94 protein-coding genes (2 of these 94 cut by a window edge) are annotated in these 115,343 nt (G+C 70.5%); 38 read left to right on the top strand and 56 right to left on the bottom strand.

The window, feature by feature from the left end:
• Window positions 1–561, top strand: partial view of a hypothetical protein gene (locus tag QF037_RS49710; RefSeq protein WP_307038167.1) — the 3' end only. The gene continues 1,125 nt to the left of window position 1, outside the view; 561 of the gene's 1,686 nt are visible here — the last part of the coding sequence; its start codon lies off the left edge, out of view; its stop codon occupies window positions 559–561.
• Window positions 546–932, top strand: coding sequence for a hypothetical protein (locus QF037_RS49715; RefSeq protein ID WP_307038169.1), 387 nt, complete (start codon window positions 546–548; stop codon window positions 930–932). Before QF037_RS49710 ends, QF037_RS49715 begins: the two co-directional genes overlap by 16 nt.
• A gap of 190 nt (window positions 933–1,122) precedes the next feature.
• Here QF037_RS49715 and QF037_RS49720 read toward each other — a convergent pair whose 3' ends face one another.
• The 18 genes from QF037_RS49720 to QF037_RS49805 all read right to left on the bottom strand — a co-directional run bounded on the left by QF037_RS49720 (window position 1,123) and on the right by QF037_RS49805 (window position 18,273).
• Window positions 1,123–2,037 carry an RNA polymerase sigma-70 factor gene (locus QF037_RS49720; RefSeq protein WP_307038171.1) on the bottom strand — a complete coding sequence of 305 codons (915 nt, stop codon included), beginning with the start codon at window positions 2,035–2,037 and terminating at the stop codon, window positions 1,123–1,125.
• 59 nt (window positions 2,038–2,096) lie between these two features.
• On the bottom strand, window positions 2,097–2,852 hold the full coding sequence (locus tag QF037_RS49725; protein WP_307038173.1) for a sigma factor-like helix-turn-helix DNA-binding protein: 756 nt from the start codon (window positions 2,850–2,852) through the stop codon (window positions 2,097–2,099).
• Window positions 2,853–3,248: 396 nt separating this feature from the next.
• Window positions 3,249–3,515, bottom strand: a complete 267-nt coding sequence (locus QF037_RS49730) for a hypothetical protein (RefSeq protein ID WP_307038175.1) — start codon at window positions 3,513–3,515, stop codon at window positions 3,249–3,251.
• A 178-nt stretch (window positions 3,516–3,693) separates the two neighbouring features.
• Window positions 3,694–4,980 carry a cytochrome P450 gene (locus QF037_RS49735; protein WP_307038177.1) on the bottom strand — a complete coding sequence of 429 codons (1,287 nt, stop codon included), beginning with the start codon at window positions 4,978–4,980 and terminating at the stop codon, window positions 3,694–3,696.
• On the bottom strand, window positions 4,964–5,875 hold the full coding sequence (locus tag QF037_RS49740) for an aromatic prenyltransferase (RefSeq protein WP_307038179.1): 912 nt from the start codon (window positions 5,873–5,875) through the stop codon (window positions 4,964–4,966). The genes QF037_RS49735 and QF037_RS49740 overlap by 17 nt, the downstream gene beginning before the upstream one ends.
• 29 nt (window positions 5,876–5,904) lie before the next feature.
• Window positions 5,905–6,978, bottom strand: a complete 1,074-nt coding sequence (locus tag QF037_RS49745) for a polyprenyl synthetase family protein (RefSeq protein WP_307038181.1) — start codon at window positions 6,976–6,978, stop codon at window positions 5,905–5,907.
• Window positions 6,979–7,164: 186 nt separating this feature from the next.
• Entirely contained in the window at window positions 7,165–7,629 is a 465-nt protein-coding gene (locus QF037_RS49750) for a TetR/AcrR family transcriptional regulator (protein ID WP_307038183.1), read from the bottom strand.
• A gap of 14 nt (window positions 7,630–7,643) precedes the next feature.
• On the bottom strand, window positions 7,644–8,117 hold the full coding sequence (locus QF037_RS49755) for a TetR/AcrR family transcriptional regulator (protein WP_307038184.1): 474 nt from the start codon (window positions 8,115–8,117) through the stop codon (window positions 7,644–7,646).
• A 33-nt stretch (window positions 8,118–8,150) separates the two neighbouring features.
• Window positions 8,151–9,086, bottom strand: coding sequence for an aromatic prenyltransferase (locus tag QF037_RS49760; protein ID WP_307038186.1), 936 nt, complete (start codon window positions 9,084–9,086; stop codon window positions 8,151–8,153).
• 41 nt (window positions 9,087–9,127) lie between these two features.
• Entirely contained in the window at window positions 9,128–10,198 is a 1,071-nt protein-coding gene (locus QF037_RS49765) for a methyltransferase (RefSeq protein WP_307038188.1), read from the bottom strand.
• A gap of 64 nt (window positions 10,199–10,262) precedes the next feature.
• A complete protein-coding gene (locus QF037_RS49770; protein ID WP_307038189.1) occupies window positions 10,263–11,396 on the bottom strand; it encodes a methyltransferase in 1,134 nt (377 codons plus the stop codon).
• Window positions 11,393–12,967 (bottom strand): class I adenylate-forming enzyme family protein, encoded by a 1,575-nt coding sequence (locus QF037_RS49775; protein WP_307038191.1) that lies wholly within the window; start codon window positions 12,965–12,967, stop codon window positions 11,393–11,395. Before QF037_RS49775 ends, QF037_RS49770 begins: the two co-directional genes overlap by 4 nt.
• Before the next feature lie 84 nt (window positions 12,968–13,051).
• Complete coding sequence (locus QF037_RS49780) at window positions 13,052–13,426, bottom strand: DoxX family protein (protein WP_307038193.1); 375 nt, start codon at window positions 13,424–13,426, stop codon at window positions 13,052–13,054.
• A 53-nt stretch (window positions 13,427–13,479) separates the two neighbouring features.
• A complete protein-coding gene (locus QF037_RS49785; protein WP_307038196.1) occupies window positions 13,480–14,379 on the bottom strand; it encodes an aromatic prenyltransferase in 900 nt (299 codons plus the stop codon).
• A gap of 41 nt (window positions 14,380–14,420) precedes the next feature.
• Complete coding sequence (locus QF037_RS49790; RefSeq protein ID WP_307038197.1) at window positions 14,421–15,416, bottom strand: class I SAM-dependent methyltransferase; 996 nt, start codon at window positions 15,414–15,416, stop codon at window positions 14,421–14,423.
• The gene (locus QF037_RS49795; protein WP_307038344.1) at window positions 15,413–16,570 is read right to left on the bottom strand and encodes a DegT/DnrJ/EryC1/StrS family aminotransferase; all 1,158 of its coding nucleotides are present in this window, start codon (window positions 16,568–16,570) and stop codon (window positions 15,413–15,415) included. Before QF037_RS49795 ends, QF037_RS49790 begins: the two co-directional genes overlap by 4 nt.
• A 15-nt stretch (window positions 16,571–16,585) precedes the next feature.
• Window positions 16,586–17,140, bottom strand: coding sequence for a cupin domain-containing protein (locus tag QF037_RS49800; RefSeq protein ID WP_307038200.1), 555 nt, complete (start codon window positions 17,138–17,140; stop codon window positions 16,586–16,588).
• 65 nt (window positions 17,141–17,205) lie between these two features.
• Window positions 17,206–18,273, bottom strand: coding sequence for a type III polyketide synthase (locus QF037_RS49805; RefSeq protein WP_307038202.1), 1,068 nt, complete (start codon window positions 18,271–18,273; stop codon window positions 17,206–17,208).
• A gap of 450 nt (window positions 18,274–18,723) precedes the next feature.
• Between QF037_RS49805 and QF037_RS49810 the strand changes: the two genes are divergently transcribed.
• Window positions 18,724–20,043 (top strand): multidrug effflux MFS transporter, encoded by a 1,320-nt coding sequence (locus QF037_RS49810; protein ID WP_307038204.1) that lies wholly within the window; start codon window positions 18,724–18,726, stop codon window positions 20,041–20,043.
• Window positions 20,044–20,147: 104 nt separating this feature from the next.
• Here the strand turns inward: QF037_RS49810 and QF037_RS49815 are convergent, their stop codons facing one another.
• The 6 genes from QF037_RS49815 to QF037_RS49840 all read right to left on the bottom strand — a co-directional run bounded on the left by QF037_RS49815 (window position 20,148) and on the right by QF037_RS49840 (window position 28,881).
• Window positions 20,148–20,822 carry a DUF4097 family beta strand repeat-containing protein gene (locus tag QF037_RS49815; protein WP_307038206.1) on the bottom strand — a complete coding sequence of 225 codons (675 nt, stop codon included), beginning with the start codon at window positions 20,820–20,822 and terminating at the stop codon, window positions 20,148–20,150.
• Between the two features lie 184 nt (window positions 20,823–21,006).
• Window positions 21,007–21,357, bottom strand: coding sequence for a DUF3099 domain-containing protein (locus tag QF037_RS49820; RefSeq protein ID WP_307038208.1), 351 nt, complete (start codon window positions 21,355–21,357; stop codon window positions 21,007–21,009).
• 138 nt (window positions 21,358–21,495) lie between these two features.
• Window positions 21,496–23,271 carry a cytochrome bc1 complex cytochrome b subunit gene (gene qcrB, locus QF037_RS49825; protein ID WP_307038210.1) on the bottom strand — a complete coding sequence of 592 codons (1,776 nt, stop codon included), beginning with the start codon at window positions 23,269–23,271 and terminating at the stop codon, window positions 21,496–21,498.
• Window positions 23,272–23,590: 319 nt separating this feature from the next.
• Window positions 23,591–25,117, bottom strand: a complete 1,527-nt coding sequence (locus QF037_RS49830) for an FAD-dependent oxidoreductase (protein ID WP_307038212.1) — start codon at window positions 25,115–25,117, stop codon at window positions 23,591–23,593.
• A gap of 273 nt (window positions 25,118–25,390) precedes the next feature.
• Window positions 25,391–26,830 carry a 3-carboxy-cis,cis-muconate cycloisomerase gene (gene pcaB, locus QF037_RS49835; RefSeq protein WP_307038214.1) on the bottom strand — a complete coding sequence of 480 codons (1,440 nt, stop codon included), beginning with the start codon at window positions 26,828–26,830 and terminating at the stop codon, window positions 25,391–25,393.
• Window positions 26,827–28,881 carry an FAD/NAD(P)-binding protein gene (locus QF037_RS49840; protein WP_307038216.1) on the bottom strand — a complete coding sequence of 685 codons (2,055 nt, stop codon included), beginning with the start codon at window positions 28,879–28,881 and terminating at the stop codon, window positions 26,827–26,829. The genes pcaB and QF037_RS49840 overlap by 4 nt, the downstream gene beginning before the upstream one ends.
• 585 nt (window positions 28,882–29,466) lie before the next feature.
• Here QF037_RS49840 and QF037_RS49845 point away from each other — a divergent pair.
• The 10 genes from QF037_RS49845 to QF037_RS49890 all read left to right on the top strand — a co-directional run bounded on the left by QF037_RS49845 (window position 29,467) and on the right by QF037_RS49890 (window position 38,414).
• Window positions 29,467–29,880, top strand: a complete 414-nt coding sequence (locus tag QF037_RS49845; protein WP_307038219.1) for a hypothetical protein — start codon at window positions 29,467–29,469, stop codon at window positions 29,878–29,880.
• The gene (locus tag QF037_RS49850) at window positions 29,877–30,071 is read left to right on the top strand and encodes a hypothetical protein (protein ID WP_307038220.1); all 195 of its coding nucleotides are present in this window, start codon (window positions 29,877–29,879) and stop codon (window positions 30,069–30,071) included. Before QF037_RS49845 ends, QF037_RS49850 begins: the two co-directional genes overlap by 4 nt.
• Window positions 30,072–30,184: 113 nt before the next feature.
• Complete coding sequence (gene mvk, locus QF037_RS49855) at window positions 30,185–31,174, top strand: mevalonate kinase (RefSeq protein WP_307038222.1); 990 nt, start codon at window positions 30,185–30,187, stop codon at window positions 31,172–31,174.
• Window positions 31,164–32,192, top strand: coding sequence for a diphosphomevalonate decarboxylase (mvaD, locus tag QF037_RS49860; protein ID WP_307038224.1), 1,029 nt, complete (start codon window positions 31,164–31,166; stop codon window positions 32,190–32,192). Before mvk ends, mvaD begins: the two co-directional genes overlap by 11 nt.
• The gene (locus tag QF037_RS49865) at window positions 32,189–33,298 is read left to right on the top strand and encodes a phosphomevalonate kinase (RefSeq protein ID WP_307038226.1); all 1,110 of its coding nucleotides are present in this window, start codon (window positions 32,189–32,191) and stop codon (window positions 33,296–33,298) included. The genes mvaD and QF037_RS49865 overlap by 4 nt, the downstream gene beginning before the upstream one ends.
• Window positions 33,295–34,389 carry a type 2 isopentenyl-diphosphate Delta-isomerase gene (gene fni / locus QF037_RS49870; RefSeq protein WP_307038228.1) on the top strand — a complete coding sequence of 365 codons (1,095 nt, stop codon included), beginning with the start codon at window positions 33,295–33,297 and terminating at the stop codon, window positions 34,387–34,389. The genes QF037_RS49865 and fni overlap by 4 nt, the downstream gene beginning before the upstream one ends.
• Window positions 34,386–35,447, top strand: coding sequence for a hydroxymethylglutaryl-CoA reductase (locus QF037_RS49875; protein ID WP_307038230.1), 1,062 nt, complete (start codon window positions 34,386–34,388; stop codon window positions 35,445–35,447). The genes fni and QF037_RS49875 overlap by 4 nt, the downstream gene beginning before the upstream one ends.
• A gap of 3 nt (window positions 35,448–35,450) precedes the next feature.
• On the top strand, window positions 35,451–36,620 hold the full coding sequence (locus QF037_RS49880; RefSeq protein WP_307038231.1) for a hydroxymethylglutaryl-CoA synthase: 1,170 nt from the start codon (window positions 35,451–35,453) through the stop codon (window positions 36,618–36,620).
• A 96-nt stretch (window positions 36,621–36,716) separates the two neighbouring features.
• On the top strand, window positions 36,717–37,733 hold the full coding sequence (locus QF037_RS49885; protein WP_373464012.1) for a 3-oxoacyl-ACP synthase III family protein: 1,017 nt from the start codon (window positions 36,717–36,719) through the stop codon (window positions 37,731–37,733).
• 90 nt (window positions 37,734–37,823) lie between these two features.
• Entirely contained in the window at window positions 37,824–38,414 is a 591-nt protein-coding gene (locus QF037_RS49890; RefSeq protein ID WP_307038233.1) for a malonic semialdehyde reductase, read from the top strand.
• A gap of 84 nt (window positions 38,415–38,498) precedes the next feature.
• Here the strand turns inward: QF037_RS49890 and QF037_RS49895 are convergent, their stop codons facing one another.
• The 15 genes from QF037_RS49895 to QF037_RS49965 form a co-directional block, all read right to left on the bottom strand.
• Entirely contained in the window at window positions 38,499–38,825 is a 327-nt protein-coding gene (locus QF037_RS49895; RefSeq protein WP_307038234.1) for a DUF6059 family protein, read from the bottom strand.
• Between the two features lie 219 nt (window positions 38,826–39,044).
• A complete protein-coding gene (locus tag QF037_RS49900) occupies window positions 39,045–39,173 on the bottom strand; it encodes a hypothetical protein (RefSeq protein ID WP_307038236.1) in 129 nt (42 codons plus the stop codon).
• Window positions 39,174–39,196: 23 nt separating this feature from the next.
• Window positions 39,197–40,606 (bottom strand): adenosylhomocysteinase, encoded by a 1,410-nt coding sequence (ahcY, locus tag QF037_RS49905; RefSeq protein ID WP_307038237.1) that lies wholly within the window; start codon window positions 40,604–40,606, stop codon window positions 39,197–39,199.
• Window positions 40,584–41,489 (bottom strand): methylenetetrahydrofolate reductase [NAD(P)H], encoded by a 906-nt coding sequence (gene metF / locus QF037_RS49910; protein WP_307038239.1) that lies wholly within the window; start codon window positions 41,487–41,489, stop codon window positions 40,584–40,586. The genes ahcY and metF overlap by 23 nt, the downstream gene beginning before the upstream one ends.
• On the bottom strand, window positions 41,486–44,989 hold the full coding sequence (gene metH, locus QF037_RS49915) for a methionine synthase (RefSeq protein WP_307038241.1): 3,504 nt from the start codon (window positions 44,987–44,989) through the stop codon (window positions 41,486–41,488). Before metH ends, metF begins: the two co-directional genes overlap by 4 nt.
• A complete protein-coding gene (locus QF037_RS49920) occupies window positions 44,986–45,969 on the bottom strand; it encodes a carbohydrate kinase family protein (protein ID WP_307038243.1) in 984 nt (327 codons plus the stop codon). The genes metH and QF037_RS49920 overlap by 4 nt, the downstream gene beginning before the upstream one ends.
• Before the next feature lie 88 nt (window positions 45,970–46,057).
• Window positions 46,058–47,281: a methionine adenosyltransferase gene (gene metK, locus QF037_RS49925; protein ID WP_307038245.1), complete on the bottom strand. Its 1,224-nt coding sequence runs from the start codon at window positions 47,279–47,281 to the stop codon at window positions 46,058–46,060.
• Between the two features lie 210 nt (window positions 47,282–47,491).
• On the bottom strand, window positions 47,492–50,857 hold the full coding sequence (locus QF037_RS49930) for a condensation domain-containing protein (protein WP_307038247.1): 3,366 nt from the start codon (window positions 50,855–50,857) through the stop codon (window positions 47,492–47,494).
• Between the two features lie 509 nt (window positions 50,858–51,366).
• Window positions 51,367–52,320 (bottom strand): aromatase/cyclase, encoded by a 954-nt coding sequence (locus tag QF037_RS49935; RefSeq protein ID WP_307038250.1) that lies wholly within the window; start codon window positions 52,318–52,320, stop codon window positions 51,367–51,369.
• 193 nt (window positions 52,321–52,513) lie between these two features.
• On the bottom strand, window positions 52,514–53,263 hold the full coding sequence (locus QF037_RS49940) for a thioesterase II family protein (protein ID WP_307038252.1): 750 nt from the start codon (window positions 53,261–53,263) through the stop codon (window positions 52,514–52,516).
• A 439-nt stretch (window positions 53,264–53,702) separates the two neighbouring features.
• Window positions 53,703–54,524 (bottom strand): AfsR/SARP family transcriptional regulator, encoded by an 822-nt coding sequence (locus QF037_RS49945; RefSeq protein WP_307038255.1) that lies wholly within the window; start codon window positions 54,522–54,524, stop codon window positions 53,703–53,705.
• A gap of 557 nt (window positions 54,525–55,081) precedes the next feature.
• Window positions 55,082–55,927: an AfsR/SARP family transcriptional regulator gene (locus QF037_RS49950; protein WP_307038257.1), complete on the bottom strand. Its 846-nt coding sequence runs from the start codon at window positions 55,925–55,927 to the stop codon at window positions 55,082–55,084.
• Between the two features lie 290 nt (window positions 55,928–56,217).
• Complete coding sequence (locus QF037_RS49955; protein ID WP_307038260.1) at window positions 56,218–56,871, bottom strand: ScbR family autoregulator-binding transcription factor; 654 nt, start codon at window positions 56,869–56,871, stop codon at window positions 56,218–56,220.
• Window positions 56,872–56,944: 73 nt separating this feature from the next.
• On the bottom strand, window positions 56,945–58,477 hold the full coding sequence (locus tag QF037_RS49960; RefSeq protein ID WP_373464013.1) for an acyl-CoA carboxylase subunit beta: 1,533 nt from the start codon (window positions 58,475–58,477) through the stop codon (window positions 56,945–56,947).
• Window positions 58,478–58,657: 180 nt separating this feature from the next.
• Window positions 58,658–58,846 carry an acyl-CoA carboxylase epsilon subunit gene (locus tag QF037_RS49965; protein WP_307038262.1) on the bottom strand — a complete coding sequence of 63 codons (189 nt, stop codon included), beginning with the start codon at window positions 58,844–58,846 and terminating at the stop codon, window positions 58,658–58,660.
• A gap of 375 nt (window positions 58,847–59,221) precedes the next feature.
• On the opposite strand from QF037_RS49965, the gene QF037_RS49970 reads away from it, so the two are divergent.
• On the top strand, window positions 59,222–60,175 hold the full coding sequence (locus QF037_RS49970; RefSeq protein WP_307038264.1) for a ScbA/BarX family gamma-butyrolactone biosynthesis protein: 954 nt from the start codon (window positions 59,222–59,224) through the stop codon (window positions 60,173–60,175).
• A gap of 132 nt (window positions 60,176–60,307) precedes the next feature.
• Here QF037_RS49970 and QF037_RS49975 read toward each other — a convergent pair whose 3' ends face one another.
• Window positions 60,308–61,174: an NAD(P)H-binding protein gene (locus QF037_RS49975; protein WP_307038267.1), complete on the bottom strand. Its 867-nt coding sequence runs from the start codon at window positions 61,172–61,174 to the stop codon at window positions 60,308–60,310.
• 207 nt (window positions 61,175–61,381) lie between these two features.
• Here QF037_RS49975 and QF037_RS49980 point away from each other — a divergent pair, with 207 nt between their 5' ends.
• On the top strand, window positions 61,382–62,047 hold the full coding sequence (locus tag QF037_RS49980; protein ID WP_307038269.1) for a ScbR family autoregulator-binding transcription factor: 666 nt from the start codon (window positions 61,382–61,384) through the stop codon (window positions 62,045–62,047).
• Here the strand turns inward: QF037_RS49980 and QF037_RS49985 are convergent.
• The 4 genes from QF037_RS49985 to QF037_RS50000 form a co-directional block, all read right to left on the bottom strand.
• Window positions 62,040–63,569, bottom strand: a complete 1,530-nt coding sequence (locus QF037_RS49985) for an FAD-dependent monooxygenase (protein WP_307038271.1) — start codon at window positions 63,567–63,569, stop codon at window positions 62,040–62,042. The two genes, QF037_RS49980 and QF037_RS49985, sit on opposite strands and share 8 nt — an antisense overlap.
• 247 nt (window positions 63,570–63,816) lie before the next feature.
• A complete protein-coding gene (locus QF037_RS49990; RefSeq protein WP_307038273.1) occupies window positions 63,817–64,218 on the bottom strand; it encodes a DUF6009 family protein in 402 nt (133 codons plus the stop codon).
• Complete coding sequence (locus QF037_RS49995) at window positions 64,215–65,714, bottom strand: DNA primase family protein (RefSeq protein WP_307038276.1); 1,500 nt, start codon at window positions 65,712–65,714, stop codon at window positions 64,215–64,217. Before QF037_RS49995 ends, QF037_RS49990 begins: the two co-directional genes overlap by 4 nt.
• Window positions 65,711–66,808: a bifunctional DNA primase/polymerase gene (locus QF037_RS50000; RefSeq protein WP_307038278.1), complete on the bottom strand. Its 1,098-nt coding sequence runs from the start codon at window positions 66,806–66,808 to the stop codon at window positions 65,711–65,713. The genes QF037_RS49995 and QF037_RS50000 overlap by 4 nt, the downstream gene beginning before the upstream one ends.
• Window positions 66,809–67,502: 694 nt before the next feature.
• Here QF037_RS50000 and QF037_RS50005 point away from each other — a divergent pair.
• The gene (locus QF037_RS50005) at window positions 67,503–68,075 is read left to right on the top strand and encodes a transcriptional regulator (RefSeq protein ID WP_307038280.1); all 573 of its coding nucleotides are present in this window, start codon (window positions 67,503–67,505) and stop codon (window positions 68,073–68,075) included.
• A gap of 65 nt (window positions 68,076–68,140) precedes the next feature.
• Here QF037_RS50005 and QF037_RS50010 read toward each other — a convergent pair whose 3' ends face one another.
• Together QF037_RS50010 and QF037_RS50015 are read right to left on the bottom strand one after the other, a co-directional pair.
• Window positions 68,141–69,235 carry a ParB/RepB/Spo0J family partition protein gene (locus QF037_RS50010; protein WP_307038282.1) on the bottom strand — a complete coding sequence of 365 codons (1,095 nt, stop codon included), beginning with the start codon at window positions 69,233–69,235 and terminating at the stop codon, window positions 68,141–68,143.
• Window positions 69,232–70,467 (bottom strand): ParA family protein, encoded by a 1,236-nt coding sequence (locus QF037_RS50015; RefSeq protein ID WP_307038284.1) that lies wholly within the window; start codon window positions 70,465–70,467, stop codon window positions 69,232–69,234. The genes QF037_RS50010 and QF037_RS50015 overlap by 4 nt, the downstream gene beginning before the upstream one ends.
• 692 nt (window positions 70,468–71,159) lie before the next feature.
• On the opposite strand from QF037_RS50015, the gene QF037_RS50020 reads away from it, so the two are divergent.
• From QF037_RS50020 to QF037_RS50030, 3 genes are all read left to right on the top strand, one after another.
• Window positions 71,160–72,236 carry a bifunctional DNA primase/polymerase gene (locus QF037_RS50020; RefSeq protein WP_373464014.1) on the top strand — a complete coding sequence of 359 codons (1,077 nt, stop codon included), beginning with the start codon at window positions 71,160–71,162 and terminating at the stop codon, window positions 72,234–72,236.
• On the top strand, window positions 72,233–73,768 hold the full coding sequence (locus tag QF037_RS50025; protein WP_307038286.1) for a DNA primase family protein: 1,536 nt from the start codon (window positions 72,233–72,235) through the stop codon (window positions 73,766–73,768). Before QF037_RS50020 ends, QF037_RS50025 begins: the two co-directional genes overlap by 4 nt.
• Before the next feature lie 161 nt (window positions 73,769–73,929).
• On the top strand, window positions 73,930–74,313 hold the full coding sequence (locus QF037_RS50030) for a DUF6009 family protein (protein WP_307038288.1): 384 nt from the start codon (window positions 73,930–73,932) through the stop codon (window positions 74,311–74,313).
• A gap of 549 nt (window positions 74,314–74,862) precedes the next feature.
• Here QF037_RS50030 and QF037_RS50035 read toward each other — a convergent pair.
• Window positions 74,863–77,652, bottom strand: a complete 2,790-nt coding sequence (locus tag QF037_RS50035; protein ID WP_307038290.1) for an AfsR/SARP family transcriptional regulator — start codon at window positions 77,650–77,652, stop codon at window positions 74,863–74,865.
• A gap of 275 nt (window positions 77,653–77,927) precedes the next feature.
• Between QF037_RS50035 and QF037_RS50040 the strand changes: the two genes are divergently transcribed.
• Both QF037_RS50040 and QF037_RS50045 read left to right on the top strand, forming a co-directional pair.
• The gene (locus QF037_RS50040; RefSeq protein ID WP_307038292.1) at window positions 77,928–79,709 is read left to right on the top strand and encodes an acyl-CoA dehydrogenase; all 1,782 of its coding nucleotides are present in this window, start codon (window positions 77,928–77,930) and stop codon (window positions 79,707–79,709) included.
• 54 nt (window positions 79,710–79,763) lie between these two features.
• Window positions 79,764–80,690, top strand: coding sequence for a 4'-phosphopantetheinyl transferase family protein (locus tag QF037_RS50045; RefSeq protein ID WP_307038294.1), 927 nt, complete (start codon window positions 79,764–79,766; stop codon window positions 80,688–80,690).
• Between the two features lie 20 nt (window positions 80,691–80,710).
• Here QF037_RS50045 and QF037_RS50050 read toward each other — a convergent pair whose 3' ends face one another.
• From QF037_RS50050 to QF037_RS50065, 4 genes are all read right to left on the bottom strand, one after another.
• A complete protein-coding gene (locus tag QF037_RS50050) occupies window positions 80,711–81,718 on the bottom strand; it encodes an AfsA-related hotdog domain-containing protein (RefSeq protein ID WP_307038296.1) in 1,008 nt (335 codons plus the stop codon).
• A gap of 201 nt (window positions 81,719–81,919) precedes the next feature.
• Window positions 81,920–82,957: a helix-turn-helix transcriptional regulator gene (locus QF037_RS50055; RefSeq protein WP_307038297.1), complete on the bottom strand. Its 1,038-nt coding sequence runs from the start codon at window positions 82,955–82,957 to the stop codon at window positions 81,920–81,922.
• Window positions 82,958–83,038: 81 nt separating this feature from the next.
• Window positions 83,039–84,067 carry an AIR synthase-related protein gene (locus QF037_RS50060; RefSeq protein WP_307038298.1) on the bottom strand — a complete coding sequence of 343 codons (1,029 nt, stop codon included), beginning with the start codon at window positions 84,065–84,067 and terminating at the stop codon, window positions 83,039–83,041.
• Between the two features lie 151 nt (window positions 84,068–84,218).
• Window positions 84,219–85,175: an AfsA-related hotdog domain-containing protein gene (locus QF037_RS50065; RefSeq protein ID WP_307038299.1), complete on the bottom strand. Its 957-nt coding sequence runs from the start codon at window positions 85,173–85,175 to the stop codon at window positions 84,219–84,221.
• Between the two features lie 670 nt (window positions 85,176–85,845).
• Here QF037_RS50065 and QF037_RS50070 point away from each other — a divergent pair.
• The 11 genes from QF037_RS50070 (at window position 85,846) to QF037_RS50120 (ending at window position 100,612) form a co-directional block, all read left to right on the top strand.
• Window positions 85,846–87,045: a DegT/DnrJ/EryC1/StrS family aminotransferase gene (locus tag QF037_RS50070; RefSeq protein WP_307038300.1), complete on the top strand. Its 1,200-nt coding sequence runs from the start codon at window positions 85,846–85,848 to the stop codon at window positions 87,043–87,045.
• Entirely contained in the window at window positions 87,042–88,160 is a 1,119-nt protein-coding gene (locus QF037_RS50075) for a DegT/DnrJ/EryC1/StrS family aminotransferase (RefSeq protein WP_307038301.1), read from the top strand. Before QF037_RS50070 ends, QF037_RS50075 begins: the two co-directional genes overlap by 4 nt.
• 21 nt (window positions 88,161–88,181) lie before the next feature.
• Window positions 88,182–89,000, top strand: coding sequence for a class I SAM-dependent methyltransferase (locus QF037_RS50080; protein WP_307038302.1), 819 nt, complete (start codon window positions 88,182–88,184; stop codon window positions 88,998–89,000).
• Window positions 89,001–89,036: 36 nt separating this feature from the next.
• The gene (locus QF037_RS50085) at window positions 89,037–89,975 is read left to right on the top strand and encodes a UbiA family prenyltransferase (RefSeq protein WP_307038303.1); all 939 of its coding nucleotides are present in this window, start codon (window positions 89,037–89,039) and stop codon (window positions 89,973–89,975) included.
• Window positions 89,976–90,000: 25 nt separating this feature from the next.
• Entirely contained in the window at window positions 90,001–91,620 is a 1,620-nt protein-coding gene (locus tag QF037_RS50090; protein WP_307038304.1) for a class I adenylate-forming enzyme family protein, read from the top strand.
• Between the two features lie 45 nt (window positions 91,621–91,665).
• Window positions 91,666–92,934: a nucleotide sugar dehydrogenase gene (locus tag QF037_RS50095; protein ID WP_307038305.1), complete on the top strand. Its 1,269-nt coding sequence runs from the start codon at window positions 91,666–91,668 to the stop codon at window positions 92,932–92,934.
• Window positions 92,931–93,899, top strand: coding sequence for an NAD-dependent epimerase/dehydratase family protein (locus tag QF037_RS50100; protein ID WP_307038306.1), 969 nt, complete (start codon window positions 92,931–92,933; stop codon window positions 93,897–93,899). Before QF037_RS50095 ends, QF037_RS50100 begins: the two co-directional genes overlap by 4 nt.
• 120 nt (window positions 93,900–94,019) lie before the next feature.
• The gene (locus QF037_RS50105; protein ID WP_307038307.1) at window positions 94,020–95,597 is read left to right on the top strand and encodes an FAD-dependent oxidoreductase; all 1,578 of its coding nucleotides are present in this window, start codon (window positions 94,020–94,022) and stop codon (window positions 95,595–95,597) included.
• Window positions 95,594–96,598: an alpha/beta hydrolase gene (locus tag QF037_RS50110; protein WP_307038308.1), complete on the top strand. Its 1,005-nt coding sequence runs from the start codon at window positions 95,594–95,596 to the stop codon at window positions 96,596–96,598. The genes QF037_RS50105 and QF037_RS50110 overlap by 4 nt, the downstream gene beginning before the upstream one ends.
• A 34-nt stretch (window positions 96,599–96,632) precedes the next feature.
• On the top strand, window positions 96,633–98,891 hold the full coding sequence (locus QF037_RS50115) for an MMPL family transporter (protein ID WP_307038309.1): 2,259 nt from the start codon (window positions 96,633–96,635) through the stop codon (window positions 98,889–98,891).
• 107 nt (window positions 98,892–98,998) lie between these two features.
• The gene (locus QF037_RS50120; protein WP_307038310.1) at window positions 98,999–100,612 is read left to right on the top strand and encodes an AMP-binding protein; all 1,614 of its coding nucleotides are present in this window, start codon (window positions 98,999–99,001) and stop codon (window positions 100,610–100,612) included.
• Between the two features lie 100 nt (window positions 100,613–100,712).
• Here QF037_RS50120 and QF037_RS50125 read toward each other — a convergent pair whose 3' ends face one another.
• Window positions 100,713–101,315 (bottom strand): TetR-like C-terminal domain-containing protein, encoded by a 603-nt coding sequence (locus QF037_RS50125; protein ID WP_307038311.1) that lies wholly within the window; start codon window positions 101,313–101,315, stop codon window positions 100,713–100,715.
• 218 nt (window positions 101,316–101,533) lie between these two features.
• Here QF037_RS50125 and QF037_RS50130 point away from each other — a divergent pair, with 218 nt between their 5' ends.
• The 4 genes from QF037_RS50130 to QF037_RS50145 all read left to right on the top strand — a co-directional run bounded on the left by QF037_RS50130 (window position 101,534) and on the right by QF037_RS50145 (window position 106,588).
• Entirely contained in the window at window positions 101,534–102,775 is a 1,242-nt protein-coding gene (locus QF037_RS50130) for a cytochrome P450 (RefSeq protein ID WP_307038312.1), read from the top strand.
• 36 nt (window positions 102,776–102,811) lie between these two features.
• Window positions 102,812–103,555: a nuclear transport factor 2 family protein gene (locus QF037_RS50135; RefSeq protein ID WP_307038313.1), complete on the top strand. Its 744-nt coding sequence runs from the start codon at window positions 102,812–102,814 to the stop codon at window positions 103,553–103,555.
• 14 nt (window positions 103,556–103,569) lie between these two features.
• Window positions 103,570–104,532: a bifunctional transcriptional activator/DNA repair enzyme AdaA gene (locus QF037_RS50140; protein WP_307038314.1), complete on the top strand. Its 963-nt coding sequence runs from the start codon at window positions 103,570–103,572 to the stop codon at window positions 104,530–104,532.
• Between the two features lie 373 nt (window positions 104,533–104,905).
• On the top strand, window positions 104,906–106,588 hold the full coding sequence (locus tag QF037_RS50145; protein WP_307038315.1) for an FAD-binding oxidoreductase: 1,683 nt from the start codon (window positions 104,906–104,908) through the stop codon (window positions 106,586–106,588).
• A 64-nt stretch (window positions 106,589–106,652) separates the two neighbouring features.
• Here QF037_RS50145 and QF037_RS50150 read toward each other — a convergent pair whose 3' ends face one another.
• Entirely contained in the window at window positions 106,653–108,617 is a 1,965-nt protein-coding gene (locus QF037_RS50150; protein ID WP_307038316.1) for an FAD/NAD(P)-binding protein, read from the bottom strand.
• A 414-nt stretch (window positions 108,618–109,031) separates the two neighbouring features.
• Between QF037_RS50150 and QF037_RS50155 the strand changes: the two genes are divergently transcribed.
• Window positions 109,032–109,322, top strand: coding sequence for an acyl carrier protein (locus QF037_RS50155; RefSeq protein WP_307038317.1), 291 nt, complete (start codon window positions 109,032–109,034; stop codon window positions 109,320–109,322).
• An 83-nt stretch (window positions 109,323–109,405) separates the two neighbouring features.
• Here QF037_RS50155 and fdxA read toward each other — a convergent pair whose 3' ends face one another.
• From fdxA to QF037_RS50170, 3 genes are all read right to left on the bottom strand, one after another.
• Window positions 109,406–109,726 (bottom strand): ferredoxin, encoded by a 321-nt coding sequence (fdxA, locus tag QF037_RS50160; RefSeq protein ID WP_307038318.1) that lies wholly within the window; start codon window positions 109,724–109,726, stop codon window positions 109,406–109,408.
• A 74-nt stretch (window positions 109,727–109,800) separates the two neighbouring features.
• Complete coding sequence (locus QF037_RS50165) at window positions 109,801–110,826, bottom strand: 2-oxoacid:ferredoxin oxidoreductase subunit beta (RefSeq protein ID WP_307038319.1); 1,026 nt, start codon at window positions 110,824–110,826, stop codon at window positions 109,801–109,803.
• A complete protein-coding gene (locus tag QF037_RS50170; RefSeq protein WP_307038320.1) occupies window positions 110,816–112,684 on the bottom strand; it encodes a 2-oxoacid:acceptor oxidoreductase subunit alpha in 1,869 nt (622 codons plus the stop codon). Before QF037_RS50170 ends, QF037_RS50165 begins: the two co-directional genes overlap by 11 nt.
• Before the next feature lie 321 nt (window positions 112,685–113,005).
• Here QF037_RS50170 and QF037_RS50175 point away from each other — a divergent pair, with 321 nt between their 5' ends.
• A protein-coding gene (locus tag QF037_RS50175; protein WP_307038321.1) for an ATP-binding protein crosses the window boundary here: on the top strand, window positions 113,006–115,343 show its 5' portion. The gene runs 23 nt beyond the window's last position; only the first 2,338 of its 2,361 coding nucleotides appear in the window; its start codon is at window positions 113,006–113,008; its stop codon lies beyond the right edge, outside the window.

Genomic DNA, 115,343 nt, shown 5'->3' on the forward strand with positions numbered 1-115,343 from the left:
GCCGAGTGGGGCGAACGGGCCGAGGACGAGGAGTGGCTGCGCACACGCGCCCGCCTGTACTGCGGCGCGGGGGCGTACTCGCCGCGGCCCTCGGCGACCACGACGGGGCGGCGCACCGCCACCACCGGGCCGTCGCCCTGTACAAGCGGCTGCGCGATCCGCAGGCCGCCGCCCTGCCCTCCGCCCGCCTGGGACACGCACTGTTCCGGTGCGGCGAGCGGCCCAAGGTCCGGGCCCTGCTGTCCGCGTCCCTCACCGCCCTCGACACCCACGGCGACACCGCCGGATCCGCCGAGGCGGCTGCCGCGCTCGCCGAGGTGCTGCTCGCGTCCGGCGAGACGCGGCAGGCGCGTGCCCTGCTGGAACGGGTCGGCCGCGTCCAGCGGCAGAACGGCGCCGTCCGCCATCTGGCCCGCACCCTCCACCTCGGCGCCCGGCTGTCCCTGTGCGAGGGGGACGACGACAGCGCCCGGTCGGCGCTGCGGGAGAGCATCGCACTGTACGAGTCGATCGGCGAGCGCACCGAACTGCCCGCGGCGCTGGAGATGTTCGCCCTGCTGATCCTTCAGCGGGCGGGCCGGCCCCAGCCCGCCGCCCGGCTGCTCGCGGCGGCCGGAGCGCTGCGGTCCCGTACCGGGGCGGGCGTGGAGCGGGAGCGTGCGGACCGGCTACGGGCCGCCGTCGACGAGCTGCGCCGCCGGCTGGGCGGGGCGGTGTTCGCCACCGCGTGGGCCGAGGGGCTGCGGCTGCGTCCGGAGGCGATGGCCGCCGAGGCGCTCGGCACGGCCGAGCCGGGCCGGGCCGAGGGCAGCCCTGCCCCGCACCGACACCGGCGAACTGCGCCGCCGCCACCTCCAGGACACGGTCGCCCACCGACCAGCTCGGGCATGTCGGTTCCGGCCGGCCGCCCGGCCCGGTCACCACGCCTGTGACCGGTGTGTCCCACCCCACCGGGCCCGGGCAGACACTCGCCACGCCGCCGGACCCGGCCAGTGCATTCGCCCGCCTCCCTTCACGCTCGGCGGTGCCGGCCGGTTCGGCGCGGCGGGTGCCTGTCCATGCCCGGTGGGGTGGGTCTCGGCTGCGGTGGCCGGGTGGGTGGCGGGCGGTCCGGTGGGGTGGTCAGTTCGTTGTGCGGCGGGCCTCTCGGTTGATCGCCCAGGCGTCGGCCACCGGGCCCAGGTGGCCGAGCTTGTCGGGGTTGGTCACCGAGCGGATGGTCCGGATCCGGCCGTCGACGATGTCCAGCGTCCAGGTGTTGAGGACCTTGTTGTCCCGGTCGCGGAGGATCGCACCGGGCTGGCCGTTGAGCTCGCGGGCCTCCACGACGCCGTCCACCCGGGCGAGCGTGGTGACCAGGGAGGCGAGCAGCCGTGCCACGTGGTCGTCGCCGACGACGGTCCTGGCCAGCTGCGGGCCCTTGCCGCCGCCGTCCCCGACCAGCTCCACGTCGGCGGCGAGCAGTTTGCGCAGACTGTCGACGTCGCCTTCCTTCAGGGCGTCGAAGAACCGCCCGGCGAGCGCGTCGCACTCCTTGCGGTCGGCCTCGAACCGGGGCCGGCCCTCGTCCATGTGCCGGCGCGCCCGCACCGCTAACTGGCGGCACGCCGCCTCCGAACGCCCCACCGCGTCCGCGATCTCCGGGAAGCCGAACGCGAACACCTCCCGCAGCACGAACACCGCCCGCTCCAGCGGAGAGAGCCGTTCCAGCAGCAACAGGGCCGCCGTGGACAGCGATTCGGCGAGCTCCGCGGAGCGTGCCGGGTCCTCGTAGGAGTCGGTGAGCAGGGGTTCGGGCAGCCAGGGCCCGACGTAGGTCTCGCGCCGGACGCGGGCCGAGCGCAGCACGTCCATCGAGATCCGGGTCACCGTGGTCGACAGGTAGGCCTTCGCCGACCTGGGCACGGTCGAGGAGGCGTCCCAGCGCAGCCAGGTGTCCTGAACGGCGTCCTCGGCCTCGCTCACGCTGCCCAGGATGCGGTAGGCGATCGCGAACAGCAGCGGACGCAGTTCCTCGAACTCCTCGGTCCGTGTCACGCGGGCTCCTCCTTTTCTACGGTCCTACGGTCCCGTCCGGCCTGGCGGCTCTTGTCGGGTCAGGTCGGCGCGGGGGTGTCCGCGGTGAACGGGTCCGGGTCCATCACCCAGCGGATGGTCTGGATCCGCCCGTCGAGGATGTCGAGGGCGAGGGCGCTGAGGACCGTGCCGTTGCGGTCGCGGAAGACGGCGCCGGGACGGTGGTCCACCTGCCGCGGCTCAAGGGTGACGCCGACCTTGACCAGTGCCGGGACGATCGTGGCGAGGACCCGGGCGACGTGTTCCGCGCCGGCGATGCGCCGCGGCCAGGCCGCGGCCGTCCCGCCAGCGGCGCTCGCCCTCGACACGGCGGCGGACAGCTGGTGGCACGCCGCTTCCGAGCAGCCCACGGCGGACGCGATCTGGGCGGGGCCGCATCCGAAGATCTCCCGCAGCACGAACACGGCGCGCTCCAGCGGGTTCAGCCGTTCCAGCAGCGACAGGGCGACCGCCGGCGGCGCTTCGGCCGGCTCCGGTGGCCGCGGGGGGTCCTGGCGGGAGCGGTGGTGGGGGTTGGCGCCCGGTGATGGTTCGGGCAGCCACGGCCCGGGGTGGCGGTCCCGCCGCGGGCGGGGCCGGCGCAGGGCGTCGAGGCAGATCCGGGTGATCGTGGCGGTGAGGAACTCGCGGTCCGAGGCGGGCTGTTCGGGGGTGGCCTCGTAGTACAGCCAGGCCTGGTGCACCGCGTCCTCGGCCCGGCCCGCGCTGCCCAGCATCCGGTGGGCGATCGAGAACAACAGGGGCCGCGCCTCCTCGAACGCTTCGATCCGGCTCATGCGGGCCCCTCCTTGGATCCGAGCGGGCGTCAGGCCGCCGACGTCATCGCGCATCTCACGGTCGGCGGCGGGGTCGGCTTCCTGAATGCTCCGCGACGACCGCGCCGGCCCCGCTGTCAGCCGGGGCGCCTGTGCGGCGGGGGCCCTCGCGTGCGGCCCTGCCCGGATCGAGCCGGCGGGAGTACGTCGAGCGGGGGGCTGGGGCCGCGGGACGGACGTCCGCCGACATGTCCGCCCGCCTCCGGGGGGAGGGAGGCGGGCGGGTCGGCTTGCAGCTCCACCTTAGGGGCGACGCGAGTTCATGTCCCGTGCGCGCTACGGGGGTTCGAGCACGGCTGCCGCGGAGGTCGAGGGTCCGGCGCGGCACCGGGGCCACGCGCCGCTCGCCTCGCATCGTCAGTGAGGGTCCTGGCCGGCGTAGACCGCGAGGAAGGCGGCGAGCCCGCGCACCGCGCCGCCGCTCGGGCCGAGCGCGGTGAACGGGACGCTGTGTCCGAGTCCGGCCGACAGCGTGCTGTGTGCCCGCAGCGCGGCGGCCACCAGACGGTCGCCGCCCGGCGGGCACCGGCCGTGGTCCGGTCCGGCGCCCGCCATGGAGCGGGCCTCGGCCCAGGCCTGAGAGGTGAGTTCGACGGTCCGTGCAGGTGTCGTCGGAGTCGGCATGACGGCACTCCTCGGCTGGTCGGGGTGTACGGAGTCGGCCGGTCGGGCGCGGAATCGCCCCACCGGGGCACGAAAGCGGCTGGTCGGGTGGGCGAGCGGTCAGGCGGGGTGTGCGAGCGGCCGACCCGCCGGCCTGGGGGCGACAGCGGCTGGTCGGGACGAGCGTGCGGGTGGGGAGTCAGCGCGGTTGGGGGGTCATCAGTAGTCGCTGTGGGTGCAGGGTGGTGTGGGCGGCCGGGCGGATCCTGGTGCCGGGTGGGACGGTCAGCTGCCATTCGCGGGTCACCGCGCCGAGCAGGGTCTCGAGTTCCTTCCAGGCGAACGGCTCCCCGACGCACCCTCGAGCCCCGGCGCCGAAGGGGATGTACGAGGCGTCCTGGGCCGTCGGGCTCACGGTGAGCCAGCGGTCCGGGTCGAAGCGGTGCGGGTCCGGGTAGCGGTCGGGGTCCCGGTGCAGCAGGTAGGAGCTGAACATCACGTGCGTGCCCGCGGGGAACGTGCGGTCGCCGAGGGTGATGTCCGAGAGGGCCTTGCGGCAGGTGATCCACACGGGCGGGTAGAGCCGCAGCACCTCCGCCAGGAATCGCAGGGTGTAGCCGGGCGGACCGTGGCCATGCCCGTGGCCGGAGGGGGCGCCCGGGCACCCGCCCGCCGTGCGCGCCAGGTCCTTGAGGACGTACTCCTCGATCTGGGGTTGCTCCGCGAGCACGTACAGGGCCCAGGACATCACCGATGCCGTGGTGACGGTGGCCGCGATCAGCATCATGACGGCCTCGTCGCAGATCTCGTCGGTGCTCAGCGCGGGGGTGCCGGTCCGCTCGGCGTCCGACAGGAGTGCCGAGAGGTAGCCCGCCGTGGAGTCGGGGCGGTCGGCGAGGCACACGGCGAGCAGGGACCGGAAACCGGTGAAGGCCCTAGCCAGCCGCCGGGCGGGCCGCCGTTGCAGGGCCGCGCGTCCGTGCAGCGGCTTTCCGATCATCTCCCGGGCCAGGACGGTGAGTTGTTCGACGAGCACGCTCTCCGTGTCGCCCGGCAGACCGCCGAAGAGGGTGCTCAGCGCGATGCCGCTCGCCGCCCGGCACATCGCCACCTGGACGTCGACGGGCTGGCCGGGACGCCATGCGGCGACCGCGTCCCGGGCGGTCCTCTCCATGCCGGGGGCGTGGTCGGCGGCCGCCGCCGTGCGCAGATACGGATGCGCCAGTCGCCGGTAGTGCCGGTGCAGGGCGTCGTCGTCCGCGAGCAGCCCCGCCTTGCTGAGGATCCTGGCCTTCTGGAAGAGCTCGCCCTTGCCGTAGTGCTTGCCGTCCTTGACGAGGATGAGGCGGACCAGCTCCGGATCCGTGACGAACTCGGCGGCCACGCCGTCCACCGACACGGTGCGGACCGGGCCGCCCTTCAGCAGTCGCTGCATCCGGCCGAACCGGAACTCCACGGGCCCACGCGCGCTACGCGACGTCGGCATGATCGATGGACGGCATCAGGTCCAGTCGGCTGCGCTCGCGGAACCGGTAGTACGACTGGAGCTTGTAGTACTCCTCGCCCGACGATGTCATGGCCGCGTACACCATCTTGGGATCGTCACGGCCGTAGGCGACGTTCTTCACGAAGTGCTCGATCTTCGGGCCGAGCCGGGCGGGCAGCGACAGCGGGTCCTGGGTCTTCACGCTGAAGGCGATGCGTTCGATCCGCGGGGAGTCCCAGCTCAGCGTGGCGTAGAAACCGAAGGACTTCTCGCAGAACCTGAGCATCTGCTCGCTCGGGTCGGGCATGCCCATGGCGTGGTGCATCGCCAGGACCTCGGACGGCCGGCGCAGTTCGTCCGGGAATCCGGTGAAGTACAGGTTGACGGTGCCGCCGCGGTAGTCGATCGCGACGACGTCCACCTTCTCGGCGAGGCCGCGGTCGGCGAAGAAGGCGAAGTTCTCGGTGAGGCTGGGCGGCATCGACGGCAGGTCGCGGAGCTTGGCGAGGCTCTGCGAGCTGCCGCCGGGGAAGTACACCCAGATCTTCCGGAAGCCGCCGACGATCCCGAAGTCGATGCCGTAACTGTCGATGGGGCAGTGCCGCTGGATGTCGGCGAGCAGGGACTCCGCGGGCCGGCCGGTCTCGGTGATGAAGCCGTGGGCGCGGGCGCGGAGGTAGGGGTCGATGCTCCGGGGGAGGGTGAAGCGGCAGTCGAACTCCCCTTCGTGGTGGGAGTTGGTCGCCACCCGGAAGGCGATGATCGCCTCCGGCAGCGCGTCCTCGTACGCCGCGAGGACGGGCCAGACCTTCTCGCGCGAGCAGGACACGTCGATGAGCGCCGCCGATTCCTCGACGCCGGCGAAGAGATCCGCCGGCTGCGCGGTTCCCGACATTCTTCCTCCAGGTGTCGTGCTCGGGCGGGTCACTTGTTCCGGTAGGCCACGCGCAGGGCCATGTTCGTCAGCTCGCTGCGCCACACCGGGTCGACGGGCGCGTCGGCGATGGCCGCGCAGCCCTTGTCGACGAGCCCGGCGATGTGCCGTTCGACGTCCTCGGGGACGCCGGTGTCCAGCAGCCGGCCGCGTACCTCGTCAGGGGTGTGGCCGGGCTCGGTGATGAGGCCGTGGATGTGGGCGTCGCGCTGCATCGCCCAGCCGAGGAGCAGGGTCATCTTGTGCTGGCTGAAGTCGAGTCCGGCCGTCTTGCCGGTCTGGGCGGAGTCGCCGAACGCGTCGAGCAGGTCGTCGCGGAGCTGGAACGCCTCACCGACCGCCTCGCCGTACTCGGCGAGGGCGGGTGCGAGGTCGGCGCGGCCGGCCGCGCTCGCGCCGACGACCAGGGGGCGGTGGATGGTGTAGCGGCCGGACTTGATCAGGGCGATCAGCCGGGAGAGCGCGGGGTCGACGGAGAACTCGGCGGCCGCGGCGACATCCATGTACTGGCCGATCATCACTTCGGAACGCAGGTGGTGCCATTCGGGGCGGGCCGCGGCCGGGGCGTGGGACATCAGCTCGTCGGAGTAGACCAGGGCCAGGTCGCCGACGAGGAGGGCGACGCCCTCACCGAACCGGCGCGACTCGCCCTGCCAGCCGCGGCTGCGGTGCAGCGTGGCGTGCAGGAGGTGGACGGCGGGCTTGCCGCGCCGGGTGCGGGAGTCGTCCAGGACGTCGTCGTGGACCAGGGCGGAGATGTGCAGCATCTCCAGGGCCGCGGCGGCCGCCACGATCCCGGGGTCCTCGGGGTCGCCGCCGGCGGCGAGGTAGCCAGCGAGGCAGAACGCCGGGCGGACGAGCTTGCCGCCCGCCTCGACCAGGTCGGACAGTGCGTCGATGGCGACCACCGCCCGCTCGTTCACCTCGGCGTAGCGGGCGCGTTCGGCCGCGAGGAAGGAACTGAGCCGCTCCTGCACCCGCTGGAGCAGCTCCTCGACGGTGCGCCGCGCCAAGGCGGCCGATTCCTGGCCCTGGGCGGTCCGGGGGATCACTTCAGTGGTCACGACACATCTCCTTGTGCGGGTGCGGTGCTCGAGCACGTGAGGCGGGGTCAGGAGGACTCGGCAACGGGTGGGAACGGGGGAGCACCGCCCGCGGAGGGTCCGGGGCGGTGCGGGTGACGCGGTTCAGGGCGTGTCACCGGTGGGCGGTGGTACGGGCCTAGCGGCATGGCAGGGGCTGGACCGGGGTCAGCCCAGGTAGCGCTGGATCGTCGGCTTGAGCAGCTGGATCAGTTCCTCGGCCGGTACCGACGTGATCGGCTCCAGCTTGACGACGTAGCGCATCAGGACGGCGCCCCAGACCTGCCCGGCGGCCGCGTTGATGTTGACCGCCGGCACGCCGAAGGTCTCGGCCGCCTGGTAGATGTCCATCCCCTCGACGCCGATGGACTTGCCGGCCTGCGCGAAGAGCTGGTTGGCGAGGAAGTGGCGCATCTGCTCCGCGCCTTCCTCGCTGTTGACCGCGGCCTGGAGGATCCCGAGCAGCTTCGGCCGTACCTCGGGGTTCTCCCACAGCGCGAAGGCCCCGCGGAGCAGGCCCTCGGCCAGGTGTTCGCGCGACCCGGCGAACGCGGCCGCGTCGGCCTCGCCGAGAGCGCCGCCCAGCGTGTCCCAGGCGACGCCGCGCTCCTTGGCCTCGATGGCTTCGGACATGTCCCCTCCTCAGATCACTGCGCTGCGCCCAGGTAGCGGTGGAGCGTCGGGTTGATGAGCTTGATCAGGTCGTCGACCGGTATGGACGCGATCGGCTCCAGCTTGATGACGTAGCGCATCAGGACGGCGCCCCAGACCTGCCCGGCGGCCGCGCCGAAGTTGACCGGCGGCACACCGAGGAACTCGGCCATCTGGTAGATGTCCAGGTCGGTGGCGCCGATGGACTTGCCGGCCTGCGCGAAGAGCTGCTCGGCGATGAAGCGGCGCATCTGCTCCGCGCCTTCCTCGCTGTTGACCGCGGCCTGGAGGATCCCGAGCAGCTTCGGCCGTACCTCCGGGTCCTCCCACAGCGCGAAGGCGGCGCGCAGGGCGCTCTCGGTGAGCTGCTCGCGCGGCCCTTCGAGGGCGGCCGCGCCGGCCTCGCCGATCACCTCGCCCAGTGTGTCGACGGCGGCACTGCGCTCGTCGATCTCAACGGTTTCGGACATGACTCCTCCTGGCGTTCCTCGAGATCCGTGATGTCACTGCTCGGCGCGCCAGGCGGCTACGAGCTGTTCGAACGTGGCGGCCAGCGGCAGGTTGTTCCAGAACGAGGCCGGCCGGCGGAAGTACACGGCGAGCTTGTGGTACTCCTCCTTGCGCGAGATCGTCTCGCCGTAGACGAGGACGCGCGCACCGTCGTACTCGTAGGGGGCGTTCTTCGCGAATTCCGAGATCTCCGGGAACAGCGTCGTCGGGTACGACTCGGGATTCGGGCTCACCACCGAGAAGCAGATCCGGTCGATGTCCGGGGAGTCCCAGCTGAAGGTGGGGTAGATCGAGAAGGAGTTCTGGACGAACTCCAGCAGCTCCGGGGTGCTCGGCTCGGGCAGTCCGGTGTCGCCGAGCACAGAAAGAACGGTCTTCTCGTCAAGGCCCCCGGCCATGAAGTAGATGTTCACGGTCTTCTTGGTGTAGTCGATCCCCACGATCGACACACGCTTTTCCAGACCGATGTCCGCGAAGGTGCGGGCGTGCTCGGCCAGGCTGCTCGGCATGGACGGGAGCGAGGCGAGGACCGAAAGGTCGCCCAGGTCGTCCAGGGGGAAGAAGATGTACGTCTTCTTGAAGCCGCCGACGACTCCGCACTCGATGCCGTAGAAGGTGACGGCGGAGCTCTCGAGGATCTCCGGGATCAGGTTGGCGACGGGGTGGTCGGTCTTCTCGATCCAGCCCTCCCGCACGGCTATGTCGTACGGGTCGCCCGCCTCGAGCGGCACGGTGAAGTTGTAGTCGATGTCGCCCCGGTGACGCTCGCCGCCGGCCATGGCGAGGACGACCAGGGACTCTTCCGAGACCCCGTCGCCGAACGCGTCCAGGACCGAGCGGACCTTGTCCCGGGGGACGTCGATGTCCAGCAGGCCGGACGCTTCCTCGATCGCGGAATACACGGCTTCCGCTTTTTCTGACACGGACATTGATCCTCCAGGCTTGAGCCTTTGTTTTCGTTCAAGGAATGTCAGGCGACCTTCGTCGCGGACAGGACGGCTTCTGCGGTGAGGGCGTGCGGGGGCAGGTTCTCCCAGTCGTCCATGACCGCCTTGGTGACCTTGAGCCCGGATTCCTCGAGCCAGCTCTGCCAGGTCGAAAGCTTCTGCGGACCGCCCTTGCCCATCGTGCAGCCGACGAAGAAGCTGGAGTAGAAGTCGACCGTGTAGTTGTCGGGGTCCTTGATGTCCTCGGGGAACACCGGCACCAGCACGTGCACCTGCGCGCCGATCTGAAGCGACTTGCTGACTCCGTCGAGGATTCGCAGGACGTCGCTCTTGTCGAACATGGGCAGGAAGTGCTTGATCAGGACGACGTCGAAGCCCTCGGGAACGCCATCGAAGACGTCTCCGCCGATGAACGAGCAGACGTCTTCCACCCCTTGGGCCCGGAAGTTCGCCAGGCATTCCGCTTCCTTGTCGGGAAGGTCGAAGGTGGTGACCCGAAGGCCGGGCGAGCCTTTCAGTTTGAGGGTGTCGACGGCGCCGAGCCCGGTGTTCCCGGCGAGATCGAGCACGTTGGACCCGGCCGGGATGTCGATGTTCTCGAAGAACCACGGGTCGACGTGGGCGGTGACGGTGTCCATCAACCTGGCCCAGGGCTCCCGCAGTTCCGGCAGCTCGCCGAGGGCGCCGTAGAGGTCGCCGTCGTATCCGTACAGCTCCTTCAGGGCGACGACCTCGCCGGCGCGGACGGTCTCGGTCAGATAGAACAGCTGCCGCAGTGTGACCGCCTTGATCATGTACAGATCGGCGAGCGCCTGGTCGATCAGCTTCTCGGAGACGCCCGCGAGCCCGTCGAGCCGGTAGCCGCCGGAGGTCTCGTCCTGGGCGACGAAACCCTCCTTGACCAGCAGCAGGAGCAGCTGTTCCACGGCGTCCGGCTTGGCGCCGGCGACCTCGCCCAGCTCGGCCGCCGTCAGGCCGGGCGTCTCCCGCAGCGCGTCGATGATGCCCAGCTCGAAGCAGGACACCAGCGTCATGAACCGCGACGGTCCCACCATGTACTCGCGGAATCGCGCCAGCGTCGCTTCCGGTGTCATTGCAACCGACCTCTTTCAGTAGCGATGGGATCCGGCTCGCGGCCGAAGCGGCCGCACGCGTCTCTCAGGCGACCTTCGTCGCGCTGAGGACGGCCTGGACGGGAATGACGTCCGGGGGGATCTCGGCGGCGCTCTTGGTGACCGCGCGGGTCACCTTGAACCCGGCCTGTTCCAGCAGGCTCTGATAGACCGACAGCTTCTGCGGACCGCCCTGGCCCATGGCGGCGCCGATGAAGAACGCCGGGAAGAAGTCGACGTTGTAGTTGTCGGTCTGCGTGATGTCCTCGGGGTAGACCGGCACCAGGATGTGGATCTGGCCGCCTTCCTCGAGCGAGGCGTTGGCCCCCTGGAGGATTTTGAGCACGTTGTCCTTGTCGAACATGTCCAGGAAGTGCTTGATCAGGACGACGTCGAACCCCTTGGGGATCTCGTCGAAGACATTGCCGCCGATGAACGACAGGTGCTCCTCCAGGCCTTCGGCCCTGAAGTTCGCCAGCGCCTTGGACTCCTTGTCCGGCAGGTCGAAGGTGGTCACCGTCAGACCGTCGGAGGCCTTGTGCCGGTAGGTGTGGATCGCCCCGAGGCCGGTGTTGCCGGCGACGTCGAGGACCCGGGCGCCGGCCGGGATGTCGATGTTGGCGAAGAACCAGGGGTCGATGTTGGCGGTGACCGTGTTCATCAGCTTGAGCCAGGACTCGTTGAGGTCCTGGTGGTCGGCGACCGCGTCGTACAGGGTGCCCTCGGCGCCGTAGAGCTCCTTCAGGCCGACGACGGTGCCGGTGCGCGCGGACTCGGTGAGGTAGTACAGCTGTCTGAGCGCGGTGACCTTGATCAGGTTCATGTAGGCCAGGGCGCGGGCGAGGTCGCTCTCGGCGACCTCGGCGAGGCCGGCGAGGCGGTAGCCGCCGGAGGTCTCGTCCTGCGCGACGAAGCCCTCCTTGACGAGCAGGAACAGCAGCTGTTCGAGTGCGTCCGCCTTGGCGCCGACCTTCTCTCCCAGCTGGGCCGCCGTCAGGCCGGGGGTCTCGCGCAGCGCGTCGACGACGCCGAGCTCGAAGACGGACAGCAGGGTCATGAACCGCGACGGTCCCACCATGTACTCGCGGAATCGGGCGAGCGTCGCTTGCGGTGTCAAGGCGTTGGTCCCCTTCGGATGAGTGGATGTCCCGGCCGCGGCGGTGTGCTGGTCACCGCTCACGCCTGCTCCTGGAACCGCTGGGCCAGCGCGCGGCGCTGGACCTTCAGCGTGGCGGTCCTGGGCAGCTCGGCCTGCGGGATCTGCACGGGGTCGGCGAGCTGGGGGAACTCGGCGACGGCCGCCCGCCAGCGGTCCAGGTCCAGCGGCTTGTCGTCGACGGTGCAGATCACCGGGACGGGTTCGGAGTCGGGGCCCTGCACCACGACCAGCTCGGTCAGCTCGTGCAGTTGGCCCAGGACGACGTCCTCGATCTCCAGGGAGCTCTTCACGCCGGGGATCATGTCGATCTCCCGGTCGAGCATGTGCAGGCAGCCGAACCGGGTGCGGTAGCCGACGTCCCCGGTCCGCCACCACTGGCCGTCGCGGTTGGCGTCGTAGCGGTCCTGCTCGCCGTAGTAGGTCTTCGCGATGCCGTCCCAGGCGACCTCGATGGAGCCGGGGTTGGTCTCGGAGGGGGTGTTGCCGTCCCGGCTGACCACGCGGATCCGCGCGGCGCCCCTGGGCATGGCCCAGCCGACGCAGCGCCCGTTGGCCTTGTGCGCGGAGTGGCGGAAGTAGGCGCGGCCGACGGCCGGACCGACCTCGCTCTGCCCGTAGATCTGGAAGAACAGGGCGCCTTTGCGGTCGGACGCCTTGAGCAGCCTGCTCATGGTGCCGGGGTGGATGGCGTCGAAGGTGCTGCTGAAGACCTTCACCGAACCGAACGGCGCGCGCGGGTCCTCGGCGAGCTCCTCCCACTCCATCAGGGAGTTGGGCAGTGCCTCGACGAAGGCCGGGCGGTGCTTGACGAACTGCTCGGCGACCTCGGCGGGGCCGGTCTCCCGCATGAGGAGGACCGGGTACTCCTTCAGCAGCGCCAGGGACATCGCCGCGACCATCCGCGAGTGCACGAAGGGCACGTTGATCGCGACGGTCTCCTTCTTGCGCATCAGGGACAGCAGCCGCCACTGCGGTACGAGGCGGATGCCCTGGGTGCGGGGCGTGTGCACGACGAGCTTGGGGATTCCGGTGGTGCCGGAGGTGTGGGTGATGACGGCGGCCTCGTCGATGGGCCGCACGACGGGCTTGACCCGGGGGCTGCCCGCGAGTTCGGCGAGCGAGATCGACCCGGGCCGGTGGTCGGCCGAGGTGATGATCCGCCGGGTGAGGTCGGTGAGGGGCACGTCGGCCAGGACGTCGAGCTTGGCGCCGTCGGTGAGCAGGGTCGGCCGGTCGACCCGCTCCAGCAGGACGCCCACGGTCGTGGGGTCCAGCGCCGGCGACAGGTTCACGACGATGCCGCCGATGCGGGAGACGGCGGCGGCGAGCATCCAGTGGTCGGCGTTGGCCGTCTTGTAGATGACGACGCGCTCGTCGGGCCGGACGCCGGCCGCCCACAGTCGGGCCGCCAGGTCGTCGACGTACTCGGCGTAGCGGGCCACCGTCAGACGCCGTCCCGCCTCGGGCAGGACGCCCAGGTCGTGGTCGAGGCTGATCGGGGTCGACGGGTTGACGGCGGCCGCCATCTGCGGCAGCAGGCCGATGTGAAGACCGCGCTTCTGTATCGAGTGATAGGCCACAGAGCCCTTCATCTGGGCTGTCTCCTTTGTGGTGGGCGGTGAACGTTCGGGCGGTCGCCGGCGCGGTGCGGGACGCAGGGGACAGACCAGGAGGGCTCAGAAGGAGTGCGGGCCGAAGCGGCCCCACGCCACGAAGGCGGCTACGGCGAGCAGGACCACGTTCACCACGATCGCCTGGGACTCGTGGCGGCGCAGATGCGTCAGGGCGGCGCCGATCATCAGCAGCACCAGGCCCGTCGCGGCGAGCGGCACCAGCACCGGCGCGATGTCGAGGGCGGCGGGCAGGATCAGGCCCAGCCCGGCCAGCACCTCCAGGGCACCGATCGTCTTGACGCCGCTGTCGCTGAAGTCGTCGACCCAGCCGTAACCGCCCGCGGCCAGCTTCGCCTTGGGCTGGGCCAGTTTCTGGGCGCCGCCCGCCAGGGCGACCGCGCCCAGCACTCCCGCGATGATCCACAGAGCAATGTTCATGAGAGTTTTCCTTCGACAGGTTCGGCTGGGGTGCGGCGGTGGCCGGCGTGCCGCTACTGGCTGTCGGGCACCAGCAGGGTGGTCTCCACCTGGGGTCGCCATCGGTAGTACGACTGGAGCTTGTGGTACTCGCCGCGCGGCGCCACCGTGATCGCGTAGACGAACTGGTGGCCGTCGGTGCGGTACGGGGAGTTTTTCAGGAAGTCCTCGATGTCCGGCTCGATGGTCACCGGAAGGGACAGCGGGTCGTCGGTCATGGCGGCGATGGTGATCCGCTGGACCTTCGGGGAGTCCCAGGTCAGAGTGGCGTAGATGCCGAACGCCCCGGTGGCGAAGCGCAGCAGCCGCTCGCTCGGCGCGGGCAGCCCGCTCTCCCGCAGGAGCGAGGTGAGCGCCCCGGGCTCGAAGACGGAGGCGGGGGCCGCCCCGAAGTACAGGTTCACCGACCGGTGCCGGTAGTCGATGCCGACCAGGCTCACCTTGTCGGCCACGCCGTACCGGGTGAACAGGTCGAGGTTCCCGGCCGCGCTCGCCGGCATCGACTCCAGTGCGACCAGCTCGGACAGCGGCTTGAGGTCGTCGAGCGGGAAGAAGGACCAGGTCTTCTTGAAACCGCCGACGACCCCGAAGTCGATGCCGCTGAACCCGATGGGGAATCCCGCGTGGAGTTCTGCCAGCAGGCTGCCGACGGGGTGGTCGGTCGCCTCGATCAGGCCGTTCGCCAGCGCGACGGCGTACGGGTCCAGGTCCGGCGGGAGCATGGTGAAACGGCAGTCGAGATCCCCCGCGTTGCGCTCCCCCGTCGCCACTCGGAAGGCGACCACGGCCTGCTCGAGCGTGTCCCCGTAGGCGGACAGGATCGAGCGGACCGTCCGGGCCGAGCAGGGCACTCCCACCAGTCGGGAGACTTCCTCGATGATCGAAAGGTCTGCCGGGTCGGTGTTGTCCCGCATGTTCCCACCGTTCGTTGTTGACACTGCGAACTGGCCTTCTGCTAGCGGGCGATGACCATCGTGGCGGGCGGCGCGGCGTGGAACGACACGTCCTCGAAGCCCGCCTTGATCAGCCAGTCGCGGTAGTCGGAGCGCCGCCAGGTGCCGCCGTCCTTGCTCTTGAGGAGCATCTCCAGGGCGAACAGCAGCGGGAACGCCGGAGCGGCGCGGTCGTCGTCGACGACGTAGTCGGCGACCACCAGGGCACCGCCGGGCTTGAGCGCCCTGCGGAGCCGGGTGAAGACCTCGATGTTGCTCTGGGCGTTCTCCTGGTGGGCGATGTGGGAGTAGACGGCGATGTCGTACAGCCCGGTGCCGAAGTCGGTGGTGTGGAAGTCACCGTCGAGCGTGGTGAAGCGGTCGCCCACGCCCTGCTCCCCCACCAGCCGGCGGGCGATCACGTTGATCGGCTCCCAGTCAAGCTGGACCGCGCGGGCGGCCGGGTTGGCCTTCAGCCAGATCGACGAGTAGATGCCCGAGCCGCCGCCCACGTCGAGGATCGAGATCTCACCGGCGTCCGCGATGCCGAGCGCCTCGACACCGGCGTCCGCGGCGGGAACCGACACCGCGGCGATGGCGGGGACGATGCCCTCCCAGTGCGGGTTGTCGGCCACTTCGGTCTCGCCGCCGGCGAGTGGGCCGCCGATGCGGACGACCTCGGGGAGGTCGGTGAGGCTGCCCGTGTGCTGGAGCTTGAGCTTGGCGAAGCCGGCCAGGGAGGCGGGCTTGCCCTCGACCAGGAACGCGGACGCCTCGGGGGTGTTGCGGTAGTGCCCGTCCTCGAGCAGCACCAGCTCCACGCTGACCAGACCGTCCAGGAGGCTCTGCGCGCCCCGCTCGGAGATCTCGGCGCGGGCCGCCACCTGGGCGGCCGTGCCCGCGCCGTTCTCCAGGTGGGTGAAGACGCGGTGGGTGGCCGCGGCGCCGATGACACCGGTGTTCCAGTAGCCGTTGATCAGCCTCATCACACCGTCCGGTGCAGGCTGGTTGTTCGTCATGCCGCTCCCTTCAGGGTCCGGGCGGGCCGGGCGTGGGTGCGCAGTGCGGTGCGCAGGACCTCGGAGACCCGCTCGACCTGGCTCATGGTCAGCTCGGCGTGCATGGGTATGCCGAGGTTGCGCTGGAAGAGGTCCGCCGAGACCGGGCACACCTGCTGCGCGTCGAAGGCGGGCTGCACATGGTTGGCCCAGGTGCCGTGCAGGGTGCCGATGCCCTGGGCGCGCAGTTCGGTGGCGACGGCCCCGCGGTCGACGCTCGCGTCCAGCGTCACCAGGTAGGACTGCCAGGCGTGGGTGCGGTCCGCCGGCACGTGCGGCACCGTCAGCAGCTCCTCGTCGGCGAAGAGTTCGGCGTAGCGGGCGGCGACGGCGCGCCGGCGCTCCATGAGCTCCTCGATACGGCCGAGCTGCACGGTCAGGATCGCCGCGGCGATGTCGGACAGCTTGAAGTTGTAGCCGATCTCGGTGAACTCGGGGATCGGCAGGCCGATGACCTGGCCCATGTCGAAGATGCTGCCGATGCCGAAGGCCGACAGCTGCCGCGCCTTCGCGCCGATGGCCGGGTCGGTGGCGATGAAGGCGCCGCCCTCGCCGCTGGTGGCGCCCTTTCGTCCGTGGAAGGACAGACAGGCCACTTCGGCCAGCGAACCGGCCTCGCGTCCCTGGTAGGTGGCGCCGACCGCGCAGGCGGCGTCCTCGATGAGGAACAGCCCGTGCCGGTCGGCGATGGCCTGCAGTTCCGTGTAGTCGGCGGGCAGGCCGACGGTGTCGACGGCGATGATGCCGACGGTCCTGGAGGTGACGAGGTCCGCCACCGACTGCGGGTCCACGGTGCCGGTGTCGGCGCGGACGTCGGCGAAGACCGGGGTCCCGCCGACGTAGCGGACCGCATGCGCGGGGGCGGGGAACGTGTAGTCGGCGACGATGACCTCGTCGCCCGGCTGTACGCCGAACGCGAGCATCGCCAGGTGCAGGGCGGCGCCGCAGTTGCTGACCGCGACGGCGTCACCGGCCCCGTAACGTTCCTTCAGCTGGGCCTCGAGGGCCTGGCCCCTGGGTCCCTGGCCCGCCGCCCATCCCGAGGCGAACACCTCGGCGACGGCGGCCAGTTCCTGCTCCCCGAGGCTCGCGAAAACCAGGGGGATCTTTTCGATGTCGCTCATCTCTGATTACGCTCCGCGCGGTTCGGAGGACTGGGGGTCGAGAAGGGCAGGCGGCTGGTAGCGCTGCGGGGTGATCTGGCTGACGTCGTAGCGCCTGCGCATCTCGTCGATGGCGTCGGGGTTGATGCCCCCGGCCGCCCAGATCTCCGCGATCTCCTCGAAGTACAGCTCGTGAACGGGTGACGGGTAGCACTGGAACAACATGCGCGCCGGTTTGTCGGAGGCATTCCTGAAGGCGTGCGGGGTTCCGGACGGCACGAACATGGAGGCACCCTCGGTGGCCCGAACAGCCTTGTCCCCGTCGGGGGACTCCCATTCGTGCCAGTCCTGTTCGGTGCGCCGGGTCGGCTCGAAAGCCAGGAGCTGGAGCTCCCCTTCCAGGACGTAGAAGAATTCCTGCGCATCGCTGTGGACATGCGCCCCGACATCGAATCCGGGCGGTACGACCACCTCGAAGATCGATATCGCGGAGCCGTCTTCCTTTGTGGCCTTGAAGGTCACTTCCTGCGCCTTGGTGATCAGCTTTCGCCCCTGACCGGGCGGGAGGATGAGGCCAGTCATGGGGTCAGCTTCCTTTGTCCGCGCAGAATTTCACTTGAGCGAGGTTCCGGTGCCTTGCGTCGGGCTCAGTCGAGCTCCCCGGGCGCATCGGCGTTCCAGCGGCCCAGCGCCATCTCGGCGGTGATCCCGGGGCCGAAGCCGGCGATCATGCCGGTGGCGTCCTGGGCCGGGGTGTCCTCCTCGAACAGCCTGCGGGCCGCGTCGAAGACGACCGCGCTGGCGATGTTGCCGTACTCGGTGAGGGTCGCCCAGCTGTGGCGGAACACCGTGCGGTCGACCTCGAGGAACTTGGCGAGGTCGTCGAGGATGCGCGGACCGCCGGCGTGGACGATGTAGAAGTCGAGCTTGCCGGCGTCCCAGCTGTGGTCCTTGGCGAACTCGCGCAGCACCGGCGCGAGCGGCTCCATCGTGCCGGGCACCCGGCGGTCCAGCTGGAAGTGGAAGCCGGTGTCCTTGACCGCGTAGGAGATCCAGTCCTCGGTGTGCGGGATGAGGTAGGAGGCGTTGCGCTCCAGCTCGATGCCGACACCGCCGTTGCCGCGGACCACGGCGGCCGCGACCGCGTCGCCGAACAGGCCGTCGGACAGCAGCGAGCCGATGTCGTCCGCCTCGGGCTGGTAGCACAGCGAGCACAGCTCGCAGGAGACGATCAGGACGTTGCTGCCGGGGTGGGCCAGGCAGAAGTCGTGGGCACGGTTGACCGCCGCGCCGCCCGCCGCGCAGCCGAGCTGGGCGATGGGTATCTGGCGGGTGTCGGAGCGGAAGCCGAGCTGGTTGATCAGCCAGGCGGTCAGCGACGGCATGCTGAAGCCGGTGCACGACACGTAGATGATGGCGTCGATGTCACGGGCCGCCACGTCGGCGTTGCGCAGGGCGTCTTCGATGACCGGCGGGGTCAGCTTCCTGGACTCGGCCTCGTAGATGCGGTTGCGTTCCGTCAGGCCCGGGTGCCCGAGGGTCTGCTCGATGGGCTGGACGATATGCCGCTTCAGGACCCCGGTGTTCCGGATCAGCCGGAGCGCCAAAGGAAGCTGCGGCTTTCCCGCATGGGCTTTCGCGGCGAACTCGAGAGTCTCTTCGATGGTGATGACGTGTTCCGGCGCGCTCACCGCGGGCTTGCATAGCCTGGGCATATCTGGGCTCTACTTTCTCTAGAGTCTGCCTTCTGTACGTGACGAATCTGCGCACAGCTTCCAAAGCGGGCGCAGCACACGGGAGAAAAAACCGCGGCGCGCGGGAATTGATGTGCGGGGAATCCTGTGCCGACCTGGCACGGCCCTGGTCCCACCAGTACAGAACCGGTGGACACTGGCTCAATCCGCTGCCCTGGAAATGATTTTGGGCAGGGAAGGCGTGCAGGAATAGTGACACGGCCGAACTCCCCGCGCCAAGGCCGCCCCAAAGTCATCCGAGCCGCTCCGAGGGAAACTCCAGCAGGGCACTGACGAGTCTCGACTTCGGCAGATCAACGGCCTTGTCGCGGTATCGCCTCGCTTCAGGCGCCACTCGGGCGCTGCCGGTTCTGTAGCGGTCTGCTGCGAGCATCGGCCGTAGCCACGAAACGAACTGGACGCGGAGGGCGCATGTCTCAGCAAGCCGAGGAAGCCACCGCCAAAGGCAGGCGATTCCCGGGGGCGCGGTCCCCGGCGAAGGGCGGACGGGACACGGCCGGCCCGGACAGGTCGGTGCGCTGGACCGGGCTCCTGGTCACGTTCCTCCTCGGTGCTCTCGCCGCGGTGCCGCCGATGTCGATGGACATGTATCTGCCGGCCCTGCCGGAGGTCACGCACAGCCTGGGGGCGTCCGCCTCGACCGTCCAGCTGACGCTCACCGCGTGCCTGATCGGCATGGCGGTCGGGCAGCTCGTGGTCGGCCCGATGAGTGACCGGTGGGGCCGGCGCCGCCCGCTGCTGGCCGGGCTGATGGTCTACGTCGTGGCCGCCGCGATGTGTGCTGTGGCCCCCAACGTCGAGTCGCTGATCGCCTTCCGGGTGCTCCAGGGGCTCGCGGGGTCGGCCGGGGTCGTCATCGCCAGGGCCGTCGTACGCGATCTCTACGACGGTCTCGCCATGGCCCGGTTCTTCTCCACGCTGCTGCTGATATCCAGCGTCGCCCCGATCATCGCGCCCGTGATCGGCGGACAGGTCCTGCACTTCACCAACTGGCGGGGCATCTTCGTCGTCCTCACCGGGATCGGTATCGCGCTCACCGTGCTGGTGTGGCGCCGGCTGCCGGAGACCCTGCCGCCCGAGCGGCGCCAGCGCGGTGGGGTGCGCGGGGCGATGTGGATCATGCGCGGGCTGTTCATCGACCGGGTCTTCATCGGGTACCTGATGACGAACGGCTTCGCGTACGGGGCGCTGTTCTCGTACATCGCCGCCTCGCCGTTCGTGATCCAGGACATCTACGGGGCGTCGCCGCAGACCTTCTCCCTGCTGTTCGGCCTCAACTCGCTCGGTCTGCTGGTCACCGGCCAGATCAACGGCAAGGTCCTGGTGGGCCGGGTCCGGCTGGACAAGGTCCTCGGGTACGGGCTCGCGCTGCTCGCCGCCGGCGGGCTGGCGCTGGTGCTGGTGACGCAGGGCGTCTTCGGTGATCCGGGTACGGTCCAGATCGCGGCCTGTCTGTTCGTCATGATCTCCTCGCTGGGTCTGATTCTGCCGAACACCAACGCGCTCGCCCTGATGCGCACCCCGCATGCCGCGGGTTCGGCTTCCGCGCTGGTCGGTACGTCGTGCTTCGTGATGGGCGCGATCGCCTCCTCGCTCGTCGGGATCGCGGGCAAGGAGACGGCGGTGCCGATGGCCGTGGTCCAGCTGGGCAGCGCGCTGGCCGCGATGGTCTGCTTCCTGGGCGTGTGCCGTCCCTGGCGGAACCGGCCGATGGAGATGCCGAAGCGCTGAACCCACCGCAGGCGTCCGGGTCGTACGAACCAGGCGGCGTACTCCGACACGGTGTCGGGTGTACGCCGCCTTGTGGTGGGGCGGGGTGCGCTGGGCCGAACGGTTCAGAGGCTGCGGGCGGTGATGTCGCCGTGGGCGGTGGTGGCGTGGATGGTCAGGTCGGCGGCGCCGGCGTTGTGGAGGGTGTTGTCGATCCGGCCGTAGGAGGTGCCGGCGTCGAGGGTGGCGGAGGTACCGCGGGCGGCGCCGATGGTCACGTGGCCCTGTTCGGTGCGCAGGGTGACGGTGCCGTGTACGGCCTCGGTGATGGTCAGGTCGCCCTTCTGGGTGCGGATGTCCGCGTCCCCGGTCAGGCGGCCGACCGTGATGTCGCCGGCCTGGAGGGCGAGGCGGGCGCTCGCGGTCTCGTCGAGCTTGACCGGGCCCTGGGCGCTGTCGAGGGTGACATCGCCGAGGCGTCCGACGCCGCGCAGTTCGGCGCAGGCGGACGTCACCTCGACGCGGGAGCCGGCGGGCAGCTGGACGGTGACCTCTACGGAGCCGGAGGGACCGAAGGCCTGGTTCCTCGCCTCGGGCGCCTGGATGCGCAGGACGCCGTCGGTGCAGGTGACGGCGGTCTGTTCGGCCGCCTTGACGTCGCGGCTCCTGGAGGCGTCGGCGGGCAGGACCTCGACCGTGGTGTCGGTGCGGTCCGCGGCGATCAGCTGGATGCGGCCGGCGGGGATGTCGAGGACGGCGGTGACGGCGGTGACGGCGGCGGGGGTGGTGAACTTCTGCATCGTGCTCTCCTGTGACTCGTTGTTTCCGATGCACGAAAAGCTACGTTGCATTCATAAAACTAGCAACGAGCTCGTTGCGCACGAACACAATCATCGCAGGCCATAGCAGGGAAATTGTTGCAGTGGTCTTGGAAGTTAACGCAACGAATGCCGTCTGTTCGTTGCAATGAACTGAAAGCGAACGCTATGCCTCGCGTTCCGGCGGCAGGATCAGGGTCGGTTCGAGGACCACGCGGGTCTCGGGCTCGGCGACCGTCCGGGCCAACTCGGGCCGCGCTCCGCGCTGTTGGCGCCACCCGGCCTGGGCGACGACCACGGCGACGTACGGGATGACGACCCCGCCGACCAGGGCGCCGACCGCGACGACGGGCCAGCGGTTCCAGGTGAGGGCCATCAGGACCACGCAGGCGCTGCGCACCAGCATCGCGGCGACATAGCGGCGCTGGCGGCCGCGCAGATCCTCGCTCAACCCGGTGCGGGCCCGGGTGATGGACTCGGCCGGGGGGCCGTCCCGGCGCCATGACGTGCGGTTCATCGGGCCTCCATGGATGGTCCGGCGGGGCCGCCGGACGGGATGGACGGGCCGGCGGTGGAACGGCGGCGGCGCGGGTGATCGTCCCCTGATCACCCGCGCCGCCGTAGGGGGCCCGGTGCTGTGCGTGGAGCCGCCGGGTCAGTGCACTTCCTGGTCCGACTCCCGTCCCTCGACGGCCGCCCGGCCGCCGTTGCCCGCATGCCCGTTGGAGGACCCGTGCCCGTTGGGGGACCCGTGTCCGTTGGACGCGGCGTGCCCGTTGGACGAGGGCAGCGCGCTCGGCGCGTGGCCGAGGTGCTCCACGGCGTGCTGCATCTCCTGCGGCGTCGGGTGCGGGATCTGGTCGCCGTGCAGCCAGCGGCTGACCCGGTGACGCAGCATCTGCTTGCGGGCGTTCGGGTTCGGCACGCCGTCGTCGTCCTGCACCGCGGGGGCCGGAAGGACCGCGGGGATGTCCCGGGACAGCAGGGTGTACTCCTGCTGGCGGTCGAGGCGTGCGTGGACCTCCACGAACTCACCGTGCGGCAGCCGCTTGATCCGTCCGGTCTCACGGCCGTGCAGAAGCTTGTCGCGGTCCCGCAGCTGAAGCCCCAGACAGATCCGCTTGGTGACGAGGTACGTCACCACCGGGACGACGAAGACGCCGACCCGTACGGCATAGGTGATCGAGTTCAGGGACAGATGGAAGCGCTCGGCCAGGATGTCGTTGGCGCCGCCGAAGAACAGCACCAGGTAGAAGGAGACGAACGCGATGGCGAACGCGGTCCGCGTGGGACGCTCGCGAGGCCGGTCCAGAAGATGGTGCTCGCGTTTGTCGCCGGTGACCCAGGCTTCCAGGAACGGCCACAGGGCGACCACGGCCATCATGATGGTGGGCAGGATGACCGCCGGCAGCAGGACACCCATGTTGACGGTGTAGCCGCCGGGCAGGACGAACTCCCAGGCGGGCATGGCACGCAGGGCGCCCTCCAGGAAGCCCATGTACCAGTCCGGCTGGGAGCCTTGGGAGATCTGGTCGGAGCGATAGGGGCCGTAGGTCCACACGGGGTTGATCTGGGCGACGCCCGCCATCACCGAGAGCACGCCGAAGACGAGGAAGAAGAACCCGCCGGCCTTGGCCGTGTAGACCGGCATCAACGGATGGCCCACGACGTTGTTCTCGGTGCGCCCCGGTCCCCGGAACTGGGTGTGCTTGTGCACGACGACCAGGATCAGGTGGACGGTGACCAGGGCCAGGATGATTCCCGGGATCAGCAGGATGTGGATGCTGTAGAACCGTGGAATGACATCGGTGCCCGGATACTCGCCTCCGAACAGGAACAGCGTCAGATAGGTGCCGACCACCGGGATGGCGAGCGTGACGCCCTCGGCGATGCGCAGGCCGGTGCCGGAGAGCAGGTCGTCGGGCAGCGAGTACCCGATGAAGCCCTCCAGGGTGACCACGACCAGAAGCACGAAGCCGATCAGCCAGTTGACCTCACGCGGCCTGCGGAACGATCCGGTGAGGAAGTGCCGCAGCATGTGGATGCAGAGCGTGGCGATCATGACCAGGGCCGACCAGTGGTGCAGCTGCCGGATGAACAGACCGCCGCGCACGTCGAAGCTGATGCGCAGGGTGGACTCGTAGGCCCGGGACATCGGGATGCCCTGGAGCGGCACGTGCGACCCGTGGTAGGCGGTCTCCGACATGCTCGGGTCGAAGAACATCGTGAGCCAGATACCGGTCAGGATCAGGATGATGAAGCTGTAGAGGGCGATCTCACCGAACATGAACGTCCAGTGGTCGGGAAAGGCCTTTCGGATCAGAAATCGGAGGTTGTAGATCCCAAGTCGCCCGTCCACCCAGTCGGCTACGCGCTCGCCCTTGGGCGGTTCGGTGCGCGCACTTTGCGGCGCCCTTTCGGTCGTGCTCATACCCGCGCGCCCTCCCCTCGCCGCTCGGCCGTCACAGGCAAGGTGGCCTGCCGCGGCGCAAGCCGGCCGGTGCCCTGGAGCGGTTGAAACGCTATCCACGCGTCAGCCGACGGAACAACCGCGCTCAAGCGATACTCAAGTCTGAACTCAAGTGTTTCTTGAGTGAGTTGTGGGACGTCGTAGGACAAGTGGGCTTCGCTGGCGGTCAGTTGATCCACTCCTGTCATGACCTCGAGCGTATGTCCGGACGATTTCGGCCGCGACGGCGTATTACGCGCCACCCGGCCGAAAAGCGGCGCGGACCTGGGATCCGGCGTGCTCATGAGCGTCGCCGGTCGCCGGCCGGTTGCGCGGCCGGCCAGTGGGCCGAGGAGCCGGTGGGCCGGGGCCGGGCCGAGGAACCGGTGGAGACGCCGATGGCGGGTGCCGTCGGCGCGACGGGGCGGCGCCTTCGGGCTTCGGGGCCGTGGGTGACGCTGGGCGGTGTCATGGGGGCCGGATCGTGCCGGGTGCCCAGGGCGGCCCGCAGGGCGCGCGAGCGCAGCGCGGCGGGCGCGGCGAGACCCTGGTGCAGGTGGAGCAGGAGGGCGGCCGCGTGCGGGTCGGCGGTCGCGGCGGCCGCGAGCCGGGACGCGTACCGCCTGCCGAGCCGGGCCCTCAGCCCGGCCGGCGGGGCCGGGGTGCGGGTGCTCGACTGCCAGGCAGGAGCGATCCGGTGGGCGAGGGCCCGGCGCAGCCGGTGGCTGACGCCGACCGCGGTGCCGTGGGCGGTGAGCAGGTGGTCCAGTACCAGGGCGCACTCCACCGCGAGGGTCATCCCGTGGCCGTGGGCCGGGTCGAGGGCGGCCAGCGCGTCGCCGACGACGAGGAACTGGTCGGGCCAGCGGCGCAGCTTCTCGTAGTGGCGCAGGCGGTTCTCGGTGCGGCCGCAGGTGTAGACGGGGCCGAGCGGGGTGGCCGTCTCGATGAGGTCGCGCAGCATCGGATGGCGCAGGGACGCGGCGGCGCGCAGCAGTTCCGCGTGGTCGGAGGGTGGCGGGGTGCCGTTGCCGGTGGCGATCGTCACCGACCAGCGGCCGCCCTCGACGGGGTTGAGGACGGCCTGGCGCGGATCGCCGGGCGAGGGCATGAGGAACAGGCTCTTGAAGTCGGCGACATGTCCGACGGGCGGCGCGTACAGGGTGGTGGCGTACGACGTCCCGGAGTCGGCCACGGATTCCGCGGGCGCCGCGTAGCCGAGTTCGGCGAGCCACTCGGGGGCCTGGGAGCCACGTCCGGAGGCGTCCACCACGAAGTCGGCGCCGATGAGGCGTTCGGGGTTCCAGCCGTCGCACTCCTTGCGGTTGCGGCCGCGTGCCCAGACGCCGGTGACGGTGTCGTGGGGGCCGGGCTCCAGGGCGACGACCTCGTGGTCCTGGAGGAAGGTCACCTTGGGGTCGACGTACAGCCGTTCCCGTATCACCGCGTCGAGGAGATCACGGCCGGCGCTCAGCATCGACAGGTCCGTCGGGACGCGGGGCAGCCAGCCGGCCGGGCCGAGCAGCAGCATGTCCTCGGGGATGCGGATGTGGACCGCTCCGGCGCGCACGAGGTCCTGGCGGATGCCGGGGAACAGTTGCTCCAGGCCCTGCTGGGCGGCGGTCATGAGGCTGTGGGTGTGCCGTGCCTGCGGAACGCCGCGGCGACGGCCGGGGCCGCGGGGCAGCCAGTCGCGCTCGATCACGGTCACCCGGTCCATGAGGCCGGTCAGTGCTCGAGCCGCGGTCAGTCCCGCGAGGCTGGAGCCGATCACCACGGCGTGCCCATGGCCGCCGCTGCTCTCCACAACACGTGCGTCCAGACTCAACTCGGCCGCCTCCCCAGTGCGTTGTGCTTGCATCATGCGCCGCAAGTCGGCCCGCGGGACCGGGCTCGACACCGCCTCGAGCGGCCTTCGAGGCAGGCGCGAGGAGGACTTGAGCGAGGCGTGGAGCGGGCAGGGCGCGGACGCGCGCCGGACCAGGGAGGTTGGACAGAAGCAGGCCACACGTGGCCGGGGCAGCCGGACCTGCCGGTCGGTCCGTGGGGCGCGGCCGGTGCGTACGGCTGTCCTACGACGCCGTACGCACCGGCCCTGCCGTCAGGGCGCCGGGGCCCGCCCGAGCCCCGGCGCGGTCAGTGCCCGGTCCACCAGGGGACCGGCGACGCCCGTGTATCCGGCGGGGTCGAGGAGGGCGGTCGCCTCCTCCCGGCTCAGGACGCCCGCCAGTTGCGGGAGGTCGGCCAGTACCTCGGCGAGGGGCAGGCCGGCGCGGGAGGCGAGCAGGGAGGCCTGCGTGAGCAGTTCCTTGGCGGCCGTCTTGCCGATGCGGGGCGCCAGGACGGCCGAGACCCGCTCGGAGACGAGCTGACCGCCGGTCGCCTGGAGGTTGGCGCGCATCCGTTCCGGGCGGACGGTGAGGCCCCGGGCGAGTTCGACGGCGGTGTACGCGGCGCCGCCGGTGAGCCTCAGCGCCTCCCGCAGCGGCTGCCACTCCGCGTGCCACATCCCGGCCGACCGCTCGTCCTCGGTGGGCAGGCACTGCATCAACACGGCTGCCAGCGCAGGTACTTGGAGCGCCGCGGAGCGGATCAGGGTCGCCAGCACGGGGTTGCGCTTGTGCGGCATCGCCGAGGAGGCGCCCCGCCCGGCGACCGCGGGCTCGGCCACCTCCCCGATCTCGGTACGGGCCAGCACCAGCACATCCGCGGCGATCTTGCCGAGCGCCCCGGTGGTGTGGGCGAGCGCGGCCCCCAGGTCGGCGACGGGGGTGCGCAGTGCGTGCCAGGGCAGTACGGGCACGGCCAGCCCCGTCTCGTCGGCGAACGCGGCGCCGAGTTCGTCGAGTACGCCCGCGGGGTCCGCGCCCTCACCGGCGTACTGCAGATACCCGGCCAGGGTCCCGGCCGCGCCGCCGAGCGACACCGGGAGCCCGCCGTCGACGAGACACTCCAGGCGCTCGACGGAGTCGAGGACCAGTGCGCGCCAGCCCGCCGCCTTCAGCCCGAACGTCGTGGGCACGGCGTGCAGAGCGAGGGTGCGGCCCGCCATCGCCGTGTCCCGGTGCGTGGCCGCGAGGCCGGCCAGCGCCTCCGCGACCGCGCGCAGATCGGCGACGATCAGCCGCAGCGCCCGCTGGGCCACCAGCATCGCGCCGGTGTCGAAGACGTCCTGGCTGGTCGAGCCGCGGTGCACGTACTCGGCGGCCTCCGGACAGCGTTCGGCGACCACCGCGGTCAGCGCCTTGACCAGGCCCACGACCGGGTTCGCGGTCTCCCGCGCGGCCAGCGCCAGTTCGCGTACATCGAGCAGCTCCGCGCGGGCGGCCGCGGTGATGGCCGCGGCCGCCTGTGCGGGGACCGTGCCGCAGCGGGTCTGGGCGCGGGCCAGGCCCGCTTCCGCGTCCAGCATCGCCTGGAGCCAGGCGCTGTCGCCGACGGCCGCCTCGACGGGGGTGCCCGCCCGCACCGGGGAGAGCAGCCCGGCGTCCAGATGCGCGGACAGGGTTCCGGTCCGCGGGGACGTGTGCACGACGGTCATGCGGTCGCCCCCGCCCGCACGGTGAGCGGCTCCGCCACGGGACGGGCCAGTTCGGGCAGGGCGAGGACCGCCGCCGCGATGGCGTCGGAGTCCTCCAGGGTGACCGAGCCGACGCCGGGCCGGATACCGGCGGCGGTCACCCAGTGCACGGACTCGGTGGGCACGCCGTAGGCGAAGCGCCGCGGGTGCAGTACTCCCCTGGCGTCGATGACGTGGTAAGGCCGCTCGGACACGGCGAGGCCGCCGGTCTCGTAGTCCGCGGCGCCCGTGCCCTCCCCGTCGGGGATGCGGTACGGGTGGCACTGCCCGGTGCGCAGCAGCTGGTTCATCAGCGGGTCCGCGGTGCGCCTGAGGTCGATCTCGGGCAGGCGGGCCTCGATGAGGACCGTGGCCCGCACCCGCACGTCCGGTATCTCGCTCGACGTGCCTCTGAAGCTGGGGCCGAGCGGAGCGTCCGGGTCGGGGGTGACACGCATGCCGGGTCCGGTCACGTCGAGGACGCCGGCGTCCAGGAGCGCGGCCATCTCCTCTATACGGGAGGCCGGCGGGCCGATGGACAGATAGGCGTTGAGCGGTGTGTACCAGCCGTCGAGGTCGTCGCGGTGGGACGCGGCGGTCAGGCCGGCGTGGTCGACGGCGAGCCGCAGTTCGTTGCGCAGGTCCCGCAGGACGTCGAGGGCGGCCTTGACCGGTCCGCTGACGTTGCCCTGGCGGGCCAGGCGGACGTCGTCGTCGAGGTGGCCGCGCAGCCAGTCACGGAAGGCGGCCTGGTCGGTGAAGACGCGGTCGCCGTAGGGGCGGGCGACGCGCTTCCAGTCCCAGCGCTCGGCGGCGTCGATACCGGTCGCGTCGAGGAGCACATCCTCCTCCGCGCCCGGTTCGGCCTCCAGATAGGCCTCGACGAACTCCTCCACGACGTCGGGCAGTTCACCGCACGACTCGAGCAGCGCGGCGTAGTAGACGCTGCACACCTCCTTGGAGATGAGCGGCCACAGGTCGGCGGCGAAGTCGATGGCCCCGTGGTGGGGAGTGCGGGCGCGCAGCGCCGCGATGTACCCGGTGGTCAGCAGCCGGGGGTAGTAGCGGCCGTGGGCGCCCTTCTCGTTCTCGCCGCGCGCCTGGTAGGGCACGCCGCGCCGGGAGCCGGCGTACAGGCGCGGTTCGCGGCCCGAGGGCCGGTAGACGAGGCGGCCGTCGACGCGGGTGAAGATGCCGCCCCGGCCGTGGGTGAACAGGGCCAGGTAGTCGAAGAAGTTGAGCCCGAGCCCGCGCAGCAGCACGGTTTCGCCGGGCCGGATGCCCGACAGGTCCACGTCGGCCGGGTTGGCCGGGGCCAGATAGGTCAGACCGCTGCTCTCGGCGTACTCGGTCAACCTGCGTTCGGTGTCGGAGAGTTGGGCCGGTACATGGCCCTGTGCGAGGACGACCGCGGACAGGCCGGTCAGCCGGGTGCCGTCCTCGAGGACGATCGTCTGCTCCCCCGTCGCCCCGCCCGGGGTGTCGTCGTCGTGAAGGGCGACGGCCCGTACGGGATGGGTGCGCACCGTCACGTGCGCGGCGGCGCCCGCCACGACCCGCTGGAACGCCCACGTCAGATAGCAGCCGTACAGGGCGCGGGTGGGGTAGGAGTCGGGGCCCAGGCGGCGGGCCTCGGCGAGGACCCCGTCGTCGTAGCCGGCCTGCGGAGCGGCCTCGAGGGTGTGCGAGACCAGTGCCTTGGCCCACTCGTACAGGCTCGGCCCCTCGTCCAGCGGGCCGTCGATACGGACACTGCCGTCGGTGTAGACCGTGACCTGCGAGGACACGGTGTTCATCAGCAGATGCCGGGACTGCGTGGGGCGCCACACCCGTCCCGAGCCGGGCGGGTCCGGGTCGACGACATGCACGGTGACGGTGTCCCAGCGGGGCGACTTCCTCTCCTGTGCACAGAGCCGTTCCAGTACGGAAAGGCCCCGCGGGCCTGCGCCGACGAGGCAGACCTCCAAGTGCGCCGCCGCGTCACCGCGGGCGGACCGGGCGGATTCCCGGGCGTCCGGACAGCCGAATGGCATCGGATCGTCCAGGGCATACTGTGCGGCCGCCGTCACCGGCGGCCCTGCGGTGAGTGCGACGCTTACTGCGCGTTCGCCTCCATACGTACCGTCCACAGTGCCTCCTTCCTCCGCCACCGTCGGGGCAGGCGCTCAATCACCGCTCGGCCCTGGATGGAAATCCGCTTGAGGAATGGCGGGGGCAATGACCCGGCTTCGCCGGACCGCCGCCGAACGGGACATGGCACGCCACCTCCGGCGAGCCGCGAACGAGGCTGTATCGGGACTCCAGCACCGCTCGCTACGTTCGAGAAAAAGGCATCACAGGATCGATCCGGTCATTCGGACAGCACGGTCGCGGAGGGCGAGCCGCCTCATGAAGGAGATTCGTTGATGGTTCACCCGTGCCCCAGAAAACACACCCATGAGAGCCGCGCCGTCCCCGGATTCGTCCTTTGCGCCCCCTGTATCCGTCAGGTGGAACGCAATCTCCGTACACTCCCCGCCCTGCACCAGGAGTGTCTGCACCACGTTTCTCCGACCCACCGGCGGACCAACCCCACCCGGGTTTCGGGAAGCCGTAACCGGGACCACCTGAACATCTCGGTGCTCGACGCCAGGTACAACCTCCTCGCCACTCTCGAGTCGTGGTCGGAAATCGTGGTGGAACAGCTCGGCGTCACCGCGCCGGCCCGCTCCGTTCCGCAGCTGGCCCGGTTTCTGACCCAGCATCTGCCGTGGCTCGCGGCGCAGCCGCCGGCCGCCGACTTCGCAGGTGAGGTGGAGGGTCTGGTCGCCGAACTGCGCAGCACGATCGACCCCGACCCGCATGCGCTGCAGACGCTGATCCGGCAGTGCGTCGTGGACAACTGCGCCGGCACGATCAGCGCCTCGCCGAGGAACACCGGCGCATCGAAAAGCCGGAGCATCGCATGCTCGGCGGGGCATTCCTGGGAAATGCACGAATGGCTGACTCTGAGGCAGCTCATGGAGCAGCAGCGAAAGGGTGTCCCGGCATGACGAAACCGCCACGCCACCGGCTTGTTCCCACGAATGTGGCCGCACTCGCCGTGGGGGTGTCCGAAGCGACGATCCGCAAGTGGGTCAGCCGCGGGAAGATCACCCGCTATGGCGCGCCGAACTGCCGCTCGGAGTTCGACATCGAGGAACTCACTCAGATCGCCATGCGGCGTGGTTCCGCGACCCGGTGACGTTCGGGTATTTCCCCGCATCACGTTCTGCCGTGCAAGAACAGCCAACCGCCCGTCTCGAAGACTTTCGTGAAACGACAAGGGGAGTGAGTGCGTTGACGCTACCGACCTCAGTGGAGGGGGTTTCGGAAAACCGTCGGGCTCGCTCGGTCGGCATCGGTCGCGCCCACGCCAAGGCGATCCTGCTGGGCGAGCACGCGGTCGTGTACGGAACTCCGGCGCTCGCGCTGCCGATTCCACAGCTGACGGCCACGGCGAGCGCCGGATGGTCTTCCCACTCCTCCGACGCCCAGGGCGGCCTGTCCTTCACCATGACCGGTTCCGCCTCGCGGGCCGTGGTGACCCTGGCCTCCGACGGTCTGCAGCGGCTGGCCGCGGCGTTCAAGGAGCGCATGGGCGTGCCGGGCAGGCCGCATCTCGACGTGATCCTCGACGGTGCCATCCCGCCCGGCCGCGGGCTCGGCTCCAGTGCCGCGAACTCGCGGGCGATCGTTCTCGCCCTGGCCGATCTCTTCGGCCACGAGCTGTCCGAGACCACGGCGTTCGACCTGGTGCAGACGGCCGAGAACATGGCGCACGGCCGGGCCAGCGGCGTCGACGCCATGACCGTCGGCGCGGCGGCCCCGCTGCTGTTCCAGGCGGGCCGGGCCGAGGAACTGGCCATCGGCTGCGACGGCTTGTTCATCGTCGCGGACAGCGGCACCGCGGGCAGCACCAAGGAAGCCGTCGAGTTGCTGCGGGACGGATTCCGGCGGGAGCCGGGAGCCGAGGAGAGATTCCTTACGCGTGCCACGGAGCTTGTCGAGGAGGCCCGGCGGGCCCTCGCCGACGGCTCACCGGCAGAGCTCGGCTCGCGGCTGACGAACTATCACGAGCTGCTGCGCGCGGCCGGCCTGAGCACCGACCGGATCGACGCCATGGTCGCGGCCGCGCTCGGCGCGGGCAGCCTCGGCGCGAAGATCACCGGGGGTGGCCTGGGCGGCTGTGTCCTCGCCCTCACCCAGCCCGAGCTGGCCAGCGAGGTCGCCCGGCGGCTGCACGACGCGGGCGCCGTCCAGACGTGGGTCGTTCCGCTGAGGAGGCTCGCCCCTCATGCGGTCTGAACAGCTCGCGCGACCGCGGGTGGCGGGCCATGCGACGGACGCCACCGCCATCGCCCACCCGAACATCGCGCTGATCAAGTACTGGGGCAAGAGCGACGAGCGGCTGTTCCTGCCCCGCACCGACAGTCTGTCCATGACCCTGGACATCTTCCCGACGACCACCCGGGTCCGGCTCGCCCCGGGGGCGGACCAGGACGCGGTCGTCTTCAACGGGGAGCCCGCGACCGGTGAGGCCGCACGGCGTATCGCCGCCTTCCTGGACCTCGTACGGGAGCGGGCGGGCAGCGTCGAGCGGGCCGTCGTGGACACCGAGAACACCGTCCCCACCGGGGCGGGTCTCGCCTCCTCCGCCAGCGGCTTCGCCGCCCTCGCCGTCGCCGCGGCGGCCGCCTACGGGCTCGACGGCGAACCGCGTGCGCTGTCCCGGCTGGCCCGGCGCGGCTCCGGCTCGGCCTCCCGGTCGATCTTCGGGGACTTCGCGGTCTGGCACGCCGGCACCGACGACCTGAGCTCGTACGCCGAACCCGTCGACGCCGCCGCAGGCCTGGACCCGGCACTCGTCGTCGCCGTCGTCAACGCGGGCCCCAAGGAGGTGTCCAGCCGTACGGCCATGCGCCGCACCGTCGACACCTCACCCCTGTTCGAACCGTGGGCCCTCTCCAGCAAGGACGACCTCGTCGACATGCGGGCGGCGCTGAGCAGCGGTGACCTGGACGCGGTCGGTGAGATCGCGGAACGCAACGCGCTCGGCATGCACGCCACCATGCTCGCGGCACGCCCCGCCGTGCGGTACATGTCACCGGCGTCCCTCACCGTCCTCGACGCCGTGCTCCAGCTCCGCCGGGACGGCATCGCGGCCTACGTCACCATGGACGCCGGGCCGAACGTCAAGGTGCTGTGCCGGCGTACGGACACGGACCGGGTGGCCACGGCCGTACGCGGCGCCGCTCCCGACAGCGCGGTACACATCGCCGGGCCCGGCAAGGGTGCCCGTCTGCTCACCGAGGACGAGCGATGACCACCCGGCGCACGGTCGTGCGGCGCGCGCCGGGCAAGCTGTACATCGCGGGCGAGTACGCGGTGGTGGACCCCGGCAACACCGCGATCCTGGTGGCCGTCGACCGGTACGTCACCGTCACCGTGTCCGACACGGACGGCACCGACCGTACGGACGGCACCGGCGTCGTCATCTCCTCCGACCTCTGGCCGCGCCCCGTGCACCGGCACTGGCAGGACGGCCGGCTGACCGGGGGCGACGGCGAAGCCGCCCACGTCGTCACCGCGATCGAGACCGTGGCCGGCCTGCTCGCCGAACGCGGCCTGCCCGTCCCCCCGTTGAGCGTGTCGATCACCAGCACCCTGCACGACCAGGGCAGGAAATACGGCCTGGGCTCCAGCGGCGCGGTGACCGTGGCGACGATCGCCGCCGTCACCTCGTACTGCGGACTGGACCTCTCCCCCGACGCCCGGTTCCGTCTCGCCCTGCTCGCGACGGCCCGCATCGACCCCAATGGCTCCGGCGGCGACCTCGCCGCCGGCACCTGGGGCGGCTGGATCGCCTACCGGGCACCCGACCGTGCCTTCGTACTCGACCTGGCCCGCAGCCACGGCGTCGAGGAGGCACTGCGCACCCCCTGGCCGGGCTTCGAGGTGCGTCAACTGCCGCCGCCCGGCGGCCTGTCCCTCGAGGTCGGCTGGACCGGGAACCCCGCCTCCACCACCTCCCTCGTGGCCGGCCTGCACCGGCGGACCTGGCGGGGCACCCCCTCGCACCAGAAGTTCGTGGAGAGCACCGCCGACTTCGTGGACGCCGCGATCGTCGCCCTCGAAGCCGGCGACGGCGACGGCCTGCTGCACCAGATCCGGCGCGCCCGCCAGGAGCTGGCCCGCCTGGACGACGAGGTCGGCCTCGGCATCTTCACCCCCGAACTGACGGCGCTGTGCGACGCGGCCGAAGCCGTCGGCGGCGCGGCCAAACCCTCCGGGGCGGGGGGCGGCGACTGCGGCATCGCCCTGCTGGCCGCCGACGCCGCGCACGACATCGCACACGTACACGGGCGGTGGGCCGCGGCCGGGGTGCTGCCCCTGCCCGTCCATCCCGCCCCGGAAGGGAACCAAGCATGAGTAGCGCTCAGCGCAAGGACGACCACGTCCGGCTCGCCATGGAGCAGCAGCACGCGCACAGCGGACGCAACCAGTTCGACGAGGTGTCCTTCGTCCACCACGCCCTGGCCGGCATCGACCGCCCGGACGTGTCCCTGGCCACCACGTTCGCCGGCCTCACCTGGCAGGCGCCGCTCTACATCAACGCGATGACCGGCGGCAGCGCCAAGACCGGCGTCATCAACCGGGACCTGGCCATCGCGGCCCGCGAGACCGGGGTGGCCATCGCCTCGGGCTCCATGCACGCCTACTTCAAGGACCCGTCCTGCGCGGACACCTTCCGCGTGCTGCGCGAGGAGAACCCGGACGGGTTCGTCCTGGCGAACGTCAACGCGACGGCGTCCGTGGACAACGCGCGGCGCGCCATCGAGCTGATCCAGGCCAACGCCCTGCAGATCCACCTCAACACGGCGCAGGAGACGCCCATGCCGGAGGGCGACCGCTCCTTCGGATCGTGGGCGGCGCAGATCGAGCGGATCGCGGCCGCCGTCGACGTCCCCGTGATCGTCAAGGAGGTCGGCAACGGGCTGAGCCGCGAGACGATCCTCGCCCTGCCGAACCTGGGCGTGCGGGTCGCCGACGTCAGCGGCCGCGGCGGCACGGACTTCGCCCGCATCGAGAACGGCCGGCGCGAACTCGCCGACTACGCCTATCTGCACGACTGGGGTCAGTCCACGGTCGCCTGTCTGCTGGACGCGCAGGACGTCGACATCCCCGTGCTGGCCTCCGGCGGTGTCCGCACCCCGCTCGACGTGGCCCGCGCCCTCGCCCTCGGCGCCCGCGCCGTCGGCTCCTCCGGCGGGTTCCTGCGCACCCTCCTCGACGGCGACGTCTTCGCGCTGGTCGCGAAGATCTCCGCCTGGCTCGACCAGCTGGCGGCCCTGCAGACCATGCTCGGCGCCCGCACCCCCGCCGACCTCACCCGCTGCGACCTGCTGATCCACGGCGAACTCCGGTCCTTCTGCACCGACCGGGGCATCGACACGCGGCGGCTCGCCCAGCGCTCCAGCTCCATCGACGCCCTCCACGAGATGACGGGAAGCACACGATGACCGAAGCACACGCGATCGCCGGGGTCCCCATGAGGTGGGTGGGCCCCCTCCGCATTTCGGGGAACGTCGCCAATACCGAGATCCACGTCCCGCTCGCCACCTACGAGTCCCCGCTGTGGCCCTCCGTCGGCCGCGGCGCGAAAGTCTCCCGGCTGGCCGAGAAGGGCATCGTCGCCACCCTCGTCGACGAGCGGATGACACGCTCGGTCCTCGTCGAGGCGACCGACGCGCTGACCGCGCTCACCGCCGCGCGGACCATCGAGGCGCGCATCGACGAGCTGCGCGAAGTGGTCCGCGGCTGCAGCCGGTTCGCCCAGCTGATCGGCATCCGGCACGAGATCAACGCCAACCTGCTGTTCATCCGGTTCGAGTTCTCCACCGGCGACGCCTCCGGCCACAACATGGCGACCCTCGCCTCCGACGCGCTCCTCGCGCACCTGCTGGAGACCGTCCCGGGCATCTCCTACGGGTCGATCTCCGGCAACTACTGCTCGGACAAGAAGGCCACCGCCATCAACGGCATCCTCGGCCGCGGCAAGAACGTCGTCACCGAACTGCTCGTACCGCGCGACGTCGTCGCCGACGTCCTGCACACGACGGCCGCGAAGATCGTCGAGCTGAACATCCGCAAGAACCTGCTCGGCACCCTCCTCGCCGGCGGCATCCGCTCCGCCAACGCCCACTACGCGAACATGCTGCTCGCGTTCTATCTGGCGACCGGCCAGGACGCGGCCAACATCGTCGAAGGCTCGCAGGGCGTCGTCATGGCCGAGGACCGCGACGGCGACCTCTACTTCGCCTGCACCCTGCCCAACCTGATCGTCGGCACGGTCGGCAACGGCAAGGGCCTCGGCTTCGTCGAAACGAACCTGACCCGGCTCGGCTGCCGGGCCGACGGCGCGCCCGGCGAGAACGCCCGCCGGCTCGCCGTCCTCGCCGCGGCGACCGTGCTGTGCGGTGAGCTCTCGCTGCTCGCGGCGCAGACGAACCCCGGCGAACTCATGCGCGCGCACATCCAGCTGGAACGCGACAACAAGACCGCAAAGGTTGGTGTATGAGGCATGTCCATATCCATCGGAATCCACGATCTGTCGTTCGCGACGAGCGAGTTCGTCCTGCCGCACACGGCCCTCGCGGACTACAACGGCACCGAGATCGGCAAGTACCACGTGGGCATCGGCCAGGAGTCGATGAGCGTGCCCGCCGCGGACGAGGACATCGTGACCATGGCCGCGACGGCGGCCGCGCCCATCCTCGCCCGGCACGGCAAGGACCGTATCCGCACGGTCGTGTTCGCCACCGAGTCCTCGATCGACCAGGCGAAGTCGGCCGGTATCTACGTCCATTCGCTGATCGGACTGCCCTCGGCGACCCGCGTCGTCGAGCTGAAGCAGGCCTGCTACGGGGCGACGGCGGCCCTGCAGTTCGCCATCGGCCTGGTGCAGCGCGACCCCGCCCAGCAGGTCCTGGTGATCGCGAGCGACGTCTCCAAGTACGAGCTGGACAGCCCGGGTGAGGCGACCCAGGGCGCGTCGGCGGTGGCCATGCTGGTCAGCGTGGACCCCGCCCTGGTGCGGATCGAGGACCCGTCCGGTCTGTTCACCGCCGACGTCATGGACTTCTGGCGGCCGAACTACCTCTCCACCGCGCTCGTCGACGGTCAGGAGTCCATCGGCGCGTACCTCCAGGCCGTGGAGGGCACCTGGAAGGACTACTCGGAGCAGGGCGGCCGCGCGCTCGAGGAGTTCGCCGCGTTCTGCTACCACCAGCCGTTCACGAAGATGGCGTACAAGGCCCACCGTCACCTGCTGAACTACTGCGGCTACGACACCGACAAGGACGTCATCGCGGGCGCCCTCGGCCAGACCACGGCGTACAACACCGTGATCGGCAACAGCTACACGGCTTCGGTGTACCTGGGCCTGGCCGCGCTCCTGGACCAGGCGGACGACCTGACCGGCCGGCCGCTCGCCTTCCTCAGCTACGGCTCCGGCTCCGTCGCCGAGTTCTTCGCCGGGACCGTGGTCGCCGGCTACCAGGACCACCTGCGCACCGAGGCGAACCTCGAGGCGATCTCCCGGCGCAAGACGGTCGACTACGCCGGCTACCGCGAACTGCACGAGTGGACGTTCCCGACCGACGGCGGCGACCACGCCACCCCGGAGCAGACCACCGGACCGTTCCGGCTGGCCGGGATCAGCGGCCACAAGCGGATCTACCAGACGCGCTAGAGCGTCTCGCGGGCATGTGGGCGGCCATCGCGCGCCGCCCGCCCGTCGGCCCCTTCGTACAGCCATTCACCGACCACTTGAGGGGAGGGCAGCCGCATGACAGAGGCAACGTTCCCGGGCCCCGGCAGCCCTATGAAGGACATCAGGATCCTCGGCACGGGTGCTTATGTGCCGGAGCGGATCGTCTCCAACGACGAGGTCGGCGCGCCGGCCGGGGTCGACGACGCCTGGATCACTCGTAAGACCGCGATCCGGGAACGGCGCTGGGCCGCCCCCGGCCAGGCCACGTCCGACCTGGCGACGGCCGCGGCGCGTGCCGCGATGAAGTCGGCGGGCGTCACCGCCGAGCAGCTGTCCATGATCGTGGTCGCCACGTCCACGCCGGACCGGCCGCAGCCGCCGACGGCGGCCTATGTGCAGCGCAACCTCGGTGCCGCCAGCACCGCGGCGTTCGACGTCAACGCGGTGTGCTCCGGCACCGTGTTCGCGCTCTCCGCGGTCGGCAGCGTGGTTCTGCGGCGCGGCGGTTACGCGCTGGTGATCGGCGCGGACACCTACTCGCGCATCCTGGACCCGGCCGACCGCAGGACGGTCGTCCTGTTCGGCGACGGCGCCGGCGCCATGGTCCTCGGTCCGACCACGCAGGGCCCGGTCGTGCGGCATGTCGCCCTGCACACCTTCGGCGCCCTCTCGGACCTGATCCAGGTGCCCGCGGGCGGCAGCAGGCAGCCCCTGGACCACGCCGGCCTGGACGCCGGGCTGCAGTACTTCGCGATGGACGGGCGGGAGGTGCGCCGGTTCGTCGTGGAGCAACTGCCGCAGCTGGTCAAGGGGTTCCTCCACGAGGCCGGTGTCGAGGCCGCGGACATCAGCCACTTCATCCCGCACCAGGCCAACGGCGCCATGCTCGACGACGTCTTCGCGGACCTGGCCCTCCCCCGCGCCACCATGCACCGCACGGTCACGCACTACGGCAACACGGGCGCCGCCTCCATCCCGATCACCCTCGACGCGGCCGTCCGCGAGGGCGCCTTCCGCCCCGGCGAGCTGGTCCTGCTGGCCGGGTTCGGCGGAGGCATGGCCGCGAGTTTCGCCCTGGTCGAGTGGGGGTGAGGGGTCCTCGCGGACTCCGCCCCGATCCGACGCACGGTTCCTGACCCCCGTAGAAGCCCCTGCCGAAAGCCCTGTTGAAAGGTTGCATCCATGGCGCTCGTGCTCGACGCCGCCGCCCAGGCCCTCCTCTTCCGTGAGGCCCGCACGGCCAACACCTTCACCGACGAGCCGGTGGCCGACGAGCAGATCGAGGCGATCTACGACCTCGTCAAGTACGGTCCGACCTCCTCCAACCAGAGCCCGCTGCGCATCACCCTGGTCCGCTCCCCCGAGGCCCGTGAGCGCCTGGTGCGGCGCATGGCTGAACCCAACCGCGCGAAGACCGCCGGCGCCCCGCTGGTCGCGATCCTCTCCACGGACAACGAGTTCCACGAGGAGCTGCACAAGCTGGTCCCGCACTTCCCCCAGGTCAAGGATCTCCTCTACGCGGAGCGTCCGACCCGGGAGGCGTCCGCCGTCCTCAACGGCGCCCTGCAGGCCGCGTACTTCATCATCGGCATCCGTGCCGCCGGCCTCGCCGCGGGCCCGATGAGCGGCTTCGACGCCGCGGGCGTCCAGAAGGAGTTCCTGGACGACGACCACACCCCGCTGATGGTCGTCAACATCGGCAGGCCGGGCCCGGACGCCTGGTTCCCGCGCGCTCCGCGTCTGGACGTCGGCGAGGTCATCACGACCGTCTGAGTCCGGTCACGGCGAAAGGGCCGGGCGCGGCGAGCATCTGCTCGCCGCGCCCGGCCCTTTTCGGCCGTCCGGCGCCCGTGGCGGTCAGCCGCGGTCGCGGGCGCTGTGTTCGTATGCGGGCCATACGTCGCGCACGAGTTGTAGTTCCTGCGCGGTCAGTGGTATGTCCTCACGCAGCCGCTCGGGGTGCGCCGGCGGCGGCCCGCCGACCCCCGGTGGCAGCACCAGGAACCTGCCCTGCGCGTAGCGCACCAGGCGGTTCTGGGAGCGGGTGGCGGTACGGGGCGGGTCCATGGCCTGCAACGCCTCGGGGCCCACGTAGACGGCTCCGTAGGACGCCAGGCCCCGCCACAGAGGCCGCAGGCAGCGGTTGACCATCACCCGTAGAACACCACGCAGCATCCGAATCATGACTGCACCTCCACGCCTCCACTCGTCGTTTCCTAAAGAGATTCGCAAGGTTCACTCGTGGACCGGTGGAGAGAACTTGGTGCGCGCTTGTGCGGTTTTCAGCCACGGACGCCGTACCGCGACACGGCGTACGGACATAACGAACGGACATGACGAAGAGGCGCGCTGCGGTGTGCAGCGCGCCTCGTGGGTGGGGCGGATGGGAACGTCGGAGGTGGGTCAGTCGATGCCGCGTACGACGTGGGGTTCCCAGCTGTCGTCCTCGTCGATGCCGGCGAGCCGAAGCGGCGGGGCGAGGGCCGGGACGTCGTAGGACTGTCTGCTGTCCTCCTCCAAAATGTCGTACACCTGATCCTCCTTGCCGGGTCGGCTCAGTAGCGGTAGTGGTCCGGCTTGTACGGCCCCTCGACGTCGACGCCGATGTAGGAAGCCTGCTCCGGGCGCAGCGTCGTCAGCTTCACGCCGAGCGCGTCGAGGTGGAGGCGGGCGACCTTCTCGTCGAGGTGCTTGGGCAGTGTGTAGACGCCGATCGGGTACTCGGCCTGCTTGGTGTACAGCTCGATCTGGGCCAGGGTCTGGTCCGCGAACGAGTTGGACATCACGAACGACGGGTGACCGGTGGCGTTGCCCAGGTTCAGCAGGCGCCCCTCGGACAGGACGATGATCGTCTTGCCGTCGGGGAAGGTCCAGGTGTGGACCTGCGGCTTGACCTCGTCCTTGACGATGCCCGGCACACTCGCGAGGCCGGCCATGTCGATCTCGTTGTCGAAGTGGCCGATGTTCCCGACGATCGCCTGGTGCTTCATCCTGGCCATGTCGGCGGCCATGATGATGTCCTTGTTGCCGGTCGTGGTGATGAAGATGTCGGCGGTCTCGACGACCTCGTCCAGCGTGGTCACCTGGTAGCCGTCCATCGCCGCCTGCAGGGCGCAGATCGGGTCGACCTCGGTGACGATGACCCGGGCGCCCTGACCGCGCAGCGACTCCGCACTGCCCTTGCCGACGTCGCCGTAGCCGAACACGACCGCGGTCTTGCCGCCGATGAGGACGTCGGTGGCGCGGTTGATGCCGTCGATGAGGGAGTGCCGGCAGCCGTACTTGTTGTCGAACTTCGACTTGGTGACGGCGTCGTTCACGTTGATCGCCGGGAACAGCAGAACCCCGTCGCGCTGCATCTCGTACAGGCGGTGCACACCGGTCGTGGTCTCCTCGGACACCCCGCGGATCTCCGAGGCGATCCGCGTCCAGTCCAGCGGGCTCCTCTCCAGCAGGGCGCGCACCACGGCCACTTCCTCGTTCTCGGCGACCGGCAGCTCACCCGTCTTGCGGTACTCGACGCCCTTGTGGACGAGGAGGGTGGCGTCACCGCCGTCGTCGAGGATCATGTTCGGTCCGGCGTGCCCGGGCCAGGTGAGGGCCTGCTCGGTGCACCACCAGTACTCCTCCAGCGTCTCGCCCTTCCAGGCGAACACCGGGATACCGGCGGCGGCGATGGCGGCGGCCGCGTGGTCCTGGGTGGAGAAGATGTTGCAGGACACCCAGCGGACCTCGGCGCCCAGGGCGACCAGCGTCTCGATGAGGACGGCGGTCTGCACCGTCATGTGCAGCGAGCCGGTGATCCGCGCGCCGGCGAGCGGCTGCGCCTCGGCGTACTCCCTGCGGATCGCCATCAGGCCGGGCATCTCGTGCTCGGCGAGGGTGATCTCCTTGCGGCCGAACTCGGCGAGGGAGAGGTCGGCGACCTTGAAGTCCGTGAAGTCAGCGCTGGGCTGCGAGGGCATGCTGGGCACTCCTTGAGTTCAGTACGTCGCGGTGGATTTCGAGCGTCGCCGTCGAGCGGTTCAGCGTGATGTAGTGCAGCCCCGGGGCGCCTTCGGCGAGGAGCCGCTCGGCCATCGCGGTGGCGTACTCGACGCCGATGCGGTGGCCGTCCGCGGGGTTGTCGCGCACCGCGTCCAGGCGGTGCGCCAGGTCCTCGGGGAAGGCGGCTCCGCTGAGCTCGGCGAAGCGGGTGATCTGGCGTACGTCGGTGGCCGGCATGATCTCCGGGATGATCGGGGTGTCGCAGCCTGCGGCGGCCACCCGGTCGCGCAGCCGCAGATAGTCCTCGACGTGGAAGAACATCTGGGTGATGGCGTAGTCGGCGCCCGCCCTGCACTTGGCGACGAAGTGCCGGATCTCGCTGTCCCAGTCCGCCGAGCGCGGATGCCGCTCCGGGAAGGCGGCCACACCGACGCTGAACTCCCCCGACTCCTTGACCAGACGTACCAGTTCATCGGCGTGGGTGAAGCCGTCGGGGTGCGGGATCCAGGGGGCGTTCGGGTCGCCGGGCGGGTCCCCGCGCAGGACGAGGACGTCCCGGACGCCGGCGTCGGCGTACTGGCCGATGATGTGCCGCAGCTCCGCCACCGAGTGGCCGACCGCGGTCAGATGGGCGACGGGGCGCAGGGTCGTGTCCCTCGCGATCCGTTTGGTCACCTCGACGGTGCGGTCCCGGGAGGAGCCGCCGGCCCCGTAGGTGACCGAGACGAAGCTCGGCGCGAGCGGCTCGATCCGGCGGATCGCCTCCCACAGGGTCCGCTCCCCCTTGGCCGTCTTCGGCGGGAAGAACTCGAAGGAGAACGACGGGGTCCCTCCGTCGAGGATGTCGCGCAGGGTGCTCATTCCCGGCCTCCGGCGTTGAAGTAGCTGGCCTCGGGGTGGTGCAGGACGATCGCGTCCGTGGACTGCTCGGGGTGCAGCTGGAACTCCTCAGACAGATGCACGCCGATGCGCTCGGGCTGGAGCAGGTCGGCGATCTTCGCGCGGTCCTCCAGGTCGGGGCAGGCCGGGTAGCCGAGGGAGTAGCGGCAGCCCTGGTACTCGGTGCGGAACATGCCGTCCAGCGAGCCCGGGTCGCCCGCGGCGATACCGAGCTCGTCGCGCACGCGGGCGTGCCAGTACTCGGCGAGTGCCTCGGCCAACTGGACGGACAGGCCGTGCAGTTCGAGGTAGTCGCGGTAGGCGTCGGCTTCGAACAGCTTGGCTGTCTCCTCGCCGATGCGGGAGCCGACGGTGACGATCTGGAGGCCGACGACGTCGGTCTCCCCCGACTCCTCCGGGCGGAAGAAGTCGGCGAGGCACAGTCCGCGGCCGCGGCGCTGGCGCGGGAAGGAGAAGCGGGTCAGTTCGGACCGGTTCTCGTCGAGCAGGATCAGGTCGTCGCCTTTGGAGACGGCGCGGAAGTAGCCGTGCACGACGGCCGCTTCCAGCAGGTTCTCCGTCTGGAGCCGGTCGAGCCAGCCCCGCAGCCGGGGCCGGCCCTCCGTCTCGACGAGTTCCTCGTATGTCGGTCCGTCGCCCTTGCGGGTCTGCTTCAGCCCCCACTGACCCTTGAAGAGGGCGCCCTCGTCGAGCCAGGACGCGTACTCCTTGAGCTGGATGCCCTTGACGACCCGGGTGCCCCAGAAGGGGGGTGTGGGCACGGGATTGTCGACGGCGACGTCGGAGCGTCCCCGTTCGGGGCTCTCCGCCACGACGGCGGCCGCGGTGGCGGTGCTCTTGACCCGCCGCTGCTTCAGCTCGGGCAGCTTGGCGCCGGGCACGCCCCGCTTGACGGCGATGAGCGCGTCCATGAGGCGCAGGCCCTCGAAGGCGTCGCGGGCGTAGCGGACCTCGCCCTCGTAGATCTCGTGCAGGTCCTGCTCGACATACGCACGCGTCAGGGCGGCTCCGCCGAGGATGACCGGGTAGTCGGCCGCCAGCCCGCGCTGGTTGAGCTCCTCCAGGTTCTCCTTCATGATCACCGTGGACTTGACCAACAGCCCGGACATGCCGATCACATCGGCCTTGTGCTCCACGGCCGCCTCGAGGATCGCGGAGACCGGCTGCTTGATACCGATGTTGACCACGTTGTAGCCGTTGTTGGACAGGATGATGTCGACGAGGTTCTTGCCGATGTCGTGCACGTCACCGCGCACGGTGGCCAGCACGATCGTGCCCTTGCCCTCGTCGTCCGTCTTCTCCATGTGCGGTTCGAGATGGGCGACAGCGGTCTTCATGACCTCGGCGGACTGGAGCACGAACGGCAGCTGCATCTGGCCGGAGCCGAAGAGCTCGCCGACGACCTTCATGCCCTCCAGGAGGGTCTCGTTGACGATGTCCAGAGCGGGACGTTCCTGGAGAGCCGCGTCCAGATCCTGGTCGAGCCCGTTCTTCTCGCCGTCGATGATGCGGCGCTTGAGGCGCTCCTCCAGCGGCAGCGCGGCCAGTTCCTCGGCCTTGCCCGCCTTCAGCGACTTCGCGGTGGCGCCCTCGAACAGCGCCATCAGCTTCTGGAGCGGGTCATAGCCCTCGGCGCGCCGGTCGTAGATCAGGTCGAGGGCGGTCTGCACCTCTTCCTCGCTGAACCGGGCGATCGGCAGGATCTTCGAGGCGTGCACGATCGCCGAGTCCAGACCCGCCTTCGTGCACTCGTCCAGGAACACCGAGTTGAGCAGGATCCGAGCGGCCGGGTTAAGACCGAAGGAGATGTTCGACAACCCCAGGGTGGTCTGCACATCCGGGTGACGGCGCTTGAGCTCACGGATCGCCTCGATGGTGGCGATGCCGTCCTTACGGGACTCCTCCTGACCGGTGCAGATGGTGAAGGTCAGGGTGTCGATGAGGATGTCCGACTCGTGAATGCCCCAGTTCCCGGTCAGATCGCCGATCAGCCGCTCGGCGATGGCGACCTTCGTCTCGACGGTGCGGGCCTGGCCCTCCTCGTCGATGGTCAGCGCGATCAGCGCGGCACCATGCTCCTGCGCGAGCTTGGTGACCTTCGCGAACCGGGACTCCGGGCCGTCGCCGTCCTCGTAGTTGACGGAGTTGATGACCGCACGCCCGCCGAGCTTCTCCAGCCCGGCCCGGATGACCGGGACCTCGGTGGAGTCCAGCACGATCGGCAGCGTGGAGGCGGTGGCGAAGCGGCCGGCCAGCTCCTGCATGTCGGCGACACCGTCACGCCCGACGTAGTCCACGCACAGGTCCAGCATGTGCGCGCCCTCGCGGATCTGGTCCCGGGCCATCTCCACACAGTCGTCCCAGCGGCCCTCCAGCATCGCCTCACGGAACTTCTTCGACCCGTTCGCGTTCGTCCGCTCACCGATCGCCATGTACGACGTGTCCTGCCGGAACGGCACCGTCTGATACAGCGAAGCCGCACCGGGTTCCGGACGCGGATCCCGTGCGGCCGGGGCCAGTCCGCGCACCCGCTCGACGACCTGGCGCAGATGCTCCGGCGTCGTACCGCAGCAGCCGCCGACGAGCGAAAGGCCGTACTCGCGGACGAAGTTCTCCTGCGCGTCGGCCAACTCCGGGGCGCCCAACGGGTAGTGGGCGCCGTCCTTGCCCAGCACCGGCAGACCGGCGTTCGGCATGCAGGACAGCTGGATGCGGGAGTGACGGGCGAGATAGCGCAGGTGCTCGCTCATCTCGGCGGGCCCGGTCGCACAGTTCAGGCCAATCATGTCGATGCCCAGCGGCTCCAGTGCCGTCAGCGCGGCACCGATCTCCGAACCCAGCAGCATCGTGCCGGTCGTCTCCACCGTCACCGACACGATGAGCGGCAGGTCCAGGCCGAATGCCGCCAGGCCGCGGCGGGCGCCGAGAACGGCGGCCTTGGTCTGGAGGAGGTCCTGGGTGGTCTCGACGAGCAGGGCGTCGGCGCCGCCCGCGACCAGGCCCTCGGCGTTCTGCTGGAAGGCGTCGCGCAGGGTGGTGTACGGGGCGTGGCCGAGCGTGGGCAGCTTGGTGCCGGGGCCGATCGAGCCGAGGACCCAGCGCTGGCGGCCGTCCCGGGCGGTGTACTCGTCGGCCACCTCGCGGGCCACGCGGGCGCCGGCTTCGGAGAGTTCGTGGACGCGTTCGGGGATGTCGTACTCGGCGAGGGCCGCGTGGTTGGCGCCGAAGGTGTTGGTCTCGACGCAGTCGACGCCCGCGTCGAAGTACTCGGCGTGCACCGAGCGCACGATGTCGGGCCGGGTCACGTTGAGGATCTCGTTGCAGCCCTCGAGCTGCTGGAAGTCCTCCATCGTGGGGTCCTGGGCCTGGAGCATGGTGCCCATCGCCCCGTCGGCGACCACCACACGGGTGGCGAAGGCCTCGCGGAGCGCGGCGATGCGGGTCCGGTGATCAGCGGTCATGAGTGTTCTCCGAGGACTGGCGCGAGCGGGGCGGCCGTACCGGGGCCGTAGGCTCGCTCGACGATGCCGGACAGCTGTGCCAGGTCGACCTCGTAGGACTGCGAGCCCACCGCACCGAGGACCACGGAGGCCAGCGCGCAGCCCAGTCGGGCCGCGGGTTCGAGCGGCACGCCGTGGCTGACGGCGGCGAGGAAACCGGCGCGGAAGGCGTCGCCGACGCCGGTCGGGTCGGCCGTGTCGGTGTCGGGGATCGCGGGGACGTCGAGCGGGGGCTGTCCGGCGCTTTCGATGCGCACCCCCTTCTCGCCCAGGGTGGTGACCCAGGTGCCGACGACCGCGAGGATCTCGGTGCGGCTCCAGCCGGTGCGCTCCTTCAGCAGCGCGGCCTCGTACTCGTTGGTGAACAGCCAGGCGGCGCCGTCCACCAGGTCGCGGACCTGGTCGCCGTCCAGGCGGGCCAGTTGCTGCGAGGGGTCGGCCGCGAAGGGCAGGCCGAGGGTGCGGCACTCGGCGGTGTGGCGGAGCATCGCCGCCGGGTCGTTGGGCGAGACCAGGACGAGACCGGGGCGGTCGGCGCCGGTGACGAGGGCTCGCAGGTCGATGTCGTGCGCCTCGGTCATGGCGCCGGCGTAGAACGCGGCGATCTGGTTGGCGTCCTCGTCGGTGATGCACATGAAGCGGGCGGTCTGCCGTTCGGCGGAGATGTGCACTCCCCCGGTGTCGACGCCGTGCTCCTTCAGCCACACCGCGTACTCGGCGAAGTCCGTGCCGACCGCCCCGACCAGGAGGGGCGACAGGTCGAAGCCGCCGAGCCCGAAGGCGATGTTGGCGGCGACGCCGCCCCGGCGCACCTCGAGACGGTCGACGAGGAAGGAGAGCGAGATGTGGGCCAGCTGCTCGGGGAGCAGCTGGTCCGTGAACCGTCCGGGGAAGACCATCAGATGGTCGGTGGCTATGGATCCTGTCACCGCGATGCGCACGGGAACTCCTTCGGTCGCTTCGGTCGCTGATCGCCGGTGTGGCACGGCGTCGGCCGCGACCGTCGGGCCCGGCCGTCAGGTGGCGGGCTCAGATGCCCGCGGCTGCCTTGAGCTGCTGGGCGCGGTCGGTGCGCTCCCAGGTGAAGTCGGGCAGCTCACGGCCGAAGTGGCCGTAGGCGGCGGTCTGGGCGTAGATCGGGCGCAGCAGTTCCAGGTCGCGGATGATCGCGGCCGGACGCAGGTCGAAGACCTCCCCGATGGCCTGCTGGATCTTCTCCACCGGGATGGTGTGGGTGCCGAAGGTCTCGACGAACAGGCCGACGGGCTCGGCCTTGCCGATCGCGTACGCGACCTGCACCTCGCAGCGGGAGGCGAGGCCCGCGGCGACGACGTTCTTGGCGACCCAGCGCATCGCGTACGCCGCCGAACGGTCCACCTTGGACGGGTCCTTGCCGGAGAAGGCACCGCCGCCGTGGCGGGCCATGCCGCCGTACGTGTCGATGATGATCTTGCGGCCGGTCAGGCCCGCGTCACCCATCGGACCGCCGATCTCGAAGCGGCCGGTCGGGTTGACCAGGAGGCGGTAGCCCTCGGTCTCCAGCTTGATGCCCTCGTCGGCGAGCTGCGCCAGGACGTGCTCGACGACCTCGACGCGGATGTCGGGGGTCAGCAGCGACTCCAGGTCGATGTCGGAGGCGTGCTGCGAGGAGACCACGACCGTGTCGAGGCGGACGGCCTTGTCACCGTCGTACTCGATGGTGACCTGCGTCTTGCCGTCGGGGCGCAGGTAGGGGACGGTGCCGTCCTTGCGGACCTGGGTCAGCCGGCGGGAGAGCCGGTGGGCCAGCTCGATGGGCAGCGGCATCAGGTTGGGCGTCTCGTCCGTGGCGTAGCCGAACATCAGGCCCTGGTCGCCGGCGCCCTGCTTGTCGAGCTCGTCGCCTTCCTCACCTGCGGCGGCACCCTCGACCCGCTTCTCGTACGCGGTGTCGACACCCTGAGCGATGTCCGGGGACTGCGCGCCGATGGACACCGAGACACCGCAGGAGGCGCCGTCGAAGCCCTTGGCCGAGGAGTCGTAGCCGATGTCGAGGATGGCGTCGCGCACGAGTTGGGCGATCGGGGCGTACGCCGTGGTGGTGACCTCACCGGCGATGTGCACCTGACCGGTGGTGATCAGCGTCTCCACCGCGACGCGCGAGGTGGGGTCCTGGCTCAGCAGCGCATCGAGGATGGTGTCGCTGATCCGATCGGCGATCTTGTCGGGGTGACCCTCGGTCACGGATTCCGAGGTGAACAGACGACGGGACATGGCTCTCCTGATGGTTGCGGCCCACAGCACGAAGGGCGTCAGAGACTGGGCGAGGTCACCCGTGACACAGCCCAAGATGTACGACCTCGAACGAGGAGCACTCGAAGAGCGGCGGAACCCCAGCGGAGAGGGCCGCCGCGACGGCGGTTCGGCCGTCTCGCCCGTGGTACGTCGGTGCCGTGGCCCCGGATCCGCTTCGGGGCCACGGCTTCAGGCGTCCGGTGCGGTGGCGTCCGCGAGGGCTCGGGCGAGATCGCGGGCCCGTTCCTCCTCGTCCGCGCTCGCGCCGGCGAGCACCACGCGGGGCGGGGGGCCGCCGTCCGCGCCGATCCGCCGGGCGAGGTCGCAGGCGAGGGCACCGGCACCGGAGAAGCCGCCGAGCAGCAGCCGGCCGGTGCCGCGCGCGGCCAGGGCGGGCCGGGCGCGGTCGGCGTCGCCGGTGAGCACCAGCAGTTCCTGGGGGCCCGCATAGGTGTGGGCGAGCAGGTCGTAGCAGGCCGCGGGGGCGCCCGGCGGCGGGACCAGACAGATGGTGCCCGCCTGCTCCTGTCCCGCCGTGCGCAGGGTGAGCAGCGGCTCGTCGCCGCCCTCCCCCGAGACCTCGGCCATCTGCGGTACGGCCCGGCCCTCCAGCAGCTTCACGGCGGCCGCGACGGTGGTGGACTCGCCTGCCCACAAGGGGAGTTCGCGCAGCAGCAGGGCGCTTTGCATCAGCAGTTCGGCTGCCGCCTCGTCGTCGAGGACATCACGGTCGTGGACCGCCGTCAGGACCAGTCCGCCCGCGCTGTCGTGGTGGGCGAGCAGTCCGATGGGCAGCACTGAGCGGGCGGGTACGGTGCCCTGGAACTCGGCCCGGATGCCCTGTGCGGCGAGTTCGCCCTCCAGCCCTTCCACCGGGTGCGGCGGATCCTCGAAGACGATGACGGTGGCGGCGGGGTCGGTGTCCGCGCCGCTCTGGCCCGGGGTCCGGATCCAGTCGGCCGGCACCCATTCGTAGGCGGCCATGTCCAGGGCGTGGTCGCGCAGTTGCCGCATCAGGTTCGGCAGGGTCCCCGCCGGGTCCACCTCGACGGACATCGGCAGCGAGTTGCGCAGCGGTCCCAGCATCCGGGCGACGCCGTCGAGGGGGATGCCACGGCCCGGGGCGGTGACCGCGAAACAGACGGGGGCCGGTCCAGCGGCGCCGGAGGCACGGTGGATCAGCATCGCCCAGACGGCCTGGAGCACGCTGCTCTCGGCGATGCCCCACATGCCGGCCCAGCGCGCGAGACGGATGGTTTCTGCAGAGTCGAGGCGCAGCCGGGAGCGGCCCACCCCGGTCAGACCGGTGGCCCCGCCGGGCCGGGCCGGCCGGGAGGCCGCGTCGGCGGGCGGTACGGAACGCCCCCAGAACCCCCGTACCGGCTCCAGGTCCTGGGCGGCGATCCAGGCGGTGTAGTCACGCAGATCGGGCCGGCGCTCGCCGCCGGGCAGGGAGCCGCCCGCGAGATAGGCCCGGTGGAACTCGCGCAGCATGATGTGCGCGCTCCAGGTGTCGAGCAGGGCCCGGTGATAGGTGAGCACGATCCGGGTGGGCGAGCCCTCGCCCTCGAGGGGGCTGCCCTCCGACCCCAGCAGGGTCAGGCGCAGCGGTCCGGGGCAGCGCAGGTCGAAGCCGCGCAGCCGGTCGCGCTCCAGCAGGGCGGACAGCTCGGTGTCGTCGCCGCGCCGGACCCGGACGGTGATCTCCGGAGTGACCCGGCTGTGCACCATGAGCTGCGGTTCGGGGCCGCCGGTGAAGGCGGTACGCAGCACCGTCTCGCAGTCGAAGACCGACTGCCATGCGGAGGTGAAGCGTTCGACGTCGAGCGGGCCGTGCCAGACCCACACGAGCTGCTCGACGTGCCGGCCGGTGCCGGGCTGTGCGTCACTGGCCTTGTACAGCGCCGACTGCTGAGGGGTGGCCCGGAAGACGGACGGGATCGGAGCGGCGGCCGCGCCGGCCAGCTCCCCGAGCACCTCACGCAGCAGGTCGGCAAGGGCAGCCACGGAGGTGTCGGTGATGGCTTGGGCCGGGTCAGGCACCCAGTCCAGGCCGAGGCGCAGCCTGCCGCCGCCGACCTGGACCCGCACGTCGAGACGGTGCGCGGACCGGCTCGGCGCGCTGCCGGGCACGGGTCGGGCGGAGCCGGGCAGCAGTTCGTCCGGGCCGTGCAGGATCAGACAGACCGGGGCGGGCGCCAGTTCGCGCAGAGCGTCGCGCAGCAGCGGGTCGGGGCTCCACTCCCGGCAGGCCCCGAATCCGGCGCCGCCCGCCGCCTGCCCGGCGCCGGCCGCCAACGGGCCTGCCACAGCGGCCAGTTGACCGAGGGGGTCCAGGCCGGGGTCGAGGGTGAGATGGACCGGGTGCACATCGGTGAGCCGGCCCACGTGGCGCCGTAGGCCCGGATGGCCCGCCCTGGGGTCGCTGCGCACGTCGAAGCCGACCTCGTCGACGCGCTGCCAGCGGGCCATGGCCATGGCGAACGCGCCGGTCAGCACCTGCCCGGCGGTCAGCGCCAGCCGTCGGGCCAGGCCCTTGGTGATCCGCTCGGTCAGGTCCTCGTCCACGGCGATGTCGATGTGCCGTTCCTGTCGCGGCCCGCTGCCCCACCCCGTCGCCGGGGCGGTGTCGGTGGTGTCGCCGGACCGGGGCACCGCGGCGGAGCTGCGGGCGCCGAGCGTGCGGGCCCGGCGGTCGGCGACGAGGGCCCAGTGGCGGACCTCGTCGGGGTCGCCAGCCAGTTCCCGCAGTTCGCCGGCCCAGTCGGTCAGCGGGTCGGGCACGCGCCGCGGGCGTACGGGGACCCGGGCCGTGGCCGCCCCGAGGGCGGCGGTCAGGTCGTCCAGCAGGATCCGCCAGGACGCGGCGTCCACGGCGAGCTGATGGACGATCACGGCGAGCCGGTCGGCGCGCGGTCCTGCCGTACGGCGGTCCCGGGCGAGCAGGGCCCGCAGCTGGACGCCGGTGTCCGCATCGAGGGTGCGGCCGATCGAGGCGACATCCGCGGCGAAGCCGGCCTCGTCGGTGAACTCCCCTTCCGTCAACGGGTCCTGGCCGTCCGAGGCCGCCGCCAGCCCGGTCAGCCGGCCGCCCATCGTGTCGAGGCGGGAGCGCAGTTGGGGGTGGGCGGCCAGGACGCTGCGCAGCGCCTCCCGTACCGTGCCCGCGTCCAGCGAGGCGGCGGGCTCGATGAACACCGCCTCATAGCGGTGCCGTGCGGGACGGGTGAGGACCGCGCACTGGGCGGGGACCAGCGGTCGGTCGACCACGAGCGGCTCGGTGAGGAGATCGGCGATACGACCCACCACGGACGCCGCGATCGCGCCGTCCCGCTGGATGAAGCGGAGCGTGTGATGGTCGGGGCCGTGCCGCAGCAACCGGTGCTGCCACCCTGGCCGGCCCGGGTCACCGGAGGCGAGCTCGCCCAGGACGTCTTCCAGCACGGCGGGGTCCAGCGGACCGCGCAGTTCGAGGTCCCACGGGGCCGTGTGCGGAGGGGGCCCGGGGTCGACGACCACGGAGATCGCCGCGTCGGAGGAACGGGAAACAGTCATGCGTGTCCGGGGACGTGCGGTCCGCTGCGACCGGCGCGGTCCCCTCCCTCCTCTCCTCTGTAGGCGCTGGTTGAGCTGCGACGCCCGGCCCCTGCGGGGATCGTGCCGCTGGACCGATGGGCAAGGTGCCCAGTCCGGCCCTGAAGGCGTGGTGGACGGTACGCGCCCGGTTGCGCCGTACAGGGCCGTGGCGAAGACAGGGGAGCGCCTGAGGACGGGTGGTCGACAGTGCGGACGGCCCGCGCGCGGGCCCGGTGGGGCCAAGGCCAAAAGGGTGGCTGCGGCGCAGGCGACGGGAGGTGGGGTACACGGGGACGTTGCCGCGCTGCCTCACTTCCATGACGCCTCCTGGTCAGCAGATATCCACCACACTCCGACTCTGCACGCTAACGGCAGCACCAGGTCCCCGTCCGATTTCCCAAGCGGGTGTGCAGCGGTGCCCAAGCCCGCCAGGGCCCATCCATGAGCGGCCCGTCCGCCTGCCCCGTCCGCCCCGGACGGTGCCGCCGTCACAGCATGCGGACGGCGGTCTCCGCATGCTGCTTGGCATGGGCGAGCAGCACCCGGCTGTTGCGGCCGATCGCCTCGCGCACATGCCGGCGGGCGTGTTCCAGGTTCGCGTGCTCGCCCAGTTCGGCGGCGATGTTCTCCTCGCGCAGGACGACGGTGTGCTGCGCGATGACGGTCACGCCCCGCTCCTCGGGGACGACGGACCATTCGCCGGTGTGCGCCTGAAGCAGGGCGGGGGTCGTGGTCTGCTTGTGGATGATGCGCTCGGCGTGCGGGAAGCAGATCCGCACCGAGTCGGTGGTGTGGGTGCCGTACTCGGTCAGCGTCTCCATGGTCACGCGCTGCACTCCGGGCTCGTCCTCGGTGAGGTCGACCCGGGTGACGTGCGGCACCATGTCCGGCCAGTCCCCGGCCCGGTACAGGAAGTCGTAAACCAGTTCGGCCGGGCCGTTGACGTGTACCGACTCCTCGAAGGTCAGGACCAGTTCGTCCAGGCGCTCCCAGCGCTCGGCGACCGCCTTCAGGCCGGCGAGCTGGCTGCGGCTGTGCCCGTCGGCGGCCCGCTCGGCCCAGGCCAGGTCGGCGGGCAGGTCGTCGACGACACTGAAGTCGTACAGCAGCTCGAGCTCACTGCTGTGCGGTCCTTCGGGGCGCACGTTCACGATGCCGCCCAGCGCGCTCAACGGAGACGCGGGCAGCTCCTGCCGGAACTCCACCCGCCGGTTCACCGGGTCCAAGTGCCGCCATGAGGTCCATGACTTCAGCTGGCCGTCCATGAAACACCATGTGCGCAGCCGCTCCCGTTCGCCGTCGAACTCCAGGCGTTCCACATGAACGCTGGGGGAGAAATAGAGCGGCCAGTTCACCGCGTCGGCGAAGAGGGCGTAGACCACACCGGCTGGTGCGGACACACGGACCTTGTGCGTCGTCTTCTCCGCAAGCTCAACAGACATCTGAACACCTCTCCTACATTGCGCCGACGGCTACGCGAACAGAATTCAGACAGTCGGATGAAAACCGCTGAAGAACGAGCGGAAAGCAGATCGAATAACGCTGGTCCCGTCAGCCGTCGACTACCGCGTCGCACAAGGATTCAGGGGCGTGCGGGCACTCGCGTGCCCGCACCGGGTGAGCGGCGGTACGGATTCATCCGACGGGCACGCTCTCCCGGGCGAGGCGGCCGGCGACGCGGCCGGCCCGGCCCAGGAGCCTGGGCAGTTCACGGCCCCGTCCGAAGAAGTGATGGCCGGGGACGGTACGCAGCCAGGTGGGCCCTTGGGTCCACTGCCGCCAGCCGTCGGCGATCGTGGGCGGCGCCAGCGGGTTCTCCCGCGACGCGACCACGAGCACGGGGGTGGTGAGCGGCCCGGCGGACGAGGGTTTGCGGGCCGCCCCCTCCAGGGCCTGGGCGAGCTCCAGGTCGGCGCGGAGCACCGGCAGCATGGCCCGCAGCCAGATCCCTTCGTCGCTCTGCGCCGGCACGGCGCCCTTGCCGCCCAGGACATGCAGCAATTCGGCGTCCGTCACCCCACGGGCGTCCGGCAGTTCGGAGGGAGTGTCGGGTGGCGGGCAGGCGCCGACGGCCAGCAGTGTGGGGCCGGGCAGGCCGGCCTCGTGCAGGGCGCGCGTCACGGTGAAGGCGACCATGGCACCGAGACCGTGCCCGTAGAGGACGTACGGCTCGGGGTGCGGGTCGGCGAACAGGGGCAGCACATCGGCGAGCAGCGCCTCATGGGTGGTCACCCGCGGTTCGGAGCGCCGCCGTTCACCGCCCGGCAGGGGGACCGGGAGCACCTCGACCCCGGGACCGGTGCTGGCGGCCCAGTGATCGAAGACCGAGAGGCCCCCCTCGGAGTGCGCGAAACAGTGCAGTCGCACCGACGGTCCGTCCGACATGGCATCCTCCTCTCCCGGCGCCCCTGGACACACGGGGGCGGGGTTCGAGAATCGCCGGACGACCTCAAAGACCGCTTGAGAGCGGCCAGAGGATGGCTTCCCTCGGCTCGGCCGCACGGCCGAAGGGTGTGATCATGGAGAAGACTTCCCGTGCGGTGAGTTCGCGGAGCGTTCCGTCCCACGGCGCTGCCGCGGACGGTCGAGCGGGCGCCGGGCCGACGCTGTTCCCCCGGCGGATCCGGCCGTCCCGCTGCACTCCTCACACCGCGCCTCGAGGCCGCGTTCCACCCGGTCACGGCCGGTCCGACGGCCCGCCGTCCCCTCGGCGGAGCCCCTCGTCCGGCACCACCCGGCACCGCGGGGTCAGGCGCGGTCCCGGGACGGGACAGTGGTGGAAAACGACCTCTGAGTACGACTCGAGCCCCCGCTCCGGCCGGCCTCAGGCGGCGTAGAGATCGAAGGTCGAGCTGCGCCGGATACCGGCGGACACGTCCAGTTGCGGGTCGACGGCCAGCATCGCCTGGTGCAGCCTCTGCACCTGCGGTGAAGGCTCGACGCCCAGCTCCTCGATGAGCCGGATGCGCAGCTTGCGGTAGACGGACAGGGCCGATGCCTGCCGCCCCGACCGGTACAGCGCCACCATGGCCTGCGAGTGCAGACCCTCGTGCTGCGGGTAGCGCGCCGTCAGTTCGGCGAGCTCCGCGATGAGTTCGGAGTGCCTGCCGAGCCGCAGATCGGCGTCGATGCGCCGCTCGACGGTGCCGAGCCGACTCTCCTCCAGGCGCATGACCTCGATGCCGAGGATCGGCCCGACCCGTACGTCGACCAGTGCGGGACCGCGCCACAGTTCCAGCGCCTTGCGGAAACAATTGGCCGAAGTCTCGTCGTCCCCGGACTCGAACGCCGCCCGCCCTTCGGTGACCATGCGTTCGTACTCGTGGACGTCGACGCTCTCGGGCGATATCTGCAGCAGATACCCCCCGTGCCGGGTGGCCAGCACCTCCTTGGCCGCGCCGGGGACGTCGGGCCCCATCGCGGTGCCCAGGCGTCGGCGCAGCTGCAGGATGTAGGTCTGCAGGGTGGTGAGCGCGCTCTGCGGTGGTTCGGTCCCCCAGATTTCTTCCATGAGCATGGGGACAGGCATCACCCGTCCGGGGTAGAGAGCGAGCAGGGAAAGAATCTGCCGCGGCTTACCGGCCGTCGGGACAATCGACCCCCCGTTGACCTCGGCACTCAACGGACCCAGAACTTGAATCTTCACTGCTTTCCTCCGTACCTCGTCGAGTTCCTCTCGTGGCTGAATTCCGTCACCGTCAGCACACTAGCCGGATTCGCGCCACACCCGACTTTCCTCAACCGGAGCTTGAGGGTGTTTCAACTGAAGGCCACAGTCCGGAAATTGATCCACTCAAGGGCATGTAAACGACGACTGGAAGTAAGCGTGCCCGCATTATCACAGAACGGTCCGCCGGGTTACCTTTTCCATTGAATTCCGTTGCCGAGAACCCGAATTACGGAACGCACGGCACCGTTTCGACGAAGGGGCCGTATCGGCCCGATGCCGCCCCTCCCCCGACATCGGGCCGCAGGCGTTGGGGCGGGGAAGCCGCGTCTCGGCGGCACGATGACGTCCGCGCGCGGACGAGAGGCGTGGCAGGCCCGGTGGGCATCACGGGCGTCAGGAGAACATGCGTCGCGGCATCGGCCGGACAAGGCGGCAGGCCCGGCCCCGCGTTCGGGCCCACACATGCCGCTTCCCAAGGCGTCGGCGAACCGGACGGACCGGCCGCGCGAAGACCCTGGGAAGAGGGATGGCACTCAACTCGTGGGAACGAGACGCTCCTTGCCGGTCTTGGGCGCCGGCACCGTGGTCTCGGGGTTGGCCGTGAGAATGGACCGCTGCAGACGCCGCAGCCCCGCCGACGGCTCCAGACCGAGGTCCCGGACGAGCGTGGCACGCAGCCGCTGGTAGACCTCCAGGGCCTCTCCGCGCCGCCCGGAGCGGTACAGCGCGAGCATGAACTGGCCGTGCAGGCTCTCATGAGTGCGGTAACGATTCACCAGAACGGTCAGCTCGGCCAGCAGCTCACGGTGGCGCCCCAGTCGCAGATCGGCCTCGATGCGCTGGTCCAGCGCACACAGCCGGCTCTCCTCAAGACGCTTGATCTCCATGTCCAGCTGCGCACCGGCCTGGACGTCCGCGAAGGCGGTCCCCGACCACAGCATCAGCGCTTCCCGCAACTGCCGCGCGGCACCGGGGAAGTCACCGGCGTCCATGGCCCGGTATCCCACGCCCGCAAGGCGCTCGAAGGTGCGCACGTCGCTCTCGCCGTCACCGCTGACCAGCATGTAGCCACTGGGCATCGTCACCAGCACGTCCTTGGCGGTACGCCGCCTGCTCTCCCCCGCCATGCCGTCCTGCTCGTCCTTCTCCACGGCCACGGCGATGAGTTCACGCAGCTGGAGGACGTATGTCTGCAAGGTGGTGCGGGCGCTGCGCGGCGGCGTGGTGCCCCACAGCTCCTCGATCAGTGCGGAGACGGGCACCACCCGGTCGGCGTGCAGCGCCAGCAGTGCCAGCACCTGCCGCGGCTTGGGAGCCGTCGGGGTGATGGAGATTCCGTTCTCCTGTACGGCCAATGCGCCGAGTACCTCGATGTCCACGCGATCTCCCCTGTCTTATGCCCGAGTGCTCCGGTCGGTTCGCGGCCGTCAACAGATGTCGGTCCGGCGCCATGGCAAGAGTAAAAACAGCACGAGCGGTCTGTCAATACCAAACCGCATATCCTGTATTTTCTTAGTGGAGACGTAGGGGTTATAGGCCTCTGACCTGCATCTATTCGAGATCTCTAGCGGGAACCAAGAAGCCCTCGAGTCAGCCTCCAGGGAACAACCGCGAGGTGGAGGCGGAAATCGATCATAAAACAGACCTTGCGGTCTGCTAAGGCTCGAGGTCAGCCCGAGGTGCGCTCCGCCGAGGGGACGACGGCCGACGGCCGCGAGCCGGAGCTCACCAGCCGGTCCAGGTCCTGCCGGCCTGCGAGCCGCGGCAGGATCACCTCCCAGAAGCGGGTGACGTTCTGCCGTGACAGCCAGGAGGTGTCATCGCCGCCGAGGACCTCGAAGCCGACGGTCGCGGCGACGATGACGCGGGCGCTGTCCGACCAGGACACGCCCTCCGCCAGAGCGCCGTTGCGATCGGCCCGGCGGAGGCTGTCCTCGACCCAGTGCCGCCACTGCGTGCGAAGAGAGGGCTCCCCCCGGCGGGTGGTGTCGCCCGCGAGTTCGAAGCCGCCGCGGACCACGGTGTCGTGGGTGAGACTGCGCGTCAGCTCGTGGGTGGCATCCACCACCGCCTGGAGCGATTCCCCCTGCCAGGCCCGCGCCGCCTCGGTGATCAGGCGGACGGCCTTGGCGGCCTCCGCCTCCACCGCGTCGGCGAGCATGCCCTTGTTGGCGAAGTGGAAGTGCAGCGCGCCGTTGCTGACACCGGCGCGCTTGCTGATGGTGCTCAACGACGCGGTGACGAAGCCCTCCTCGGCGAACACCTCGGCCGCGGCCTGGATCAGTGCCTGCCGGGTGCGGGCCGCTCGCTCCTGTTTGACCATGTGCTGTCTCCTGAGAACAGGGACGTCGAAGGCCGGCACCGCACCGACATCCCAAGTCCCTCGGAACGTACTGCTACTGCGGGGGGTTGCCGTGTTTGCGCGACGGCAGGTCTGCGTGTTTCCTTCGGAGCATGGCCAGGGAGCGGATGAGGACCTCGCGGGTCCGGGCCGGATCGATCACGTCGTCCACCAGGCCGCGCTCCGCCGCGTAGTACGGGTGCATGAGCTCGGCCTTGTACTCCTTGACCATCTTCTGCCGCATGGCCTCGGGGTCCTCGGCCTCGGCGATCTGCCGGCGGAAGATGACGTTGGCGGCCCCCTCGGCGCCCATCACGGCGATCTCGTTCGTCGGCCACGCGTAGGTCAGGTCGGCGCCGATGGACTGGGAGTCCATGACGATGTACGCGCCGCCGTAGGCCTTGCGCAGGACCAGCGAGACCCGCGGCACGGTCGCGTTGCAGTAGGCGTACAGCAGCTTCGCGCCGTGCCTGATGATCCCACCGTGCTCCTGGTCGACACCTGGGAGGAACCCGGGGACGTCCAGGAAGGTCATGATCGGGATGTTGAACGCGTCGCACATCTGCACAAAGCGCGCGGCCTTCTCGCTGGCTTCGATGTCCAGTACACCGGCCAGGGTCTGAGGCTGGTTTGCGACAAACCCTACGGTCTGCCCGTCGAGCCGGGCCAGTGCGCAGATGATGTTCCGCGCCCAGCCCTCGTGAACCTCAAGGTACTCGCCGTCGTCGACGACCTCCTCGATGACCTTGGCCATGTCGTAGGGCCGGTTGCCGTCCGCGGGGACCAAGTCCAGGAGCGCGTCCGAGCGCCGGTCGATGTAGTCGGCGCCGCGCACCCTCGGCGGGGCTTCCCGGTTGTTCTGCGGCAGCAACGACAGGAGGTAGCGCACCTCGGCGATGCAGGTCTCCTCGTCGTCGTACGCGAAGTGACACACGCCCGAGGTCTCGGCGTGCACGTCCGCGCCGCCGAGGCCGTTCTGCGAAATCTCCTCGCCCGTCACGGCCTTGACCACATCCGGGCCGGTGATGAACATCTGCGAGGTCTCACGGACCATGAAGACGAAGTCGGTCAGGGCGGGGCTGTAGGCCGCACCGCCCGCGCACGGTCCCAGCATCACGCTGATCTGCGGGATGACACCGGATGCCTTCGTGTTGCGCTGGAAGATGCCGCCGTACCCGGCGAGCGCCGACACACCCTCCTGGATACGGGCTCCGGCGCCGTCGTTCAGCGACACCAGCGGAGCCCCGGTAGCGATGGCCATGTCCATGATCTTGTGGATCTTCGTGGCGTGAGCCTCGCCAAGCGCACCGCCGAAGATCCGGAAGTCGTGCGCGTACACGAAGACGGTACGTCCCTCGACCGCCCCCCAGCCGGTGATGACACCGTCCGTGTAGGGCTTCTTCACTTCCAGGCCGAAACCGCTTGCCCGATGCCGACGCAGCTGCTCGACCTCCTGGAACGAACCCGGGTCCAGCAGCAGTTCGATGCGCTCCCGTGCGGTCAGCTTGCCCTTGGCATGCTGCGCCTCGGTCGCCTGCCGACTGGGGCCGGCCAGCGCCTTTTCGCGGATGCTGTCCAGCTCCGCCACGCGCCCGCGTATATCGGCGGGCCCCGGTTCCGTCGAGGCCCGGCTCGTCATAGCCATGTCAGGTGCCTTCCTGGGACAAGGCCGAGGAGGTCCCGCCCCGGGTCCGTGAAGCCATCATAACAAACCGCACGTGCGGTATTTGATTGAGCAGTGAAGGAAATATGGAGACGCGTCTCGCCATCAGCGCCAACTCTCGGGCGCCGCATAGCTGTCCCGCTCCCGCCACCAGCGGATTTCAGCCGCCGACGGCTCCTCGGACGCCTCTTCCGCGCCCGCCTGCCGGGCGAGCAGCACCGCGACCACGGCAGCCAGTTCCGCCTCGTCGGGCCGCCCCCGCTCCACCCTGATCAGGGCTTCTCCCGTCCCCATGCGACCGATCCCCCTTTAGTCGGGCCTGGAGACACGGTCCGGGAAGCCACTCAAGAACGGCTGTGGCCTCACTTGAGGTAGGGGAGCAAGCCACATCCCATGCGCACCGGACGGCAGCAGGTGCCACATGCATAGGCGGCTGTGGTCGACCTGCGGGGCGCGAGCCGAGCCCGAGGTCACCGCGTGATCATCTACACATTTAGGAACGCATGGTTCCATTTATCGGTGGCTGGAGGGTGGCATTCCTTCTGGAAATTAAACCGGATGGTATGTATCTTCGCTCTCCTGAGGGATCCACCACTCACATTCAAGCCAAAGCGGCCAGGGGGAACTATGTCTGTAAGCACGTTCCGCATGCACCGCGCGATACCCGGCGTGGCAGGCACAGAGAGCGACACGCACCTTGCCCGGACCGGCGCCCTCCCCTCTCGGTCTCTGACGAGCACGGTCCCCAAGGAGCTCGTCCACCGTGCGAGCGTCGCCGAGGTGATGCTGACCGACTGGGCCCGCGTGGACGACCATCACTTCACCGTCGCCGCCCAATGGCCTCGTGGACACAGCTTCTTCGCCACCGTGGACGACTGCCACGACCCGTTGATCGCCGCCGAAACGATCCGCCAGGCCGGCATCCTTCTGGCACACGCCGAGTACGGGGTCCCCCTCGGGCACCACTTCCTGGTCAGCGACCTCAGCGTGGCCGTCCGGCCCGAGCACGTACGCGTCGACTGGACACCCGCCTCGCTCGAACTCGACGTCAAGTGCTTCGACGTGAAGGAGCGCGGGGGTGCGGTGACAGGATTCCGCATCGAGGTCGAGATCCACCGCGACGGCAGCCTCGCGGCGACCGGAGGTGGCTCCCTGACCTGCATCACTCCCCGGGTCTACGAGCGTCTGCGCGCCGCGCACTTCCCTGGCCCCGACGGTCCCCGGGTCATTGCGCTGACGGCACCGGAGCCCCCGCAGACCGTCGGGCGCATGTCGCCGACGGATGTGGTCCTCTCCCCCAACGGTGAGCCGCACCGCTGGCAGTTGCGGGTGGACACCCGTCACCCCGTGCTCTTCGACCACATGGTCGACCACGTGCCCGGCATGGTGCTCCTCGAAGCCGCCCGGCAGGCCGCGGCCGCGACCCTGGGACATGCCTCCCTGCCTCTCGCCGTCGCCAGTGAGTTCGAGCGGTACGTCGAACTGGACGCACCCTGCCTGGTCGAAGCGTGCCGAATGCCCGGCGCGGACCCGGACGGCGGGGAGACCGTGCTCGTGACCGCCTACCAGGACGAGACGCCCGTGTTCCGGTGCACCGTGACCATGGCGCCATCCGCCATGTGAAGGGCACCCCCCGACCGGGTCTGCCCGGGACGACCTCCTACGTCTCGGGCAGACCTGTTGCACACCGGACCGCTCCGACCGGCCCCGGCAGCCCTCGCAAGCGGTGGGACCCACCAGGGCCGACCCCACCGACTACGCCCCGGCCGTTTCCGTGACCGGCGCGAAGGCCGCCAGGTGGTCCGCGGCCCATGCCGCGAAGGTGCCCGCCGGCCGGCCCGTCACGACATGGACCGTATCCTCCACCATGGCCTTCGCACCTGCCCGCTGGCGTTCCGCGCTCTGCAGCAACGCCTCGACCACCGGCGCCGGATAGCGGTTCGCCAGCCCGCCGCGTGCCTCGTCGGGACTCAACTCCTCAAAGCGCAGCGGAACACCGAGCAACCGGCCGAGCTGCTCCGTCTGCCCGGCCGCGGTGACGGCCTCGGGCCCGGTCAGGGTGTAGGCGCGTCCGGCATGCCCCTCCTCCGTCAGGACGCGCACGGCGACCTCCGCGATGTCCCGTGGATCCACACAGGCGTTGCCCGACGTCCCGTACAGCGCGCGGACCGTGCGCTCGGACCTGATGGAGGCGGCCCAGGAAAGGGAGTTGGACATGAACGCGCGCGGACGCAGCACGGTCCACTCCATGCCTGAGGCGCGCAGGAGTTCCTCAGTGGCCCGCTGCCACCGGGTGATGAGGTCGTCGGCCCGGTCGTCGAGGACGGCGGCCGCGGAGAGTTTCACCACCCGTTGCACTCCGGCCATTTGTGCGGCGCGCACGAACCGCGCGTCGTCGTCGGCGCCAATGCGCGTGGTCACGAGGAACGCCGTCCGCACTCCTGTCAGAGCCCGGGTCAGCGACCGCGGATCCCCGTGATCGCCGGCGACCTTCTCCGCCGTCGACGCGGCGCCCGTGATCTTCGCCGGGTCCCTCGCCATGAGTCGAACGCCCAGATCGGCGGGAAGTCGCTCAACCAATGCACGGCCCACCGTCCCGGTGGCCCCGGTCACGAGGATCATCGAACGTCCTCCCCCGCACGAGCACCGGTGGCATCCGTGCCCCACCCGGCTTCCCCCATCACACTCCCCCTCCTCGCAGCGATGGTTTTGCGCAATTCCTTGAATCCGGTACCAGCCAAGGGGCTGCGCGTTGACCAATCAGCTGTAATATACAAACTGGACGGTTTTTTTGTGGGTCTCCGGGCTCATCGACTGGAGGAGGCCGTAGTGGTGAAGCAGGACCGGGCGATCCGGACCCGGCAGACGATCCTGCTGGCAGCAGCCAAAGTCTTTGAGGAACGCGGTTACCAGGCCGCGACCATCAGCGAGATCCTCGCCGCTGCCGGAGTGACCAAGGGAGCTCTGTACTTCCACTTCCCCTCGAAGGAACACCTCGCCGACGGCGTACTCCACGAACAGGACCACAGGCTGCCCATTCCCGACCGCGCATGCAAGGTGCAGCAGCTCGTGGACACCGTGGTCCTGCACGCCTACCGTCTCCAGACCGACCCCATGGTCCGCGCGGGTGTCCGCCTGTCGCTCGACCAGCAGGCCCAAGGGCTCGACCGCAGCGGACCCTTCCTGCACTGGAGCACGGTCGGGGTGGAGCTGCTGGAGAAGGCCCAGGCCCAGGGCGAGTTGCTGCCCCATGTCGTGCCGGCCGAGACCGCCGACGCCCTGGTGGGCGCCTTCGCCGGTGTCCAGGCCATGTCCCAGGCGTTGTGCAACTACCAGGATCTGCCCCGCAGGGTCAGCGCACTGCTGCGGCATCTACTGCCCAGTGTGGTGGTCCCCTCCGTGCTCGCCGCGGTGGATCTCACCGAGAACAGGGGGGCCGCGGTCCAGACCGAGCTTGAGACCGCGCACCCCCTTCGACCGGCGCCGGTCAGCTGACCGCCCCGGCAAGAACACCCCTGGCCTCCGCCCGCACGCCCTCACCGAAGTACGCCTTGAGGGCGGCGGCGGGTCCGTCGCCCCCCGACGCCCAGGCGATGTAACCATCCGGCCGCACCAGCATTGCGTCACAGGGGAGTTGGGGCACCGGCTCGGCGCGCACCACCCTCAACAGGCCGTCCCACCCGCGCGCCTGCTGCTCATAGCCACCGTCCTGCTCGCCGAAGAGCAGCAGCAGCGGCCGCCCCTCACCCAGCAGGCCGATCACATCGGTGCGCCCCTGCCGGGTCACGAGGTCGACGTTGGGCAGAAACCTTCCTTCCCATGGTGGGGAGTCCACGCCGCGCGTCGGCAGCACGGTGTCCTGGGCACTGACCATGGACGCCAGCACACCGCTCTCCCCTCCCCTGGCCAGCAATTCTCCGAACAGGGCCCGCAGCGGGTCGAGTTCAGGGCCGGGCCGCATCAGGGCCAGCTGAGCCCGGGTGTTGTCGACGACCCGCTGCGCCGCGGGACGGCGCTCCTGGTCGTAGGTGTCCAGCAGTCCCACGCCCGCGGTGCCGCGCACCGTGAACGCGAGCTTCCAGCCGAGGTTCACGGCGTCCAGCAGCCCGGTGCTCAAGCCCTGGCCGCCGATCGGGAAATGCACATGTGCCGCATCGCCGACCAGGAAGATCCGCCCCTTGCGGTAGGACCCGGCCACCCGGGAGAAGTCACTGAACCTGCTCAGCCACCTGGGATCCCGCATCGCGATGTCCCGGCCGGCGATCCAGGAAACCTCGCGACGCAACTCCTCCAACGTGAGCGGCAGATGACGTTCCTGGTGCGCGCCCTCGCAGTTGAGGGTCCGCAGCCGGACCACCCCGCCCGGCACGTTCTTCACGACGATCCACCCGCGCGGGGTGCGATGCCATCCCGCCTCCAGTACCTCGCCCTCCTCGAAGCGGACGTCACCGGCCATCGCCGAGATGGTCGCCGGGTACGTCCGTGAGGCAAAGCCCGCCTGCTCGCGCACCAGGCTGCGCGCGCCGTCCGCTCCCACCAGATACGCACCCGTGCAGTTCACCCGGCCACGCGGCCCCTGCGCCATGACGGTCACTCCGCTCGGCCCCTGGCGCACCCCGATCACCCGGTGTCCGCGCAGGATCCGCGCACCGACGGCCCGCGCGCGCTGCTCGAAGTGACGTTCCAGCTCCTCCTGCGAGCACTTGAGGATCGGCTCCGGCTCCGCGGCCGGAGCCGAGATGGCCAGTCCCGGGATTCCCGCGAAGTGGAACGCGCTGCTCGTCCATGCCGTGCCGTCGCTCTCCCCCGCGGTCACGAGTCCGGCGAGATGACCGCGCCGGACGAGACACTGCACCGTACGGGCGTGCAGCGTGGTCGCCTTGGGCCGCCGGCAGACCTCGGTCGCCGACTCCACGACCACGGTGCGCACCCCCTGCCCGGCCAGCTCACAGGCGAGGAGCATGCCCACGGGCCCTCCGCCGGAGATCACCACTTGTGCTTGTATGCCACGCACCATCCCTGACCTCCCCCATCATGGATCAGCACATGAGCGAGGAGGCTGAAGCGAACGGGGCGCACGAAGGTTCAGCGGCTTCCCCGCCCGGGACAACTCCCTGTCTCCCCACAGGAGTTGAGTTGCCCAGCTCGCTCATTCGTACGGATGACGAAAAAATATACCGGGTGGACGGTTCTTTGCAACGTTATTGATGCCACCGACAGTGCTTCTTCTCAGCCGTACGGCGCGTTCTCCCCCACGCCGCCGCTCACAGCGGCAGCGTGATCCCCAGCTCCCGCATCGCCGAGGACGGCGGCCCGCCCTCCGACCGCTCGGTCTTGCACCCCTTGCTGCCGGGTGCCAGCGTGCGCGGGTCCACCGCCTCGGCGGGCGCGCCGGTGGCGTAGAGACCATCGGGGTCGGTGTCGCGGTCGTGCGGAAGCAGCCAGAACACCCGGCGCCGGAAAGTACCCGAGGAACGGGACGGCTTGGCCCCGGGACCCAGCAGCGCGTAGCCGACCATGCGTCCGTCGCGGTGGTAGGGGGGCTTGCCACGGCGCGTCGTCAGCCGGTCCAGGCTCTGACGTACGTAGTCGAGCGTGTCGATGTCCTCGAGCCAGACGAAGTCGTCCTCATGAACGAGCTCGTCCTCAGCAATGAGGGCGCTCATGCTGTCTCCTCGTCGGCGACCACTCCGATGCCCGGGTAGTACTTGCGCTGGTTGGACAGGATCATCTCCTTGGGCGACGCCAGTCCCACCACCTCTCGGACCCGTGCCGCGAAGGCCCGGGACGAGATCGCTGGGGCACCCTCATTCTGACACCAGGTCTTATAAACCGCGTAGAGCTGTGCCTGTTCCGCCCTCAGCGCCGGTGCGAGCCGGCAGGACTCGGAGAGGAATCGCCCGGTGTGGTCCTCGGTCTCCGCGTACGCCGTGGTGGCGATCCGTACCCGTTCGGGACCGGTGAGGTTCTTCTCGCCGCTCAGGTAGCGACGGGCGCCCAGGATCAGCCAGTTGAGGATTCCGGGGCCCTCCTCGGTGACGAGGATGTCGGCCAGGTTGTCGATCTTCCGGTCGTCGGGCACGACCCTCTCGAACGGGATCAGCCGCATCCGCCGCCAGAACGCGAAGCCACCGGTGCCCACTTCGGGCCGGTGATTGCCCAGCAGCCAGAGTTTGTGGGTGGGTTCGAAGCTGAAGAAGTCCTGCCGCATGCGGCGCGCCTTGATCCGGTCGCCACCCGTCAGCAGCTTCACCCGGGCCTCGTCGAAACGGTCCCCCGGCTTGACCTCGCTACACACGATGACCCGCCGGCCGTGCAGCTCCGCCAGGTCGGTGGGGTGCCCCTCGTAGGGCCGGGCCATCAGGAACCCGGGCGGGGCCGCGTCGGCGTAGTCCCCCACCAGCTTCATCAGGACGTCCAGCAGCACCGACTTGCCGTTCTTGCCGGACCCGAACAGAAACGGCATGACCTGCCCGCCGACGTCCCCAGTGATGGAGTACCCCAGCAGCAGATGCAGGAAGTCGATCATCTCCGCGCCCTCGGCCCCGTCGCCGAAGGTGTCGACGAGGAACCGGTCCCAGCGCGGGGTGGGCATCGGCTGGGGGGCCGCGGTGGTGGAGCGGGAGTGGAAGTCCTTGTCGGGGTCGGGGGTACGGATCAGTCCGGTGCGCAGGTCGACGATGCCGGCCGGGGTGCACAGCGCGTAGGGGTCGGCGTCCAGCCGGGCCGCGTTGAGCACCATGCCGGGCGCGGACCTGGCCTGCGCGAGCATCGCGTTCATGCCGCTGGTGCTGAGTGCCCGACGGCGATGCTGCTGCAGCGCGGTGGAGGTGAACACGCCTCGCGGGTCGTTGCTCGCCAGGGACTCCGCGAGGTCCCCCGCAGCCCACATCACGGTGTCGTCCTCGTCGATCTGCCAACGGGTGCTGTCCCAGCGGAACCAGCCGAGGCCGGGCACATGCCGGTAGTCGTTGGAGTAGAGCTTGACGAACAGTTTGGCGTTGCCCCGGTCGCTGAGGGTGTCGGGCAGCAGTCCGTCGGCCGTGGCCTCTCCCTGCGCGGGGGCGTCCTCGGAGCGGCGGGCATGCGGTACGGGCTGGGCGAGGATCTGCGCGGCTACGGCCTGGGCGTCGAAGAGTGTGTCGTCCTGGCGGGACGTCATGCGCGTCCTCCTGGGGACAGTGGGCGCGTACGGCCGGCGTTCAGACCGCTGCGGATGATGGCCGTGTAACGGCGCTCCTGCCCCGGCCGGGCATGCTCGGCGGCCTCGCTGAGGACCCGCTCTGCCTCCGTCGCCTCCAGCTGTCCCCCGGCCACGAGCCCTCCTGCGGTGTACGCGGCACGGTTCAACTTCTCGGAGAACGCGGCGCCTTCGGCTACGGCGGCACAGGCAGCCACCTCTTCGAGCAGTGCGCCCAGCACCCGGCTCACCGCTCCGCGGCCGCCTCCCGCGGCCAGTACTGCTTGCCGGGCCCGCGGTGGGACCGGCCTCGGCGCGGGCACGTACGCGGGCGGCAGATGCCCGGTGCGCTCCAGCTCGCGGGCCAGCCAGTCGGGCAGCGGTGCGGGCTCCCGTACGTCCCCCACCACTTCGTACACACCGGCGTCGGTCACGGTGCCGGGGGCGACGATGTACCCGCCGTGCGCCCGTACGTCGACCTGCCAGGCCAGCGCGCGGCCACCGGAGCCCGTGGAGCACTGCCAGCGACGCCCGCCATGCGCCCGGTACCAGACGTGCAGACCGCCCGAGGGGGTGCGCACGCGAAGGGTCGTCTCGTCGTCGGCGGGGCTGTCGAAGCCGCGCAGGGCGGCCAGCAGACCGATCGTGTGGAAGCCGTTGGCGAGCCCGGTCAGGTCGATCCCCTCGGAGATGGTGATGCCGGGTAACAGCCGGTCCCGTCCGGGGAGTTCGCGCTCATGAGCATCGATGTCGACGACCAGGAGGCTGGCGGGTCCACAGGCGATCCCGACACCGAAGCCCGGGTGCGCGCCCCACCACTGCTCGATGCGGGCGAAGTCGAGGGTGGCGGCGTGAAAGCCATGACACCAGCGACCGGCAGCCGGACAGCCGCAGCCCTTGTGATGGTGCCCGGGCAGACGGCAGGTCTCGCAGTTGCCCGCAGGCGTCTTGCGTCCCGGTGCCAGCGGATGGACGGGCCAGCCCCGGCTGGCACACCACCGGGCCGTCGCCAACGGGCCTGCCACCGGAGCGGACGACCGTGAGTAGCTACGTGAGTTGTGCAGCTCAGAGGCCATTCGCACCCCCCACCAGCGACCGAAGCGACTGAGCGACCGGCACAGCATAGCTAAGGAGGTGGGGCCCGAACGTCCCTTGAGAAAACAGATATTCGAGTCAGTTCCGTGGCCAGCGACTCACGTGGTTTCGGTAGCTGCTCAGCCGTCCGGGCGAAGCCGCAGGTCAGAGAAGTGAGAGTGATCAAACAGCGACTGAAGCGACTCAAGCTCGCTATATATGACGCCAACGCGCACGCACACGCGCACACGCGAATGTCTCCATATACCCAGACCTTCAGTCGCTTCAGTCGCTGTTCAACCGAAGAGAAGCCTCTGACCAGGCCTTTTCCAGCAGCGACCGAAAGCTACCGAAGGGGCACTCGGTAGCTTCTCCTCAGTCGCTGCCCACGTAGGCCCTATTCGGCCACAGCGACTCAGGCTCCCTCCACTCCCCCACCCAAGCCCCAGAGCGACTCAAGCGACTGTGAAGCGAGAACGCCCTCCCGACCGGCCAGCGGCTACCGGGCTCCCCACGGCTGAGTCGCTTGGGTCGCTATTACGACGTAATAGCCGGGCTCCCCGCTCCCCTCCCCCACCGCCGGGGTTGGGGAACTTCGCCCCTGGTCTACCCCATACTGATCTCCCGTAATGACATCGCGCCCCACCCCTGTCCGGGCAGCGGGCCATGAGAACCGGAGCCGAGGGAGGAGACGGGATGCCGGATCGCACCCATGAGTTCGGCAAGTACGGTGCCCGAGGCGTCAAGGGGTACGAAGCAGTCGCCCACCGGCTGGATGCCCTCGCCGGCTACATCGCCACTCCGGTCACCGCCCGGCGTGGTCTGCTGGCCCGCCTGCACTACCTCACCCGCAGCGAGCATGCCCTGGCAGCCGCGCGCTCCGCAGGCCTGACGGTCACCGACCGCACCCTCAAGGCGTGGCTGGACGGCAGACGCAGTCCGTCGAAGAAGAACCTCGAACGCATCGAGACTGCGTATCGCACCGTCCGCCGCCACAACGTGGCCCGCTATCTGCTGGCCCGCCTCAACCGCGAGGGCCGCGGCACCCGCGTCGAAATCCACCCGCTTAACCAGTCCCAGGTCTCCCGTCCGCGTCAGCGCGTCGTGGAGTTCCGCACCCTCAACATCCGGCACTGGGACCGCATCGTCGAAGCCTGGGCCAACGACAACATTCAGGCCCTCGACGACGCCTGGGTCGACCAGATCGTCGACCTCGGCTCCCAGTGGGGCCAGTACGAGTACGTCACCAACGTGGGCTTCGCAGCCTGAGCTATTACGTCGTAATAGCTCAGCCCCCTATTACGTCGTAATAGGGGGCTGACTCATCAGACGGCTCAGACAGCCTGGCCGTCACTCTCCACCAGGCCGGCTCGCTGCTCCTGATGCTCGTTGAGGATCCGCAGCATCTTGTCGAACTCGGTGTCGCTCATCTTCCGGATGAGATGCATCGCGAGGAAGGCACCATCGTCGTAGGGAAGCTTCGGCGGCGTCCTCAGATCGGCCTCAGCAGTCTCAGTAGTCTCAGCGGCCTCGACTGCAGAGACTGCTTCAGCCGCCTTGCTCGCCGAGGCGTTGCCACGTGGCTCCGGAACCGTCTCCGCACGCTGCACCGGTGCTTCGACAGCCGCCGGCTTCTCCTGGCGGGCACCATCCTCTATTACGCCGTAATAGCCCTCAGCCCCATCATCCGGCTTCTGCGCCCGGCGCTCCTGCTTCAGGACCTCCTTGCGGACCCGCTCGGCCTTCAGCTCCTCCAGTACCTCTTCCTGCTGCTCGGCCGGCTTGTTGCCGACAGCCCGCAGCAGATCGATGGGCTCCTGACCCACCCGCTGCTGAAGTTCAGGCGTCAGGTTCAGCAGAGCAAGCCTCTGCGACACCCATCCCTGCGACCGGTGCAGCCGCTTCGCCAGAGCCGTCTGGCTCCCATGGATCACCAGCAGCCGTTGCAGCGCGCGGGCCTCGTCGAGCTCCTCGAGATCCTGCCGGTGGATGTTGGCGACCAGCGCCGACTCCAGAAGCTCTTCGGAGGTGGCGCCCTGCTCGTCACTGACCATCACCTTGACGGAGGCCAGGCCCGCCTCGCGGGCGGCCGCGAGGCGGCTGCTGCCGTCGATGACGACATAGATCGTCTCCGGCTCCAGATCGGCCTCGTGCGCAGGGTTGGCCTTCACATAGGCGTCGCGGTTCATGACCGTGATCGCCTGCTTCTGCCCATGCGTCTTGAGGCTCCCTGCCAGATCGGTCAGGTCGCCGAGGCTGGAGCGCGGGTTGTCGGGGTTGAGGCTCACACGGTCGGTCGGCAGTTCCGAGGGCGGGGCGACCCCTTCGGTCGGCACCCCGGTCGCCGCGGCCACGGCCTGCCGGCGCGCGCTGATGCCTCGGGTGGCCCCGCCGAAGCGACCGGCGCCCAGCTGATCGGCCTTGCTCATGAGATCTCCCGCGCGAGGGCCCGCATACCGACCGCCTGCTGGGACTTGGGAGCGTAGGACAGCAGCGGCTGCTTCACCCGCACAGCCTCCTTCTGCTCCTTGAGGTCTCCAATGAGCCCGACGACCTTCGGATCCTTTATGTCGACCCACCCTTGAAGGGAAGAGGTGGCGATGTACCCGCGTCGGGAGTCGTAGAGGTTGACGACGATCCCGAGATAGTCGATGTCGATCTGCAGGTCGCCGCGCAGGTCGTCGATCTGGGTGGTGAGCAGCTCGTAGGCGTCGGCTGAACTGTCCTCGGCCTGGACGACGATCAGCGCCCCGGACTGGCCGGGCTTCTCGCCGTCGCGTCGCCTGCCGTAGTAGGCCGCGGCGTCCATGCTGAGTCCGAGGCTGGGAGGGCAGTCGACGAGGATGACGTCGTAATGTGGCTCCAGCGGGGCCAGGGCGCGCTCCAGGGCGGCTTCCCGCGCCCGGACGGCCGACAGACGTACGTCCAGCAGGAAGGCGTCGTTGCACGCGGGCAGTAGATGCAGCCGGCCGGCGAAGTGCTCGTCGTCGACGGAGACGATGAGGTCGCGCAGGTCGCCCTTGGGGTCGCCCGCCATGTGGTTGGTGAGGCTGTCGCCGTTCATCGGCAGGGGAGTGCCACCCAGTTGGTTGGTGAGGTGGCACTGCGGGTCGAAGTCGACGAGCAGGACCCGCAGTCCGAGCCCGGGCAGGTCCTCGGTGTCGAGCGGGCTGTCGAGCGCGTCGCTGGCGGCCGCGAGCTGCTTGGCGATACGGACGGGGTAGAGGCGGCTGGGATTCTCGGCGAGCGCCTCACCGGTGCCCGCCGTGATGGCCGTCTTGCCGACGCCGCCCTTCTGGTTGCATACGACGATCCGGCGGGTGATGGCCGGCCTCTCGACGTCCGGTGCGGGGTGCGTGTCCAGCCACAACTGCACGGACTGGGCTAGGCCCTGGATGAGGGAAACTCGACGGTCGCTCGCGATCCGCTTGAACTCGTCCCACTGACCTTCCGGCAGGAAGGTGGAGAACGAGTCGGCGCCGGAGGTGTCGACCCCGGCTGTCGCCGATGCGAGGTTGCACCAGTCCTGGATGCCCTGCTCTACGGCGGCCTGGATCTCGATGCCCTTCTGGGCGGCTCTGACCTTGAGGTCCTGCCGGAGCCATCCCGGCAGCTTGGAGACGACCTTCTCGCGGTCGTTCGGGGAGGCTGGAGAAGTCATGGAGTCACCTTACTAACGCAGGTGATCAAAAACGCGAACGACGCGTTAGGTAGGCCAGGTTTTATTACGACGTAATAGATCGAGGGACTGAGCAGAGGGACGGAGAGGGCCTGAGGGACTGTTGGGTCCCTGGGCTTCAGTCCCTGGTATCTGTGCAGGTCAGAGGGTTTTGGGGGGTCAGATCAGGGACTGTAGGGACTGAACTTCCTAATTATGAGCTGGAGTAGAGCTCTTTTCGTACGCGCGTGCGCATCTGCCTCTATATGTCTAGTTCAGCTCATAATTAGAGAGTTGAGTCCCTACAGTCCCTGCTGGAGGGGGGGAAACGCGCTGACCTGCGCGTTTGTGCAGGGACTGAAGGAAGGGACGGTCCCTGCAGGGACCCTAGGTTGAGTCCCTGGAGGCTCTCTCGAGGATTCAGTCCCTCCAGCCACTCCCAAGTGACCTAAAACGGCACCGACCGATGGGGGAGTAGCGCCCCGCCGCAGGCCGAAGGGACTCAAGGGACCGAAGGAACTGATAGAACGCCACGCGGTGGGAGTTGCCTCGCTCCCGGTTGACATGCCTCTACACTCTTCCCGAAACACAGTCCCTTCGGTCCCTGATAGAACATCACCCACACCCGTGGCCTGGTGTTTTCTCAGGGACTGAGCCATAGAACCGAACCACGAGACCCGACAAGGACGATCAGCGTGCCGCGCCCCGGTGACATCCGCCTGCCTGCCGCCCCGGCCAGGTCCGCGACACCGTATGCCGTCGCGCGCTGGTGTGCCGCACAGGGCTGGCCGGTCCATCCGCTGGCTCCCGGTCGCAAGACCCCGGCCGCCAACTGCTCCGAGTGCAGGGACCGAAGCCACGACCCGAAGACATGCCCCTGCCTGCCCGCAGGACGCCCCTGCCACGGCTTCCACGCCGCCACCACCAACACGCGGTACATCGACGCCTGGTGGGGGAGCAGCCCCTCCGCAGGCGTAGGCGTCGCCTGCGGTCCGGCCGAGCTCGTCGTCCTGGACGTGGACGCACACAGCGCCCAGGTCCCCGACCGTGGCCGCCTCCTGCCGGGCATCCCCATCCCCGATGCCGTGAACCTCACCGGCCTCGCATCAGGCTTCGACACCCTCGCCCTTCTCGCGGCCTTCCGGGGTCAGCCCGACCCGACCCACGACGAGACGACCCTACGCGTGCGCACCCCCTCAGGGGGCCTGCACATCTGGTACCGCAACCCGCACCCGGCAACCCGGTTGCGCTGCTCGACCGGCTCCAGCCCCAAGGTCGCGCTTGCCTGGCAGGTCGATGTGAGGGCCGAGGGCGGGTACATCATCGCCCCCACCACCCGCACCGCACAGGGCACTTACGCGCCCGAGGGCACCGCACGCCTGCCCGCACCACTGCCCGGCTGGCTGCACGCCGAACTCGTCCGCACCGGCCACGTCATCGCCCCACCGGTCCCCAAGCAGCCCCTCGCACGGACCCGTCGTACCCGCAGACCCGCCGCAGCCCACCGTGTCCTCACGCCGCTTGTCGACGAGATCGCCCAGTGCGCGACCGCGTCCGAAGGAACCGGGTTCACGGAGAAGCTCAACCGAGCCGCCTACACCGCAGGAGGCCTCGTGGCAGCCGGCCACCTGGAGGAGACCGCAGTTCGCGACCAACTCCGCGCCACGGCCGACGAGGCCAGGCCCTGGCAGACCGCCCGCAACGAAAAGATCATCGACGACGGCCTTGCCGCTGGGGCCGCCCACCCGTTCCGTCTCGAAGGACGTTCATGAGCAGCGCCGAGAGCATGCCGCGGTTCGACGCACAGGCCGCGGCTCAGCAGATGCTCGACCTCCAGGCGGCCGAGCAGCCCCCCGCACTGCTCCCCGCGCAGGCCTCCGGAGCCCCCGGCAGCCTGCCCTTCGCATTCCTGCAGTCCGGCATGCTGCCCCCGCACCTCAGCGACCGCGGCAACGCCCGCCTCTTCGTCCAGCTCTACCGCGACCAGTTCCGCCACGTGGAAGGCCTCGGCTGGTTCTCCTGGGACGGCTACCGCTGGAAGCGCACCGGCGGTGAGAAGGCCGCCCTGTGGGCAGCGGGGGAGATGGCCGAGGACATGCCCGAGACCGACCCCCGCGGGGTCTTCAGCAACCGGGAACTGTCCTCGCACAAGAAGAAAACACTCTCCACCACCGGCATGAAGGCGCTGCTCACACAGGCCAAGGCATCCCCGGACCTCTCCGTCGACCCCGACACCCTCGATGGAGACCCCTACGCCCTGTGCACCCCCGGCGGCGTCGTCGATCTGCACACCGGCCACCTCCGCAAAGCGGACCCCACCCTGGACTTCCACTCCCGCGCCACCAGCGTCGCCCCCCAGCCGATGGAGACCCCGCGCTGGCACCGCTTCCTCGCCGACACCTTCGGCGACGACGCGGAGGGCCAGGAGATGATCAACTTCTTCCACCTGCTGCTCGGCTACTCCATCACCGGCGATGTCGGCGCCCAGGTGCTGCCGTTCCTCCACGGAGAGGGCAAGAACGGCAAGAGTGTCCTGCTCGACACGATGATCCAGATCCTCGGCGACTACGCCGACGCCGCCCCGCCCGGCTTCCTCATGGACCGCGGAGCCTTCTCCGAGCACTCCACCGAGCTCACCGAACTGCACGGCCGCCGTCTGATCGTGTGCAGCGAGCTCAAGCCCAACGACAAGTTCGACGAAGCCAGAGTCCGCCTCCTGACCGGTGGCGACAAGATCAAAGCCCGCCGTATGCGGCAGGACTACTTCTCCTTCACGCCCACCCACCACCTCTGGCTGCTGGGCAATCACCGCCCCGAAGTCTCCACCGGCGGCTACGCATTCTGGCGCCGCATCCGTCTGCTGCCCTTCACCCGCACCGTTCCCGCCGCCCGCCGGATCGACAACCTCGCCTTCGAACTCGTACGGGACGAGGGCCCCGGCATCCTTCACTGGCTCATCGAAGGCGCCCGGCGCTACCTCGCCACCCGGGACCCCCTGGAGGGCCCCGACCGGGTGCGGATCGCCACCACCGCCTACGCCAACACCGAAGACCACATCGGCCGCTTCCTCGACGAATGCTGCACCCGTGCCGTCGACAACGGCAGCGAACTCCGCGTCGAGCAGGGCCTGTTGTTCGCCGAGTACAGCTCCTGGTGCAACGCAGGCGAAGGCATCCGCCCCGCCTCGCCCCGCGCCTTCGCCACCCGAGTCCGTCAGGAAGTCGGCCTCGCCTCACCCACCGACATGATCAAGTCCAACGGCCGCAAGTACTACCCGGGCATCGCCCTCCTGGGGACCGAATGACGCACCGCACACCACCCCCGTCAACCCCCCACGCTCTATATCTTGCCCGGCGGCCGAACTACGATGTCCCTCTGGCCCCGCTAGCGGCGGCCTCCAGAACACGCACGAACCAGTCCGGCCCCCGCATTGCGCACAGGCCGGCCGAAGGAAGGGCTGCGGCCATGAGCTCGCTGTTGACCGAGAGCGACCTCACCCACGAGGCGGACGTGGTGTGGCTGGAGGACCCAGACAACCTCGACTACGTCCGCCAGGCCCTGGACAAGACCAAGCGCCGCAACAACAAGCCTCCCTACGCCCGGGACGGCCGCATGGTCGGCTACGCCCTCCTCGATGTCGAGGCCGAACCCGACCCCGACAGCGGGCTTTACAAGCGGCGGGTCTTCTTCCTCCTCCCGCATGACCGGGACACCCTCCCCGACGGTCTCTACCGCGAGGGGGCCCCCGGCGAAGCCGTGGACCCCCGCACGATCAAACCCAGGAAGCCCGGCGCAAAGACCCCTCGCTCGCAACGAGGACCGGCCGCCATAGCGTCCGTGACGCCGTAATCGGCGATCACAAATCGCCCAAAAGGTATACAAACGTACTGAACTCCCCACCCCTGCAAGCTATTACGTCGTAATAGCCGAGGGCGCGGAGCGCGGCGCCGGACGAACTCTCCCCGTACGGACCCCTATTACGTCGTAATAGCCGAGGGCGAACCTCCTGCCGGAACCCGCCCCTTCCGCCGTGCTCTCGAGAGGGCGTACAGAGGGGGTCCTGGGCAGATTGAAGTTTCGGGGGCATGCCGGTTCGCGGGTGTTAGATGAACTTCGTACCCGACTTCCCTCACGCCGAAAGGTGGGCACGCGATGACCGCAAAGGCTGCTGTTGACATGGTCACCTCGACGTCGGTCGTAGCGGACGGAGGCAGCGTCGTGCTCTCTTTCGCGGATGAGAAGTGGCAGTAGGGACCGCCTGACTCCGAAACGCCGAGGCAAGAGCCCGCCGTTGGAGGAGCCGCCCCAAGACACGACCGACGCCGTACGGGACATCCCGTACGGCGTTCTGCGTTGGCTGCTCGCCGAGGCGACGGGGGAGCGGCACCCCACCCGCGCCTACCGCAGACTCGGCAGCTCCCGGCGCGGCGAACTCCCTTGGGACCTGCGGGGCGACCTCACCCCGGCACCGGCACCCGCCTGAACCCTGGGCTCACGCCTTCCCCGCCAGACGCCGGGCCGGACCTCTGTCCAGCCCGGGTGCACCGCCCCGTCCCGCAGGCGGCCCAGCCAGCGGCGTGCGTAGGTCTCCAGGCGGCGGTCGCCCAGGGTGCCGGCGAGGGCGAGACACTCTCGGAAGTGACTCTCGGCCGCGGAAGGGCCCTCGTCGGCCAGCGTGTGCAGGCCGAGCACCCGGTGGGCCTCGAAGCAGCCGCGGATGTCGCCGGGCGTCCGGAGCAGGGTCGGCGTGACGAGGCCGGCCGCGACGGTGCCTGCTCCTTCGCCCAGGTGCACATCGGCGAGCCCGGCCAGGGCACGGCTGCGCTCGGTGCTGACGGCGTCCGGGCTGGCCAGTACCTGCTCGTACAGTTCGCGTGCCTCGTCGGGTCGTTGACGCTGCCAGGCCAGGTCGCCCAGTGAGCGCAGCAGACGCGCCCGAGCCGCCTCGTCCGTCAGCCGTCCGGCGGCGTCCAGGGCCAGGGAATGGGTGTGTCCCCAGACGTCCCAGGCGGCCAGTGCCTCCAGGAAGGCGGTCATGGCGTCGGCCAGCCGCACGGTCTGCGCCCACAGGCCCGCGTCGTGGACCTGGTCGACCAGGGCGACCAGATCCTGCCGCCGCCGTGCGAACCAGTCCAGGGGATGCAGACCCTCCACGCGGGCCGCGTGCTGCGCGGTCTCGGCCTGGTCGGCCGCCGCCCCGCTGAGCCGGGTGAGGGCGGCCCGCACCAGGGCCGGCTGCTCCTCGCCGAGGGCCTCGCCGGCGGTGAGCCGCTGCAGTTCGGGGAAACGGTGAGCGGTGCCGTCGGGGGATGAGACCACCAGGCCTGCTGTGACCAGCGATTGAACGGAGAGCGGCGCGTTCTCCTCGGGTACGCCGAGAGCGACAGCCGCTGCGGTGGTGGTGAACGGACCCGAGGGCAGAAGGCTCAGCAGCCGGGCCGCCTGGCGTACGTCCTCGGGTGCCGCCGCGTACGCGGCGTACAGCGATCGCCCGTACTCCTCGTCGAGCGCGCGCAGCGTGGCCGGGCGGCTCTCTGCAGCCGACAGGCGGGTGGCGATGTCGGCGGGGGAGTGGTGCGGGTGGAATGCCAGATGCTGGGCCACGACGCGCAGTGCCCCCGGGAACCGGCCGCACTGATCGGCCAGCCGGTCCCAGACGTCCCTCGCATCGCTCTCTCCCGGCGTGGTCTCCGGTTCGCCCGTGGCGTCGTGCCCCTCGTCGGCGTATCCGTTGTGCCCGGCGTTCCCGAGCCGGTCGCCGGAGCCGTTCTCGGAGGATGCGTCGATGCCGGGGTACGGGGCGGGTCGCCGGCTGTACGACGTGAGCAGCAGCTCGCGGGCATCCGCGGACGACAGTTCCTCGAGCGGCAGGACGGGGCCGTCGAAGCCGGGCAGGACGGGGCGGCAGGTGACCAGGGCCGTGCAGCCCGCCGGTAGCGGCAGCAGCGGGTTCAGCTGGTCGGCGTCGACCGCGTCGTCCAGGACCAGCAGCAGGCGGCGTCCCTCGGTCAGCCGGTGCACGGTGTCGCGCAGGGCGGCCACGGAGCGCGGCTGCTGGCCGACGGCGCCGAGGGCACGCAGCACCGCGTGCAGGACCCGCTCTCCGGGCAGTGGATGCCCCGTCTCGTCGCGCAGCCCGACCAGGACCCGCCCGTCGGGGAACAGCTCCGCCACGCGGTGCGCCGCGCTCACGGCGAGCGCGGTCTTGCCCATGCCCGCCGGGCCGGTCACCTGGACGCAGCCGCCGGGCCGGTCGCGCAGCCACCTGGTGAGCTGCTCCAGTTGGTTCCGCCGGCCCGTGAACAACGGGTCGCCGGACGGGAACCGAGCGGGCTTCAGAGGTGTGGTGCGGGCCGGATCGGCGCTGGCCGCGGGGGGCTGCCGATCGGCGGTGAGCCGCTGCTGCCGCTGTGCCGCGGGCTCGAGCAGCGACGGGTCGCCGGTCAGGATACGGCTGTGCAACTGCTGGAGCCGTCGGCCCGGCTCGATGGCCAGTTCCCGGACCAGCGTGCGCCGCAACTCGCCGAAGGTGCGCAGCGCGTCCGCCTGCCTGCCGGTGCGGTACAGCGCCACCATCAGGTGCGCGTGGAAGTCCTCGTGCAGCGGCAGCTCGGTGGTCAACGCCTGGAGTTCGCCGAGGACTTCCTGGTGCCGTCCCAGCTGGAGTTCGGCGCGCACCCGCTGTTCGAGAGCGGCGAGGCGGGCCTCGGTGAGCCGGACGGACATGCTTTTCAGCAGGCTGCCGTGCGGGGTGTCCGACAGCAGCGGCCCGCGCCACAGGGCGAGCGCCTGCCGCTGGAGATCGGCGGCGGTCGCGTGGTCGCCCTCCGCGAGCGCCTCGCGGCCCTGGCGGTGCAGGTCCTCGAAGACGGCCAGATCCAGCTGGCCGGGGTCCACGCGCAGCAGATAGCCGGGAGCGCGGGTGAGCAGGGCGTCGCGGCCCAGATCCGGCTGCACGTCCTGGAGCAGCTTGCGCAGCTGGGAGATGTACACCTGGAGCGTGGTCATCGCGGTGCGCGGCGGTTGTTCGCTCCACAGCTCGTCGATCAACCCGTCGACGGAGACGACCTCGTTGGGACGCACCAGCAGCGTCGAGAGGACCACCCGCACCTTGGCGGCGCGCGGTGTCACCGTCCGGGCGTCGGCCGCGGTGGTCACCTCCAGAGGTCCCAGCACCTTGAATCGCATACGAGAACCCCCGCTCTCTGCCGTCGGTACGGGACGTGCCGGACCCTTGGCCGTGCGATCAGCCGCTCAAGGGCATGAGGCATGTGCACTGTAGGGACAAGGCATCCCCGGTGACTCGGACAGGCACACCCCAGTCTTCCGGATCGAGGGCCTTTTCCTGCGGAAACGCCGATGAGGGTGCGGTGTTCACAAGCGTCTCTTTAGCCGGTCTCGACACGATCCGGACTGAGAGCGCAGCGCCGTGCGGTGCTGGGGTGCATCCGAGGAGGGCCGACTTGAGTTCGTTGTCCACGATCACGGAGCCGGTCCGCCGCTCGGAGGGCGGGGCGCCGGCTCAGGCTGCGACGGCGCGCGAGCGGGTGCGGCGGATCGAGGCGCTGCTGGGCGATCCGGCCGAGGACGCCAACCCCTCGGGTTACCGGACGCTGCTCGACGCCGACCGGGCCGCGGTGATCTGTGACCCGGCCGAGGCGGTGCTGGACTCCTTCGGGATGAACGAGGAGTTCGTTCCCACCGCCCTGGGCGGCCGCTTCGACTCGCCCGAGACGCTGCTCCAGGTGATGCGGGCGGTCTTCCGCCGTGACGTCGGCCTCGGCATGGGGTACGGCATGACCAGCTTCGTGGCCGCCAACTATGTGTGGATGCGGGGAACCGCCGTTCAGCGGCGGACCTTGGCCGGGCAGCTGCTGAACGGCTCCAAGGCGGCCATCGCCCAGCACGAGACCGCCCACACCAACGACTTCGTGCGCAGCCAGGTACGTGGCACTCCCGGGCCCGGGGGACTGTCGGTGACCGGGGGCAAGCCCGTCGTCAACAACCTTCAACGGGCCGACACGCTCGTCCTGGTGCTGCGTACCGCCGAAGGACACGGCAGCTGCTGTCTGTCCGCGCTGATGCTGGCCCCGGACGAGCTGCCGCGCGGCCGTTTCGAGGTCACCCGCCGGCCGAGCGCCGATGTGGTGGGACTGCGGGGCTACTTCAGCACCGGGGCCCGTTTCACCGACTGCCCGGTGCCCGAGGCCGCCCTGCTCGGGCCGGTGGGCAGCGGGGTGGCCACCTCGCTGCTCTCCTTCCAGATGAGCCGCACGCTGGTGGCGTCTTTGGCGGCCGCCGCCGTTGACACCGGCCTGCGCACCGCCCTCCTCGCCGGCCGCGGCCAGGTCCCAGGCCCGGGGGCCGACAAGGCTCCGGACCCGCACAGTACGGCGGCGAGGCTCGCCCGCGCGTTCATCGACCTGCTGCTGTACGACAGCCTGGCGGTGGTCGCCACCCGGGCGCTGCACCTGCGGCCCGCCGAGACCAGCCTGTACTCGGCGGCCGTCAGGTCGCTGCTGCCGAAGGTCCTCAGGGACACCCTCCACGACCTGGCCGGCGTGCTCGGCTCGCAGATCTACACTCGCGAGGGCCCGGTCGGCGTCTTCCAGAAGCATCTGCGCGACCTGCCGATCGTCAGCCTCGGACACGCGGGCACCGCCGCCTGCCAGGCCACGATCATGCCGCAACTGCTGCGGCTGGCCCGTCGCTCGTGGTTCGTGGACGAGGAGGCACCGGCGGCGATGTTCCGGCCGGGTGCTCCCTTACCGCCGTTCGCCTACGACAGGCTCGCGCTGACCGACGGACGCGACAGCCTGAGCGCCTCCTTGCCGGCCGCCGTGGCCGGGCTGCCCGCCGCCGATCCGGTACAGCGCGTCCTGCGCACCCTGGGCGAGCGGATGGTCGACGAACTACGGGACCTGCGCCGCCGGGTGCTCGCGCTGGAGGCGCCCGGCCCGCAGGGCGCCGTCAGCCCGGCGTGGTTCGCGCTCACCGACCGGTACGTCCTGGTACTGGCCGCGGCCGCGGTGCTGGGGGTGTGGCGCCATAGCGACGCGCTCAGCGACCCGTTCCTCGCCGATCCCGCCTGGGCGGCGGCGGCACTGCACCGCATCGCCGGTCGCCTCGGCATCAGGGACGTCGAACTGCCCGAGGAGTGCCTTTCCCGGGTGCACCGGGAGGTGCTGACCAGGTTCCGTGACCCGCACGGCTTCGACCTCTACAACATGCCGCTGGCTGGCTGACGGCCTGCCCGGACAGGCGGTGTCACGAGCCGGGCGGAAGTGAGGAGTTGACCGATGAACCTGGCCACGCCCTCGTGCGCCGCGGTCCGCGAGAGCGGAGCCGCGGCGGACTGCGCGCGCCCTGGAACAGGCCCGGCCGGCCCTTCGGCGCATCCGTTGCCGAACGAGCCGATCGCCGTGACATCCGACGGCGCCGACTGGTCGCTGCTCCGTGCCGACCTGCGCCGCCACGGCACCGCGCTGGTGCACGGCGGCCTCGCCGACTGGCGGCTGCCGCCCGGCGAGGAGAGCCTGCTGCGCGAGGTGCTGGGCCGTGACCTGCCGCGCTATCTCTCTCTCGACGACGGCGAACTGCGCGCCCGCTACGCCGCCTCGCGCCGGCTGCTCAAGGGCGCGGCGGCCGCCGCGCTCGGGGTCAGCTCCGCCGACCTGGAGCTGATGTACGGGCCGACGGGCCGTCCTTCGCTGCGCGGCTTCGACCAGATCGACATCAGCCTCAGTCACACCGGCGACCGGCTGCTGGTCGGCCTGACCACCCGGGGGCTGATCGGGGTGGATGTCGAGCCTGCCGCCCGGCAGCTGTACCGCGAAAGTCTGAAGCGGCGCATCTGCACGCCGCAGGAGAGCAGGGACCTGGAGCGGCTGCCGCAGGAGGACCGCAACGTCGGCCTGGTGCGGCTGTGGACGCTGAAGGAGGCCTACAGCAAGGCGATCGGGCAGGGCATGGCGTTCCGTTTCACGGAGTTCGGCTTCGGCCCCGAAACGATGCCGGTACGGGTCCACCGGCCGGACGGCAGCGCGGGCACCGGCGCCCAGTGGTCCTTCCGTACCTACGCCGTCGCCGCGGGCGGCGCCGCCTTCGTGATGAGCGCGGCCGTGCACGACACCGGGCTGGGCCGCACCCTGGACACCGATGTCGCCACGATGCTCGACGCGGAGACGGTCACGGCCATCACCGGGGCGCTGGCCGCGGTCGGCTGACGGGGTGGGGGAGTGGCCGCTCACAGGTCCTCGACCACCGTGACGACCGCCTCCAGCACGGCCCGTCCCCCCTGGGCCAGGGTCAGGGTGACGGGGCTGAGTCTGCGGCCCTCGGCGTCCCGTCCGCACAGGCCGACCACCGCCGCGCACCGCATCGCCATGTCCGGCTCCGCGTACCCGCGGAAGTGGACCTTCAGCGAGCCCAGGGTGCACCGGTCGGTGGCCAGTTGGTGCATGCGCCCGGCGGCGAGCAATGCGGTCTGGCGCAACGCCTCGAGCTGGACGAGGGCCGGCACATGGCCCTCGGCCGCGCCGTCGGGCAGCGGCCAGCTGTCGGGGATGCGCACGGTGGCCGACAGCCGGCCGTGCGTGAGGTCGAAGGGGCCGTGCACCAGAACGGTTTCCGGGTGGCTGCGCCCCACGTCGGCGGGGTCGGCCGGCCGACCGGCGCCGGACTCGCCGGTGGGCGCGGTGAGTGCGGTGAGTGCGGTCGCGAGGCTGAGCACGCGGTGGTTGCGGTGCACCACCGGCGGCAGGAACACCACGTCGGCGCTGCCCGAGCCGCACGGCACGTCATCGATGCTCAGCAGGGTGCTGAACCGAAGAGAGCGCGGCACCCCGTCGATGACCTTGTCGGGACGCACCCGCAGCTCGCTGGTGAGCAGCGCGGGGCGTTCGCGGGCGTCCGTGGAGGCACGCCAGGCGGAGACGTCCCGGGTGGCGACGGCGACCCGGTAGAAGACGGCGGTGCGGTTGGCGGGCACCGAGAAGTGGGTCTGCCCGATGAATTCGCCGGTTTCCCGGACCATTTCGACGGCCGTCTGCAGGTCGTGGAAGCGGTGGGGGCCGGCGGCGACGAGCGGGTGGCCGGTGGTGAGCTCCCCGGTCAGCACGAACTCCTGGCGGTGGTCCGCGGTCGCGTCGGACAGGCCGAACGGCTCCCAGGAGCGCTGGCGGTGGACCAGGCTGCGGGTGCCGCCGCCGGGTGCGGGCGGGTCGGCCAGCGCGGAGTGGCTCATGCCGTCCATGCCGTCACCGCCTTTTGTCGCGTTGCGCCGCGATCCGGCCCCGGAAGTGGGCCCTCAGGCCGGACCGCGGCCTGTATGCCGCCTGTTTCAGGGTGGCGGTGACACGGGGTAGGCACCAGTGCGGACCGGCGGCAGCAAGCTGCGCGGCAGCAACTTCCGCGCCGGGGGCCGCCGTTGGCGCTCTCGCGGGCGGCCCGCCGGTCAGGGGGGCGTCGAGGGGTCGGAGCCGGGGAACAGGCCGGAGATCACCGCGTTCACCCCGGCCTGGAAGCGGCTGGTGGCGTCCAACTCCTCCATGATCTCCGAGATGTGGCGGCGGCAGGTGCGCACCGACATCCCGAGCCTGCGGGCCACCATCTCGTCCTTGTAGCCCTGGGCCATCAGCTTGACGATGGCCCACTTCACATCGTCGGAGATGTCGGTGTGCTCCTCGGCGTCGGGCTCGAACGGAGTGGCCTGCAGCCACAGATGGTCGTAGAGCTTGCACAGGAACGCCACCAGGGTCGGTTCGCGCACCACGATGGCTCCCGGTGGGCGCCCCTCGACACCCTGTTCGGGCAGGAACACGATCTCCCGGTCGTAGATGATCATGCGGTCGACCAGTTGGTCCGTGGTGCGTACCTCGGCGCCGAGCGCGGTGACATCGCGTATGTACGCCGTGTTGGCGAGGTCTCCGCGCACGGTGTGCTGGTAGATGTGCTGGACCCGGATGCCCCGGGCGAGGCGCTCGGCGGTGATGCTGCGTGCGCTCTCCAGCAGGTGGTTGGGGCGCGGGCCGCCGGGCTGGACGGTGAGCACCTCGGTGCGGCAGCGGTCCCCGCAGTCCTTCAACAGGGCTTCGACGACGAGGTAGTCGCTGATGATGTCGAAGGACTCCATCGGGTTGCGCTGCCGGCGGCTCTCGAAGTAGGCGGGTAGCAGGGCGAGCAGGCCGTCGCGGGTCCGCGAGACGGACTGCTGCAGTTCGCGGATCTGTTCCTCGGCGGGCCCGACCAGGTTGGCGGCCGCCGCGTCGGGGCTCACCGGTACGAGGACGTCGGGTGAGCCGGGCATCGGACGCAACAGGCACAGGCGCACCAGCTGTTGACCGATGGTGTCCGCCTGCTCGAGCGGGATGCCGACCGCCTGGGCGATGTGCTCGGGCGCGTAGCGACCGGCGTGGACAGCTTCCCGGTACGCCGCTATCCCCCTTTCGTCCAGCTCATCGAAAGCGGCGTCAGAAAGGGATATTTCCGGCATCCTGCGTTTACCCCCCGCGGAATGGAAATCAGTCGCCAGCCAACCTTACGGGCCCGGGAACCGGTCCCGGGCCTGCTCGGGTCAGCCCAGCCGGGCGGGCGGCTCGGGCGCGGACCCGAGAGGGATCGTGTGTCCGTCGGCGAGTGCCAGCTCGACCCGGTGGCGGCCGGGCGGCGTCACCTCGCCGACGACGGCGGCATCACGGCCGTACGGGTGGGCGCGCAGCGCGGCCAGGACGTCGTCCGAGGCCTCGGCGGCGACGACGAGGCACACACAACTCGCGGTCGCCGCGTGCACGGGGTCGACGCCGAGCTCGTCGAGGGCCACACGCACCTCGTAGTGCACCGGCAGCGCCACCTTCTCGACGCGCAGGCCCAGGCCCGCACCGGCCGCGTACGCGTGCAGGGCACCGGCCAGTCCGGCCCGGCCCACGACGCGCACCGCGCGCAGCGCACCGCCGGCTCCCGCACCGCGCACCTGCTCCAGCAGCCCGGCAAGCGGTACGCACTCGGCGGAGACCACACCCTCGTGCCCGAGCCCTGCTCGGGCCGACAACAGATGGGCGCCGAAACCGCCGAGCGGGGCGCTGACCAGGAGGCGGTCGCCCGCCCGCGGCGGTGTCTCCTGCCCGGCACCGGCCGGGAGGACTCCCAGTCCGGCGGTGTGCAGATAGATCTGGTCGGCCTCACCCGCACGCACCACACGGGCGTCCACGTCGAGGACCACCACCCCGGCCGCCTCGGCGATGTCGCGGACCGAGTCGGCCACGCGGCGCACCTGACGCAGCGGCAGGCCCGCCTCGACCACCGCCGACACCGACAGACCGAGGGGACGTGCGCCCGCGGCCGCCAGTTCGTTGACCGCGCCGCACGCCGCGACATGGCCTATGTCGCCGTCGCCGTAGAACGGCGGATCGGTCACGTACGTCCCCGACAGCAGCAGGGGCCGGCCCTCACCCAGCGGCGGGCACGGTCCCCGTGCGCCGTCGAGCGCGTCCCGCAGGAACGCCCGCAGCCCGCCGCCGGCCCGGCCGTCGAGGTCGTCCGGCAGCGCTACGTGCCCGGCCAGGGCCAGGGCGGACCCGGGGGAGAAGGCAGTACCGGCAGTCATGAGGGCTTGGCACCTCCTCGTACGGTCGGCGGACAGGGGCGGGCCGGGGCGCGGAGTGCGGGGCCGATCCGCAGGCGGCCGGCCGGACGGCAGCCGTCGGGCCCGTGGTCGCCGCCCGCGCCACCGTGCACGGCGCGGCGCGGAGGCCGGCTCACCCGGCCTCCGCCGTCACCGCCTCCGCCTGCGCGGTGGTCCGTCCTGCCTGGCGCAGGGTGAGCAGGACCCGGGTCAGGCGGCGGCCCAGGGCATCGATCCCGCCGGGCGCGCTGCGGGCGGTGCAGGTGAGGGGCAGGTCCAGTTCGGCGTGGCCGCGCAGGTGGACCGACAGCCACGTCAGGGCCGTCGCGCACGGCGCGGCCCCGTCGGAGGCGACGGCCAGCAACGCGCTCTGGCGCAGGGCCTCCACGAGCAGCAGGCCGGGCACCGAGTCGGTGGCCTCCGTGAAGAAGACCGGGTGAGACGGGTCCACCAGGACGGTCGTGGTGAGCGTCGACGCCTGACGCACCGGCTCCGAGACGACCACGTTGTCCGGGGTGCACCGGCCGACCAGCGAGGGGGCGGTGGGCCGGGTGCCGGGGCGTGGACCGCCGGCGTCGGGCGTGCGGACCAGGGCCCCGAGGCGACTGCTGGCGCGGTGGTTGCGGGCCACCGTCGGGGTGACGAAGACGAGTTCGGCCGAGCCGGTGCAGGCCTCGGCGCCCTCCAGCCGCAACGTCCCGCCCAGCCGCAGGCTGCGCGGCACACCGGCCACCGTCCGGGTCGGCTCGGCCCGCATCTCCAGAGCCAGCCGGGTGCCCTCGGCGGAGTCCTGCCAGACGGCGGGATCGGACAGGCGCAGTGCGAATCGGTAGAACAGCGCGGGCCGTTCGACCGGCACCCCGAAATGACGGTGCCCGACGTGCAGGCCGGCCCGGCGGACCAGCTCCACGAAGACCAGGGGGTCGTGCAGGCCCGGGGTGTCGTTAAACAGCGGGTGCCCGAGCGGCATGTCGTCGCGCAGGACGAAGCGCTGTTCACCGGCCAGGGCGCTGTGCGGGTGCTCGCTGTGGACCAGGCGCCGGGCGACAGCGGTGGTGTCCAGAGCGCCGAGGACTGCGTGCTGGGACATGGTCGGCTCCTCGGTAAGGGCGGGCCGATGGTGCCCGGCGTCACGGGTCCGGTGGTGCTTCGGGAGGCGGGCGGCCCCGCCGGACTGCGCACCAGCCTCGCCACGTCGCCGTCCCGGGCCAAGTAGATGGCGATGGCAGCAAGTTGCGCCGCAGGCATTTTTTGTCCCGGCCGCTGCCGACGGGGCCCGCTCCACGTTCCGCCGCCCCGGGCTTCCCCCGACCGGTGAAACGGCCGCTCGCTCGTGGCTTTAGCCATACGCAGGTCGCGCTGCCCAGACTCACCGGCGCAGGGTCCGTTTCCTGCACCACGGTTCTGCACCCCTCCACCCGAGGGGCGCACCACTCAAGCGTCCCTGCCCATCGTCAGGAAGGTCATGTTCATGATCGAGCCTTTGGACGTACGCCCGTGAGCGTCATCGTCCGGGCACCGGCCAAGGCCGACCTCCCTCTCGGCATGAGCCCGAAGCGGGGGAGCGGCCCTCGCCTCCCTCTGCGCATCGACCGGCCGAGCCCGGTCCTCCGGGACATGCCCGACGGCAGTGCGGACGCCGCTGCCCTCCCGCGGTCGTGCCGTCGGACGGCGCACACCGCCCAGGCCCCGGCACCGGGCGTGACCGTGCCGACCGACACCGCGCACCGCGGCGGTCCCTCTATCCGTGAAGGAGCAGCGTGAACAGTGTGGCGACGCCGGCCCCGGCCGGCGCACAGACCGCGGCCGGGGTGCCGTTCTTCTCCCAGGCGGCCACCTTCGAACGGCTGTGGCCGCAGATCGCGGCCCACACCTCGGACGTGCTGGAGCGCGGCAAATACTCGCACGGCCGCAAGGTCCTGGAACTGGAACGGGCGATCGCCGAGTACACCGGGGCCCGGCACGCCATCGCCGTGAACAACGGCACCGACGCCCTGGTGCTCCTGCTGCGGGCGGCCGGAGTACAGCGCGGCGACGAGGTGGTGGTGCCCGCCTTCACCTTCGCGGCGACCGCCACATCGGTGGCCCTAGCCGGAGCCACGCCCGTCTTCGCCGACGTCGACCCGATGACGTACGCGATGGACCCGGCGTCCTTCGCCCGGGCGGTGACCGAACGCACGAAGGCCGTCATGCCGGCCCATCTGTTCACCCAGCTCGCCGACATGGACGCGATCGGCGAGATCGCCGCCGCGCACGGCGTGACCGTTCTGGAGGACAGCGCCGAGTCGATCGGCATGCGCTGGAACGGCAAGCACGCCGGCCTCCTCGGGCGCGGTGGCGTCCTGTCGTTCTTCCCCACCAAGACCCTCGGCGCCATCGGCGACGCGGGCATGATCCTCACCGACGACGAGGAAGTCGCCGAACGGGCCGGGATCCTGCGCCACCACGGTCGTATGGGCAAGACCATCGACCACATCGCCGGCATCTCCAACCTGTCCGGCGCCTCGGGCACCAACTCCAAGATGGACGACATCCAGGCGGCCGTCCTCCTAGCGAAACTGACGGACCTGGACCGGGACATCGCCCGCCGCGCCCAGCTCGCCGAGGCCTACACCGAGCGCCTCAAGGACATCCCGGGCGTCCTGCGCGTGCCCACCGTCGTGGAGCGAGCGGTCCCCACCACCCCGGTCTTCTACGTCTACGAGATCGAGGTCGAGCGGCGCGACGAACTCGTCGCCCACCTGACCGCGCGCGGCATCGGCACCGAGACGTACTACCCGATCCCGCTGCACGTACAGCCCTGCTTCGCCGAACTCGGCTACAGCGAGGGCGACTTCCCGGTCGCGGAGGCCGCCTGCCGCAACGCCGTGGCGCTGCCGTTCTACCCGGACCTGACCGAGGCACAGCTCGACCTCGTCGCCGACGCCGTCCGGGATTTCTTCCAGGGGAGCCAGCTGTGAGGACACTGCCCTTCTTCCCGCCCGACCTCTTCGAGGCGGACCGCGACGCGTTGCTCAAGGCGATGTTCGACGTGGGCACCGACCCCGAGCAGCGCTTCATCCTCGGCCGCCGCACCGCCGAGTTCGAGCAGGAGATCAAGAAGGCCACCGGCGCCCACGACGTCGTGGCGTGCGGCAGCGGCACCGGCGGCCTGGAACTGGCCGTCGGCGCCCTGGACATCGGGCCCGGCGACGAGGTCATCGTCCCCGCGTTCTGCTGCCAGCCGGTCGCCTCGTCCGTCATCAACGCGGGCGCCACACCCGTCTTCGCCGACGTCGACCCGTGGACGATGGTCATCGACCCGGACTCGGTGGAGTCCCTGATCACCGAGCGCACCCGCGCGGTACTGCCCGCCCACCTGTTCAACATCATGGCGGACATGCCGCGGATCAACGAGATCGCGCGGCGCCACGACATCGCGGTGATCGAGGACGCGGCCGTCGTCCAGGGCGCGGAACTCGATGGGGTCCCGGCCGGCCGCTGGGGCACCCTCGGCGTCTTCTCCTTCTTCCAGGTCAAGGCGTTCGGCACGGCCGGCGAGGGCGGCGTCGTCCTCACCGACGACCCCGAACTGGCCCGCGCCGTGCGGATGCTGCGCAACCACGGCCAGGACGGCGTGAACCGCTTCCTGCACCACCGCGTCGGCCGCAACAGCCGCTTCGACGAGGTCATCGCGGCCTTCCAGATGCACCGGCTGCCCACCCTCGCCGACCGCCTGGAACGCCGCGCCACCATCGCGGACTACTACACCGAGCGGTTCGCCCCGCTGGCCGAGCGAGGCGTCAAAGCACCGCCCGCCGGCCGCAACGGCCGCTGCTTCTACGTCTATTCGATCCAGGTGTCCCGCCGCGAGGACCTTCGCGCCTACCTGACCGAGCACGGCATCGGCTCGCACGTCTACTACCCCACGCCGCTGCCGCTGCAGCCCGCCTTCAACGCCTGGGCCCCCGAGGGTGCCGACTGGCCGAACGCGCGCTGGGCCAGCCGGTCGAACCTGGCCATCCCGATCTGGCCGCACCTGACCGACGCCGACGTCGAGCGCATCGCCGACACCATCTGCGACTTCTTCGCCTAAGGACCCGGAGGGCCACCTGCCATGACGACAACCGTCCAGAGCGCCGACGCCTCGCAGGAGTACGTCTTCGACTCCTCGTGGGACAAGGAGACCGAGCGGCTGATCACCAACGAGGCCATCTGGGACCCGGGCACCTTCGAGCGCTTCGAGAAACTCGGCGTGAGCGAAGGCTGGCACGTCCTGGAGGTCGGCGCCGGCTCCGGCGCGGCCGCCCGCCGCCTCGCCCAGCTGGTCGGACCCACCGGCCGGGCGGTCGCCGCCGACCTGAAGACCGTGCGCCTGCTCGAGGACCAGAAAAAGGGCACCCTCGACGTCTGGGAGATCGACATCCGCGAGGACGAACTCCCCGAGAACTCCTTCGACCTGGTGCACGCCCGGATGCTGGTGCAGCACCTGCCCGGCCGCCAGGCCGTCATCGACAAATTCGTGCGCGCCCTGCGCCCCGGCGGCCTGCTGTTCCTGGAGGACACCGACTCCTCCACCCTGTTCCGCTCCGCGTCCGGCGAGGACTTCCTCCAGGACGTACGCGCCGCCGGCTACGGACTGATGCGCGAAGCCGGCCACGACCCGCGCGGCGGCCACGTCGACCTGGAACTGGCGCTCGCCTCCGGCCTCGAGGACGTCACCGCCGAGGGCCGCGTGGTCATGGTGCGCGGTGGCTCCGAACAGGCCCGCCACTACCAGCTGTGGCTGGAGTTCATGGCCCCCCAGATCGTCGCCGCCGGACTGGTCACCCAGGAACGCATCACCGAGGCGATCACCGAGATGGGCGACCCGTCCCACAACTGGCTCAGCCAGGTCCAGATATCCACCGTCGGACGCAAGCCCCGCACGGCCTGACGACCACTCAAGACGACGAAGAGAGGAGGAGCGGACATGAGCCAGGCCATCGCGGTCAAGCCGACCGGGCGGCTGCGCGCCTACGCGCGGCTGGCGAAGCTGTCGTTCTTTGACTACTACCTGGCCGCGCCGGTCGTATGGGCGCTGCTGCCCTCCGATCTGCGAAACGACCCGAAGGTGCTCTGGACGCTGGTCGTCACCACGCTCGGCTGGGTGGCGATGACCGCGGCGACGGTCGCCTTCGACGACGTGCACGGCTTCCGGGACGGCAGCGACGACGTCAACTACGACCCGAAAGCCGCGCTGCGCAACCGTGAGCGCAAGCCGCTGCTCAACGGTGACCTGACGGAACACCAGGCGCTGCGGTTCGGATATCTGGCCCTGCTGGCCAGCCTGCTCTGGATGGGCGTCGCGGTGGCCATCGCCCCGCACACCCCGGCCTGGGTGCTCATGCTGATCCCGTTCCAGGTGGCGATCAGCGTCCAGTACTCGCACGGAATGCGGCTCAGCTACCGCGGCGGTCAGGAACTGGTGCTGCTGTTGAGCCCCGGCCTGATGGCGCTGATCCCCTACGGCCTGGTCGACGGGCACTTCACCGGCGTCATCGCGCTGGAGACGTATCTGATCGGCGTCTGGTCGCTGCTGGTGTCGGTGTACTCCAACGTCAACGACCGCGAAGGCGACCGCGCGGCCGGCCGCAAGAACCTCGCCACCGTACTGACGCCGTCCGCCTACTCCGTGGCCATCGCCCTGATCTCGCTGACCGAGACCGCGGCGCTGCTGATCGCCTGGGCGGCCGACGCCGTCCCCGGCTGGTTCCTGCTGTGCATGGTCCCGGTCCTGGTGATGCGGGCCCGGCAACTGCGAGCGGGCCTGGGCCAGAACAACGCGCTGCTGGCCCGCAAGCTCGGCGTCGACACCCACCGACTCGGGGTGGCGGCACTGCTGATCGCCAACCTGCTCGTCATCCGCTGAACCCCCAGGAAGGCAAGGCAGAGCAATGAAGAAGACCCCACGCCCCAAGAACCTGGGTGCGTTGTTCGAGTACTACGCCGACGCGAACACGCCCACCTGGCACCTCGACCGGCCCTACGACATCGCCCCCGAGGGCGGCCGGGAGTACGACGTCGCCGCACTGGCCCGGCTGGTCGCCGACATGTCGGGACGCCTGCACGCGGCCGGTCTGCGCCGCGGCGACCACCTGGCCATCATCAAGGAGAACCACCACGACGTGGTGCTGCTCGCCGCGGCCGCCGCCCGGATCGGCGCGCTGCCCGCGATGATCTCCTCCTCCAACGCCCCCGACGTGCACGCCAAGATCATGGAGCGGTTCCAGCCGAAGGTGCTCGTCGCCTCCGGCTCGGTGCTCGGCGCGGCGGCCGCCGAAGGCGTACGGCTGACCGGCCCGGGCTGCCAGGTCATCGCCATCGACGGCGATCCCGCGCTCGCCGACGGCGGGATCAGCCTGGCCTCGCTCGCCGGCGCCGACATCCCCCCGATGAACCTGCGCCCGGACCACGAGCCGATGATCTGCACCCACACCTCCGGCACCACCGGTGTACCGAAGCTGGTCGTGCACTCCCCGAACACCCTCCTCGGCGTGCTCACCAAGCTGGAGACGATGCCGCTGCCGGGCCTGTCCATCCGGCCCGACGACGTCTTCGCGTCCTGCATCGCCTTCGTCCACGGCCGCGCCATCACCTGGACCTTCGCCCAGCTGGCCCGTCCGCCGAAGAAGGTCGTCATCCTCGGCGGCAACGAGCCGGACCTGGTCGCCAAGGTGCTCAGCGAGCACCGGCCGACCGTGCTGGAGGCCTGCCCGAACATCTTCCAGCGCTGGGAGCAGCTCACCGAGACGCACCGTTCCGCGTTCAGCCGCGTCCGATTCTTCGTCAACACCTTCGACGCGATCCACCCGCCCACCGTGCGGGCGTTCATGGACGCCTCCGACCAGCGCCGCCCGGTGTGGGGACAGGTGTGGGGGCAGAGCGAGACGGGACCGGTCGCCATGGCCGTCTACTCCCGCAAGCAGATCCGCAAGAACGAGGGCGCGCTCGACCCGGTCACCAACGTCGTCGGCCGCCCGATCCCCTTCATCACCCAGGTCAAGATCGTCGACCCCGACACCCGCAAGCGGGTCAAGGCCGGCGAGGCCGGCGTGGTCCTCGTCAAGACCAAGGGACGCTGCCTCACCTACCTCGGTGAGGACGACCGTGCCCAGGAGAAGGACTGGGACGGCTGGTGGAACACCGGCGACCTCGGGGTGAAGTCGCGCACCGGTGCACTGCGCCTCCAGGACCGCGAGGTCGACCTGATCCCCGGCACCAGCTCCATCGCCCTGGAGTCGATCCTGCTGGAGCGCATCCGGCGGGCCACCGAGGTGATCGTCCTGGGCGACCCCGAGGGCGGCAGGCCGGTCCCGGTGCTCAGCCTGTCCGAGGGCGAGCTGAGCGAGGCGGAGTGGCAGCAGGCCACCCGCGACCTGCCCGAGCTGGCCCCGCCGCACGTCATCGCGTGGGAGGACTTCCCGCGCACCGGCACCTGGAAGGTGCGCCGCTTCAACCTGCGCCAGCAGGTGCTCGACTCCCAGGCCACCTTCGGCACCGGCCGCTGGACCTGAGCCGACGACCGCCACCACACGACTTCATCAGAAACGGACGGGTCGATGCCAAAGATCGTCATCATGGGCCAGGGGTACGTCGGCCTGCCGCTCGCGGTACGCGCCGTGGAGGCCGGCGAGGACACCACGGTCGTCGGTTTCGACGTCGACGAGGACCGCGTCAAGAGGCTTGCCGCAGGCGAGTCCTTCGTCGAGGACGTCGCGCCGCAGCGGCTGTCGGCCGCGCTGGCCACCGGGCGCTATCTGCCCACCACCGAGGAACGCGCGGTCGGCGGCTTCGACGTGGCCGTCATCAGCGTGCCGACGCCGCTGCGCGAGGGCGTCCCCGACCTCAGGGCCATCGAATCGGCCGCCCGGATCCTGGGCCGGTTCCTGCGCCAGGGCTCCACGGTCGTCCTGGAGTCCACCACCTACCCCGGAACCACCGAGGAACTGGTCGCCCCGATCCTGGAGGAGTACTCCGGACTGACCGTGGGCGTCGACTTCCACCTGGGCTACAGCCCGGAGCGGATCGACCCGGGCAACCGGGTGTGGACCCTGGAGACCACCCCCAAGGTCGTCTCCGGTGTCGACGAGGCCTCGCTCGAAGCCGTCGACGCCTTCTACCGCACGGTCGTCGACAAGACCGTGCCGGTGAAGTCGCCGAAGGTGGCGGAGCTGACCAAGCTGGTCGAGAACACCTTCCGGCACGTCAACATCGCCCTGGTCAACGAACTCGCCGTCTACGCACGCGAGTTGGGCATCGACGTTTGGGAAGCGGTGGACGCCGCCTCCTCCAAGCCGTTCGGCTTCATGCGCTTCACACCCGGCCCCGGCGTCGGCGGCCACTGCCTGCCCGTGGACCCGGTCTACCTGTCCTGGCGGGTCAACCGGGCCCTCGGCCACCGCTTCCGCTTCGTCGAGCTCGCCAACGACGTCAACGACCACATGCCCGCCTACGTCGTCCAGCGGCTGCTGACCGCGTTCAACGAGCGCGGCCGCGCCCTGTCCGGCTCCCGCGTGCTGGTGCTCGGCCTGGCCTACAAGCCGGACACCGGCGACGCCCGTGAGTCGCCCGCCGTCCGGGTCGTGGACGGGCTGCTGCGGCTGGGCGCCGAAGTGCGGGCCGTCGACCCGCACGTCGTGGAGAGCGCCCCCGTCGACCCGCGGGTCATCCGCACCGAACTGGACGAGCAGGAACTCGCCGCGGCCGACGCGGTCGTCCTGCTGACCGACCACAGCGCCTTCGACCTCGACCTCATCACCCAGCACGCCCGGTTCATCCTGGACACCCGCCACCGGCTGCCGGCCGGACCGACGGTGGAGTACCTGTGACCAGCGCCGCCCGGCACGTCCTGGTCACCGGCGCGAGCGGGTACATCGGCGGCGCCGTCGCCCATGCCCTGATGGCCGCCGGGCACCGGGTGACGGGCCTGGTGCGCGACCCGTCCCGGGCGGCCGCGCTGGCCGCCGCCGGGGCCGACCTGCGCACCGGCGACATGCTGCGCCCCCAGACGTACGTACCGCTCGTCCAGGACGCCGACGCGGTCGTGCACGCCGCGCAGCTGCGCTTCACCGGCCGGCTCACCAAGGCCCGCATCCGGCGCATCCGCCAGGCCGACGCCGTCATGGCGGGGGCCCTGGCCGACGCCTGCCGCACCCACGGCCGACGGCTGCTGTACGCGAGCGGTGCCTGGGTCTACGGCGACCACGGCGAGCGGTGGATCGACGAGTCGGTGCCGCACCGCCCCGCCCCGCTCGGGGTGTGGCACGCCGCGGCGACGGCCCGACTGCGCGCCATGGCGGCCGACGGCCTGGACTCGGTGGTGCTGCACGCCGGATTCGTCTACGGACCGGGCGGCAACTTCCGGGCCGCCTTCGCCGACCAGGCGAGCCGGAGCGGGCGCATCCGTCACCCCGGCGACGGCTCCAACCACTGGAGCTGCGTCCACCTCGACGACCTGGCGGCCGCCTATGTGGCCGCCCTGGAACGGGCACCGGCCGGCGCCGAGTACAACATCGCCGACGACGAGCCGCTGCCACTGGCGCGGTTCGCCCGCGAGGCCGCCCGCGCACTGGGCGCCGACCTGGCCGCACCGGTGCCCCGGGCGGTGGCCGCGCTCGCCCTCGGCCGCCCTGTCACCACCTCGCTGACCACCTCCTACCGGCTGAGCAACGCCCTGGCACGGGACGAACTGGGCTGGCGCCCGGCGTATCCGACCGTCGCCGACGGCCTGCCCTCGGCCGTGGCCGCCCTGCGCGGCACCCCCACCGCGACCCCCACCTCAACCCCGACCTGACACACCCGTACCGGACCGCCGGTCACCGGCACCGCCGCCCCACCGCGTCCCGCGGACCTGCCCCGGGACGCGACGGCACCGCACCACGCATTCCCACAACGCACGAGAGAGGGCGCACACATGAGCGTCAACCCAGGTGCCCGAGGCGGGCACGGCGGTGACGGCCACGCCGTCGTGATTGGGTCGAGCCTCGCCGGAATGGCCGCAGCGCGAGCCCTGTCCCCGCACATGCGGAAAGTCACGATCATCGAACGTGACCGGCTGACCGTGGAACCTAGCTGGCGGCGAGGCGTGGCCCAGGCACGGCACGCCCACAACCTGATGGCCGCCGGCCACCAGGGCCTGGAGCAGCTCTTCCCCGGCATCACCGACGAACTCCTCACGGCTGGCATGGTCCGCGTCCGGATGCCCGAGGACATGCTGCTGCTCGCACCCGGCGGCTGGATGTCCCGCTTCGAGACCGACCTGGCGATGCTGACCGGCACCCGCGACGTCATCGACGCGGTGGTGCGCCAGCGCCTGCGCTCGGACCCGAAGGTGGAGTTCGTCGAGGAACACGAGGCCCTCGGACTCCAGAGCGGACGCGGCGACACCGTCACCGGCGTGTGGGTGCGCGGCAGGGACGGCGAGACGCGCACCGGCTGGGGCGAGAAATACCTCATCGACGCGGACTTCGTCGTCGACGCCACCGGCCGCAAGTCCAAAGCCCCGCAATGGCTGGAGGACCTCGGCTACGAGCGCCCGCGCGAGTCCGTCGTCGACGCGAAGACCGCGTACGCCACCTCCATCTACGAGCCCCCCGCCGGCCATGCCGCCGACTGGTCCTGCATGCTGCTGATGGCCTCGGCCGACATCCCCCGCCAGGGCATCCTCAACCCGATCGAGGGCGGGCGCTGGATGGTGTCGGTCTCCGCCAGCGGCGGAGACCGCCCGCCCACCGACCACGAAGGGCTGCTGCGCGCCGCGGGCACCCTGCGCGACCCGGTGCTGCGTGACGTCATCGAGTCCGCCACCCCCCTCGAGCCGGTCCACGGCTCGGGCCGCACCGAGAACCGCTGGCGGCACTACGAGAAGCTGAGCCGCTGGCCCGACGGATTCCTCGTCATCGGCGACGCGTTCGGCGGCTTCAACCCCTCCTACGGGCAGGGCATGTCCGTCGCCGTCCTGTGCGCCCAGGTGCTGAGCGACCGACTCGCCGCGCACGGCACGCACATCGGACTGGCCGGCCGCCTGCGCAAGGCCTTCGCCCGCACCATGACCCCCGCATGGCAGCTGGCCACCGGCATGGACTTCTCCTATCCCTGGGTCTACGAGGTCACCCGCCCCGACGCGGTGACGCGGATCGGCAAGCGCTACGTGGACCGCCTCACCGCCGCCGCGGTCACCGACCAGCACGCGGCCCTGCTGATGCTCCAGCACACCCAGCTCCTCGCCTCACCGGCCGCCATGTTCCGGCCGCGGGTGATAGCCGCCGCCCTGCGCGGCCCCAGCGGCCCCGGCCCGGCCGGACCGCCCAGCAACACCCACGGCTCCGGCGCCCGTCACACCCACCCCGCCGGTCTCTCCGCCACGAGGATCAGGGGCCTCGCCGCCCACCGCAGCCCCAGACCCACGGCGCCCGCACCCGAACAGGTGCCGTCCACGACCGCACCCGGCGCCCCCGGCACGCCCCTGCACAACACGAGGAGAACCCCATGACCGTCGTCCCGGCGCCGCTGCCCGAGGCGGACACCCCGCCCTGCGTCGGCGAGGACCTCACCGTCCATGTGCCCGTGGACGGCACCGACCGGCACATCGCCGGCCGGCTCCTCGTCCCCGAACAGGGGGCGGACACGGTCCAGGTACTCATTCCCGGCCTCACCTACGACCGCCGCTACTGGACCCTGCCCGGCGCCTACGACTACAGCGCCCACATGCTGCGCGCCGGATACGCCGTGCTGCTGCTCGACCGCCTCGGCACCGGAGCCTCCAGCAGACCCCACGGGGACGACGTCGACCTGGACGCCCACGCGGAGAGCATCCACCAGGCGATCGCGCTGCTGCGCTCGGGCACCCCGGCAGGCCACCGCTTCTCCCGTGTGGTCAGCGTCGGCCATTCCTACGGATCGGGCATCGCCCTCGTCGAGGCGGCCCGGTACGCGGACGTGGACGGCCTGGTCATCACCGGCATGCTGCACACCACGACCGACTTCTACGAAAAGGTCGACAAGGTCCACGACTTCTTCCACCCGGCGAACCAGGACCCCCTGCTCGCCGGTCTCGGCGCGCCCGCCGAGTACCTGACACAGCGTCCCGGACGCCGCGCCAGGATGCTCGAGTTTGCGGGCGGCATCGATCCGGAACTGTCCGCGCACAACGAACTGATCAAGTCCACCGCCACCTGGGGCGAGGGCAATTCACTGCCCGAGACCTACCGGCCCGAGCACTCGCGGGCCGTCAAGGTGCCCGTCCTGGTGGTGGTCGGGGAACACGACGCGCTCTTCAGCAGCTCGGACGTGGGCTTCGCCGCCCGCTCCGAGGCCGTGCACGCCTTCGAGCGGGACTACTACGCGCCCGAGGCCCAGCTGGAGACCCACGTGGTCCCCGGCGTCGGCCACTCGCTGAACGTGCACCGCGGCGCCGCCGAGTTCTACGACCTGGCACGCGACTGGTTCGACCGCAGATTCGCGGCCGTACGCGGACCCTTCCGGCCGGCGTGAAGCCGAAGCCCTCACCCACACCATAGGAGGAACGATGTTCGACAGGCTTTCACGCCTGGTGTTGCGCTCACCGCGCAAGGTGGTTCTCTTCACCTTGCTGCTGGTGTTCCTCGCCGGAGCCGCAGGCGGCGGCCTGCAAGACCGGCTCACCTCCGGCGGTTACGAGGCCACCGGCACCGAATCCCGTGCTGCGGCAGAGGAGTTGGAGAAGACCTTCAAGCATGGCGAACCGAACCTGCTGCTGCTGGTCGAGGACACGCGGGGCGTCGACGACACCTCCGTCGCCACGGCCGGCCGTGACTTGACACAGAAGCTGGCCAAGGAGTCCGACATCACCGATGTCGTCTCCTACTGGACCACCGGCAGTGAGGCGCTGCGCAGCAAGGACGGCGACAAGGCCATCGTGCTCGGCCGGATCGACGGCGACTTCGACGACCAGATCGACTGGGCGAAGAAGATCGACGAGAAGTACTCCGGCACCGTCGACGGCCTCGAGGTCAAGACCGGTGGCTCGGCAATGATGTGGCACGAGAACATCGAGACGTCCAGCAAGGACGCCTCCAAGGCCGAGGGCATGGTCTTCCCGCTGCTCCTCATCGTGCTGGTCGTCATCTTCGGCAGCGCCCTGGTCGCGCTGCTGCCGGTGGCCGTCGCGTTCGGCGCGATGCTGGCGTCGATGGGTGCGCTGTTCACCATCACCTTCTTCAACGACACCTCCAGCGTCGTCGTCAACACCACGACGTTCCTCGGTATCGGTCTGGGCATCGACTACTGCCTGCTGTTCGTGACCCGCTACCGCGAGGAACTGCGCCAGGGCCGGGACATCAACACCGCGATCACCACGACCCTGCGCACCGCCGGCCGCACCATCCTGTTCTCCGCGCTCACCGTGGCCGTCGCGTTCGTCGGCCTGCTCGTCCTGCCGTTCACGATGCTGCGCTCGCTCGCGATCGGCTGCATGACCACCGCACTGGTCGCCGCCGCGGTCACCCTCATCCTGGCCCCGGCGGTGTTGCGCTGGATCGGCCCGCGCGTCGACAAGTGGAGCCTGTTCAAGCGCAAGCAGAACCCGGCCAACGACGGCGGCGGCTTCTGGCACCGCACGTCCACCGCCGTGATGCGCCGCCCGGTGCGGGTCGCCGTGCTGATCCTCGCCGTCGTCATCACCCTCGGCCTGCCGGCCATGGACATGAAGCTGCGGCTGCCCGACGAGGCGGTCCTGCCCGCCGACGCCAAGTCCGCCCAGGTCGCCCAGGTGCTGAAGAAGGACTTCGACACCCGCGAGCAGCAGGCCCTGACCGTGGTCGCGGCCAACGCCGGCGACCCGAGCACCAAGACCGACACCATCGACGCCTACGCCAAGGACCTTTCGAAGGTCGCCGACGTCAGCCGCGTCGACGCCCTGACCGGCTCCTACGTCGACGGCGCCAAGGTCGCCGAGGCGACCGAGGCCAACACCCGCTTCGGGGTGACCGCGGGCACCTACCTGTCCGTGGTGCCGTCGGTCGACGCCTACGGCTCGCAGGGCGAGAAGCTCGTCGAGGCGGTGCGTGACACCAAGGCGCCGTTCGACATCAAGGTCGGCGGCCCGGCGGCGGTCAGCGTCGACACCTTCGACACGCTGCGCGAGAACCTGCCCCTGTCCGGGGCGATCCTGTTCATCGGCATGTTCCTGCTGCTGTTCCTGCTCACCGGCAGCATCCTGCTGCCGCTGCAGTCGATCCTGCTGACCGTGCTCAGCCTCACCGCCACCTTCGGCGCCCTGGTCTTCATCTTCCAGGAAGGCCACATGGCAAGCCTGTTCGGTGACTTCATCATCACCGGCAGCATCACCTGGACCGTGCCGATCATGTGCTTCGGCCTGGCCTTCGCCCTGTCGATGGACTACCAGGTGTTCATGCTGTCGCGGATCAAGGAGGAGTACGACCGCACCGGCGACAACGAACTGGCCGTCGCCAACGGCCTGGAGCGGGTCGGCAAGGTCGTCACCTACGCGGCCGTGCTGCTCTCACTGGTCTTCCTGGTCCTCATCACCTCCGGCATCAGCTACATGAAGGCGATCGGCCTCGGTATGGCACTGGCGATCCTCATGGACGCCACCCTGATCCGCGGCGGTCTCCTGCCGGCCCTGATGAAGCTGTTCGGCAGCGCCAACTGGTGGGCGCCCGGCCCGCTGCGGAAGTTCCACGCCCGCTACGGCCTCAGCGAGGCCGAAACGGAGCAGGCACCGCCGATCCCCGGCGGGCGCACCGGAAGCGACACCGACACTCCGGTCCCCAGCCAGCCGCACTGACGCCGCACCGGCCGCCGCCGGCCCGACCCCGCACACAGCGGGGCGGGCCGGCGGCGGCCCCGGCTCCAGGCGTCCCCGAGAGGTCCTACGACGGAAGAGAACGGCCGATGCCCAAGACCAAGCGCCCCAAGAACATAGGGGCCCACTTCGACCACTTCGCCGGGAAGCCGGGGCCCATCTGGCACCTGGACCGCCCCTTCGACATCGCCCCGGACGCGGGCCGCGCCTACGACTCCACGTCCCTGGCGCACCTGGTGCAGGACATGTCGGGACGCCTGTACGCGGCGGGACTGCGCCGCGGCGACCGGCTGGCGATCATCAAGCACAACCACATGGACGTCGTCCTGCTGGCCGCGGCCGCCGCCCGGATCGGCGGCCTGCCCGCCATGATCACCTCGACCTTCCCGCCGGACACCCTCGGCAAGATGATGGAGCGTCTGGAACCGAAGGTGATCGTCGCCTCCGACGACGTGCTGGCGGCCGCCCACGAACAGGGCGTCCAGCTGGCCGGCCCCGGCACCCGGGTGCTCGCCGTCGAGGGCGAGCTGCTGTCCGGCGACGCCACCCGCCTCGCCGACCTCGCCGGCAGCGACATCCCCGCGCCCGACCTGCGCCCGGACTCCGAGCCGATGCTGCTCACCCACACCTCCGGCACCACGGGCATCCCGAAGTTCGTGATGCACTCGGCGGACACCATCGGCGTGTACGGGGTGATGGAGACCATCCGCATCCCGTTCCTGTCGACGCGGCCCGACGACACCGTCGCCTCCTGCATCGCCTTCGTGCACTCGCGCGCCGTGACCTGGGTGATGGCCCAGTCGGTGCTGATCCCCTCCAAGGTCGTGGTGCTCGGCGGCTCCGACCCGGACGTGGTCGTCGAGACGCTCGGGCGCAACCGCCCCACCACACTGGAGGCCTGCCCCAACATCTTCCAGCGCTGGGAGCACCTGCCGAAGGCGCACCCGGAGCTCTTCAGCGACGTACGGATGTTCGTCTCCACCTTCGACGCCATCCACCCCAGCACGATCCGCACCTTCATGGAGACCAGCCACCGGCGCCGCCCGGTGTGGGCGCAGAGCTGGGGGCAGAGCGAGATCGGTCCCGCCACACTGGCGCAGTACCCCAAGCGCAAGGTGATGCGGAAACGATCCGACGACCACGGGACGTTCACCCGGAACGTGGGCCGGCCGGTCCCCTTCGTCACCAAGATCAAGGTGGTCGACCCGGAGACCCGGCGCCCGGTCTCACGCGGTAAGAGCGGCCTGGTCCTGATCAACGGCAAGGGCCGCTGCCTGGGCTACCTCGGCGAGCCCGAGCGCTACAACGAGAAGGTCTGGGACGGCTGGTGGAACACCGGTGACATCGGCGTCCACCGCTGGGACGGCACCGTGGACATCCTCGACCGAGAGGTCGACGTCATACCCGGCACCAGCGGCATCGAGCTGGAGAGCCTGCTGCTGGAACGCCTCGAGGACGCCTCCGAGGTCATCGTGCTCGGCAACCCCAACGGACTGCCCGTGCCGATCATCTCGACCCACAGCGGCACCCTGGACCGCGAGGCCTGGAAGCGCGCCACGGCCGGTCTGATCGCGCTCGACGAGCCCCGGATCATCGACTGGGAGGACTTCCCGCGCACCGGCACCTGGAAGGTACGCCGGTTCGACCTGCGGGAGAAGGTCCTGCAGAGCAGCGAGACCTTCGGCAGCGGCCGCTGGACATGACCCGCAAGAACCCTTGAGCCTCGGCCCGGACACCCGGGCCGAGGACGGCAGCAGCGGGCCGGCCCGTATCGAACGGGCCGGCCCGCCGCCGTGTCCGGACTCAGGCCCGCGAGGCGGGCACGCCCAGGCCGGCCAGCGCGTGGTCGGCGACGGAGGCGGCCAGCTCGGCGTTGAGCGGACCGGTACCCAGCAGCAGCCGGAACCACAGGGAGCCGAACACCAGGTCGACCGCCGTGTCCAGATCGATGTCGGTACGCAACTGCCCCTGCTCCTGGGCCAGTTCGAAACGGGCCCGGGCCACCGTCCGGTTGGGCGTGTACACCTTCTTCAGGAAGGCCGCCGCAAGACGTTCGTCCGAGTGGATCTCGGCGATGACGGCCCGCAGGTGCGGACCGATACCGGGATCGGCGAACAGCCGCGCCGTGGCGGCCAGTTGCTGCTCCAGATCGGCCCGGATGTCACCGGTGCGGGGGAACCTCATGTGCGGGGCGACGGCGTGCAGCAGCGCCTCCATCACGAGCAGGTTCTTGGCGGGCCACCCGGCCCGCACCGCCTCCTCGTCGACGCCCGCGCGCCGGGCGACGTCACCCACGTCGAACGCCTCGTAGGCACGCTCGCGGCACAGTCCCAGCACCGCGTCGAAGACCCGCTCACGCGTCGTCACATCGCCCGCCACCAGGGCGGATTGCTCCACGCTTGTCATGTGCAAAAGCGTATTGCGCTGCCCGTCACGGCCCGAGCCGAGCGCCCTGACAACAACTGGCCATGCAGGAAATGACGGCTCCCACGCCACCTGTCCGCTGTGGTTCCGTGAGGCCCACTGGCCGAAAGAGACAGCGAGCCGGCGCGGATCAGCGCGGGCGGAGCCGGATGTCCTGAGCGTTCTGCGACAGGGGACAAACAACTCCAAGCGGAGGACATGTGAGCGGCACGACGACGACGCGGGCTGGTGCCGGGGGCATGCTCGGCTTCGACCCCACCGACCCCGGTTTCCAGCAGGACCCCTACCAGCACTACCGGCGGCTGCGGGAAAGCACCCCCGTCTTCCGCAGCCCGGCGGGCTTCTGGGTGCTCACCCGGCACCGGGAGTGCGACCTCGTCATGAGGGACGAGCGGTTCGGCTATCCGTCGCCCGCGGCGACGGCCCCGGACACGCCCGACGGGACGGCACTGCCCGGCGGATTCGCCGATCAGCGCCACATGCTCATCTTCATGAACCCGCCGGACCACACCCGGATGCGCCGCGTCCTGCGCGACACCTTTGGACCGCGCGTCATGCGCAGCGCCAACGGCTACATCGAGCAACGGACCGGGCAACTCCTCGACGAGGCCCTGCACAACGGCCCCGAGTTCGACCTGATCACCGCCCTCGCGCACCGGCTGCCGTTCGGAGTCATCTGCCACCTGCTCGGGGTGCCGGAGCCCGACCACCTGATGATCGAGAAGTGGGCGCAGGACTACCTGGCCGGCGTGAGCCCCTCGTTCACCGTCTCCCAGGCCAACCACCAGGCCAGGGACGAGGCACTGACCGGGCTCAACGACTACTTCCTCGCGCTGGCGGCAGAGCGGCGCCGCGCACCGGGAGAGGACGTGCTGAGCCGCCTCGCGGCCGCGGCCGACCAGGGGGAGATCAGCGAACAGGAGCTCCTGGGCACCTGCATCCTGCTGTTCATCGCCGGACACGGCACGACCACCAACCTCATCGGCAACGGCGCCCTCGCCCTGCTGCGACACCCCGAGCAGCTCGCCCGGTTCCGCAGCGAACCGGAACTGGCGGCCAGCGCCGTCGAGGAACTCCTGCGCTACGACTCGCCCTCCCACCTGTCCATCCGGGTGGCATTCGAGGACGTCGACCTCGGCGAGGGCAACGTGGTCGGCGCGGGCGAACAGGTCATCGCCGTCCGGGGCGCCGCCAACCGCGACCCCGACGCCTTCCCGGACCCGGACACCCTCGACCTCGGCCGCACCGACAACCGGCACCTCAGCTTCGCCTCGGGCATCCACGTCTGCTTCGGCGCGCCCCTGGCCCGCACCCAGGGCAAGGTCGCCCTCGGCACGCTCTTCCGCCGGGCACCCGGGCTGACGCTGGCCGCCGATCGGTTCGAGTACAAGCCCAGCCTGCTCTCCCGCGCACTGGAAGCCCTCCCGGTCACCACCGGCTGAATCCTGCGGCAACCACCCTCAACCTTGGAGATTCTGATGAGTACCAAGAACCTCATCGTGGAAGGCGTGCTGGAGCTGACCGGCGGCGCCGACACCGACGGCGCCCTCGAGACGTACTACGCGCCCGACTTCATCCAGCACAGCCCGCTGTGCTCGGACGGCCCGGCGGGCCTGCGCCAGCTGACCGAGCGGGCCAAGAGCGCCGGCGCCCAGTACGAGCTGCTGCGCTCGATCGCCGAGGACGACCTGGTGCTGCTGCACGCCCGGGTCACCGGCCTCGCCGAGGTGCCGCTCATCCTGTTCAACCTGTACCGCGCCGGCGACAACAAGATCCAGGAGCACTGGGAGGCACTGGGCCCGGAGATCGGCCCGACCGCGTCCGGGCACGACATGGGCGACGGCCCCGCCGAGGTCACCGACCGCGACCGCACCGCCGCCAACAAGGAACTGGTCCGCCGCCTGATCGACGAGGTCTACGTCGGCGGCGACCTGGCCGCGCTCGACGGATACGTCAACGACGGCGAGTTGATCCGGCACGCCCCCGGAGTCACCGACGGTGTTGCCGGCCTGCGCGAGACGCTCGCCGGCGCGGACTACCTCAAGGTCCACCGGGTCCTCGCCGAGGGCAACTTCGTCTTCGCCCACTCCGAAGGCACCCTGAACGGCACACCGCACGCGTTCGGCGACCTCTTCCGCGTCGCGGACGGGAAGATCGTCGAGTACTGGGACATCAGGACCGAGATCCCCGAGCAACTGCCGCACAGCAACGGCATGTTCTGAGCGGGGGAGAGAAGATGAGGGCGGCGCCGGCACCGACACGGCCGCCGGCGGCCGCCGACGGTGACCTCTGCGCGTACGAGAGCGACGAACAACGCTGGCGAGCGGTCAGGGAACGCGACGACGCCGCCGACGGACGGTTCTACTACGCGGTCACGACGACCGGGATCTACAACAGGCCCTCGTGCGCGGCGCGCCTGGCCCGGCGGGAGAACGTGGAGTTCCACGCGTCGCTCGAGGAACTGCACACACGCGGCTACCGGCCCTGCCGCCGCTGCCAGCCGGGCGAGCCCGAGCCGAACCGGCTGCAAGCCGCCATCGTGGCCCGCACCTGCCTGCTGATGAACACGGCGGTGGCGCCACCGAACCTGGACGACCTGGCGCAGAGCGCCGGCTACAGCCGATTCCACTTCCACCGCATGTTCAAGTCACTGACCGGCCTGACCCCGCACGCCTACTGGACGGCGGTCCGGGCACAGCGGGTGCGCGAGGAGCTGATCCGCGCGCGGACCGTCTCCGACGCGATCTACCAGTCGGGCTTCACCACCACGGGCCAGTTCTACGCCGTCTCCTCGTCGATACTGGGCATGACCCCGCAGGAGTACCGCGCGGGCGGGGCGGGCCTGGAGATCCACTCGGCCATGGGCGCCACCGACGCGGACCCGGTACTGGTGGCCATGACGGCGACAGGAGTCTGCGCGGTTCTGGAGGGCCCGGAGCACGCGGCCCGCGCGCGGCTGGCGGAACTCTTCCCCTATGCGGTGCGCCGCGCCGACGACCGGGGCTTCGAAGCACGACTCGCCCACGCACTGGCTCACCCCGCGGCCGGGCATCCCGTCGATGCGCTTCTTCCGCGGGATGTCCGCCGAGTCTGCCGGCATGAACGGATCCGCCGACTGCTTTGCATCCATCTGGACCCGGCATCCGCCTCCGGTCCCGCCCCGGCCCCCGGCAAGGAGACGGCGCTGCACGTGAGCTGAGCGCCCGCACCACCGCACACAGCCCGCCCGTGACGTCTCGCGGGCGGGCTTCTTCATGCACCGTGGCGTGATCTTTCCTACGAGGCAACCGCCCATGTCCGCGGCGGACGAAGCCGGACCACGCCACGCGACGGTCAGCGTCACCCACCGTCCACGCGGCCGCCTTCGGCGTGAATCCGCAGGCCGCACACACCGTCGGGCCCGCTCCGTACGACTGTCCGCGAGCCCCCTCGCCGCGTTTGCCGGCCGCCCCGAGGATGCTCCGGGCGGGTGGGAAGGCCGCCGAGTACGAGCGCAATTTTCTGAGTGCCGGTGGCGTGAACCGATCTATAGCGTGGCCGTATTGACTCATCAGGACAAAGGGGTTGGCTCGATGGCTCGCCACGCTGAAGGTATCCACAGGCGGAACTTCCTCACCGGGGGCGCGGCTGCCGGAGGAGCCGCCCTCCTGACGGGAACGGCCCTCGCCTCACCGTCCGCAGCGGCTGACCAAGCCGTACCGGCGGCGGGGCCGATCACCACGGTGGCCCCCGGTGACAAGCGGTACAAGGACCTGGTGCAGGGCTGGAACCAGAGATGGTCCTCCGCACCCGAGAGGATCTGCCTTGCCGAGACGACCGCCCAGGTCCGCTCGGTCATCCAGGCGGCCGCGACCGCCGGGAAGCGCCTGACGGTGCGCAGCGGCGGCCACTGCTTCGAGGACTGGGTGTTCAACCCCGACGTACAGGTCATCCTCGACATGACCAGGATGGACCGGGTCTACTTCGACCCCGACAAGAACGCCGTCTGCGTCGAAGCCGGCGCGCAGGTGCTGAACGTGTACGAGCGCATGTACCGCACCTGGGGCGTCACCATCCCCGCCGGCACCTGCTTCCAGGTCGGCGTCGGCGGCCATGTCAGCGGCGGCGGCTGGGGCCTGCTCTGCCGCCAGATGGGGCTGGTCGTCGACCACCTGTACGGCGTCGAGGTCGTCTGCGTCGGCGCCGACGGCACGGCGACGGTCAAGGTCGCGACCCGCGAGCCGAACGACCCGAACCGTGACCTGTGGTGGGCCCACACCGGCGGCGGAGGCGGCAACTTCGGCGTCGTCACCCGCTTCTGGTTCCGCTCTCCCGGAGCGACCGGCACCAACCCCGCGAAACTGCTTCCGCAGCCGCCGGCCGAAGTGTTCCTGCACGCCACCGCCTGGCCCTGGGCCGATATGACCAAGGACCGCTTCGCACGGCTGGTCAAGAACTTCGGCGACTGGCACACCAAGAACCTCAAGTCCGGCACCGTCAACGACAACCTGACCAGCGTGCTGTGGCTGAACCACAAGTCGGCCGGCTACATCGGCCTGGTCACCCAGGTCGACGCGACCGTCCCGGACGCGCAGAAGATACTCGACGACTACCTCGGCGCCATCACCGCCGGCCTGGACGTGGCCCAGGAGCCGATGACCACCCCCATGGGCGAGGTGGCCGCGATGCCCGAACTCGCCGCGCCGCGCCGGATGCCCTGGCTCCAGGCCGCCCGCTACATCGGCACCACCAACCCGACGCTGAACGACCCCACCTTCAGGTCCGACTTCAAGTCCGCCTACTACCGCAAGACCATGCCGACGGCCCACATCGACGAGTTCTACCGGCACCTGACACGGGACGACCTGGTCAATCCCACCGCCGCCGTGCAGGTGAGCTCCTTCGGCGGCCAGGTCAACGCGGTCGCCCCGGACGCCACCGCCGCCCCGCACCGCGAAGCCGCGTTCAAGGCGGCCTGGGGACTGTGGTGGAACGACCCCGCGGCCGAGGACATCTCACTGCGCTGGATCCGCGAGTTCTACCACGGCGTCTTCGCCGCCACGGGCGGTGTCCCCGTCATCAACGACGTGACCGACGGCGCCTACGTCAACTACCCGGACATCGACCTGAGCGACCCGAAGTACAACACCTCCGGCGTGCCCTGGCACGACCTGTACTACAAGTCCGGCTACGCCCGCCTCCAGAAGGTCAAGCAGGCGTACGACCCGCGCGACTTCTTCCGCCACAGCCAGTCGGTGAAGCTGCCGACCACCTGACAGCGCCCGGTCGACCCGCCGCGCCCTCACCGTCCACCACGGTGAGGGCGCGGCGGGTATGCCGTCACGCCGCCTCGCTCCCGGCCGTCGCACCCGGCAGCGTGTACGCCGCTGCGGACGCCAGCGACAGCACGGCACGGGCGATCGCGTCGGAGTCGCCAAGCGTCACCGAGTTCACCCCGGGCCGGATACCGGCGGCCGTCACCCAGTGCACCGACTCGGTGGGCACGCCGTACGCGAACCGCCGCGGGTGCGCCCGGCCCGAGGCGTCCACCAGACGGTAGGGCCGCTCGGTGACCGCGAGACCACCCGTCTCGTACGTCCGGGTGCCGGGACCGTGGATGCGATAGCGGCTGCACTGGCCGGTCGCCCGCAGATGGAGCAGCAGCGGGTCGGCGGTGCGCCGCAGGTCGATGTCGGGCAGCCGGGCCTCGATCAGCACCCCGGCCCGCACCTCGGAACCGGGCACCTTCGGCGAGGACGCCACGAACTCCCCTGCCTCCTCGTCCAGTTCCATCCGCACGTCCGGGCCCACGATGGTGAGGACACCGGCCTCGATCAGCGCGATCATCTCCCGGATGCGGGAGGCGGGCGGCCCGATCGACAGGAACGCGTTGAGCGGGGTGTACCAGCGGTCGAGGTGGTCGCGGTGCGAGTCCGCGGTCAGACCGTTGTGGTCGATCAGCAGGCGTATCTCGTTGCGCAGATCCCGCAGCGCGTCCAGCGCCGACTTCAACGGCCCGGACACATTGCCCTCGAGAGCGTCCGCCACGTCCTGGCCCAGCCGCGTCAGCAGCCACTCCTGCCAGGCGGCCGGACTGTCGAACCGTGCCCCCTCGTCGGGACGGGTGATGCGCCCCCAGTCCCAACGGTCGGCGGCGGCCACCCCGTAGGCGTCCAGCACTTCGCCCTCCGCGGCGCTGTCCCACGGCGCGTCCAGCAACTCCTTGCGGAAGGCGTCCACGACCTGTGGCTCCTCCGTGCGGGCCAGCAGCGCGGTGTAGTAGACCGTCTCCGCCTCCTTGGCGATCAACGGCCAGATGTCGGCCCGGAAGTCCAGGCCGCCGCGGCGCGCGGCCCGCGCCCCCAACTCGGCCACCTTCGCCTCGTCCAGCAGCAGCGGGTGGTGCCGGCCGTGGGCACCCTTCTCGTTCTCGCCGCGCGCGTGGTACGGCACCCCGCGCCGGGAACCGGCGTGCAAGGCGGGCTCACGGCCCGAGGGCCGATAGACCAGCCGCCCGTCCACCTCCTCGTACACCCCACCGCGCCCCTGGGTGAACAGCGCCATGTAGTCGAAGAAGTTGAGCCCCAGCCCGCGCAGCAGCACCGGCTCACCCGCTCCGACGAACTCCAGGTCGATGTCGGCCGGATTGACCGGCCGCACATGCCTCAGCCCCAGAGCCTGCGCCTTCTTGTGCAGCCGGGCCAGCGCGTCCGGGTCCTCCGCCTCCACATGCCCCAGGGACAGCACCACCGCGTCCAGGCCGGTCAGTTCGCGGCCGTTCTCCAGCCGCACGGTCTGCGTCGCATCCGGCCCGTCCGCCGCGTCGTCCAGGGCGACGGCGCGAGTGTGGTGAACGACGATGTTGACGTGGAACGGGGCGAGCGCGACCACCCGGTTGAACACCCACTCCAGGTAGTGGCCGTAGAACGCGCGGGTCGGATACGTGTCGGGGCCCATCCCGCGCGCCTCCGCGTGAAAACCGTCGTCCAGACCGGACTCCCCGGGTTCCAGCGACGCCATGAGCTGCGCCCACTCGTACAGGCTCGGTCCGGTCTCCAGCGGGCCCTCCATCTCCACCGACTCGTCGGTGAAGAGAGTCACCTGGGAGGCGACGGTGTTCATCAGCAGATGCCGGGACTGGCTGCCGCGCCATACACGGCCCGAGCCCGGCCGCTCGGACTCGACCACGTGCACGGTGAGTCCGGTGTCCGGGGCGAGGGCGGCGTTGGCGCAGACGCGTGCCAGCACCGACAGGCCGCGGGGCCCGGTGCCGATGATGCACATGGTCAGTCGCTGGTTCCCCATCTGTTGCTCCTGCTCGGCGTAAAAAGGCGTGGAAAGGCATGGAAAGGCACGGCAAGGCGTTGACTCACGGGAGAGACGAGGGAGCCGCAACGGCCTGTCATGGCACGGCTCCGGTACGAGGGAAGCAAATCCTCTTTGCCGAATTCGGGTCAACGAATGGCTGCCTGAGGCACCGCGCCGGTGCCGCCAACCGAAAAAACGTGCCAGTGTTCTGCCGCACCACGAATGCCGTGGCGTCCTATTGCGCGGTCCTGGGCACACGCTCCACCGCGCTTTGCCATACGACTGTCATGTCGCCCGGCTCCGGCAGCGACGGGGCGAGCTTCAAGCCCGGCTTTAGCCCCCTTGCGGACACTGGCCGGACCCCGCCCTTTCAGGGCCCACACCCTGGCCGCCATCGCCGAGGAGCTCTCCATGACGACCCGTACCTCCGGGCAGGCCGCACTTGCCGCAGGGCTGCACGGCTGGCTCACCGCTCGTCTCGCGCTCTACCTCGACCGTCCCGAGGAATCCCTGGACGACCGCACCCCTCTCGTCACCTACGGCATGGACTCCGTGACGGCACTGAGCCTGTGCGGCGACCTGGAGGACGAGCACGGCCTGATCGTCGACCCGAACCTGGTCTGGGACCATCCCACGATCGCTGCCATCGTCGACCATCTGACACCACGTCTGACGACTCAGGGCATGGACTGGAACCTGTAACCACGTCGCCCTGGCCCCGCACAAACCGAAGCAGCGCGCGTCCGCCGACACACCGGCGGACGCGCGCTGCTCGTCACCACGGTTCAGACACTGAGGACGGGCGCCCCCTCGACCACCGGGTGGTCGCTGCCCAACGGGCCCGTCGCACTCGCCCCGCCCGGCGAGCCGACCGTCTCGAACACCTCGGCGTTGGCCGGGCCGAACGCACTCCATTGCTCCGGCAGATCGTCCTCGTAGAAGATCGCCTCGACCGGGCAGACCGGCTCGCACGCCCCGCAGTCCACGCATTCGTCCGGGTGGATGTAGAGCATGCGCGGTCCCTCGTAGATGCAGTCCACGGGGCATTCGTCGATACATGCCTTGTCCTTCACCTCGACGCAGGGCTGAGCGATGACGTACGCCATGAGGGGACTCCTCGGAAAGGAAAAGATAAGGAAAAGGAGAAGGGAACGGGGGAGGGGGAGGTGGAGGGGCGGGATTACACGCCGACGGTCCAGGTGTCGCCGCCGGCCAGCAGGGCGGCCAGGTCGCCCTTGCCGTTCTGTTCGATCGCCGCGTCCAGCTGGTCGGCCATCTGGATGTCGTAGACGGGACGTTCGACGTCGCGGAAGACACCGATCGGGGTGTGGTGGAGGGTGTCGGGGTCGGCGAGGCGGGAGAGGGCGAAGGCGGTGACGGGGGAGGGGGAGTGGGCGTCGTGGACGAGGATGTCCGCCGCGTTCTCCGGGGTCACGTCGACCACCTGGAGGCCGCCGGTGGTCACGTCGCGGACCACGCCGCGCGAGCCGTCGGTGCCGAAGCGGATGGGCTGCCCGTGTTCGAGGCGGATGACCGCTTCTTCGGCCTGCTGCCTGTCCTTGAGGACCTCGAAGGCGCCGTCGTTGAAGATGTTGCAGTTCTGGTAGATCTCGACGAGGGCCGTGCCGGGGTGGGCGGCGGCCTGGCGCAGGACCTCGGTGAGGTGTTTGCGGTCGGAGTCGACCGTGCGCGCCACGAAGGATGCTTCCGCGCCGATGGCCAGTGACACCGGGTTGAAGGGGGCGTCGAGGGATCCCATCGGTGTCGACTTCGTGATCTTGCCGACCTCCGACGTCGGGCTGTATTGGCCCTTCGTGAGGCCGTAGATCCGGTTGTTGAACAGGAGGATCTTGAGGTTGACGTTGCGGCGCAGGGCGTGGATGAGGTGGTTGCCGCCGATGGACAGGGCGTCGCCGTCGCCGGTGACCACCCATACGCTCAAGTCCCGCCTGGACGTGGCGAGTCCGGTCGCGATCGCCGGTGCACGGCCGTGGATCGAGTGCATGCCGTACGTGTCCATGTAGTACGGGAAGCGGGACGAGCAGCCGATGCCGGAGACGAAGACGATGTTCTCTTTGGCCAGGCCCAGTTCCGGCATGAAGCCCTGGACCGCGGCGAGGACCGCGTAGTCACCACAGCCGGGGCACCAGCGCACTTCCTGATCGGACTTGAAGTCCTTGGGCAGGAGGCGGAGTTCAGTGGTCATGGATCGTCGCCTCCAGTGCGTGGGCAAGCCGTTCTTCCTTGAACGGCATGCCGTTGACCTGAGTGAAGGGCCGTACGTCGACCAGGTAGCGGGCACGCAGCAGTGTCGACAGCTGGCCCAGGTTCATCTCGGGGACGACGACATGCTCGTACCGGCTGAGCACGGCGCCGAGATTCCGCGGGAACGGGTTGAGGTGGCGTAGGTGGGCCTGCGCGATGGACTCCCCGGCGGTCCGCAGTCGCCGTACCGCCGCCGTGATAGGTCCGTAGGTCGAGCCCCAGCCCAGGACGAGGGTGCGTGCCTCGTGCGGGTCGTCGACCTCCACATCCGGTACGTCGATGCCGTCGATCTTGGCCTGGCGGGTGCGGACCATGAAGTCGTGGTTGGCGGGGTCGTAGGAGATGTTGCCGGTGCCGTCCTGCTTCTCGATGCCGCCGATGCGGTGTTCCAGGCCCGGCGTGCCCGGGATCGCCCACGGGCGGGCCAGGGTCTGCGGATCGCGCTTGTACGGCCAGAAGACCTCGGTGCCGTCGTCCAGGGTGTGGTTCGGCCCCTGGGTGAACTGCACCGTCAGGTCGGGGAGTTCGTCGACGTCCGGGATCCGCCAGGGCTCGGAGCCGTTGGCCAGATAGCCGTCCGACAGGAGCATCACCGGCGTGCGGTACGTCAGTGCGATCCGGGCCGCCTCCAGCGCCGCGTCGAAGCAGTCCGCGGGCGTCTTCGGCGCGATCACCGGTACCGGCGCTTCGCCGTTGCGGCCGAACATCGCCTGGAGCAGGTCCGCTTGTTCGGTCTTGGTCGGCAGGCCGGTGGAGGGCCCGCCGCGCTGGATGTCGATCACCAGCAGCGGCAGCTCCAGCGACACCGCCAGACCGATCGTCTCCGACTTCAGGGCGACACCAGGGCCGGAGGTGGTGGTCACGGCGAAACTGCCGCCGAAGGCCGCGCCCAGCGCCGCCCCGATGCCGGCGATCTCGTCCTCGGCCTGGAAGGTGCGGACACCGAAGTTCTTGTGACGGCTCAGCTCGTGCAGGATGTCGGACGCCGGTGTGATCGGGTACGAGCCCAGGAACAGCGGCAGGTCCGCCTGGCGGGACGCGGAGATCAGTCCGTAGGACAGGGCCAGGTTCCCGGAGATGTTGCGGTAGGTGCCGGTGGGGAAGGCGGTGGCGGCGGGTGCGACTTCGTAGGAGACGGCGAAGTCCTCGGTGGTCTCGCCGAAGTTCCAGCCGGCGTGGAAGGCGGCCAGGTTCGCCTTCATGATCTCGGGTTTCTTGGCGAACTTGGTCTTCAGGAAGCGTTCGGTGCCCGCGGTCGGCCGGTGGTACATCCAGGAAAGGAGGCCGAGCGCGAACATGTTCTTGCTGCGTTCGGCCTCTTTGCGGCTGAGGTCGAATTCCTTGAGGGCCTCGACGGTCAGCGTGGTCAGCGGCACCGGATGGAGGCTGTAGCCGTCCAGGGAGCCGTCTTCCAGCGGCGAGGCCGCGTAGCCGACCTTCTGCATGGCCCGTTTGGTGAACTCGTCGGTGTTGACGATGATCTCGGCGCCGCGTGGCAGGTCGCCGATGTTGGCTTTGAGGGCGGCCGGGTTCATCGCGACCAGCACGTTCGGTGCGTCGCCCGGGGTCAGGATGTCGTGGTCGGCGAAGTGCAGCTGGAAGCTCGACACGCCCGGCAGGGTTCCGGCGGGTGCCCGGATCTCGGCGGGGAAGTTCGGCAGTGTGGACAGATCGTTGCCGAAGGTCGCTGTCTCGGAGGTGAAACGGTCACCGGTGAGCTGCATACCGTCGCCCGAATCGCCCGCGAAGCGGATCACGACACGGTCGAGACGCGTAACTGGCTTGGCCTGAAGGCTCACTGTGGTCGGTCCCTCGCTTCATTGCGGACTCTCACGCGGCCGCCCATTCGACCGCCCCGGACTTGTGAAGGGCTAAATCCGCCAGAACCCATCTCGTCGCCAGGTGACCGTGAAATGGCTGGAACGAGGTCCTCCACCGGGTTCCCGGCCTGGTCGGAGGGGCTGGAGCGGCCGACGGGGGCGAACCGGACGGCCGGATTCTTCAGAGGGCCTTAAGTCATGGTCGAGTCACGGTCCCTAGCGTTCAGTCGCACACCGTGGAGTACCGGGAGTACCCGAGCCTGTGGCGCAAGTCGGCGCCCGGTGGTCCTGAGGGGAAACATGCTGACCGATTTGCCGGTGCACGAGCCGACGACGGAGATGGTGGGTCGCGAACTGGAGCTGACGTCGGTGTGCGGACGGCTCGAGGACTCCTCCCTTCGGCTGATCACGCTCGCCGGCGCCGGTGGCGTGGGCAAGAGCCGCCTGGCCGCCGAAGCCGCCCGTCTGCTCGACGACACCTTTCCCGGCGGCATCCGCACCGTGGACCTGCCCGCCTGCCCCCACCCCGAAGAGGCGGTGGGCGCCGTCGCCCGCGCCGTCGACGCACTGCGCCACCCCCTTCCCGCAGCGCACGAACCATCGACGGCGGCCGGCGCCGCGCCCGCACACGACCCGAAGAGCGGCCTCGAGCCCCGCCCCCGAGCGCTGCTGATCCTCGACGGGGTGGAGCACATCGCCGCCCGGCTGGCACCTGTCGTCGCCGATTACCTGGCCGGCTGCCCCTGGCTCACCGTCCTCGCCACGGGCCAGGAGGTCCTGCGCATCTACGGCGAGCAGGTGGTCCCCGTCGCGCCGCTGCCCCCACCCGGCCCGCTCTTCGAACCCGATGTCGCCGACGTACAGGACAACCCGGCCGTGCAACTGTTCACCCGCCGCGCCCACGAGGTGAACCCCGGGTTCGCGCTCACGGCCGAGAACGTCACCTCCGTCGTCGACATCTGCAACCTGCTGGAGGGCGTACCCCTCGTCCTGGAACTGGCCGCACGCCGGCTGCGGCTGTTCCCGCTCCAAGAGGTGCAGTCGTGGCTGCACCGGGGCGGCGACAGCCACCTGGCCGGGCTCGTCGACGTACCGCCCCGGCAGCGCTCCCTGCTCGCCGCCGCCGAATGGAGCTGCCGCGGCCTGACCGACGGTCAACGGACGCTGCTCGCCCGGCTCGCGCTGTTCCGGCAGGGCGCCACCCTCGCCACCGCCGAGAAGATCTCCCCGCTGTCCCCCGCCGAGACCGCCGCCGCCATCGAGGAACTCCTCGACCGCAACCTGCTCCGGCTCGACGAGAGACAGCACACCGAGAGCCGGCTGACGATGTCGCGCACCATCCGCGTCCACAGCCTCTCCGTCCTCGACGGCGACGCGGAGGAGGCCGCGGCGGCCCGCCGGGTCCACACCCGCCACTACCAGAAGCTGATGCACTCCCTCGAAGGCCGCTTCCACGGCTCCGAGCAGCAGCGCTGGCTGCGGCTGGCCGCCGCCGAGCACGACAACGTCCTGGCCGCCCTCGACCACGTGGCCGAAGGACCCGACCTCGCGCCGCGCGCCGCCCTGGTCACCGCCTGCCTGCGGCCCTGGCTGGTCCGCGGCGAACTCAAGCCGGGCCTGCACTGGTTCGACTCCACCGCACAGGCCATGCACGAGGCGGACGGGCGGTCCGGCAACGAGGACGAGACGGACCCGCGGCTGCGGGCCCGGCTGCACACCGGCGCCGGCCTGCTCGCCGCCGCCCTCGGCGACCACGACGGAGCCGCGCACCGGCACCGCCGGGCCGTCGCCCTGTACAAGCGGCTGCGCGACGCCAGGGCCGGGGCGCTGGCCTCGGCCCGCATGGGGCACGCGCTGTTCCGGTGCGGCGACCAGGCGGTGGGCCGGTCCCTGCTGATCGCCGCCCGCACCGCCCTGGAAGGACAGGGCGACACCGTGGGATCCGCGGAGGCCGCCGCCTCGCTCGCCGAGGTGATGATGGCCTCCGACCATCCCCAGGACGCCCTCTCCCTGCTGGAGCGGGCCGAACGCATCCAGCGACAGAACGGCGAGATCCGCGACCTGGCCCGCACCCTGCACCTGCGGGCCCAGCTCGCCTGGGACGAGGACGACGAGGCCGGGGCGCAGTCGGCACTGCGGCAGAGCCTGACCCTGTACGACTCGATCGACGAGCGCACCGAACTGGCCGCGGCGCTCGACACGTTCGCCCTGCTCGTCCAGCGCGGCGCCGGCCAGCCGCAGCGCGCCACCCGGCTGCTGGCCGCCGCCGAGAACCTGCGTCGCCGAACCGGCGTGAAGGTCGACGGCGAACGCTGGGACCGCCTCCAGGGCGCCGTCACCGAACTGCGCAGCCAACTCGGCTGGAGCGTGTTCGCCACCGCCTGGGTCGAAGGGCTGCGCCTGCGGCCCGAGACGATGGTCGGCGAAGCGCTCGCCGCGGTCGAGCCGGGCCAGCGCGCCGACCGCGGCGAGGCCGCCGCACTCACCCCCCGCCAGCTCCAGGTCGCGCTCCTGGTCGCCGAGGGAATGACGAACCGCCAGATCGCCTCCCGGCTCAAGATCGCCGAGTGGACGGTCGTCAACCACGTCCGCAACGTGATGCGCAAGCTCGGCTGCCGCTCCAGGGTCCAAGTGGCCT

It is taken from the genome of Streptomyces canus, from assembly GCF_030815415.1.
Taxonomy (GTDB): Bacteria; Actinomycetota; Actinomycetes; order Streptomycetales; family Streptomycetaceae; genus Streptomyces; species Streptomyces canus_F.

Coding starts and splice junctions, on each gene's coding strand:
- QF037_RS49965 (WP_307038262.1), bottom strand. CDS start 58,846: ATGGGGACGGGAGAAGCCCTGATCAGGGTGGAGCGGGGGCGGCCCGAC.
- QF037_RS49890 (WP_307038233.1), top strand. CDS start 37,824: ATGGCGCTCGTGCTCGACGCCGCCGCCCAGGCCCTCCTCTTCCGTGAG.
- QF037_RS50080 (WP_307038302.1), top strand. CDS start 88,182: ATGACGACAACCGTCCAGAGCGCCGACGCCTCGCAGGAGTACGTCTTC.
- QF037_RS49930 (WP_307038247.1), bottom strand. CDS start 50,857: ATGACTGTTTCCCGTTCCTCCGACGCGGCGATCTCCGTGGTCGTCGAC.
- QF037_RS50115 (WP_307038309.1), top strand. CDS start 96,633: ATGTTCGACAGGCTTTCACGCCTGGTGTTGCGCTCACCGCGCAAGGTG.
- QF037_RS50060 (WP_307038298.1), bottom strand. CDS start 84,067: ATGACTGCCGGTACTGCCTTCTCCCCCGGGTCCGCCCTGGCCCTGGCC.
- QF037_RS50125 (WP_307038311.1), bottom strand. CDS start 101,315: ATGACAAGCGTGGAGCAATCCGCCCTGGTGGCGGGCGATGTGACGACG.
- QF037_RS50090 (WP_307038304.1), top strand. CDS start 90,001: ATGAAGAAGACCCCACGCCCCAAGAACCTGGGTGCGTTGTTCGAGTAC.
- QF037_RS50050 (WP_307038296.1), bottom strand. CDS start 81,718: ATGGACGGCATGAGCCACTCCGCGCTGGCCGACCCGCCCGCACCCGGC.
- QF037_RS49755 (WP_307038184.1), bottom strand. CDS start 8,117: ATGTCCGAAACCGTTGAGATCGACGAGCGCAGTGCCGCCGTCGACACA.
- QF037_RS50065 (WP_307038299.1), bottom strand. CDS start 85,175: ATGTCCCAGCACGCAGTCCTCGGCGCTCTGGACACCACCGCTGTCGCC.
- QF037_RS49750 (WP_307038183.1), bottom strand. CDS start 7,629: ATGTCCGAAGCCATCGAGGCCAAGGAGCGCGGCGTCGCCTGGGACACG.
- QF037_RS49875 (WP_307038230.1), top strand. CDS start 34,386: ATGACCGAAGCACACGCGATCGCCGGGGTCCCCATGAGGTGGGTGGGC.
- QF037_RS49740 (WP_307038179.1), bottom strand. CDS start 5,875: ATGTCGGGAACCGCGCAGCCGGCGGATCTCTTCGCCGGCGTCGAGGAA.
- QF037_RS50000 (WP_307038278.1), bottom strand. CDS start 66,808: ATGGCCTCTGAGCTGCACAACTCACGTAGCTACTCACGGTCGTCCGCT.
- QF037_RS49820 (WP_307038208.1), bottom strand. CDS start 21,357: ATGAACCGCACGTCATGGCGCCGGGACGGCCCCCCGGCCGAGTCCATC.
- QF037_RS50165 (WP_307038319.1), bottom strand. CDS start 110,826: ATGACCACTGAACTCCGCCTCCTGCCCAAGGACTTCAAGTCCGATCAG.
- metH (WP_307038241.1), bottom strand. CDS start 44,989: ATGACCGCTGATCACCGGACCCGCATCGCCGCGCTCCGCGAGGCCTTC.
- QF037_RS49780 (WP_307038193.1), bottom strand. CDS start 13,426: ATGAACATTGCTCTGTGGATCATCGCGGGAGTGCTGGGCGCGGTCGCC.
- QF037_RS49955 (WP_307038260.1), bottom strand. CDS start 56,871: ATGGTCAAACAGGAGCGAGCGGCCCGCACCCGGCAGGCACTGATCCAG.
- QF037_RS49975 (WP_307038267.1), bottom strand. CDS start 61,174: ATGATCCTCGTGACCGGGGCCACCGGGACGGTGGGCCGTGCATTGGTT.
- QF037_RS50015 (WP_307038284.1), bottom strand. CDS start 70,467: ATGACTTCTCCAGCCTCCCCGAACGACCGCGAGAAGGTCGTCTCCAAG.
- QF037_RS50005 (WP_307038280.1), top strand. CDS start 67,503: ATGCCGGATCGCACCCATGAGTTCGGCAAGTACGGTGCCCGAGGCGTC.
- QF037_RS50155 (WP_307038317.1), top strand. CDS start 109,032: ATGACGACCCGTACCTCCGGGCAGGCCGCACTTGCCGCAGGGCTGCAC.
- QF037_RS49735 (WP_307038177.1), bottom strand. CDS start 4,980: ATGCCGACGTCGCGTAGCGCGCGTGGGCCCGTGGAGTTCCGGTTCGGC.
- QF037_RS49715 (WP_307038169.1), top strand. CDS start 546: ATGTTCGCCCTGCTGATCCTTCAGCGGGCGGGCCGGCCCCAGCCCGCC.
- ahcY (WP_307038237.1), bottom strand. CDS start 40,606: ATGCCCTCGCAGCCCAGCGCTGACTTCACGGACTTCAAGGTCGCCGAC.
- QF037_RS49895 (WP_307038234.1), bottom strand. CDS start 38,825: ATGATTCGGATGCTGCGTGGTGTTCTACGGGTGATGGTCAACCGCTGC.
- QF037_RS49760 (WP_307038186.1), bottom strand. CDS start 9,086: ATGTCCGTGTCAGAAAAAGCGGAAGCCGTGTATTCCGCGATCGAGGAA.
- QF037_RS49995 (WP_307038276.1), bottom strand. CDS start 65,714: ATGACGTCCCGCCAGGACGACACACTCTTCGACGCCCAGGCCGTAGCC.
- fni (WP_307038228.1), top strand. CDS start 33,295: ATGAGTAGCGCTCAGCGCAAGGACGACCACGTCCGGCTCGCCATGGAG.
- QF037_RS50140 (WP_307038314.1), top strand. CDS start 103,570: ATGAGGGCGGCGCCGGCACCGACACGGCCGCCGGCGGCCGCCGACGGT.
- QF037_RS49730 (WP_307038175.1), bottom strand. CDS start 3,515: ATGCCGACTCCGACGACACCTGCACGGACCGTCGAACTCACCTCTCAG.
- QF037_RS49880 (WP_307038231.1), top strand. CDS start 35,451: ATGTCCATATCCATCGGAATCCACGATCTGTCGTTCGCGACGAGCGAG.
- fdxA (WP_307038318.1), bottom strand. CDS start 109,726: ATGGCGTACGTCATCGCTCAGCCCTGCGTCGAGGTGAAGGACAAGGCA.
- QF037_RS50135 (WP_307038313.1), top strand. CDS start 102,812: ATGAGTACCAAGAACCTCATCGTGGAAGGCGTGCTGGAGCTGACCGGC.
- QF037_RS50010 (WP_307038282.1), bottom strand. CDS start 69,235: ATGAGCAAGGCCGATCAGCTGGGCGCCGGTCGCTTCGGCGGGGCCACC.
- pcaB (WP_307038214.1), bottom strand. CDS start 26,830: ATGACCGTCGTGCACACGTCCCCGCGGACCGGAACCCTGTCCGCGCAT.
- QF037_RS50150 (WP_307038316.1), bottom strand. CDS start 108,617: ATGGGGAACCAGCGACTGACCATGTGCATCATCGGCACCGGGCCCCGC.
- qcrB (WP_307038210.1), bottom strand. CDS start 23,271: ATGAGCACGACCGAAAGGGCGCCGCAAAGTGCGCGCACCGAACCGCCC.
- QF037_RS50095 (WP_307038305.1), top strand. CDS start 91,666: ATGCCAAAGATCGTCATCATGGGCCAGGGGTACGTCGGCCTGCCGCTC.
- QF037_RS49850 (WP_307038220.1), top strand. CDS start 29,877: ATGACGAAACCGCCACGCCACCGGCTTGTTCCCACGAATGTGGCCGCA.
- QF037_RS49800 (WP_307038200.1), bottom strand. CDS start 17,140: ATGACTGGCCTCATCCTCCCGCCCGGTCAGGGGCGAAAGCTGATCACC.
- QF037_RS50045 (WP_307038294.1), top strand. CDS start 79,764: ATGAACCTGGCCACGCCCTCGTGCGCCGCGGTCCGCGAGAGCGGAGCC.
- QF037_RS50085 (WP_307038303.1), top strand. CDS start 89,037: ATGAGCCAGGCCATCGCGGTCAAGCCGACCGGGCGGCTGCGCGCCTAC.
- QF037_RS49790 (WP_307038197.1), bottom strand. CDS start 15,416: ATGACGAACAACCAGCCTGCACCGGACGGTGTGATGAGGCTGATCAAC.
- QF037_RS50030 (WP_307038288.1), top strand. CDS start 73,930: ATGAGCTCGCTGTTGACCGAGAGCGACCTCACCCACGAGGCGGACGTG.
- QF037_RS49785 (WP_307038196.1), bottom strand. CDS start 14,379: ATGCGGGACAACACCGACCCGGCAGACCTTTCGATCATCGAGGAAGTC.
- QF037_RS49985 (WP_307038271.1), bottom strand. CDS start 63,569: ATGGTGCGTGGCATACAAGCACAAGTGGTGATCTCCGGCGGAGGGCCC.
- QF037_RS49935 (WP_307038250.1), bottom strand. CDS start 52,320: ATGTCTGTTGAGCTTGCGGAGAAGACGACGCACAAGGTCCGTGTGTCC.
- QF037_RS49990 (WP_307038273.1), bottom strand. CDS start 64,218: ATGAGCGCCCTCATTGCTGAGGACGAGCTCGTTCATGAGGACGACTTC.
- mvaD (WP_307038224.1), top strand. CDS start 31,164: ATGCGGTCTGAACAGCTCGCGCGACCGCGGGTGGCGGGCCATGCGACG.
- QF037_RS50145 (WP_307038315.1), top strand. CDS start 104,906: ATGGCTCGCCACGCTGAAGGTATCCACAGGCGGAACTTCCTCACCGGG.
- QF037_RS49765 (WP_307038188.1), bottom strand. CDS start 10,198: ATGACACCGGAAGCGACGCTGGCGCGATTCCGCGAGTACATGGTGGGA.
- QF037_RS50110 (WP_307038308.1), top strand. CDS start 95,594: ATGACCGTCGTCCCGGCGCCGCTGCCCGAGGCGGACACCCCGCCCTGC.
- QF037_RS49810 (WP_307038204.1), top strand. CDS start 18,724: ATGTCTCAGCAAGCCGAGGAAGCCACCGCCAAAGGCAGGCGATTCCCG.
- QF037_RS49815 (WP_307038206.1), bottom strand. CDS start 20,822: ATGCAGAAGTTCACCACCCCCGCCGCCGTCACCGCCGTCACCGCCGTC.
- QF037_RS50055 (WP_307038297.1), bottom strand. CDS start 82,957: ATGCCGGAAATATCCCTTTCTGACGCCGCTTTCGATGAGCTGGACGAA.
- QF037_RS49805 (WP_307038202.1), bottom strand. CDS start 18,273: ATGCCCAGGCTATGCAAGCCCGCGGTGAGCGCGCCGGAACACGTCATC.
- QF037_RS49725 (WP_307038173.1), bottom strand. CDS start 2,852: ATGAGCCGGATCGAAGCGTTCGAGGAGGCGCGGCCCCTGTTGTTCTCG.
- metF (WP_307038239.1), bottom strand. CDS start 41,489: ATGAGCACCCTGCGCGACATCCTCGACGGAGGGACCCCGTCGTTCTCC.
- QF037_RS50105 (WP_307038307.1), top strand. CDS start 94,020: ATGAGCGTCAACCCAGGTGCCCGAGGCGGGCACGGCGGTGACGGCCAC.
- QF037_RS49885 (WP_373464012.1), top strand. CDS start 36,717: ATGACAGAGGCAACGTTCCCGGGCCCCGGCAGCCCTATGAAGGACATC.
- QF037_RS50025 (WP_307038286.1), top strand. CDS start 72,233: ATGAGCAGCGCCGAGAGCATGCCGCGGTTCGACGCACAGGCCGCGGCT.
- QF037_RS50120 (WP_307038310.1), top strand. CDS start 98,999: ATGCCCAAGACCAAGCGCCCCAAGAACATAGGGGCCCACTTCGACCAC.
- QF037_RS49840 (WP_307038216.1), bottom strand. CDS start 28,881: ATGCCATTCGGCTGTCCGGACGCCCGGGAATCCGCCCGGTCCGCCCGC.
- QF037_RS49865 (WP_307038226.1), top strand. CDS start 32,189: ATGACCACCCGGCGCACGGTCGTGCGGCGCGCGCCGGGCAAGCTGTAC.
- QF037_RS49775 (WP_307038191.1), bottom strand. CDS start 12,967: ATGAAGGGCTCTGTGGCCTATCACTCGATACAGAAGCGCGGTCTTCAC.
- QF037_RS50035 (WP_307038290.1), bottom strand. CDS start 77,652: ATGCGATTCAAGGTGCTGGGACCTCTGGAGGTGACCACCGCGGCCGAC.
- QF037_RS49940 (WP_307038252.1), bottom strand. CDS start 53,263: ATGTCGGACGGACCGTCGGTGCGACTGCACTGTTTCGCGCACTCCGAG.
- metK (WP_307038245.1), bottom strand. CDS start 47,281: ATGTCCCGTCGTCTGTTCACCTCGGAATCCGTGACCGAGGGTCACCCC.